The following is a 115343-nucleotide window of genomic DNA, read 5'->3' on the forward strand; positions in this document are numbered from 1 at the left end:
GCAATCAACTGCCGCAACACGTAATGCAAAATCCCCCCGGCCTTGAAGTACTCCACTTCATTGAGCGTATCGATCCGGCACAACACCTCGATCTTCTCGCTGCTGCCGTCTTCACGGGTGATGACCAGCGTCAGGTTCATGCGCGGCGTTACTTCAACGCCGGTCAGACCCAGAATATCCACAGTCTCCTTGCCGGTCAGGTTCAGGCTCTTGCGGTTCTGATCCAGCTTGAACTGCAACGGCAACACGCCCATGCCCACCAGGTTGGAACGGTGAATCCGCTCGAAGCTCTCGGCGATCACCGCCTTCACCCCCAGCAGATTGGTGCCCTTGGCGGCCCAGTCGCGGCTCGACCCGGTACCGTATTCTTGCCCGGCGATCACCACCAACGGCGTGCCCGACGCTTGATAACGCATGGCGGCGTCGTAGATCGGCAGGCGCTCGCCCGTCGGAATGTAAATGGTGTTGCCACCTTCTTCGCCGCCAAGCATTTCGTTACGGATGCGGATGTTGGCGAAGGTGCCGCGCATCATCACTTCATGGTTGCCGCGACGCGAGCCATAAGAGTTGAAGTCCCTTGGTTCCACGCCTTTCTCGCGCAGGTAATGCCCGGCCGGGCTGTCGGCCTTGATGTTGCCGGCGGGGGAGATGTGGTCGGTGGTCACCGAATCGCCGAGCAGCGCCAGCACGTTGGCTTTCTTCACGTCCTGGATCACCGGTAACGGCCCGCCGATGTCATCAAAGAACGGCGGATGCTGGATGTAGGTCGAATCCTCCTGCCACACATAAGTCGCCGCCTGCGGCACTTCAATCGCCTGCCACTGTTCGTCTCCGGCAAACACTTCGGCGTATTCCTTGTGGAACATCGCGGTGTTGACCTGATTCACCGCGTCGGCAATCTCTTTGGTGCTCGGCCAGATGTCGCGCAGATACACCGGGTTGCCGTTCTGGTCATTGCCCAGGGGTTCGCTGCTGATATCGATGCGCACCGTGCCGGCCAGCGCATAAGCGACAACCAGGGGCGGGGAGGCCAGCCAGTTGGTTTTCACCAGCGGATGCACCCGGCCTTCAAAGTTGCGGTTACCGGACAGCACCGAGGCCACGGCCAGATCGGCTTTCTGAATCGCTTTCTCGATCGGCTCCGGCAACGGCCCGGAGTTGCCGATACAAGTGGTGCAGCCGTAGCCGACCAGGGCAAAACCCAGTTCATCGAGGTATTGGGTCAGGCCTGCCGCTTTGTAATAGTCGGTGACCACTTTCGAGCCCGGCGCCAGGGAGCTCTTGACCCACGGTTTGCGTTTCAGGCCTTTCTCGATGGCTTTCTTCGCCACCAGTCCGGCCGCCATCATCACACTCGGGTTGGAGGTGTTGGTGCAGGAGGTGATCGCGGCGATCACCACCGCACCGTTCTTCAGGCGATAGGTGTGGCCTTCAGACTCGTAGTCCGCCTCGCCGATCAGGTCGGCGTTGCCCACCGCGACGCCACCGCCGCCTTCACTTTCCAGGCGACCTTCTTCCTTGCTGGTGGGTTTGATCTGCAGGCCGAGGAAATCGCTGAAGGCCTGGGCGACGTTCGGCAGCGAGACGCGATCCTGCGGGCGTTTGGGTCCGGCGAGGCTGGCTTCGACGCTGGCCATGTCCAGTTCCAGGCTGTCGGTGAAGATCGGTTCCTTGCCCGGCAGGCGCCACAGGCCCTGGGCCTTGGTGTAGGCCTCGACCAGTTTGACCACTTCGGGTGGGCGGCCGGACAGGCGCAGGTAGTCCAGTGTCACGTCGTCCACCGGGAAAAAGCCACAGGTGGCACCGTATTCCGGGGCCATGTTGGCGATGGTCGCGCGGTCGGCCAACGGCAGATCGGCGAGGCCGTCACCGTAGAACTCGACGAATTTGCCGACCACGCCTTTCTTGCGCAGCATCTGCGTAACCGTCAGCACCAGGTCGGTGGCGGTGATGCCTTCCTTGAGCTTGCCGGTGAGTTTGAAGCCAATCACTTCCGGGATCAGCATCGACACCGGTTGGCCGAGCATCGCTGCTTCCGCTTCGATCCCGCCCACGCCCCAGCCGAGCACGCCGAGGCCGTTGATCATGGTGGTGTGGGAGTCGGTGCCGACCAGGGTGTCGGGGAACGCGTAAGTGCGGCCGTCCTCGTCCTTGGTCCAGACCGTGCGCCCGAGGTATTCCAGGTTGACCTGGTGACAGATCCCGGTGCCCGGCGGCACCACGCTGAAGTTGTCGAAGGCACTCTGGCCCCAGCGCAGGAAGGCGTAACGCTCGCCGTTGCGCTGCATTTCGATGTCGACGTTCTGTTCGAAGGCGCTGGAACTGGCGAATTTGTCGACCATTACGGAGTGGTCGATCACCAGATCCACCGGGGACAGCGGGTTGATCCGCTGTGGATCGCCGCCAGCCTTGGCCATGGCGGCGCGCATGGCGGCCAGATCGACCACGGCGGGCACGCCGGTGAAGTCCTGCATTAATACCCGGGCCGGGCGGTATTGGATTTCGCGGTCGGAGCGGCGCTCCTTGAGCCACGCGGCAATCGCCTTGAGGTCGGCGCCGGTGACGGTTTTTTCGTCCTCCCAGCGCAGCAGGTTTTCCAGCAGCACTTTCAACGACATTGGCAGCTTGTCGAGATCACCGAGGCTCTTGGCAGCGTCGGGCAGACTGAAATAGTGGTAGGTCTTGTCGTCGACTTGCAGGGTTTTAAGGGTTTTCAGGCTATCGAGGGACGGCATTTGAAATGACTCCTTTGGGTCCGCACGGCTACGGACTGACGGGACAAACAGAGCCTTTAACCTAGCCCTGTTTTAAGTAGCTGGCTAATAACTGGACTCTATCGACAAGTCCAAGGTTCCGAACTCGGCTATCATGCGCCGGTTTTCGTGACAGGCTTTGCTACAGGGCAAGTTTGCGCATCGATCATTGCCGATTGCCCAGGAGATTCAATGAACACCCTCTTTATGCACTGCCGGCCGGGCTTCGAAGGCGAAGTCTGTTCCGAGATTTCCGAACACGCCGCACGGCTGAACGTGGCCGGTTATGCCAAGGCCAAGACCGCCAGCGCCTGCGCCGAATTCATCTGCACCGAAGAAGACGGTGCCGCGCGCCTGATGCGTGGCCAGCGTTTCGCCGAGCTGATCTTCCCGCGCCAATGGGCGCGCGGGATGTTCATTGACCTGCCGGAAACCGACCGCATCAGCGTGATCCTCGCGCACATCGTCGACTTCCCGGTATGTGGCAGCCTGTGGCTGGAAATGGTCGACACCAACGATGGCAAGGAACTGTCGAACTTCTGCAAGAAGTTCGAAGGCCACCTGCGCAAGGCGCTGATGGCCGCCGGCAAACTGGTGGAAGACGCCAGCAAGCCGCGTCTGTTGCTGACCTTCAAGAGTGGCCGCGAAGTGTTTGTCGGCCTGGCCGAGTCGAATAATTCGGCGATGTGGCCGATGGGCATTCCGCGCCTCAAGTTCCCGCGTGACGCGCCAAGCCGTTCGACCCTGAAGCTGGAAGAGGCCTGGCACCATTTCATCCCTCGCGACCAGTGGGACGAGCGCCTGCACAGCGACATGACCGGCGTCGACCTCGGCGCCGCGCCGGGCGGCTGGACCTGGCAGCTGGTCAACCGTGGCATGCTGGTGACCGCCATCGACAACGGCCCGATGGCCGAAAGCCTGATGGACACCGGCCTGGTGCAGCACTTGATGGCCGACGGTTTCACCTTCAAGCCCCGGCAACCGGTGGACTGGATGGTGTGCGACATCGTCGAGAAACCGGCGCGCAACGCCGCGATGCTCGAAGAGTGGATCGGCGAAGGGCATTGCCGCGAAGCGGTGGTCAACCTCAAGCTGCCGATGAAACAGCGTTACGCGGAAGTGAAGCGTTTGCTCGAGCGCATCGCCGAGGGGTTCAAGGAGCGCGGGATCAAGGTTGAGATCGGCTGTAAGCAGCTGTACCACGACCGTGAAGAAGTGACCTGCCATTTGCGCCGGATTGATGTAAAGAAACCCAAGTCCCGCTGATTCGTACGCCGATCGTTCCTACGCTCTGCGTGGGAATGCATCCCGTGACGCTCTGCGTCACATCCGGAAGCGGAACGCGGAGCGTCCCAGGCGGCATTCCCACGCAGAGCGTGGGAACGATCAGGCGATCAGCCGTAGATGACCGAACACCCGGCAATGCGCGACAATGCCGGCCAGTTTCAGGAGTGAATCATGAGTGAAATGATTGATACGCCGGTAGACGGCACCCTCGACGCCACCGGCCTCAACTGCCCGGAGCCGGTGATGATGCTGCACCAACACATCCGTGACCTGGCGCCCGGCGGCTTGCTGAAGGTGATCGCCACCGACCCGTCGACCCGTCGCGATATCCCCAAGTTTTGCGTGTTCCTCGACCATGAACTGGTCGGCCAGCACGAAGAGGCAGGCACCTACCTCTACTGGATCCGCAAGAAACTCGCTTAACCCATCGACTTGCTGATGCGGATCCGCTTGCGTGCACTGCGCGCCAGGCGGATCGACAGCATCAGCGCCGCGCAACTCAAGCCCACGATCAAACCCTGCCACAGCCCGCTCGGGCCACTCGGCGCGCCGAGCCAGTCAGTCAGGCCCAGGGCGTAGCCCACCGGCAAACCAATCCCCCAATAGGCGAACAAGGTCAGGATCATCGTCACCCGCGTGTCCTGATAGCCGCGCAACGCACCCGCTGCCGTGACCTGGATCGCATCGGAAAACTGAAACAGCGCCGAATACACAATCAACATCGCCGCGACATGAATCACCGTCGGGTCTGTCGTGTAGATGGTTGCAATGTGTTCGCGCAGCAAAAACATCATGCTCGCCGACAGGCAGGCATAGGCCAACGCGCTGCCCATGCCGACACCGGCGGCGAAGCGTGCCTCCCGTGGTTCATTGCGACCGAGTGCCTGGCCGACGCGCACGGTGACGGCCATGCCCAGCGAGTAAGGAATCATGAACACCAGGGAGCTGACGTTCAGCGCAATCTGGTGCCCGGCGACGACGGTCGCGCCAAGGCTGCCGATCAGCAGGGCGATCACCGCGAAGATGCTCGATTCGGCGAACACCGCGATACCGATCGGCAGGCCGATGCCCAGCAGGCGTTTGATCACCGACCACTGTGGCCAGTCGAAGCGGCTGAACAGTTCACTTTTCTGGTAGGCGGGGGCCCAGTGGGTATAGGCCACCATGCCGAGGGCCATGAACCACATGACAATCCCCGTCGCCCAGCCACACCCGGCGCCACCCATGGCGGGCACCCCGAAGTGACCATAAATGAACACGTAGTTGAGCGGGATGTTCAGCGCCAGGGCGCAGAGGCCGAGGATCATCGCCGGGCGCGTGCGGCCCATGCCGTCGCTGAAGCAGCGCAACACGTGATAGAACGCGACCGCAGGCAAACCGGCGGCAATGCCGTGCAGGTATTGCATGCACGGGCCGATCAGTTCCGGATCGACTTTCATCAGGTGCAGGATCGGTTCGGCAGCGATGAGCATGACAGTCGCCATCAAACCCACCACCAGCGCCAGCCACAGAGCCTGGCGCACAATCGGGCCGATTTCGCTGTGGGTGCCGGCGCCGAAGCGCTGGGCGACTTTCGGTGTGGTCGCCAGCAGCGTGCCGGTCATCAACAGAAACACCGGCACCCAGATCGAGTTGCCCAGCGCCACGGCCGCCAGGTCTCGCGGCCCGACCCGACCAGCCATCACCGCATCGACGAAGCCCATGGCGGTGGTCGCCAGTTGCGCGATCATGATCGGCAGCGCCAGGGCGAACAGGGTTTTCAGCTCCAGACGAATCCGGGCAGGGCGGGTGAGGGCGGTTGCAGCGGGGCGATCAGTCACGGAATTCAAGGGCGAAGCGTCCAGGGGTATTTGATGCGCGAGGGCGGCGCATTCTACCTGCTGACGCGCCAGTCAGGAAAAGAGCTGTGTTAGGGATTTGTAATCCGTTTCGACGTTTCGCCATCCCTCGCCACACAGGCATGCGGCGATCCTGAATACTCGCTGGCCGATCCCACCTTCTGCGCCTAAACTGCCGATCCGCCAAAGGAGCCTCGCCATGCTGATTGTTGCCGATGAAAATATCCCGCTGCTTGATGCCTTCTTCGAAGGTTTCGGCGAAATTCGCCGGGTGCCGGGGCGTTCCATTGACCGTGCGACGGTTGAACAGGCCGATGTGCTGCTGGTGCGTTCGGTGACCAACGTCAACCGCGCCTTGCTCGAAGGCAGCAACGTGAAGTTTGTCGGCACGTGCACCATCGGAACCGATCACCTGGACCTGGATTACTTCCAGCAGGCCGGCATCACCTGGTCCAGCGCCCCCGGCTGCAATGCCCGGGGCGTGGTCGACTATGTGCTCGGCAGCCTGCTGACCCTCGCCGAAATCGAAGGCGCCGACCTGAATCAGCGCACCTACGGTGTCGTCGGTGCCGGTGAAGTGGGCGGGCGGTTGGTCAAGGTCTTGCAAGGTCTGGGCTGGAACGTGCTGGTCTGCGATCCGCCACGGCAAGCGGCGGAGGGCGGCGAATTTGTCAGCCTCGAACAGATCATCGAGCAGTGCGACGTCATCAGCCTGCACACCCCGTTGAAGAAGCATGGCGCGCAATCGACCTGGCACCTGTTCGACAAACCCCGGTTGAACCGACTCAAGCCCGGCACCTGGCTGATCAACGCCAGCCGTGGGCCGGTGGTGGATAACGCCGCCCTGCGCCAGGTGTTGCTGCAACGTGAAGACCTGCAAGCGGTGCTGGACGTTTGGGAGGGCGAACCCGAGGTCGACGTGGCGCTGGCTGACCTCTGCGTGCTGGCGACCCCGCACATCGCCGGTTACAGCCTCGACGGCAAACAGCGCGGCACGGCGCAGATCTATCAGGCGTATTGCGATTTCCTCGGTCAACCGGCCCAGGTCAGCCTCAGCGATTTGCTGCCGGCGCCGTGGTTGTCCCACGTGACCTTGCACGCGGACAGTGACCCGGCCTGGGCGCTGGCAATGGTGTGCCGCGGCGTGTACGACCCGCGCCGCGACGATGCCGATTTTCGCCGCAGCCTTGTCGGTAATGTGAACGAGCAGCGCGCGGCGTTCGATGCGCTGCGCAAGCATTATCCGGCGCGCCGGGAGATTGATGGGTTGCAGGTGCGGATTGAAGGGGATTCGCCGGTGTTGCGCCAGATCGTGGCGGCGTTGGGCGCGACGGCTGTCTAGGGACCGCGTTGGCCCTTTCGCGGGCAAGCCTCGCTCCTGCAGCGAAGGCCGCGCCGCAATCTCCTGACGAACACCCATAAAAAACCCGGCCAACCTGGGCCGGGTCAAGAAGACGGTGGCTATATCACTTTTGTTCGGCAGGCTTGACCAATCGCTGTTCCAGTTCACGGCACGCGTCCTGGATCATGTCTTCAGTGATCGGAACTTCGCGCCCATCCTTATCGATAATCGAGCAACCCAGAGACTGGTCGGGCTGTGTGCGGATCACTTGAATCTTGTCTTCGCTGCTGTTTTGCAAGGACATGGCCTGTCTCCTCATCAGGTTGTGTGCTTACTCTGAATCCGCCATGTGACCGGGCTGTGACAACTCCCTGCGATCTTCCGGACGGCAATACCAGTCCATCAGAAATGCTTGAACCTTGCCACCCGGACATTAGACCAATAGCGTCTAGCCGCTAGTCTTGGCGAGCATAATTAACCTGACTCATTGTGATTTACAGAGTTCCACCCCATTGAGTGTGTAGGCTGGCCCTATCCATCGCTTGGGCTGCGAACCTGGATGAACCCGATGCTCTCTTCCCGTCACCGCCGTGCCCTGCGCCTGACCCGTCATTTTCTTGCGCCGTATCGCTGGCCGGCGCTGGGTGCCTTGCTCGCGTTGATCGTCACGGCAGGCATTACCTTGTCCATGGGGCAGGGTATTCGCCTGTTGGTGGATCAGGGCTTCATGACGCAGTCGGCACACCTGCTTAACCAGACGATTGGCTTGTTCATGTTGCTGGTGCTCGGTCTGGCCGTCGGCACTTTCGCGCGTTTTTATCTGGTGTCGTGGATCGGCGAGCGGGTTGTCGCGGATATTCGCCGGCAGGTGTTCAATCATCTGGTTTACCTGCATCCGGGGTTCTATGAAGACAATCGCAGCTCCGAGATCCAATCGCGCCTGACGGCCGACACCACGCTGTTGCAATCGGTGATTGGCTCGTCGCTGTCGCTGTTTTTGCGCAATCTGCTGATGGTGATCGGCGGGATCGTGCTGCTGTTTATCACCAATCCCAAGCTCACCAGCATTGTGGTGATTGCCTTGCCCTTGGTGGTCGCACCGATCCTGATCTTCGGTCGCCGGGTACGCAGCCTTTCACGCCTGAGCCAGGACCGGATTGCCGACATCGGCAGCTACGTCGCCGAAACTCTCGGCCAGATCAAAACCGTGCAGGCCTATAACCATCAAGTCCAGGACGAGCGACGTTTCGCGGTGACCGTAGAAGAGGCGTTCAACACCGCGCGCAAGCGCATCTTCCAGCGGGCCTGGCTGATAACCCTGGTGATCGTGCTGGTGCTCGGGGCGGTCGGGGTGATGTTGTGGGTAGGCGGCATGGACGTAATTGCCGGGCGGATTTCTGCGGGTGAACTGGCGGCATTTGTCTTCTACAGCCTGATCGTCGGTAGCGCTTTCGGCACCTTGAGCGAAGTGATCGGCGAGTTGCAGCGCGCGGCCGGTGCGGCGGAGCGGATAGCCGAATTGTTGCGCTCGGAAAACATCATCCAGCCGCCGACCACGGGATTGGTGACCTTGCCCGAGCGGGTCAAGGGCAATCTGGAATTGCAGGATGTGCGCTTTTCCTACCCGTCGCGTCCCGAAAGCTTTGCTGTCGATGGCTTGAGTCTGACGATCAACGCGGGGGAAACCCTGGCGCTGGTCGGGCCATCCGGCGCGGGCAAGTCCACCGTGTATGACTTGCTGCTGCGGTTTTATGATCCTGCCGACGGGCGCATCCTGCTCGACGGTGTGCCGCTGACTCAGCTCGATCCGCTGGACTTGCGCCGCTGCTTCGCCCTGGTCTCGCAAACCCCGGCGCTGTTCTTCGGCAGCATCGAAGAAAACATCCGCTACGGCAATCCCACCGCGACCTTGGCCCAGGTCCAGGAAGCCGCCAAAATCGCCTACGCCCACGACTTTATCGAACAAATGCCCGACGGCTACCAGACCCACCTCGGCGACGGCGGCCTCGGTCTGTCCGGCGGCCAGCGCCAACGCCTGGCCATCGCCCGGGCGTTGCTGGTGGACGCGCCGATCCTGCTGCTGGACGAAGCCACCAGCGCCCTCGACGCCCAAAGCGAACACCTGATCCAGCAAGCCCTGCCTAGCTTGATGAAAAACCGCACCACCCTGGTCATCGCCCACCGCCTGGCCACGGTGAAAAACGCGGATCGGATTGCGGTGATGGACCAAGGGAAACTGGTGGCAGTGGGCACGCACCAGGAACTGGTGGCGAGTAACGCGTTGTATGCGCGGCTGGCGGCGTTGCAGTTCAACGACGGCAAGGCCGAATTCGATCTTCACGCGTAGGCGCGGTGTAGGCGCGACTCTGACTGGCATCCGCTGATCATCAGCTGTGTGTTTCATTACGAATTCGAATTTATCCATCCCTTTGCCGATGGCAATGGACGGATGGGGCGGCTCTGGCAGACTTTGATCCTCAGTCAGTGGCGACCCGTGTTGGCGTATTTGCCGGTTGAAGCGGTGATTCGTGAGCAGCAGGATGCCTATTACGCTGCGCTGTCGGCGGCCGACCAGATGGCCGAGTCGACGCCTTTTGTTGAATTCATGCTCCAGGCAATGAGTCTCGCGCTCGCCGAAGCAGCGCGGAGCGAACCGATGACCGACCAAGTAACCGACCAAGTAACCGACCATGTTGCAAAATTGCTTCGGGTGCTCCATGACGGCAGCTCACTCAAGGTCAATGAGTTGATGGCAGAGGTCGGACTGGCTCACAAGGCGACCTTTCGAGCTAACTACCTCAAGCCCGCATTAGCCGCCGGTTTGATCGAAATGACTGATCCCGACTCACCTAAGAGTCCAGCTCAACGGTACCGCCTGACCAAAACCGGCAAGACGTTCGTACGAGCAGGATCGGCGTAGGCGCGGTGTAGGAGCTGTCGAGTGAAACGAGGCTGCGATCTTTTGATCTTCGCTTCTAACGCGCTATAAAAAAGCCCGCATCAATCGATGCGGGCATTTTTTTTAGGAGCTGATCAAAAGATCGCAGCCTTCGGCAGCTCCTGCGTGACCGGCATTACCGGTCACTGATCATCAAAATACCGCTCATGCCAATCCACCAGCGGTTGCGGCGAGTTCAGCTTCTGGCCGTAGATCACCGAGTACGACAGCACGTTTTGCACGTACTGGCGGGTTTCGTCGAACGGGATGCTTTCCACCCATACGTCGAAGCTCAGGTGATCAGCGCCACGCAGCCACTGGCGCACGCGGCCGGGGCCGGCGTTGTAGGCGGCGGAGGCGAGGACGCGGTTGCCGTTGAACTGGCTGTGGACCTGACTCAGGTAGGCGGCGCCGAGCTGGATGTTCTTGTCCGGGTCGAGCACTTGCTGCGGCGAAGCCAGGGGGATGCTGAACTTGCGCGCGGTTTCCTTGGCGGTGCCGGGCATCAGCTGCATCAGGCCGCTGGCGCCGACGCCGGAACGGGCGTCGTCCATGAAGGCACTTTCCTGGCGAGTGATGGCGAACACCCAGCTCGAATGCAGGCCACGGACCTTGGCTTCACGCACCAGGGTTTCGCGGTGGGCCATCGGGAAGCGGATGTCCAGGTCGTCCCAGTACTGCGCCTGGCTGATGGTGCGGATCGCCGGGAAGTACCATTTCAGGTCATAGGCCAGCTTGGCCTGGGCGACCATCTCGTCACGGTTGAAATGACGGCTGACGTGGTACCACTCGCGACGACCGTCGACGATCTGCCCACGGGCGTGGAATTCCAGGGCGCGACGTATGCCGGGGGTGTTGCGCACCTTGTTGATGATCGCCTGGCTGAGCACCAACGGCTTGTTCATCAGCGAGTAGGGCAATTGCGAACGGTCGGCGGCGAGGAAGCCGTAGAAATCACGTTCGCGGGCGAGGCCTTTGTAAAGCGTCTGCGCTTCCGGGTTCTGCGGTTGCGCCAGTTCCAGGCTGCGGGCCTGCCAGTAGCGCCAGCGGTTGGTGATGGCCAGGTCCTTCGGCAAACGACGGGTCAACTGATAGGCGTCGTCCCAACGGGCCAGACGCAAGAGCAGGCGCAGGCGCCATTCCGACACGGTGTTGTCGCGCAGTTCCGGGTCGTACTTGGTCATCACGTCCAGCGCGCGGGGGTCGAAACGCCGGGCGAGGGTCAGGCCGATTTCCCGGGCAATGGCGACTTTTTCATCGCGGGAGAAGTGCATGCTACTGGCGTAACCGTCGAGCAGGTCCATGGCCTTGTCCGGGTCCTGCTTGGCCAGGCGACGCAAGCCGAGGCTGACGATGTCGGACATCGGTTCATCGGCCGGGCTGAATCGCGACGGCTGATTGAGCAGTTCGGGTTTCTGCGCCACATCCACCAACAAGCGACCGCGCGGGGCGAGGGTGGTCAGGCCGCTTACCAGGCTGTTGGCCAGCGGGTAATTGCGTGCCTGAGCTGCCAGTTTGGTGCGTTCCCAGCGTTTCTGTTCGGTCAATTGACCTTCGGCGGCCCAGATCCCGAACAAGCCATCACAGGCCGCGGGTTGGGATTTGCCGGTCAGCCAGAGTTTGTCGGCATTGGCGTAACCGACAGCTTTCTGGTTATGCCCGATCTGATACTGCGCATTCAGGCAGTCCAGTTCGGTGAAGTTGAGCTTGGGGTCGTAATACTTGACGAAGGTCGCCCAGTCACCGCGATCCGCCAGCCAGCGCAACCAGCGTAGCTTCATCCAGTTGGCCTGGGGCAGGTCCCCGTGTTCGGCGAGGAATTTCTCGATTTCGGCATTGCTCGCGGTTTTCAGGCGCGCGGTCAGTTCGTCATAGGCGAGGTATGGTTCCAGCGGATAATCGCTGAGTGCCTGGCTATAGCGAAAATAAGGCTCGGAATCGCCTTTGGCCAAGGCACGCTTGGCTTCATCGTAATACTGGCGTTGGGTGGACAGGTCGACCGCCTGGACTGATTGAGCGGCAGCGGCAGAAAGCAGAAAACACGATAAAAGACTGAAAAGGCGACTGCGCATGAGACATCCGGGCAGAAAAATCATGACAAGTGCTGACAGGGCCGGCACTGAATAATCTGTAGCTTAGCCTTTTGCCAGCAATGGGCGAAAGCTTTGCCGGCCTGTCGGTGCAAGATCGCAACAATTGTCATGCAGAGTGCTACACAGGTGAAATTGCCGGCCTTCTGAAGCCTCAAGTCAGGTAGAATGCGCGCCCGGTTTTTGGAGAAGCTCATGACCCTGCTCAAATTCAGCGATGTGTCCCTTGCTTTCGGCTCTACGCCGTTGTTGGACAAGGTGTCCTGGCAGATCGCCCGTGGTGAGCGGGTGTGCATCATCGGCCGCAACGGCACTGGCAAGTCCAGCATGATGAAGCTCGTCAAGGGCGACCAGAAGCCCGATGACGGCTCTGTTTGGCGTTCACCTGGCCTCAAGATTGGCGAATTGCCGCAAGAACTGCCGGTAGCCGACGAGCGGACCGTGTTCGACGTGGTGGCTGAAGGCCTGGACGGTGTCGGCGAGCTGCTCGCGCAGTATCACCACCTGAGCCAGAACATCGTCACCGACGCCGACCTGGACAAACTGATGCACGTCCAGCACGACCTCGAAGCCCGCGACGGCTGGCGTTTGCAGCAATTGGTCGACAGCACCTTGAGCCGTCTGCAATTGCCCGCCGACAAAACCCTCGCCGAATTGTCCGGCGGCTGGCGTCGCCGCGTCCTGCTGGCCCAGGCCCTGGTTTCCGAGCCGGACCTGCTGCTGCTCGACGAACCGACCAACCACCTGGACATCGGTGCGATCGCGTGGCTCGAAGAAGCGCTGAAGGATTTCCAGGGCGCCGTGCTGTTCATCACGCACGACCGTTCCTTCCTGCAGAACCTCGCCACCCGCATCCTCGAACTGGATCGCGGCGGCCTGATCGACTGGAACGGCGACTACGCCAGTTTCCTCGTGCACAAAGAAGCCTCGCTGGCCGCTGAAGACACCGCCAACGCGCTGTTCGACAAGAAACTGGCCCAGGAAGAAGTCTGGATCCGCCAGGGCATCAAGGCGCGCCGCACCCGTAACGAAGGCCGCGTCCGCGCCCTGAAAGCCCTGCGCAATGAGCGCAGCGAGCGTCGTGAGCGCACCGGCAAGGCCAACATTCAGCTCGATACCGCTGACAAGTCCGGCAAGCAGGTGATGGTCCTCGAGAACGTGAGTTTCGCTCACCCGGGCGGCCCGTTCCTGATCAAGGACTTCTCGATGGTCCTGCAGCGCGGCGACCGTATCGGTCTGCTGGGCGCCAACGGTACCGGCAAGACCACTTTGCTGAAACTGATGCTCAACGGTCTGCAGCCCACCAGCGGCACCGTGGAAGAGGGCACGCGCATCGACGTGGCCTACTTCGACCAGTTGCGCCATCAGCTGGACCTGGAAAAGACCGTGATCGACAACGTGGCCGAAGGTCGCGACTTCATCGATATCGATGGTCAGAGCCGTCACGTGCTGAGCTACCTCGGCGACTTCCTGTTCAGCCCGCAGCGTGCCCGCACGCCGGTCAAGGCGCTGTCCGGTGGTGAGCGTGCCCGCTTGCTGTTGGCCAAATTGTTCAGCAAGCCAGCGAACCTGCTGGTCCTCGACGAACCGACCAACGACCTCGATGTGGAAACACTCGAACTGCTGGAAGAGGTCTTGCTGACCTTCAACGGCACCGTGCTGATGGTCAGCCACGACCGGGCATTCCTCGACAACGTGGTCACCAGCACCCTGGTCTTCGAAGGTGAAGGCAAGGTTCGCGAATACGTCGGTGGTTATCAGGACTGGCTACGTCAGGGCGGCTCGCCGCGCCTGCTGGGCGTGACCGAGAGCAAGTCCGGCAAGGCCGACCTGACCTCCGCGGTCGTGACCGTCGAAGCTGCACCTGTTGCTGCGGTGGAAGCGCCGGTGGCGAAGAAGAAACTCAGCTACAAGTTGCAGCGTGAGCTGGAAATGTTGCCGGGCCAGATCGAAGCCATGGAACAGCAGATTGCGACGGTTGAAGCGCAGATGGCCGACGCCGGTTTCTACCTGCGTCCGGCTGCCGAGAGCGCGGCAGTGATTGCTCAGCTTGAGCAATTGCAGGCTGAACTCGAGGTGATGGTCGAGCGTTGGGCCGAGCTGGATGCCTGATTGATCCTGCGGCAATAAAAAAGCCCGACCTCGGTTACTCGAGTGTCGGGCTTTTTGTAGGAACTGCCTTCGACAGCTCCAACAGGGGCAACGGGTTTCAGCTTTTGATCAGGCGTACGGCGAGTACATCACACGGCGCACCGTGCAGCACGTCGTTAGCGGTGGAGCCCAGTAGCAGCGCCAGGCCATGTCGGCCGTGGCTGCCGACCACGATCAGGTCGCAGGTCTGTTCCTTGGCCAGGTGATGAATTTCCTGGCGCGGCTGGCCGTAAGTCAGGTGGCTGTATTCCTTCGTGAGTTCCGGGTATTTCACGATCAACCGGTCAAGTCGCTCCTTGGCCTGGTCGAACTGCTGTTGTTGCAGTTGTGACAGGTCCATCGGCACGTCGCCGCCAAAGGCCATGGCCATCGGCTCGACAATGTGCACCAGGGACAGCTTCGCGCCATTGCTCACCGACAGTTCGCGGGCGCGGTGGATAACAGGATCGCACTCTTCGGTTAGATCTACAGCGACCAGAATATGGTTGTAGGGCATGAGGTGCTCCTCCTGAGGATTGCAATATTGGTAAGTATGGCTGGTTTCAAGCGCAATGGTTCCAAAGTGACCCAAAGCGCTCATCAAGAATCGGGAGTACAGATATGACGGTCTGGATAGTGGTGTCAATCCTGCTGGTGGTCTTGAGTCCGCTGGCATGGTTGCGACCGTCCCGCCACCAGAGCGGCCGCATGGCCTTGCGCATGGAGGCACGGCGTATCGGGCTGGCCATGCAGCTGGCGCCCCAGGAGTGGCCGCACTGGCTGAGCCAGGAGCCGCCGAGCCCGTGCGCGCAGTACCATCGACCGCGCCGGGGTAATCAGCCGAAGTGCTGGAGCTATTGGCAAAAGTCGCCGGGCGTGTGGGTCAATCAGTGGCAGGAGGTCTGTGAGGATCCGGCGTTGCTGATTCATTTCGAAAAATTGCCGGACAACGTCTACAAGATCGAAGCGGACAAGCAGATGATCACGTTGTACTGGGGCGAGAAGGGCGAAGCGACGGTTTTGCAGCAAATTGACGGGGTGCTGAAAGCACTCGCATGACTTGCGGAAATTTCGTGCTGCAATGGCGCGAAACGCCCGACAGACAGGCAATAAAAAGCCCGACATCATCATCGGGCTGGAGTTGGCCAGGCAGGCCGGAAATTCTTTGTGGCGCAGATCTTACGCTGGGCATTCGCCAAAAGCGTTCAAATTTTTTCTTCATGCCCCCGCCAGCGTAGCTGCTTAAACAGAGGTTGCCGTGAATTAGGGCGACTTTTCTAACTATTGATTCTATGAATGGCCTCACATGCACCTGCGTGTTGTGAGCCTTCGTCTTACGGAAATGACTGCAAAGTCGCGTTTCAACCAGCATTTTGGGCGATTGACAATTGCCGGAAATTCCGTGAAGGTGGCGTACCCAAATCAAACGGGCGTATGAATTGAGCGTTTGTCTTACAGGACGTTCCTACAGAATCCCGACTATCGCGTTGGCGGGTGTGCCGGGTGGATTGGCGTTAGCATCGACGAAAAGCGTCCTGCCGAGCCATTCGCCTGCGTCCGACGTGTACTGTTCAGCTTCCATATCGTGGAGATCAGTTGATGATTTACGAAGGTAAAGCCATCACGGTTAAGGCTCTTGAAAGTGGCATCGTCGAACTGAAGTTCGATCTCAAGGGTGAGTCCGTCAACAAGTTCAACCGTCTAACCCTGAACGAATTGCGTCAGGCCGTAGACACCATCAAGGCAGATGCTTCGATCAAGGGTGTGATCGTCAGCAGTGGCAAGGACGTGTTCATCGTCGGCGCCGACATCACCGAATTTGTCGAGAACTTCAAGCTGCCTGATGCAGAGCTTGTCGCTGGCAACCTCGAAGCCAACAAGATTTTCAGCGATTTCGAAGACCTCAACGTCCCGACTGTCGCCGCGATCAACGGCATCGCCCTGGGCGGCGGTCTGGAAATGTGCCTGGCGGCGGACTACCGCGTCATGTCCACCAAGGCCAAGATCGGTCTGCCAGAAGTCAAACTGGGCATCTACCCGGGCTTCGGCGGCACCGTGCGCCTGCCGCGCCTCATCGGTGCCGACAACGCCATCGAGTGGATTGCCTCCGGCAAGGAAAACCGTCCTGAAGACGCGCTGAAAGTCGGCGCCGTCGATGCCGTGGTTGCCCCTGAGAAACTGCAGGAAGCGGCTCTGGAACTGATGAAGCGCGCCATCTCTGGCGAGTTTGACTACAAGGCCAAGCGCCAGCCGAAGCTTGAAAAGCTGAAGTTGAACGCCATTGAACAAATGATGGCTTTCGAAACCGCCAAGGGTTTCGTGGCCGGTCAGGCTGGCCCGAACTACCCTGCGCCGGTTGAAGCGATCAAGACCATCCAGAAAGCGGCGAACTTCGGTCGCGACAAAGCGCTGGAAGTCGAAGCCAACGGTTTCGTCAAACTGGCCAAGACCTCTGCCGCGCAGAGCTTGATCGGTCTGTTCCTGAACGATCAGGAACTGAAGAAAAAGGCCAAGGCCTACGACGAAATCGCCAAAGACGTGAAGCAGGCCGCCGTATTGGGCGCCGGCATCATGGGCGGCGGTATCGCTTATCAGTCGGCCTCCAAAGGCACGCCGATCCTGATGAAAGACATCAACGAGCACGGTATCGAGCAGGGCCTGGCTGAAGCCGCCAAGCTGCTGGTCGGTCGCGTTGATAAAGGTCGCATGACCGCGGCGAAAATGGCTGAAGTGCTCAACGGCATTCGTCCGACCCTGTCCTACGGTGACTTCGGTCACGTGGATCTGGTGGTCGAAGCTGTCGTCGAGAACCCGAAGGTCAAGCAAGCCGTATTGGCCGAAGTCGAAGACAAGGTCAAAGAGGGCACCATCCTCGCGTCCAACACCTCGACCATTTCCATCACCTTGCTGGCCAAAGCCCTCAAGCGCCCGGAAAACTTCGTCGGCATGCACTTCTTCAACCCGGTGCACATGATGCCGCTGGTTGAAGTGATCCGTGGCGAGAAGTCCAGCGAGCTGGCTGTTGCCACCACCGTTGCCTACGCCAAGAAAATGGGCAAGAACCCGATTGTCGTCAACGACTGCCCGGGCTTCCTGGTCAACCGCGTGCTGTTTCCGTACTTCGGCGGTTTCGCCAAACTGGTCAGCGCCGGTGTGGACTTCGTCCGTATCGACAAGGTCATGGAAAAATTCGGCTGGCCTATGGGCCCGGCATACCTGATGGACGTGGTCGGCATCGACACCGGGCACCACGGTCGTGACGTGATGGCTGAAGGTTTCCCGGATCGCATGAAAGACGATCGCCGCTCGGCCATCGACGTGCTCTACGAAGCAAAGCGCCTGGGCCAGAAGAACGGCAAGGGTTTCTACGCTTACGAGACCGACAAGAAGGGCAAGCAGAAGAAAGTCGCCGACCCGTCGGTACTGGAAGTGCTCAAGCCGATCGTCTACGAGCAGCGCGAAGTCACTGACGAAGACATCATCAACTGGATGATGATCCCGCTGTGCCTGGAAACCGTGCGTTGCCTGGAAGACGGCATTGTCGAAACCGCCGCCGAAGCCGACATGGGTCTGGTCTACGGTATTGGTTTCCCTCCATTCCGTGGCGGTGCGCTGCGCTACATCGATTCGCTCGGTGTTGCAGAGTTCGTTGCCCTGGCTGACCAGTACGCCGATTTGGGCGCGCTGTACCACCCGACCGCGAAGCTGCGTGAAATGGCCAAGACTGGCCAACGGTTCTTCGGTTAAGCGTCCCAACTTTTGAGCGAGAGTGAAATTTTATGAGCTTGAATCCAAGAGACGTCGTGATTGTCGACTTCGGTCGTACTCCGATGGGCCGCTCCAAGGGCGGCATGCACCGCAACACCCGTGCCGAAGACATGTCGGCGCACCTGATCAGCAAATTGCTGGAACGCAACGTCAAGGTTGACCCGAACGAAGTCGAAGACGTGATCTGGGGCTGCGTGAACCAGACCCTGGAGCAGGGCTGGAACATCGCCCGCATGGCGTCCCTGATGACGCAGATCCCGCACACTGCCGCCGGCCAGACCGTCAGTCGTCTGTGTGGTTCGTCGATGAGCGCGCTGCACACCGCTGCGCAAGCGATCATGACCGGCAACGGTGACGTGTTCGTCGTCGGCGGCGTCGAGCACATGGGCCACGTGAGCATGATGCACGGTGTCGATCCGAACCCGCACATGTCCCTGTACGCGGCGAAAGCCTCGGGCATGATGGGCCTGACCGCTGAAATGCTGGGCAAAATGCACGGCATCACTCGCGAACAACAGGACGCTTTCGGCGTGCGCTCCCACCAGCTCGCCCACAAGGCGACCCTGGAAGGCAAGTTCAAAGACGAAATCATCCCGATGCAGGGCTATGACGAGAACGGTTTCCTGAAACTGTTCGACTACGATGAAACCATTCGTCCGGAAACCACTCTGGAAAGCCTGGCGGCTCTCAAGCCTGCTTTCAATCCAAAGGGCGGCACCGTGACTGCCGGTACTTCGTCGCAGATTACCGATGGTGCTTCGTGCATGATCGTGATGTCGGCGCAGCGTGCCCAGGACCTGGGTATCCAGCCTCTGGCCGTGATTCGTTCGATGGCAGTGGCAGGTGTGGATCCGGCAATCATGGGCTATGGTCCAGTTCCGGCAACACAGAAAGCACTGAAGCGCGCGGGTCTGGGGATCAACGATATCGACTTCTTCGAGCTCAACGAAGCTTTCGCCGCACAGGCCCTGCCTGTGCTGAAAGATCTGAAAGTGCTCGACAAGATGAACGAGAAGGTTAACCTGCACGGCGGCGCAATCGCCTTGGGTCACCCATTCGGTTGCTCCGGTGCACGTATCTCCGGCACTTTGCTCAACGTGATGAAGCAAAATGGCGGCACCTTTGGGGTAGCCACCATGTGCATTGGTCTCGGCCAAGGCATCTCCACCGTCTTCGAACGCGTTTAAGCGTCTCGTTGATGGAAGCCGGGGCCAAGTGCCCCGGTTTTTGTTTTTCTGAATTTATTTTTGTTTTTATTTTGAAAAGATTTGAGAGAGGGCCAAACCATGCCGATACAACCTGGGCTCTACCAACATTACAAAGGTCCGCAGTACCGTGTATTTAATGTTGCGCGGCATTCCGAGACCGAAGAAGAAGTGGTCTTCTACCAAGCCCTGTATGGCGATTACGGCTTTTGGGTACGTCCCTTGAGCATGTTCCTGGAGTCGGTCGAGGTTGACGGCGAACAGGTCCCACGCTTTGCTTTGGTGCAAGCCGAACCGAGCCTTTTTTCCAAGCCATAAGCTGAGTGCGCGCTGAACCCTGCGCTTGACCTCACCTTGTAGCCACTATATATAGCGGTGCCGCGTCAGGCGCCAACCGCCTTTCACTTCTAGAATTCAGGAATTTTCTGATCCATGGGCAAATCGCTGGTCATTGTGGAATCCCCGGCTAAGGCCAAGACCATCAACAAGTATCTGGGTAACCAATACGTGGTGAAGTCGAGTATCGGCCATATCCGAGACCTGCCCACCAGCGGTTCGGCTAGCGCCAGCAAAGAGCCAGCCGCCAAGCGCAGCAAGGCCGCCGCGGGTGAAGGTCCGGTGCTCACGCCGAAAGAGAAGGCGCGCAAGCAGCTCGTCTCGCGCATGGGTGTCGATCCCGATCATGGCTGGAAAGCCAAGTACGAGATCCTCCCGGGCAAAGAGAAGGTCATCGAAGAGCTGCGCCGGCTCGCCAAAGATGCTGACACCATCTATCTCGCAACCGACTTGGATCGCGAGGGGGAAGCCATTGCCTGGCACCTGCGCGAAGCCATCGGTGGTGACGACAGCCGCTACAAGCGCGTGGTGTTCAACGAAATCACCAAGAAGGCGATTCAGGAGGCCTTCTCCAAGCCGGGCGAACTGGACATAGACCGTGTCAACGCCCAGCAGGCGCGTCGTTTCCTCGATCGCGTGGTGGGTTACATGGTTTCGCCGCTGCTGTGGGCCAAGGTCGCTCGCGGCCTGTCCGCCGGTCGCGTGCAGTCGGTTGCGGTAAAACTGGTGGTCGAGCGTGAGCGTGAGATCCGCGCGTTCAACCCGGAAGAGTACTGGGAAGTCCACGCTGACCTCGGCACCGCCAAGGGCGCTACCGTGCGCTTCGACGTGGCCCGCGAGAAAGGCGAAGCCTTCAAGCCGCTTAACGAAACCCAGGCCATGGCCGCGCTGGAGAAGCTCAAGTCTTCCAGCTACAGCATCGTCAAGCGTGAAGACAAACCGACCAGCAGCAAGCCGTCGGCACCGTTCATCACCTCCACCCTGCAGCAGGCCGCGAGTAACCGCCTGGGCTTCGGGGTGAAGAAAACCATGATGATGGCCCAGCGTTTGTACGAAGCGGGCTACATCACGTATATGCGTACCGACTCCACCAACCTCTCGGTGGATGCGGTGGCGATGGCGCGTACTTATATTGAAGGCGAGTTCGGTAAGAAGTACCTGCCGGAAAACCCGAACGTCTACAGCAGCAAGGAAGGCGCACAAGAGGCTCACGAAGCGATTCGTCCCTCCGACGCCAATACCGAGCCAAGCAAGCTGTCGGGCATGGAGCGTGATGCTGAGCGTCTGTACGAGCTGATCTGGCGCCAGTTCCTCGCTTGCCAGATGTTGCCTGCGCAATACCTGTCGACTACCGTGACCGTCGGTGCCGGCGATTTCGAGTTGCGTGCCAAAGGCCGCATCCTGAAGTTCGACGGCTACACCCGCGTTATGCCGCAAATTGCCAAGCCTGGCGATGACGATGTGCTGCCGGACATGGCCCAGGGCGACGCGATGAAGCTGATCAAGCTTGATCCGACCCAGCACTTCACCAAGCCGCCGGCCCGTTACTCGGAAGCGAGCCTGGTCAAGGAAATGGAAAAACGCGGCATCGGTCGTCCTTCGACCTACGCAGCGATCATTTCGACCATCCAGGATCGTGGCTACGTAGCGCTGCACAACCGTCGTTTCTACTCGGAAAAGATGGGCGATATCGTTACCGAGCGCCTGGCCGAGAGCTTCTCCAATCTCATGGACTACGGCTTTACCGCCGGCATGGAAGAGAACCTCGATGACGTGGCCCAGGGCGAACGCGACTGGAAAAACGTGCTCGACGAGTTCTACGGCGACTTCAAGAAGAAACTCGAAGTAGCTGAAAGCGCGGAAGGCGGCATGCGTGCCAACCAGCCGGTGATGACGGATATTCCGTGCGTGGTGTGCGGTCGTCCGATGCAGATTCGTACCGCATCCACTGGCGTGTTCCTCGGTTGCTCGGGCTACAGCCTGCCGCCGAAAGAACGCTGCAAGGCCACCGTCAACCTGGTGCCGGGCGACGAAATCGCCGCGGACGACGAGGGTGAATCGGAATCCCTGGTGCTGCGTGGCAAGCACCGTTGCCCGATCTGCAGCACGGCGATGGACGCTTACCTGCTGGATGAGAAGCGCAAGCTGCACATCTGCGGTAACAACCCGGACTGCGACGGCTACGAAATCGAAGAAGGCAGCTATCGCATCAAAGGCTACGAAGGTCCGAGCCTGGAATGCGACAAGTGCGGCAGCGAGATGCAGCTCAAGACCGGCCGTTTCGGCAAGTTCTTCGGCTGCACCAACGCGACATGTAAAAACACCCGCAAACTGCTGAAAAGCGGTGACGCGGCGCCGCCGAAGATGGATCCGGTGAAGATGCCTGAGCTGAAATGCGAAAAGGTCAACGACACCTACATACTGCGCGATGGGGCTTCCGGTCTGTTCCTGGCGGCGAGCCAGTTCCCGAAAAACCGCGAGACTCGTGCTCCGTTGGTGATCGAGATTGTGCCGCACAAAGACGAGATCGATCCGAAGTACCACTTCCTCTGTGAAGCGCCGAAGAAAGATCCGGATGGTCGTCCAGCCGTGATTCGCTACAGCCGCAAGACCAAGGAGCAATACGTGCAGACCGAAGTCGAAGGCAAGCCAACAGGCTGGAAAGCTTTCTACGACGGTGGCAAATGGACGGTTGAAGACAAGCGGACCCCCGCGAAGGCTTAAAACGTCGCTGCACTGAAAAGGCCGCCTGACAATCCTCGGATTTTCAGGCGGCCTTTTTGTTTTGGGCTTGCGGTCGGATCGGCTGATCCACGACACTGTGGAGTCTGTGTGACGCAATTATTTCGCTGTGGAGGCTGCCGTCATGGCCCACGAACTCTATACCCGTACCAATCAGAAGATTTATTTTGCCGGCCTGTCGCTCGAAGCGCTTGCCAGGGCCGAAGAGGGGCGGGCGATGAATTCCCTGGCACTGATTCAGGCCGGGCGCGAATCGGCGCTGTTTCACCTTTACGGTGCGCTGCTGGGGTTGTGCCATGAAATAGCCGGTTTCTATCGCTTGCCCCAGGCCAATGCGCCGCGGGCAGAGATGTTGCTGACCCGCGAGGTGCTGGAAGCCATCGCGATTCCGGAAATGGCCGAGCTGGTGGAGTTGGCGGGTAATTCCGAAACCTGGCTGGCTAAACTCCTGGCCGCTCACGCAGCCCTGTTTCAGCCGCCACGGGTGCCGCACAAGCCGAAAGGCGACGTGACGCAGCCGTTGATCATGGCGGTGAACCTGGATGAAGAGGAAGCGCCTCAAGAGCTGAGTCGCGAAGAGCTGGAGAGTTGGCGGCAGAACCTCAAAGGGCTGGCGCTTCGCTTTCGTGAAGGGTTGAACGAGTGCTAAGGAATTGATCGATTTTGACGGATGACCCATTGGGTTGGCCGTTCAGCATTAAGTACTAATAGATATTTCTTCGCGATGACTTCTGGTCAAGATCCCGAGCGAAGCCTGGCCGATGCCTATATAATCCCCGCCTTTCGTGGAGAACAGACCTTTATGCCAACGTCCTTTCTAGAAATTGTCGAGTTACCAGACGGCCGAATCGAGCTGCGCAGGGCTGAGGACGAGGGTTCTCTGGTTACTTTGGATTTCTCCGAGGATGCCAAGGCGTTCCTGCAAGGCAATCACGTGGAAGTCGCCAAGGCGATGTTGAGCGTTGGTGTGCAGATGGCGGGACGCTTGGTAGAAGGCGAATTCAATAAAGATGAGGAACCGCGGATCCTGCATTGATCCCGTCCGTCGGTTTCTGCTGATTCCGCTATAGATCGGCTTCTCTATCCCTGGAGAAGCCAAGCCCTTTTCAGGGCGCAAATTGTTTATCAGTTATCCCAATCTAATATTCAGGCTTTGAGCGTCCCCGGTGCGGGCGGCGCTGATCAGCTGTTGCCGCGAAGTGGCGGTCAGCGGGTTGAGCCAGCTGACGACCGTGTGACTGCGGCCCAGTCGCAAGGCTTCGCAGGTCAGCTGTTGAGCGCTCTGGGTGCCGCGCGGTTGCAGCAGCAGGATGCGTTCGCGGTTAAGGCCGGCGTCTCGCAACCAGGTCTGGGTCAGGCTGGCGGGCGGGGCGATCAGCGTCAGCCAGCGTGCGTCCTGGTCCTGGCTCAATTCCCGGAGAATCGGCGCCAGAAGGTTCAGGCAGCTCCCTGCTGCACCACGCAGTGATAGCTCGCTGAAGACCTCGGGCTCGGCGCTCCAGGGCGACTCGACCACATCTTTCAGGATCGGCGCCAGCGGTTGCACCATGAACGCCTCGAACAACGGCAGTTGGGCTTGCTGTGGTGTATGTGGGAACTGCATAAAGCCTCCTTTAGCGGCGAATCACGCCGACACTCAAGCCTTCGATCACCAGTTCCTGATCTTTCAGGTTGACTTCAATGGGGGCGAACTCAGGGTTTTCGGCAATCAGCCAGACTTTGCTGCCATCGCGCTTGAAGCGCTTGACGGTCACTTCATCGCCAATCCGTGCCACCACGATCTGGCCGTTGCGGGCTTCACGGGTGGTGTGGACGGCGAGCAGGTCACCGTCGAAAATGCCCACGTCCTTCATGCTCATGCCATGCACCCGCAACAGATAGTCGGCACGCGGATGGAAGAACGTCGGATTGATGTTGCAGGACTCTTCGATGTGTTGCTGGGCGAGGATGGGTGCACCAGCCGCTACGCGACCGATGATCGGCAGGGTGGACTCGTCGGCCTTGGCTTCGAAACCGGGAATACGGATACCGCGAGAGGCGCCAGGCGTCATCTCGATCGCACCTTTGCGGGCTAATGCCTTGAGGTGTTCTTCCGCCGCGTTTGGCGATTTGAAACCCAGTTCCTGAGCGATTTCCGCGCGGGTCGGCGGGTAGCCGTTGTCGTCGAGGCAACGTTTGATGAAGGCCAGAATCTCTGCTTGGCGTGGCGTCAGCTTTAGCATATTGATCGCTCTGTCTTTTTATACAGTGACTGGGATTATATACAGTGAAAGCTTCTTGGCAATGCCCCTTTTTTAGCGCGCCGCTGGACGGTCAGTCAGCTCGCTGATTAACGACGCCGGGTTGTATGGTTAAATAGCTGACCGACCATTCCCAAAACGAACCGGCAGGCTTGACAATGCACAGGCTGAAACGTATGTTTCAAACAAGTGTTTGTCAGGCGGAGTAGCCATGGCCCAGTCGGAAACCGTTGAACGCATTCTCGATGCTGCCGAGCAGTTGTTCGCGGAAAAAGGTTTCGCCGAAACCTCGTTGCGTCTGATCACCAGCAAGGCAGGGGTCAACCTGGCGGCGGTGAATTATCATTTCGGCTCCAAGAAGGCATTGATCCAGGCGGTGTTCTCGCGCTTCCTCGGGCCGTTCTGCACCAGCCTCGATAAGGAGCTGGAACGGCGACAGGCCAAGCCGGAAAACAAGCCGACGCTGGAAGACCTGCTGGAAATCCTCGTCGAGCAGGCCCTGGTGGTACAGCCACGTAGCGGCAACGATCTCTCCATATTCATGCGGTTGCTGGGCCTGGCCTTCAGTCAGAGCCAGGGCCACTTGCGTCGTTATCTGGAAGACATGTACGGCAAGGTTTTCCGTCGCTACATGATGCTGGTCAACGAGGCCGCACCGCGTATTCCGCCGATCGAACTGTTCTGGCGCGTGCACTTCATGCTCGGCGCTGCAGCGTTCAGCATGTCGGGGATCAAGGCCCTGCGGGCGATTGCCGAGACCGATTTCGGCGTCAACACGTCCATCGAGCAGGTGATGCGCCTGATGGTGCCGTTCCTCGCTGCTGGCATGCGTGCCGAAACGGGCGTCACCGACACTGCCATGGCCACCGCGCAGTTGCGTCCGCGCAGCAAGTCGGCCCCGGTTGCCGCCAAGGTTTAACCGCACACGGGTGGGCGCGGCAGCTGACATCCGCTAAGCTAGCCGCCCATGCCGACTCTCGTTTTGAACCCGTTTCCCATTGATATCACCGACCTGCCGGGCACAGCCCTCGGCGGCGACATCGTGCGAGCCGGGTTTTTCGTTTTCAAGGAATCCTTATGACTGCTGGCCTGCAAGGCTCGTTGATGGTGGACGTCGCCGGTACCTGGCTGACGGCCGAAGATCGCCAATTGTTGCGCCAGCCTGAAGTGGGCGGCCTGATCATTTTCGCCCGCAATATCGAGCACCCACGCCAGGTGCGCGAACTGAGCGCCGCGATCCGTGCCATTCGTCCTGATCTGCTGTTGGCGGTAGACCAGGAGGGCGGTCGGGTCCAGCGCTTGCGTCAGGGCTTCGTGCGACTGCCGGCCATGCGGGCCATTGCCGACAACCCGAATGCCGAATACCTGGCCGAACAATGCGGCTGGATCATGGCCACCGAAGTCCTCGCTGTTGGTCTCGACCTGAGCTTCGCCCCGGTATTGGATCTGGATTACCAGCGCAGCGCTGTGGTCGGTACCCGCTCCTTCGAAGGCGACCCCGAGCGCGCAGCGTTGCTCGCCGGAGCCTTCATCCGCGGCATGAACAGCGCCGGCATGGCCGCCACCGGCAAGCATTTCCCGGGCCACGGTTGGGCCGAGGCGGATTCCCACGTCGCCATTCCCAACGATGAACGCAGTCTCGACGAGATCCGCGCCAATGATTTGGTGCCGTTCGCTCGACTGAGCAAGCAACTGGCCGCCGTCATGCCAGCCCACGTTATTTATCCACAGGTCGACTCGCAACCGGCCGGTTTCTCCCGGCGCTGGTTGCAGGACATCCTGCGTGGTGAGTTGCAGTTCGACGGCGTGATCTTCAGCGATGATCTGTCCATGGCCGGCGCCCATGTGGTCGGCGATGCCGCCAGTCGCATCGAAGCCGCGCTGACCGCCGGTTGCGATATGGGCCTGGTGTGCAACGATCGTGCGGCTGCCGAGCTGGCCCTGACCGCTGCCCAGCGCATGAAGGTCAAGCCATCGCCACGTATCGCGCGGATGCGCGGCCAGTCGTTTGCCGGTACCGAATATCGTCAAGACCCGCGCTGGCTCGTTGCTGTCGGCGCGCTCAAAGACGCTCAACTGATTGGATAAGGACTTTTCGTTATGACGATCTACGCGATTATCGGCGGCACCGGCCTGACTCAACTCGAAGGCCTGAGCATTCGTCAGTCACTGGCGGTAGACACGCCTTACGGTCCGCCATCGTCCGAGGTGCATATCGGTGAATATGCGGGCAAGGAAGTGCTGTTTCTCGCGCGCCACGGTCACCCGCATCGTTTGCCGCCGCATCAGGTGAATTACCGCGCCAACCTCTGGGCGCTGAAACAGGCCGGGGCCGAAGCGATTCTTGCGGTCAATGCCGTGGGTGGGATTCATGCCGCCATGGGCACTGGACATTTCTGCGTGCCCCACCAGTTGATCGATTACACCAGCGGTCGCGAACACACCTATTTCGCCGGAGACCTGGAACAGGTCACTCACATCGATTTCAGCTATCCGTACAGCGAGCCGCTGCGTCAGCAGTTGATTGCTGCATTGGCAGCGGAAGGTGTGGGCTACAGCAGTCATGGCGTATACGCCTGCACCCAAGGCCCACGCCTGGAAACCGTCGCTGAAATCGCCCGGCTGGAACGTGACGGCTGCGACATCGTCGGCATGACCGGCATGCCCGAAGCGGCGCTGGCCCGTGAGCTGGAACTGGATTACGCCTGCCTCGCGCTGGTGGTCAACCCGGCGGCGGGCAAGTCCACGGCGGTGATCACCATGGCCGAGATCGAACAGGCGTTGCATGACGGGATGGGCAAAGTGAAGTCGACGTTGGCGCGGGTGCTTGAAGGTTAAATTGTGCGCTACCGTCACTAATTCAATTTAAAAAGCATTGAGTGTATGTCTGCAATCATTGAGCAAATTCAACAGCTGTCATGGGCGGAAGAGTTCAGTCATCGTGCTCTGGATAAGGCGCGCAAATACGCACAGGAGGATCGGGTAAAAATTCTCGAACTTGATGATGTGCTCGTTCGTGCGAACTGCCGGGGCTCCCGAGGTTACGTCTACGAACAGCACATCGAACTGGTCGAAGATGCGGATGGTGATTTTGAGCTGGATTGCACCTGCTCATGCCCCGTACTGACTGATTGCAAACACTGCGCAACCGTTATCTATCACCTGCAGGAACTGCCTGTCGCCGCGACTGACGGTGCGGTTTCCGTTCACTTGAATCGCGAGCTGGAGCGCTGGCTCGACGGTATCCCTTCTGCAACTAATCCCTCTGACGAGTCGACGCAGGTCACTGGCGCGCGCCTGTTCTACAAACTCAGGGCGACGCCTGTCGCCGGGAAATGGACGCTGGAAATCTTCAAGGCCCGTCAGCTCAAGGACGGCCATTTGCAAGACATCAAGTCAGTGTATTCACTCTCGGATACGCTGATTCGCCAACCCGGTTATCTGACCGAACTCGACCTTCGAATCGCCAGGCTTTTGGTGGCGGTTCACTCCCACCACGCCTATTACTCCGGTTATCCCCTGGAAGGCAGCAGTGGTGCAGAACTGATCGAGATGCTGTTGCGCACCTCGCGCCTTTTCCTCGATCTCGACCAGCCCCAGCCCCTGACACCAGGAATGAGGAGGACGGGCCAATTCGTCTGGGCCGAGCAAGCAAACGGCAGTTTCCGCCCGCAATGGGGTAGCGATGAAGCCCCGGTGGAAACGATCCTGGCCCTGGAGCCTTTGTACTATGTGGATCGCGAGCGGCTGCAGGTCGGGCCTTTGTTCAGCGAGATGGATGAGAAGCTGGCGTGTCATTTGTCGTTGGCGCCCGATATTCCGGCGCGTCAGGCAATGCAGTTCAGCCATCGGATGAGCGCCGCGACGCGCGTCGCGCCGGCACCCCATGCGCTGACGGAGCGGGTCATCGACGGCATTCTTCCTCAGGCTCACCTGACGCTCGCCAGTGCCAAGCGTTACGTGCGCTGGCAGCATGAGGCAGAGCACCGTGCGGCATTGGTCTTTACCTACAACGGCCATCCGACGTCGGACCGGAACCCGGAGGTGTTGATCCTTTCCGGGACTGAAACCCAGCGTATCCAACGCAATCCCGTCGCTGAAAAAGCCTTGCGCCAAGCCTTGCAAAAACACGGTTTCAAAAAAGCCACGCGCAAAAGCAGCCTCGACCGTCCGGGTGAAATGTTCACGCTGCCGGATGACACCGCCTGGCTTGCCTTTGCGCAGGATGGGGTTCCGGCGCTGAGGGAGAGAAATTGGCTGATCGATATCAGCGACAACTTCCACTTCAACGTGCAGCCTGTGGAAGAGTGGTATGCGGAGGTTGAGGAAGAGGCGGGGCACCAGTGGTTTGACCTGCAACTGGGGATCGTCGTTAACGGCGAGCGGCATAGCCTGTTACCGATTTTGCTGCATTTACTGCGCAGTCAGCCGCAACTGATGGACCCTGCAAGCCTGGCAAAACGTCATGATGACGAACAAGTGTTGATCGAGTTGGGGGCAGGGCGTGTTCTTTCCCGTGACACCACGAAAGTCGCGCTGCCTTATGGTCGTATCAAGCCGTTGATGGCCACCCTTGGCGAGTTGTACCTGGGGGGGCACGAGGGCGACTCGTTGCGTTTGACTGCGCCGGACGCCGCGCGCCTCAGTGCGCTGGAAGGCGTTCCACTGGTCTGGCAGGGCGGCGAGCGACTGCGCAGTTTTGCCAAACGCTTGCGTGAGTCGACGCACGTTCAGGTCGAAGCGCCCGAGGGCCTGAAGGCGACACTGCGACCGTATCAGCTTGAAGGCCTGAACTGGATGCAAACCCTTCGCGAACTGGAAGTGGGCGGCATCCTCGGCGACGACATGGGGCTGGGGAAAACCCTGCAAACCCTGGCTCACCTGCTGACGGAAAAACTGGCCGGGCGCCTTGATTGTCCGGCGCTGGCCGTGATGCCCACCAGCCTGATTCCCAACTGGCTCGACGAGTCCCTGCGCTTTACCCCGCAATTAAAAGTGCTGGCACTGCATGGCGCTGCCCGGCAAAAAGACTTTACCAACCTTGCTGAATACGACCTGGTGTTGACTACCTATGCGCTGCTGCCTCGGGACCTGGAGATTTTGCAGCCGCAGGCCTGGAGCGTGCTGATTCTCGACGAAGCGCAGAACATCAAAAACCCGCTCAGCAAAGCCGCTCAAGCCGCCCGTGATCTACAGGCTCGCCAGCGATTGTGTCTGTCCGGTACGCCGCTGGAAAACCACCTCGGCGAGTTGTGGTCGCAGTTCCACTTTCTGTTGCCCGGCTGGCTTGGGGACAGCAAAACCTTCAACCGCGATTACCGCACGCCGATCGAGAAGCACGGCAACAGCGAGCGTATGCAGCACCTGACCGCCCGGATAAAACCTTTCTTGCTCCGGCGCAAGAAAGACCAGGTGGCGACTGAACTGCCGCCGAAAACCGAGATTGTGCATTGGGTTGATCTCAGCGACGGGCAACGGGATGTGTATGAAACCGTGCGCGTGGCGATGGACAAGAAGGTCCGCGACGAAATCGCCCGCAGTGGCGTGGGGCGCAGTCAAATCATCATCCTCGACGCGTTGCTCAAGCTGCGTCAGGTCTGCTGCGATCTGCGCCTGATCAAGACGCCGCTCACCGCCAAAGCCTTGCGTTCGGGCAGTGGCAAACTGGTCAGTCTGATGGAGATGCTGGAAGAACTGCTCAGTGAAGGGCGCAAGATTCTGCTGTTTTCACAGTTCACCTCGATGCTGGCCCTGATTGAGGAGGAGTTGCAGCAGCGTGGCCTCGGCTATTCGATACTGACTGGCGAAACCACGGATCGGCGCACGCCGGTCAAGAACTTCCAGAGCGGTAACGTGCCATTGTTTTTGATCAGTCTGAAAGCTGGCGGCACCGGCCTGAACCTGACGGCGGCGGACACGGTGATCCATTTCGATCCCTGGTGGAACCCGGCGGTAGAAAATCAGGCGACCGACCGTGCCTATAGGATCGGGCAAAACAAACCGGTGTTCGTCTACAAGCTGATTGCCCGGGGTACGGTGGAAGAAAAAATCCAGGCGTTGCAGCAGGAGAAAGCCGTGCTGGCCGAAGCGGTGCTTGAAGGTGGGGCGTCGGGTGGGTTGAAGCTTGATCCGAGTGATATCGAGGCGTTGTTTGCACCGTTGCCCACTCTCAAGGCCTGATAGCGGGTTTCTTCAGTACTGGCCTCTTCGCGGGCAAGCCTCGCTCCTACGGGTTTTGTGTCGTTCGCGGCATAGAACCTGTAGGAGCAAGGCTTGCCCGCGATGGCGATCTACCTGACGCCACAGACCTCAACGCTTCTCCAGCTTATCCGGCAACGGCGCAAACAGCGCTTCAATGTCATCACTCTGCAACTTCCAGTCCCCGGCCGAGCGGCCATCCAGTACGCCCGCCGCCAGGTCGGACTTTTCCTTTTGCAGGTGCTGAATCTTCTCTTCGACCGTACCCCGGGCAATCATCTTGTAGACGAACACGGGCTTCTCCTGGCCGATGCGATAAGCCCGGTCAGTCGCCTGGTTTTCCGTCGCCGGGTTCCACCACGGGTCGTAGTGAATCACCGTGTCGGCTTCGGTCAGGTTCAAACCCACGCCACCAGCCTTCAAGCTGATCAGAAAGATCTGACGCTTGCCGCTCTGGAAGTCCTTCACCGGTGCGCGTCGGTCGCGGGTTTGTCCGGTCAATAGGGCGTATTCAACACCGCGCTTCTTCAGTTCGACCTCGATCAGCGCCAGCATCGAGGTGAACTGCGAGAACAGCAAAATACGCCGGCCTTCTTCAAACAACTCGTCAAGCATCTCCATCAAGCTGTCGAGCTTGCCGGACGTGCTACCGCGAGTAGGCAGGACGGCGTCGTTGACCAGGCGCAAGTCGCAGCAGACCTGGCGCAGCTTCAGCAGTGCTTCCAGGATGATGATCTGGCTGCGGGCCACGCCTTTGCGGGTGATCTCATCGCGAACTTTCTTGTCCATGGCCAGGCGCATGGTTTCGTACACGTCGCGCTGGGCTTCGTTGAGATCGACCCAATGGATGATCTCGGTTTTCGGCGGCAATTCGGTCGCCACCTGTTCCTTGGTCCTGCGCAGCAGAAACGGTTTGATCCGACCGTTGAGGTGCTGAAGTCGGACCTCACTGCCGCGCTTTTCGATGGGCACGCGGTAATCGCGATTGAAGCTTTTCACATCGCCGAGCCAACCGGGCAGCAGGAAGTGGAACAGTGACCACAGCTCGCCCAAGTGGTTTTCCAGCGGCGTGCCACTCAGGCACAGACGCTGCCGGGCATTTAACTCACGGGCCGCCTGGGCCGCCTTGCTGTTGGGGTTCTTGATGTATTGCGCTTCATCCAGCACCAACACGTGCAGTGGCACCGCCGCCAGGGTTTCCACGTCCTTGGGCAGCAATGCATAGGTGGTCAGGATCAGGTCGTAATCGGTCAGGTTCTCGAAGTGTTTTTTGCGGCTGGCGCCGTACAGCGCCAGCACGTTGAGCTGTGGCGTGAAGTGCGCCGCTTCGTCGAGCCAGTTGGGGATCAGGCTGGTGGGCATCACCACCATGCACGGCCGATCAAGACGCCCGGCGATTTTCTCGCTGAGAATATGCGCCAGGGTCTGTAGGGTTTTGCCCAGGCCCATGTCATCCGCGAGAATCCCGCCGACTTCCAGCTGGCGCAACGACTGCATCCAGCTCAGGCCTTCGAGCTGATATGGCCGCAACGTAGCGTTCAAGCCCTGCGGTGCCTCTGTGGTGAAATCCTTGATATCGCGCAGGCGCTGGGCAAAGGTACGAATCTGATCGCCGCCTTCCCACAGCAACGGCATGTCTTCCAGCGGATTCAGCCGGATGGCGTCAGCCTTGCTCAAGCGCAGCGTGGTTTCGCCGGGCCCTTGCAGGTAAAACTCGCCAAGGGTCGCCAGTACCGGTTTCAAGCGGCCGAAGGGCAGGGCGACTTGCAGCGGGCCGTATTCGGAGTTCGGGCGATTGGGGATGTTCACCAGGATCAACTCGTCATCGCGACGGCGGGCCAGGCGTTCCGGGTTGAGGATTTCGGTGTGCGAGCGCATCAGGTTCAACAGGATCGGCAGCAGGCTAAGCCGTTCGCCATTGACGATGATCCCCAGCTCCAGATCAAACCAGTCGCGCTCCGGCACTTGTTCGACAGTGGCGTACCAATCGTCCACGGCCGTCAGGTCGAAACCGAAATCCTCGTCGATCTGCAACTCCCAGCCCTGGGTGCGCAGCTTCGGCAAATCATTGAGGGTGAAGGTCAGCCAGGCGCTGTCGTTGACCATTTCGAACAGTTCGCCAGCGCTTTCGGGCAAGGCCTTGCTTTGCCGGGTGGCGATCTTGAAACCGAGGATTCTTAGCTGTTCCCTGTAGGCCTGTTCGACTTCCGGGTGACGTTTTATCCGTAAGGTCTGTGTCTCCTGACGAATCAGGACGTCGGCATTCTTCTGCCCGGACACGTATTCATCCAGATAGCTGAAGGACAGCGCCGCACGATGCTGGATGTAGCGCTGCATCTTGCCGTTGCGCGGTTCGAAGGCGCTGAATTCGACACTCGCCAGCCACAGGCGCGGCACCGGTTGCACGTTATCCACCAGCACTTGTGGCGGTGCCTTCGGGCTGCGGTTTTCCAGGACTGCCTGGAGTTTTTCCAGCAGTTCGGCGTCTTGCGCAGCCGCCGGATAGGCCAGGGTTTCCTGGACTTTGAGCAGCACCGCCGCGCAATGTTTGCAGTTGCTGTGGACCGGGCAGGTGCAGTTGGCGTCGACCATCAGCAAGGTGCCTTTGGCTGACTCGCGCAGGCGAATGGTCTGACGGTAAACGTTACCGCCCGAACCTTCGCACGCAGCGATGATCGTGGCATCGCCGACCTCGACGATCCTGACGCGGTTCTCCAGCGCGTAGCGACGGCCACGCTCCAGGCTCTGTTCCTTGAATCGGCTGACCCAGGAAGGTGCCAGGGGTTTGCTCAGGGTCGACATAAGGACTTCAATCAGTCCGGAATTTCTTCGGGGGCTGGCCGAGGGGCTGGCGCAGTCAGCGAGGTGATCTTGATCATCAGGCCCAGATGGCCGTTATCGAGGTAGTTCAGCTGGCCGCTCCTGGTGTGGCTTTCCTGCTTCAGACGTTCGCTGGCAGTGACCATGCCGTTGGCGTCGAACTGATTGACCCAGAAGTCCGCGTCAATGTCGGTGAGGCGCCCCACCTTCAGGTCAAGCGTGCCTTCGATCGGGAATTGACCGAACTGTTCGTTGCCGTCGCTGATCGCAATCTTGCTGGCTTCTTCACCCAGGTTCTGTTGCCAGGCCTTGTGCAGCAGCACCGTGTAGTCGGCGCTGTTGGTGAGTTTTTCCACTGTGCCATTGAGGCTTGGCGTGCGCAGGCTGTCGGGGGCGATGTGTTGTGCGCCGGCCGCCCAGTCTTCCGGTGCTGCACGACTGACGATTGCCGGCACGGCGTTTTGCCGGAACAGGATCATTTCAACCTGATACTTGTCATCGGCAAACGCCGTTGAAGCAAACAACGTCATCAGCAAAGTTAGCGAGCGAAACAGGCGCATGCGGCGTCCTTCAAGCAGTTGTCGGGAGAAGGCGCTCAAACAGCGCCTCTACAGTATTAAAGCGCTCTTCCGGGCGCTCCATCGGCACCATGAATTTGAACATCGTGGCACCTTCGAATTTGTAGCGTTTGGGTTGGCTTTGGATCAGTTTGATCAGGGTCAACGGATCGACCGGGGTCTGCGCCGCGAACTCGATACGACCGCCTTGCGGACCGCCGTCGACTTTCTTGATGCCCAGTTGCTCGGCCTGCAATTTCAGAAGCGTGATCCGTACCAGGTTCTTGGTTGGCTCGGGCAACAGGCCGAAACGGTCGATCATCTCCACTTGCAGGTCCTTGAGACCTTCCTCGTCGGTCGCCGAGGCGATGCGTTTGTAGAGAATCAAGCGGGCGTGAACATCCGGCAAGTAGTCCTCGGGAATCAACGCCGGTACGCGCAAGTTGACTTCCGGACCGCCGCCCAACGGTTGATCAAGGTTTGGTTGTTCGCCCTTGCGGATCGACTTCACCGCGCGCTCGAGCATTTCCATGTACAGCGTGAAGCCCACCGCCTGGATCTGCCCGCTCTGGCCGTCGCCCAGCAATTCGCCGGCGCCACGGATCTCCAGGTCGTTGGTCGCAAGCACAAAGCCCGCGCCGAGGTCCTGGGTGTTGGCAATCGCTTCCAGACGCTTTTCGGCGTCGCCGGTGATTTGCTGGCGCGGCGGCGTCAGCAGGTACGCGTAAGCCTGGTGGTGACTGCGACCGACCCGGCCGCGCAACTGGTGCAACTGCGCCAGGCCGAACTTGTCGGCACGCTCGATGATGATGGTGTTGGCGCTCGGCACGTCGATGCCGGTCTCGATGATGGTCGAGGCGATCAGCACGTTGAAGCGCTTGTGGTAGAAGTCGCTCATCACCTGTTCGAGTTCGCGCTCGCGCATCTGCCCGTGGCCGATACCGATGCGTGCTTCCGGCACCAGTTCGGCGAGGTCGGCGGCGCATTTCTCGATGGTTTTGACATCGTTGTGCAGGTAATAGACCTGACCGCCGCGCAGCAGCTCGCGGAGCAAGGCTTCCTTGATCGTGCTTTTGTTCTGCTCCATGACGAAGGTCCGCACCGACAGGCGACGGGCCGGCGGCGTGGCGATGATCGACAGGTCGCGCATGCCCGACACCGCCATGTTCAGCGTGCGCGGAATCGGCGTGGCAGTCAGGGTGAGGATGTCGACTTCACTGCGCAGGGCCTTGAGCTGTTCTTTCTGACGCACACCGAAACGGTGCTCTTCGTCGATGATCACCAGCCCGAGGTTTTTGATTTTTACATCGTCGGACAACAGCTTGTGGGTGCCGATGACGATGTCGATCTTGCCTTCCGCCAAGTCCGCAATCGCGGCATTCACTTCCTTGGTGGACTTGAAGCGGCTCATCACTTCCACGCTCACCGGCCAGTCGGCGAAGCGGTCGCGGAAGCTGTTGTAGTGTTGCTGGGCGAGCAGGGTGGTCGGCACCAGGATCGCCACTTGGCGACCGCCGTGTACCGCGATGAACGCGGCACGCATCGCCACTTCGGTCTTGCCGAACCCGACGTCGCCGCAGACCAGTCGGTCCATCGGTTTGGGCGCGAGCATGTCGGCGCGCACCGCATCGATGGTGGTTTGCTGGTCCGGGGTTTCTTCGAACGGGAAACCGGCACTGAACGTCGCGTAATCGGCTTTGGGATCGGCGAAGGCGTAGCCCTCGCGGGCGGCGCGGCGGGCATAGATGTCGAGCAGCTCGGCGGCCACGTCGCGCACCTGTTCGGCGGCTTTGCGCTTGGCTTTCTGCCAGGTCTCGGAACCGAGGCGGTGCAGCGGGGCGAGGGCATCGTCGCTGCCGGTATAGCGGGCGATCAGATGCAGGTTGGCCACTGGCACGTAGAGCTTGGCGCCTTCGGCGTATTGCAGGGTCAGGAACTCGGCGGCCTGGTCGTCGATTTCCAGGGTTGCCAGGCCGAGGTAACGGCCGACACCGTGATCGATGTGCACCACCGGCGCGCCTTCGCGCAGCTCGGTGAGGTTCTTGATCACTGCGTCATTGTTGCCATCGGCACGTTTCTCGCGGCGCCGACGCTGCATCACCCGCTGACCGAACAATGGGCTTTCGGCGATCAACGCTAATGCCGGATCGTCCAGCAGCAGGCCTTCATCCAGCGGCGCGATGGTGATCGCCAGGCGATCCTTGCTTGCGACAAAGTCCGGCCAGCTATCGACGGTTTTCGGTCGCAGCTTCAGGCGTTCAAGCAATTCCAGCAGCACTTCACGACGGCCCGCAGACTCGGCGGTAAACAGCACGCGACCGGGGAACCCGTCGAGGAAACCGGCCAGCGCCGCCAACGGCTGGGTGGCCTTGGCTTCGATGGCCAGGTTCGGCAGCGCTTGCGCCGGGAAGCGTTCGCGGCCTACGCCGGTTTCCACGTCTTGCTGGCTGGCGACCACGCGCGGCCAGTTCTTCAGGCGTGCGAAGCAGTCTTCCACCGGCAGGAACAGCTCGGCCGGCGGCAATAAAGGACGGGACGGGTCGACGCGGCGCTCTTCATAACGATTGCGCACGTCGTTCCAGAAATTCTCCGCCGCTTGCTCGATGCCCGGCAGGGAAAACACCTGGGTGTCTTGCGGCAGGTAATCGAACAGGGTCGAGGTTTCATCGAAGAACAGCGGCAGGTAGTACTCGATACCGGCCGGGGTAATCCCGCTGCTCAGGTCCTGGAAGATCGGGCAGCGGCGGAAGTCGACATCGAAACGCTCGCGAAAGCGCGCCTTGAAGCGAGTGACCGCGTCCTTTTGCAGCGGGAATTCCCGGGCCGGCAGCAGGCGCACGGTGTCGACCTTGTCGATGGAACGCTGGTTGTCCGGATCGAAGGTGCGCAGGGTCTCGATTTCGTCGTCGAACAAGTCGATGCGGAACGGCAGTTTGCTGCCCATCGGGAACAGGTCGATCAGTGAACCGCGCACCGTGAATTCACCGTGCTCGTACACCGTATCGACGTAGCGATAGCCGCTGGCTTCGAGCCGGGTGCGCATTTGCTCGACGTCGAGTTTCTGGCCGACATCCAGCACCAGGCTGCTGCCGAGCAGGAACTTGGTCGGCGCCAGGCGATGCAGGGCCGTGGTGATTGGCACCACCAGCACACCGTGGGTCAGCTCCGGCAGCCTATATAAGCTGGCAATGCGCTGGGAGATGATGTCCTGGTGCGGCGAGAACAGGTCGTAAGGCAGGGTTTCCCAGTCGGGAAAATGCAGCACGGGCAAATCCGGGGCGAAGAAGCTCAGCTCCTGTTCCAGCCGTTCAGCGCTTTGGCTGTCAGCGGTCAGCAGCAGGGTAAAGCGCTTGGCAGCGCTGGCGGCCTCGGCGATGGCCAGGCTCAGGGCGGCACCGGGCAAGTTGCCCCAGTGCTGTTTACCTGCCGCGGCAGGGAGAAGCGGTAGACGCAGAACGGGCACGGAAGGTTGAGCTCCAAGCGTTGCGACAAAGTCGGTAATTGTAGCGGCCTCAGGTGCCGGCTGTCAGTTGCAGATATGTCTATTACGCGGGTTGGGCGAAATGTAGTGGTAAAGACAAAATCCGCCGGTTTTTTGCTGAAATTTAGCGATTATGTAGTGGCAAAACGAGCAGGTGTTACGGATGGTTACGGACAAGGCAGCGCTACCTCCAAAAAATTGACTGCGCTGAAAGCCCCGTATTTACTGGGCTCCAGCGCGGCGTAATTTTTTTGAACAGAAATTTGTTACGGCTCGCACGACAGGCGCGCATTGCTACGAGAGGCACTCGGCGGCATAATGTAGCCCCTTTTTTCTGCCCCTACATATGTGGAAGGTTCCCGTGACTCAGAAGCCCGACCAGTGTCTTGGTGAATGGATCGACCGTGAAGCACTCGCAGAAGCGATGATTCCGCTTATCGGTCAGCTCTACCGCAATAACAACGTGGTGAGCTCGATCTATGGCCGCAGCCTGATCAATCGTTCAGTCATTGCGATTCTCAAAGCTCACCGCTTCGCTCGCCATCGCCAGTCCGATGACAGCGAACTGTCCGTCCACGAAACATTCCCGCTGCTCAAAGCCATGAGCGAGCTCAAGCTCGGCGCCGCTTCGGTCGACCTGGGCAAGCTGGCGGTCAAATTCAAGGCCGAAGGCAATGGCCGCACTGCCGAGCAGTTCGTCCGTGAAGAACTGGCCGACGTGGTTGGCCAGCAAAACGTTGCCGCGCGCAAAGGCACCGACGTTGTCCTCTACGGCTTCGGTCGTATCGGCCGTCTGCTGGCGCGCATCCTGATCGAAAAAACCGGTGGTGGCGACGGCCTGCGTCTGCGCGCCATCGTGGTCCGCAAGGGCGCCGAGAACGACCTGGTCAAACGCGCCAGCCTGCTGCGTCGCGACTCGGTCCATGGTCCGTTCGATGGCACCATCACCATTGATGAAGCCAACAACACCATCACCGCCAACGGCAACCTGATTCAGGTTATCTACGCGAAAAACCCGACTGAAGTGGATTACACCCAGTACGGCATCAAAGACGCGTTGCTGGTGGACAACACCGGTGTATGGCGTGACGCCGAGGGCCTGGGCCAACACCTGGCTTGCCCGGGTATCGACCGCGTCGTGCTGACCGCGCCTGGCAAAGGCAAGCTGAAGAACATCGTTCACGGCATCAACCACGGCGAAATCACGGCTGACGACAAGATCGTTTCCGCGGCTTCCTGCACCACCAACGCCATCGTGCCGGTGCTGAAGGCCGTCAACGACAAGTTCGGCATCATCAACGGTCACGTTGAAACGGTTCACTCGTACACCAACGACCAGAACCTGATCGACAACTTCCACAAGGGCGATCGCCGTGGCCGTAGCGCCGCGCTGAACATGGTGATCACCGAGACCGGTGCTGCCACTGCCGCTGCCAAGGCCTTGCCTGAGCTGGCCGGCAAGCTGACCGGCAACGCGATCCGCGTTCCGACGCCGAACGTGTCGATGGCCATTCTCAACCTGAACCTTGAGAAAGCCGCGACCCGCGAAGAGATGAACGATTACCTGCGTTACATGGCGTTGCACTCCGATCTGCATAAGCAAATCGACTACGTCAACTCGCAGGAAGTGGTGTCCACCGACTTCGTTGGCTCGCGCCACGCCGGTGTTGTGGATGCTGAAGCGACCATCACCCAAGACAACCGCGTTGTTCTGTACGTTTGGTACGACAACGAATTCGGTTACAGCTGCCAGGTGGTGCGCGTGATGGAAGACATGGCCGGGGTCAACCCGCCAGCGTTCCCGCGCTAAGCTTCAGCCGCAAATGAAAACGCCCCGACATTGTCGGGGCGTTTTTGTTTGTGCGGTGATCGTTCCCACGCAGAGCGTGGGAACGATCGTGCTGACGAATGCGATCTACCTGGCGCCGCCAGCCACTGCGGCTTGCGCAGTCCGCAACTCATGCTTGTTGCCACGGAACAACACCAGCGTCGCAATCAACCCCAGCACCGCCGCACCACTGAGCCAGATCCCCGGCGCGGCCTTGTTATCCAGCACGTGGATCAGATAAGTGCACGCCGCCGGAGTAAATCCACCGAAGGTCGCGGTCGCCAGGCTGTAGGCCAGGGAGAAACCGGTTGTACGAACTTCTACCGGCATGATCTCGGTCAGCGCCACCACCATGGCGCCGTTGTACGAGCCATACAAGAACGACAACCACAACTCGACGATCAGCAGATGGCTAAAGCTCGGGTTGGCCACCAGCCATGACAGGGCCGGGTAAGCCGTGAGGATCGCCAGAATCGTCGCCGCCAACAGTAGGGGTTTGCGGCCGATCTTGTCGGAAAAAGCTCCCATCACCGGCAGCCAGAAGAAGTTCGACAGGCCGATGCACACCGTGACCAGCAACGCATCCAGGTCCGACAAATGCAGTTCGGCTTTACCGAATGTCGGGGTGTACGCAGTGATCAGGTAGAACGACACGGTGGTCATGACCACCAGCGCCATGCCGGCGATAACGATGCCAAAGTTCTGACCGATCGAACGGATGATTTCCTGCAGGGTAGGGCGATGTTTACGCGCCTGGAATTCCGGAGTTTCTTCCAGCGAGCGTCGAATCACGAAGATCACCGGCACGATCATGCAACCGATCAGGAACGGCACGCGCCAGCCCCAGTCACCCATTTGTTCCGGGCTGAGCCAATGGTTGAGGCCCACACCCAGCAAACCGGCGAACACCACGGCGGCTTGTTGGCTGGCGGATTGCCAGCTGACGAAGAAGCCCTTGCGGCCCGGGGTGGAGATTTCGGCCAGGTAAACCGACACACCGCCCAGTTCCACGCCCGCCGAGAAGCCTTGTAATAGGCGGCCGAACAGCACGATCAGCGGCGCGGCCACGCCCAGGGTGGCGTAACCCGGTACGCAGGCAATCAGTATCGTACCGGCGGCCATCAGGGCCAGGGTGATGATCAGCCCTTTGCGACGGCCGTGACGGTCGATGTAGGCACCGAGGAAAATCGCACCCAGCGGACGCATCAGGAACCCGGCGCCGAAGGTTGCCAGGGACAGCATCAAGGAAGCGAAAGCGCTGTCGGCAGGGAAGAAGGTCTTGGCGATGGCCGTGGCGTAGAAGCCGTAGACCATAAAATCGAACATCTCAAGAAAATTACCGCTGACAACGCGAAAGATCGCTTTGCCTTTGCCCGTATTCGAGGACATTTGAACGCACTCACTTTGGCTGTCTTATTGGAAATCCCTGGTCTTGACGCTTCCTGGCTGTCGGCCTCAAGCACGCAGGCACGCACCGAACAGTTTTGTAACGATATGTGTATGAAGATAGATAGGCAACCACTAGTTAGCCTGCTGCTTAAACGTTATAGCCATTAAGCGGCATGAAATTAGAGGTGGAGCGAATTAGCCTTTGTAGGAGCGAGGCTTGCCCGCGAAGGCGATAAACCTGGATCACCGCCTTCGCGGGCAAGCCTCGCTCCTACAGGGAGAGTGCATAATGGCGACCCTCGGTGTTGTGCCAGGGGAGTCAGGGGGAGTGAGATTGTTGAGACGGAAGGGTTTTGTCCTGGCGCTGTTCGTTGCCCTGTCCGGCTGCGGCAACGGCGATTCCATGGAAAGCTTCGGTGGCCCGACCATGGGCAGCACCTATTCGATCAAGTACGTTCGAAACGAGGAACTGCCCGCACCGCAAGCAGTACAGGTCGAAGTCGAAAAGATCCTCGCCGACGTCGACCGGCAAATGTCCACCTACCGCAGTGACTCGGACATTGAGCGCTTCAACGATCTGCCCGCCAATCGCTGTCAGACAATGCCCGCGCCGATCCTCGAATTGGTCCGTGTCGGCGAACAACTGTCGCTGCAAAGCGAAGGCTCCTACGACCTGACCGTCGAACCGCTGATGAACCTCTGGGGGTTCGGCCCACAGGCTCGTGAAGAAAAAGTCCCGAGTACCGAAGCACTCACCCACGCAATGCAACGAGTCGGTCACACACACCTGCGCATCGACGGTGACCAACTCTGCAAGGACACCGCCATCGAGGTCGATTTCAACAGCATCGCCGCCGGCTACACCGTGGACACCATTGCCGCAAAACTTGAAAGCATGGGCATCCATAACTACCTCGCCGAAGTCACCGGCGAACTCAAGGCAGCCGGCAAAAAGCTCGATGGCTCACCGTGGAAAATTGCCCTGGAAGAGCCCCGGGCCGATCAGCAAGTGGCCGAGCGCATCATCAATGTCGACGGCTACGGCGTGTCCACTTCCGGCGACTATCGCAACTTTTTCGAGCAAGACGGCCACCGCTATTCCCACACCGTCGACGCCCGCACGGGTGCACCGATTACCCACAACCTGGCGTCGGTCACGGTCATTAATCCTTCAACGCTGATGGCCGATGGCTTATCGACGCTGTTGCTGATTCTCGGCCCCGAACGTGGATGGGGCTACGCGCAAAAACACAACATTGGTGCATTCTTTGTGATTCGTGCCGATACAGGTTTCGTCACACGGGCCAATCAGGCTTTTGAGCGCCAGAGTGGCGGCAAAACCGAATGATTGCGGCGATCCGAGCATTGAAGACTGGCGTTGTAGCGCCGGCAAAAGTAGCCTACGACGCGACCAAGGGTTAATGTGCGCGGCGTTGACGCTTCTATAGACTGTGTCCGGGTTCTGCACTGGCCCCAAATTGTTCCTTCACGCCGCAGATCGGCGTGATTTAGCCGCAGGTGCCGATGGCGCCGCGGCCTGTTCTGAGGAGTACGCATGGCTGTCTACAACTACGACGTGGTGGTGCTGGGTTCCGGCCCGGCAGGAGAAGGTGCGGCAATGAACGCCGCCAAAGCAGGACGCAAGGTGGCCATGGTCGACAGCCGTCGCCAGGTCGGCGGCAACTGCACCCACTTGGGTACCATCCCGTCCAAGGCATTGCGTCACTCGGTCCGGCAGATCATGCAGTTCAACACCAACCCGATGTTCCGGGCCATTGGTGAGCCGCGTTGGTTCTCGTTTCCGGACGTGCTGAAAAGCGCAGAAAAAGTCATTTCCAAACAAGTCACTTCGCGTACCGGCTACTACGCCCGTAACCGCGTCGACGTGTTCTTCGGCACCGGCAGCTTCGCCGACGAGCAAACCATCGAAGTGGTGTGCGCCAACGGTGTAGTCGAAAAGCTTGTCGCCAAGCACATCATCATCGCCACCGGTTCGCGTCCGTATCGCCCGGCGGACATCGATTTCCATCACCCGCGTATCTACGATAGCGACACCATCCTCAGCCTCGGCCACACCCCGCGCAAACTCATCGTTTACGGCGCGGGCGTGATCGGTTGCGAGTACGCGTCGATCTTTAGTGGCCTGGGTGTGCTGGTTGAACTGGTGGACAACCGTGGTCAGCTGCTGAGCTTCCTGGACTCGGAAATTTCCCAGGCCCTGAGCTATCACTTCAGTAACAACAACATCACGGTTCGCCACAACGAAGACTACGACCGCGTCGAAGGCGTGGACAACGGTGTGATCCTGCACCTCAAGTCCGGCAAGAAGATCAAGGCCGACGCCTTGCTCTGGTGCAACGGCCGTACCGGTAATACCGACCAGTTGGGTCTGGAAAACATCGGCGTGAAGGTCAACAGCCGTGGTCAGATCGAAGTGGACGAGGCCTACCGCACCTGCGTGCCGAACATCTACGGTGCCGGTGACGTGATCGGCTGGCCGAGCCTGGCCAGTGCCGCTCACGACCAGGGTCGCTCGGCCGCTGGCAGCATCGTCGATAACAACAGCTGGCGTTTCGTGAATGACGTGCCGACCGGCATCTACACCATTCCGGAGATCAGCTCGATCGGCAAGAACGAGCAAGAGCTGACCCAGGCCAAAGTGCCGTACGAAGTGGGCAAGGCGTTCTTCAAGAGCATGGCGCGGGCACAGATCGCCGGCGAGCCCCAGGGCATGCTGAAGATCCTGTTCCACCGCGAAACCCTGGAAGTGCTGGGCGTGCACTGCTTCGGCTATCAGGCGTCGGAGATTGTTCACATCGGCCAGGCGATCATGAGCCAGCCGGGCGAACTGAACACCCTCAAGTACTTCGTCAACACCACGTTCAACTACCCGACCATGGCCGAAGCCTATCGGGTAGCGGCGTACGATGGCCTCAACCGGCTTTTTTGAGCGGCTCCGGCCGGTGGCCTGAGCCGGCCGGGGAGACCGATTTCAGCAATTCTCGAGGGTGGCAGTGGCCAAACCGGGAAAGTCTGTAATCAGGCTGTCAACGCCGAAGTCGGCGAGTCTGCGCATCAGCGCGGGCTCGTTGACTGTCCATACCGACACATGCAGCCCCTGACGCTGCGCCTTCTGCAGGCGTTCCGGCGTACACAGGGTCCAGTTCAGCGCCAGAATCTCACAGCCATAGCTTTGCGCGACTTTCAACGGGTCGAGCCAGGCGTACTCGGCGACCAATCCGCGAGACACATCCGGCACCAGGTCCAGCGCGGCCTTCAATACTTCGCGGGAACTCGAGGTGATGGTCACCTTGTCCAGCAGGCCGTGACGCACCGCCATTTCCCGAATCGCCAGCACCGTAGTCGCGGCGCGGGTGCGTGAAGCGCTTTTGACTTCCAGTTGCCAGTGCTCGAAATCGCATTTCTCGAACAGCTCTTCCAGCGTTGGAATCGGGCACGGCTTGATCCAGCCCGGACCGCCCTTGCGCGCGTCGTAGGTCACCAGATCCTTAGCGGTATGCTCGACCACTTTGCCGCGGCGGTCGGTGGTGCGCTTGAGCGTCGGGTCATGGATGACCATCAACTCGCCGTCCATGGACAGGTGCAGATCCAGTTCGCAACGGCGCACGCCGTGCTTGAGACATTCCTGAAAACTGGTCAGGGTGTTTTCCGGTGCTTCGCCTTTGGCGCCGCGATGGCCGTAGATGAGGGTCACGGTTCTTCCTTAATTAAATGCCTGATTCGTTTTGTTCGCGGGCCAGACGTCGTTCCTGGGCCTGCTTTTGCAAGATGTAGCGGGCGAGCAATTGGCGCTGGGCATCGGTCGGGTACTCGAACTCGGTGCCGACGTCGTAGCCGTCGCCCTTGCGGTCGCAATGGGTGGCCCTGGCTCGCAGCAACAGGCCCAGCGCTTGCGGCATCAGCACCAGTTTGACCGACAGGTGCGCGCCGACGGCAATGGGGGTCGGATGCTGAAAGTCGATGCCGCCTTCGGAGATGATCACCGGTTGCGGGTCGCCGATGTGCCCGAGCACGGTCAGGGCGACCACCTGGCTGAGCAGGTCGATGCGTTTGTTCTGGGATTTCAAGAAGGCAGCAATCGCCCGGTCGCGCTCACTGATCTGGCGCAACAGGTGCTGCGACTCGAATTCGCTCAGGTGCAGTTCACTGAGCAAGTTGAAGAGGGGGGAAGCATCCTGCAACACTTCCTGGCCTGCGGCTTCGGGAGCAGACAGGGTCCGAATTTCCAGTGCGATCGTGTCCTCGATACGGTAGTATTCGCGGCGATCTTCTTCATCTAATGTCGACATGGCGAACCCATGGTAGCGGCGGTGGTCTGAGTGTAAAGCTGGTTATCGACCCCCGCCACAAGGACGTTCCTTTTCCCTCCGAACAAGCCCCGACATGTTCAGACCTCTCTTCGTATTTATTGGCACGCGTTATACCCGTGCAAAGCGTCGCAATCATTTTGTGTCGTTCATTTCCCTGACTTCGATGATCGGGCTCGCCCTTGGCGTGGTCGTGATGATCGTCGTGCTGTCGGTCATGAACGGTTTCGATCATGAGATGCGCACCCGCGTGCTGGGCATGGTGCCCCACGCGACCATCGAGTCCGGTGAAGCGATCAGCGACTGGCAAAGCCTGGCCACCAAGGTCAAGCAGAACCCGCAGGTGACGGCCGTTGCGCCGTTCACCCAGATGCAGGGGCTGCTGACCAACAATGGCAAGGTGTCCAAGGTGCTGCTCAATGGCATTGACCCGGCGCTGGAGCGTCAGGTCTCGATCATTGATAACTTCATGCAGCAGGGCAAGCTCGACGACCTGGCCCCCGGCAGCTTCGGCATCGTCATTGGCGACAAGGCGGCGGCCAAGCTCGGCGCGGCCATCGGCGACAAGCTGACCTTCGTCGCACCGGAAGTCACCGTGACCCCGGCCGGGATGTTCCCGCGCATGAAACGCTTTACCGTGGTCGGCATCTTCCATGTCGGCGCCGGTGAGCTGGATGGCTACCTGGGCGTGACCAACCTGCAGGACCTGGCCAGGCTGCATCGCTGGAAGCCGGATCAGGTCCAGGGCATCCGCCTGAAGTTTGATGACCTGTTCCAGGCACCGCGCGTGGCGTGGACCCTGGCCCAGCAACTCGGCGAAGACCATTACTACGCCCGCGACTGGACCCGCACCCACGGCAACCTGTATCAGGCGATCCGCATGGAAAAAGCCATGATCGGTCTGCTGTTGCTGCTGATCGTTGCCGTCGCGGCTTTCAACATCATCTCCACGCTGGTGATGGTGGTGAATGACAAGAAAGGCGACATCGCTATCCTGCGCACCCTGGGCTCCACGCCGGGGCAGATCATGGCGATCTTCATGGTCCAGGGCACGGTCATTGGTGTGATCGGAACGCTGATCGGCGCCGTGGTCGGGATCTTCGCCGCGCTGAACGTCAGCGCCGCGATCTCGGCGCTGGAAGGCCTGATCGGGCATAAATTCCTCAATGCCGACGTGTATTTCATTGATTACCTGCCGTCGCAAGTGCAGAGCCAGGATGTGTTGATGGTCTGCGCCGCTGCGTTGGTACTGAGTTTCCTCGCCACCCTGTATCCAGCCTGGCGTGCCGCGCGCACCCAGCCTGCGGAGGCGCTACGTTATGAGTGAGTCGGGCATGAGTGAAAAAGCAATCTTGAGCTGTCGCAACCTGGGCAAATCCTACGAGGAAGGCCCGGAGTCGGTAGAGGTGCTGGCCGGTCTGCAACTGGAACTGCATCCGGGTGAGCGCGTGGCGATTGTCGGCACTTCGGGTTCGGGCAAAAGTACCTTGCTCAACCTGTTGGGCGGTCTCGATACGCCGACCAAGGGCAGCGTCTGGCTCGACGGCGAAGAGCTCTCGGCACTGAGCGAGAAGAATCGCGGGTTGCTGCGTAACCGTTCCCTCGGGTTCGTGTACCAGTTCCACCATTTGCTGCCGGAATTCACCGCCCTGGAAAACGTCTGCATGCCGCTGCTGATCGGCAAGACCGCGATCCCGGAGGCGCGTCAGCGTGCCACCGCGTTGCTGGAGCGGGTAGGGCTGGGGCATCGCTTGCAGCACAAGCCGTCGGAACTGTCCGGTGGTGAGCGTCAGCGTGTGGCCATCGCCCGCGCCCTGGTGAACAACCCGGGGCTGGTGATGCTCGATGAGCCGACCGGCAACCTGGACTCCCACACAGCGCAAGGCATTCAGGACTTGATGCTGGAACTCAGCACCTCGATGCGCACCGCGTTCCTGGTGGTGACCCACGATATGAACCTGGCTCGCCAGATGGATCGCGTCCTGCATTTGCAGGAAGGTTGCCTGACGCCCATCTGATTGACCGAAACCCGGCGCGGCTGAAAAGCCCGTCGGGTCTTTTATTTTTATACGGTGCCCAGCGAATGTTCAGACCGTTATCGATCTTTATCGGCGCGCGCTATACCCGCGCCAAGCGCCGCAATCGCTTTGTTTCCTTCATCTCGATGACCTCGATGATCGGCCTCGCCCTGGGCGTGCTGGCGATGATCGTGGTGCTCTCGGTGATGAACGGTTTCCAGCGCGAAATGAGCTCGCGCATCCTCGGCATGGTGCCCCACGCGACCATCGTCGGCGTGAACCCGATCGACGATTGGCAGCCGGTGGCCGCCGCCGCGATGAAAAATCCCGAAGTGACCGCCGCCGTGCCATTCACCGAGATGGAAGGCATGCTCTCTTATAAGGGCGCGATGCAGCCGATCCAGATCAGCGGTATCGACCCGGCGCAGGAAGGCAAGGTCTCCATCGTCGCCCAGCACATCGTCCAGGGGCGTCTTGATGCCTTGAAACCGGGCGAGTTTGGCGTGGTGGTCGGCGAGATCACGGCGCGGCGGTTTCGCTTGAACGTCGGCGACAAACTCACCTTGATCGTGCCGGAAGTCAGCACCGCACCGGGGGGCATCACCCCGCGCATGCAGCGGCTGAACGTGGTCGGTGTGTTCAAGGTTGGCGCCGAACTCGACGGTTCGATGGCACTGATTCACATGGCCGATGCCGCGCAAATGCAGCATTGGCAGCCGAATCAGGTGCAGAGCGTGCGCCTGGCGGTCAAGGATCTGTACGCGGCGCCCAAGGTGTCGAACGACATCGCCAATGGCCTGGGCACGGCGTACAAGGCTGACGACTGGACCCACACCCAGGGCAGTCTGTTCAGCGCGATGAAAATGGAAAAAACCATGATCGGCCTGCTGTTGCTGATGATCGTCGCGGTGGCGGCGTTCAACATCATTGCAACGCTGATCATGGTGGTGAACGACAAGGGCGCGGACATTGCGATCCTGCGCACCATCGGCGCCACGCCACGGCAGATCATGGCGATCTTCATGGTCCAGGGCACGGTGATCGGCATCGTCGGCACCTTGATCGGCGGTGTGCTGGGGGTGATTGCGGCGTTGAACGTCAGTGAACTGGTGGGTTGGCTGGAGCGCGTCAGCGGGCAGCACATCTTCAGCTCGGACGTGTACTTCGTCAGCAACCTGCCTTCGGAATTGCAGGGCGGGGATGTGTTGTTGATCTGCTCGGCGGGGTTCATCTTGAGCTTTCTCGCCACTGTTTACCCTGCCTGGCGGGCGGCGAAGATTGAGCCGGCTCATGCGTTGCGGTATTCGTAAGCGCTGAAATCGCTTTCGCGGGCAAGCCTCGCTCCTACAGGTTTGATGTCGATCCATTATTTGTGTTCGACGCAATCCCTGTAGGAGCGAGGCTTGCCCGCGAAGAGGCCGGACCTGCCGACCTCAATCGCCCCTTGGCAACTCAATCACAAACCTCGTCCACCCATTAGCTGATTCGCAACGAATCTGCCCGCCATGGGCACGGATGATCGACTGGGTAATCGCCAAACCCAATCCTGCATGTTCACTACTGCCTTCCTGACGCGCCGGATCCGCTCGATAGAAACGGTCAAACAGGCGCGGCAGCAACGCCTCAGCAATCCCGTCGCCGCTGTTCTCAACCGTCAGGCTCAACCCTTTGGGCTGATCAACAATCCGCACCCGAACTTCACCGTCGGCCGGGGTAAACCGCAACGCATTGTCCAGCAGATTGGACAGTGCCCGCCGCAACATGCTGCGGTCGCCTTCCATGCCTGCATGGCCATCGCGGGTCAGCGTCACTTGCGCGTCCTCGGCCAGCGGCGCGAAAAACTCCAGCAACAGATCCACTTCCTCCGCCAGTTCCAGCGGTTCGCGCTTGGGCATCAGCAACCCATGGTCAGCTTTGGCCAGGTACAGCATGTCGTTGACCAGTTGGGCCATCCATTGCAGTTCTTCGAGGTTGCTGTGCAGCGCTTCGCGGTAATCCTCGATGGGGCGTGGGCGGGTGAGGGTGACTTGGGTGTGGGTCAGCAGGTTCGACAGCGGCGTGCGCAGTTCATGGGCGATGTCGGCAGAGAAGGCCGAGAGCCGTTGAAAAGAGTCGTCGAGCCGTCCGAACATGGCGTTAAAGTTGTGGGCCATTTCCGCCAGTTCCGGCGGCATGTTCTCCTCCGGTAGCCGTGCATTGAGCGAATGCGCCGACACCCCGCTGGCCACCGCACTCATGCGTCGCAAGGGACGTAAACCGCTACGCGCCGCCCAGGCCCCGAGCAGGGCCGTGGCCAGGGCCGACAGGCCGACGGTCAGCCAGATCAAGCGTTGCATGCGTTGCAGGAAGTGTTGGTGGTGGGTGATGTCCAGCAGCAACGTCAGTTGTGGCGAGTCGGGTTTGTCGAGAAACAGCGGGGCATTCAGGACGCGATAGTCGGTGCCGTCATCGTTTACGGTGGACAAACCCGGTTTTTGCGGCAGCTTTTCGGGCAGGCGCGCCGAACTGTCATACCAGCGCTGGCCATCGCTGCCAGTAATGCGCAGCGACAAATCAGCCTGTCGGCTCAGCTCATCCTGCAGTTTGACTTCGCTTTCATTGGACTGAATGTCGTGCAGCGCCCGGCGCAGGCCAATCAACTTCCCGTCCAGCAACTGCTGATCGAGCTCGATAAAGTGCGCTTCGCTGGCGCGGCTGAACAACACCCCGGCGAACAACGAAACCACGGCGGTGCAGGCGGCAAACAGCAGAGCCAGGCGATTACTCAGGGACAGTCGGCGCATCAGGCGTCGCGCTCTTCAAGCACATAACCCATGCCGCGCACGGTGTGGATCAGCTTGTTGGGGAAGTCGTCGTCGATCTTCAGGCGCAGACGGCGGATCGCCACTTCGATGACATTGGTGTCGCTGTCGAAATTCATGTCCCACACCTGGGAGGCGATCAGCGACTTGGGCAGCACTTCACCCTGGCGGCGCAGGAGCATTTCCAGCAGGGCGAATTCCTTGGCGGTCAAGTCGATGCGCTGACCGTTGCGTTCGACCCGGCGGCGGATCAGGTCCAGGCGCAAGTCGGCCAGTTGCAGGGTTGTTTCCTGAGGCGTGGCGCTGCCGCGACGTAACAGGCTGCGGACCCGGGCCAGCAGTTCGGAAAACGCGAAGGGCTTGACCAGGTAGTCGTCGGCACCCAGTTCCAGGCCGTGAACCCTGTCCTCCACCGCGTCTCGGGCGGTCAGAAAAAGTACCGGGGTGTCGAGGCCAGCGCCGCGCACCGCTTGCAGAATCTGCCAGCCATCGCGGCCGGGCAACATGACATCGAGGATCAGCAAGGCGTAATCGCCGGTCAGCGCCAATTGCTGGCCAGTGCTGCCGTCGGCCACCAGTTCGGTGGTGAAACCGGCCTCGGTCAGGCCCTGGCGCAGGTAGTGGCCGGTTTTGGCCTGGTCTTCGACGATCAGCAGTTTCATGGATAGCTCTGTTTAAGTGGAACGAGCGCTTTATACCGTGGGTGGCAGCGATGCAGGCCAACCTGACAAAGTTGTAATCTGCCTGTCAGGTTGCGGGCAGGCGTGTCAGTTTAGAGTTTTCCACAGGCTGAACCTTATCTTGTTGGAGTACGACTATGTTTTTGCGCAAACCCTTGATGCTGGCCGCGTGTTTGCTGACGTTGAGTGCGCCGGTATGGGCGTCGCCTGCGCAGACTTACGACTTCGGTCAGCCGGCGCCGGCGGCCAGGGCCAGCCGCAGCGTGGAAGTGGTGATGGGCGATATGTCCTTCGATCCGAAGGCCATCGATATCAAGGCCGGTGAGACGATTCGCTTTGTGCTGGTGAATAAGGGCCAGTTGTTGCACGAATTCAACCTTGGCGACGCGGCGATGCATGCCGCGCACCAGCAGGAAATGCTGAAGATGCAGCAAAGCGGCATGCTGACGCCTACAGCCATGAAGGAAATGGACCACGGCTCAATGGCCGGTATGGATCACGGCATGAAGCATGACGACCCGAATAGCGTGCTGGTGCCGCCAGGCAAAACCGCCGAGCTGACCTGGACGTTCACCAAGGCCACCAGCCTGGAATTTGCCTGCAACATCCCGGGTCATTATCAGGCGGGCATGGTCGGCAAACTGACAGTCAGTCAGTAAGCACTCAAAGGCGGGCGCAAAGGCTGATAGAATCCGCTGATTCTTCAGTCAGGTTTCCGCCATGCATCCCGCAGCCGAACATTCGCCGCTGGGCAAATCCAGCGAATACATCGCCACCTACACGCCGTCGTTGCTGTTCCCGATCCCGCGCACCGCGAAATGGGCCGAGCTGGGCCTGACGGCGGACACCCTGCCATATAAAGGCGTGGATTTCTGGAACTGCTTCGAACTGTCATGGCTGTTGCCGTCCGGCAAGCCGGTGGTGGCGATCGGTGAATTCAGCATTCCGGCGGATTCGCCGAACATCATCGAATCCAAGTCGTTCAAGCTGTACCTCAATTCACTGAACCAGACGCCGTTCGCCGACACCGCGAGCCTTGAAGCCACGCTGGTCAAAGACCTGTCGGCGGCTGCCGGTAAACCGGTTGGCGTGCGCATTCGCAGCCTGCGCGATGTGGAAGCCGAAGGCGTCGTCGCGTTGCCAGGCGTGTGCATCGATGACCTCGATATCAGCGTTAGCAACTACGAGCACCCGCGTCCGGAACTGCTGCGTTGCGATGACTCGCGCATTGTCGAAGAGGCGGTGCATAGCCATTTGCTCAAGTCCAATTGCCCGGTCACCAGTCAGCCGGATTGGGGCAGCGTCGCGGTGGAGTACCGGGGTTCTGCGCTGGATCACGCGAGTTTGCTGGAGTACATCGTCAGCTTCCGCCAGCACTCGGACTTCCATGAGCAGTGCGTGGAGCGCATCTTCCTTGACCTGCAACGGTTGTTGAAACCGGAGAAATTGACGGTGTATGCGCGGTATGTGCGTCGTGGCGGGTTGGATATCAATCCGTATCGCAGTACTGAAGACGTGCAGTTGCCGAACCATCGTCTGGTCCGCCAATAGATCTTCTGCTTCAAAAACGAAAAAGCCCCGCTATCGCTAGCAGGGCTTTTTTGTATCTGGCGGCTTCAGATCCCGATATTGCCCAGTGTTTGCACGATGTTGCGCAACGTACCGGCAATGGCGGGGTGTTCGAGTTCGAAGCGTTCGACGGCCAGGTTCACACCGTCGGCGAGGCTGGAGTCCTGGGTCTTGGTTTCGAGCTCAAGCTCAAGTTCGATCTGTTGCATCAGCGCGTGCAGATCGGCGCGCTCGGCTTCGGAAAGCGGCGGATTCTGTTCCAATTGCTCGCGCAGAGTATTGAGCTGTTCTTGCAGTTCGCGGGCAGGCATGGCGTTCTTCCTTTTATCGATAGGCACTGGCATAGACCGCAGCAGCGTGCCAAAGGTCTATGGCTGACCTTTAGATTAATCCACTCTCGGGCAGGCTGCATGATCTCGATCAGGGCTTTTCGCCCTTGAGCCGGCGCAGGCTGATGTCCGCCAGGCAGGTGTCGAGCTCGCCGAGGTGATCGATCACCGAATGCACCCCCAGGCCAAACAGCTGCACGGTCGCTTTGCCACGCAGGTGTTCGCGCTCCTTTTGGCTCAAGGCTTGCCATTCGCTCGGCGCCAGCCCGCACAGCGAACCGCATGACGCCAGGCCAATGGTCCATAAACCGGCATTCAGCCCGGCCTGCAACAATCGCGGTTCGCCGCTGACCAGCACGCAGCCGTCCAGACGCTCGACATTCAACGCCATCAAGGCTTGCCAACAGGCGTTCGGCGCCGGCCAAGGATTGATTGTTGCTGGATGTTGCGAAGGTTTGATCCACGTCGGCAGGCCGGCGGCCAGGGTCTGGCTGAGGGCAGGGGGGAGCTCGTCGAGCCAGGCGCAGGGAATTTGCTGGCGCTGCAGACTGCGCAGGCTGTCGAGGGCGCCGGGGGTGGCTTCAGCGTGCTCGGCAGTGGGCGGGCCGGGCTGACCCGTGCGGGCACCGAAATCCACCAGGCAACCACTGAGGCCGAACAATATTGCGGTCAGGTTTGGCGCGGCGTCGGGCAAGGCTTCGGCATGCGGCATATCAACGTCCCTGAAATAGCGCCAAGGCTAGGGGAGGACAGTGACAGTTGAGTGACATTGATGTGAATCGCTCACAGTCATTTCGCATCATCGGCAGACTGACTGTTAGGGAGCTGCCTAAACCAACCTTTCCGTCTTATACTAGCCGCCTTTACGCTTGGGCCGCGCGCCCGCGCCAGTACAATCCAAGGAGTTTTCTATGCGCTGGAGCAATCAATTCGCTCAGCTATGTATGTGTGCCAGCGTATTGCTGGTTCCGTTTGTTGCCCAGGCAGCTTCGGAAGATGACCCTTGGGAAAGCGTCAACCGCCCGATTTATCAGTTCAACGACTTTGTCGATACCTACGCACTGAAGCCCATTGCCCAAGGCTATGAGTTCGTGACGCCGCAGTTCCTGGAAGACGGCATTCACAACATGTTCCGTAACGTCGGGGATGTCACCAACCTGGCCAACAACGTCTTGCAGGCCAAGCCGGCGGCCGCTGGTGTCGACACTGCTCGCCTCATTTTCAACACCACTTTCGGTCTGCTGGGCTTCTTCGATGTCGGGACCAAAATGGGCCTGCAACGCAGCGACGAAGATTTCGGCCAGACGCTTGGCTATTGGGGCGTCGGCAGTGGTCCGTACGTAATGCTGCCGTTGCTCGGCCCAAGCACCCTGCGTGATGCGCCGTCCAAGTTCGTCGACAGCTACACCGGCCCGTACCGTTACATCAACGACGTGCCTGTGCGTAACTCGATCTTCGGCCTGAACATCGTCGATACCCGGGCCAGCCTGTTGTCGGCCGAGAAGCTGATCAATGGCGACAAGTACATCTTCATCCGTAACGCGTACCTGCAAAACCGCGAATTCAAGGTCAAAGACGGCCACGTCGAAGACGATTTCTGATTTAGCGCGGTAAAAACGAAGAAGGCGGCCATTTGGCCGCCTTCCTTGTTTCTGGATCCTGTTTATTTCATCTTCAAGATTGTAAGCCCGAGTTTCTGGCTGCCACCGTCCTGTTCCTTGACCCACACCACTTCAGTGTCTGCTTCCAGTCCTTTGAGCGCTGCGTGATCGGAGTCGATCCGCACGCTGAGCCGGTCCCCGGCCTTGAACAAACGCGGCGCCTCCACCTGCATGCCACTGCTGGAAAGGTCGATGCAGACGGCTGGCACCTCATCGCCCTCGTGAATCAGCGAGACATCGGCATCGACTCGCATGCGGATGAAATCGCGCTTTTCGCTGTAGTCCCGATCGGTTTGACTCATGGGCTCGATCCTTCCATTGGGTTACGGTTTTGCCTGTTCTTATAACTCCCGGTGATTTGAGAAGTAAAGACGTCAAGCGACCATCGGCGTGAGCTTGAAACGCCCCGCGGATGGGAGTACCGTCTGCGCCTTAGAAGGGCACCTCTGGTAGACCTGTGTGTAGGGCAAACGCTCGAAAACAGTGCAGCAGAGAGGCTAGAAAGCGAATCCAGTAGTGAGAGCCGGGATAAAACCCCTGCCTGCTACGCCAACCTAATTCTGGCGCCGTTTGCCCACATGCCAAAAACCAGTGCCACGCTGCTGATAATCGATGATGACGAAGTAGTGCGCGCGAGCCTCGCCGCCTATTTGGAAGACAGTGGTTTCAGTGTCCTGCAGGCCAGCAATGGCCAACAGGGTCTTCAGGTATTCGAGCAAGACAAGCCCGACTTGGTCATCTGCGATCTGCGCATGCCGCAGATGGGCGGACTCGAACTCATTCGCCAGGTCACCGAGCTGTCGCCGCAAACCCCGGTTATCGTGGTGTCGGGTGCCGGCGTGATGAACGATGCGGTCGAGGCCCTGCGCCTGGGCGCGGCGGATTACCTGATCAAGCCTCTCGAAGATCTGGCCGTGCTCGAGCACTCCGTGCGCCGGGCCCTGGATCGTGCGCGCCTGTTGCTGGAAAACCAGCGCTACCGCGACAAGCTCGAAAAGGCCAACCGCGAACTCGAAGCCAGCCTGAACCTGCTCCAGGAAGACCAGAACGCCGGTCGCCAAGTGCAGATGAACATGCTGCCGGTCAGCCCCTGGACCATCGACGAGTTCCAGTTTGCGCACCAGATCATCCCGTCGCTGTACCTGTCGGGTGATTTCGTCGACTACTTTCGGGTCGACGAGCGTCGGGTAGCCTTCTACCTGGCGGACGTTTCCGGGCATGGCGCCTCTTCAGCGTTCGTCACCGTGCTGCTGAAGTTCATGACCACGCGCCTGCTGTTCGAATCCAAGCGCAATGGCACGTTGCCGGAATTCAAGCCTTCAGAGGTACTTGGTCATATCAACCGAGGCCTGATCAGTTGTAAGCTGGGTAAACACGTCACAATGGTCGGTGGTGTCATCGACGAGGAGACAGGTTTGTTGACCTATAGCATCGGCGGTCATCTGCCGTTGCCTGTGTTGTACACGCCAGACAGTGTTCGTTACCTGGAAGGGCGTGGTCTGCCGGTGGGCCTCTTCAATGAAGCCACCTACGAAGACCACGTGATGGAGTTGCCACCGACGTTCAGCCTGACGCTGATGTCCGACGGCATTCTGGACCTCTTGCCAGAACCGACACTCAAAGAGAAAGAAGCGGCGTTGCCCCAACGGGTCAAGGCTGCGGGCGGCACCCTGGATGGGCTGCGGCAGGTTTTTGGATTGGCCACGCTAGGGGAGATGCCGGATGATATCGCCCTGTTGGTGTTGAGCAGGAATCTTTAATGAGTACCGGTAGAATCCAGTTCGCCGAGCAGGACGGCACCTTCGTCCTCAAGTTCGTCGGTGAAGTTCGCCTGACCCTGTGTTCGGCGTTGGATGCGACTATTGAGCGGATCTTCACGGCGTTGAACTTCAACGCGATCGTGATCGACCTGACCGAAACCCGCAGCATCGACAGCACCACGTTGGGCCTGCTGGCCAAACTGTCGATCCTGTCGCGGCAGAAGGTCGGCTTGCTGCCGACCGTCGTCACCACCCACGAAGACATCACCCGTCTGTTGCAGTCCATGGGCTTCGAGCAAGTGTTCAACATCGTTGACCGCCCGATCCCGTGCCCTGAATGCCTGACCGACCTGCCAGACCAGGATCAGTCCGAAGAAATCGTGCGGATCAAAGTGCTTGAAGCGCACAAGATCCTCATGGGCCTGAACGATTCCAATCGTGAAGCGTTTCATGATCTGGTGAATGCGCTCGAGCGCCATTGATTTCAGGCCCTCATCGCCGCATAACCAGCCAAACACAAAAAAGGGCGAACCCACCGGGTTCGCCCTTTTTGCATTGCGTCGAACTAGATCACAGCTTGGCTTGCAGCAACGCCTCAAGCTTTTCCTGATCGCGGGCAAACTGACGAATACCTTCCGCCAGCTTCTCGGTCGCCATCGCATCTTCGTTGGACAACCAACGGAATTGCGCTTCGTTCAGGCTCAGACGTGCTTCACCGGCATGCCCAGGCGCCAGTTTGCGTTCCAGCTTGCCGTTGTCCGCCGCCAGTTTCTCCAGCAGGTCCGGGCTGATGGTCAGCCGATCACAGCCGGCCAGTTGCTCGATCTGGTTCAGGTTACGGAAGCTTGCGCCCATCACTACGGTTTTGTAGTCATTGGCCTTGTAGTAGTTGTAGATGCGCGTCACCGACTGCACACCCGGATCATCCGCGCCGGTGTAGTCGTTGCCGTTGGCCTTCTTGTACCAGTCGTAGATGCGGCCCACGAACGGCGAAATCAGGAACACGCCGGCGTCGGCGCAAGCCGCGGCCTGTGCGAAGGAGAACAGCAGGGTCAGGTTGGTCTGGATGCCTTCCTTTTCCAGGATCTCGGCGGCGCGAATGCCTTCCCAGGTGGAAGCGATCTTGATCAGTACGCGGTCACGGCCAATGCCGGCCTTGTCGTAGAGCTCGATCAGACGGTGCGCGCGCTTCAATACGGCGTCAGTGTCGAACGAAAGACGTGCATCCACTTCGGTGGAAATACGGCCCGGGACCACTTTGAGGATTTCTTGCCCTACCGCGACGCCAAAACGGTCGCTGGCCAGGCCCACATCGCCCTTGCAGTCGTGAACGCAGGCGTTCAGCAACTCGGCATAACCGGGAATGGCCGCGGCTTTGAGCAGCAGGGAAGGGTTGGTGGTGGCGTCCACGGGTTTAACGCGAGCGATTGCTTCGAAGTCGCCGGTGTCGGCAACGACGGTAGTGATTTGTTTAAGTTGTTCCAGCTTGGAAGTCATGGGCGTGCTCTGTCCTATGGGTCTGTTGACATTACCCGAGCGCTGACAGCCACTCAAGGGCGGGTGTGCGTATCGATGGCCCCAAGGGCAACATCCTGAAAACGGGTGTTTGAATGCAGGGGCGTGGTATCGGTAAATACGATGCCAAATCGGGGCACAGGTTCAAAGCAACTGATCGCTGACGTTGGCGTAACCCGCCTATTTTGCATTGAGCAGGGTCCGTACTGCCGTTTCCGCCGGCTTCGGTTGGCCATCTGCCGTCAGTAGACCGAAATTCTTTTCCCGGTCATTTCCTCCCGACTCGCTGTTCTTCCATTCATAAACAGAGGTCAGCGGGATGTTGAGTTTTTTCACGTCGGAAATGAAGGTGCTGACCTTGCTGGCTTGCCCTTCAGTGCCGCCATTGGAACTGAGCGCCGACACTCCCCATTCGCTGATGACCCCCGGCAGATGGAAGTTCTGCTGAATGAACGCCTGGGCCGCGCTGATCTGCGCACCGGACAAACCATAAGGGTGATAGGAAATCGCACTCAGGCATTTGGGGTATTCACTGACGATCCGGTTCAACGCCACGGTGGACTCGGAGCCCGCGCTCGGGGCTTTCGCGAAGCCGAAGCCGATCAGCGGCGTGGTGGGCGCTTTTGGCGCCAGGGTGCGGCACATGGCGCTCATGAACGGCACGAAGGATGTCTCGAAGTGACCGGTCGGCCAGTACTTTTCCAGGTCGGGCTCGTTCCAGATTTCAATCGCCACCAATTGTGTGCAGTAGGCCTGTTCCAGGGCGAGTACCGACTGGGCGAGGGATTCTCCCGCCCTCGCAAGCTCACTGGCGTCGCCGGTGGTGGTCAGCGCCTCGGTGGCGCGAATGGTCAGCAGTACCGGCAACCCGGCGGACCTGGCCGCCGCGAACGCGTCGCTGACCTGTTTTTGATAAGCCGCGTTACCGAGGTTGTCGGTCCAGGCGCCAAAACGCACGAAGCCGAAACCCGCGGCTTTGATCTGCCCGGCATCGGCGGCGGAGAAATTCTGGATCTTGACCTGCACACCGAAGGTCTTGTCGGCGCTGAGGGCGGGGAACAGTTCATCGGCGTGAACCTGACTGGCACTGCTGAACATCAACAGCGTTGAAGCGGCAAGGCGTTTGAAATGCATGGCGAATGCCCTCTCGTCGAACTGGAAATAACGTTTTTTATTGGTTTTATCCGGTAATTAGTTGGACGCCGCTGAAGTAACCCAGTGCGCCACTGTTATGTTTTGTCGGATAAGCATTGTTAGAAAACGTTCGTTATTTTTGGTCCGGTTATTCTGGTTGGGTGGGTTTTAGGTGTCGTGGTACTTAATACGCTTGTATTTACAAGGCTGATCCGTTTCTGAGTGCGGAATGAACCCTGGGTTCATTCAAATCCCCACTGCGCATTGGTTGGTTCGACATTACACGGGAAGCATTGCCTTGTTCAGAAATATTCTTGTCGTCTGCGTCGGCAATATCTGCCGAAGTCCCACAGCAGAACTGCTGTTGCGCAATGCGCTGGCCACTTCAACCATCGCCGTGACTTCTGCGGGCTTGTCCGCCAGGGTTGGCGAGGCCATGGAGCCTTCGGCGCGCCAGGTTCTGGAAGACCGCGGGCATTGCGCCAAGGCGTTTAAAGCGCGGCAAATCACCCCGGACATCGTTAATGAATCAGACCTGATTCTGGTCATGGAAAAACAGCATGTAACGCAAGTGCTGAAGATGGCATCGCACGCCAGGGGCAAAGTGTTTCTTCTCGGGAAGTGGCAAGGCGAGCGAGAAATACAAGACCCGTATCGTCAAGGAAAAGCAGCTTTTATTCATGCCCATGCATTGATTGAAGATGCTGTTTGCTCATGGGCGCAGCGCCTGGGGCATTGATGAATAATTTTCAGATCAGTAAATGGTAAGAACACACTTATGCAGTTACCGTCAGTAGTCGGCACCCGGGACAACGAGCGAGATGATATTGATCTTCTCGGTATATTCGGCAGTTTAATTGATCAGAAATGGTTGATCGGCGCGCTCACCGGTGCATTTATGCTGACCGGCGTGGCCTATGCCATTCTGGCGACGCCCGTGTATCTGGCAAACGCCGTGGTACAGGTCGAACCGAAAAAGAACGACATGCTCGGTTTCTCCGATCTCAACAGCATGCTCACCGGGCAATCGCCGTCGGTGACCGAGATCGGCATCATCAAATCTCGCGCAGTGATCGGCAAAGCCGTCGACGATCTGCAACTGGACATCGACGTCACGCCCAACACCTTCCCGTTCATTGGCAATTTTCTGGCCCGGCGCTACAAGGGCGAGGGCGTAGCCGCGCCACGTTTTGGCCTGAGCAGCTATGCATGGGGCGGTGAACGCCTGGAGATCGCCCGGCTCAATCTGCCGGAAGAACTGCTGGGCAAGAAACTGACGCTGATTGCCGGTGAGCAGCAGCGCTTCCAGCTGTTCGACGACAACGACAATCTGCTGGTGGAGGGCGTCGCTGGCGAAGCATTTGCGCATAACGGCGTCGAAGGGCGGATCGCGGAATTAAAGGCCAATCCCGGCACCCGTTTCGACGTGGTGCGCGATCCAAGGATCGTCACCATCCTGGATTACCAGGACGCGCTGGACGTGTCCGAGCAAGGCAAGGAGTCGGGCATTATCCGCCTGGCCCTGGCCAGCCCTGACCACGCCCAGGCGGTGAAGATTCTCAATAAAGTCGCCACGTTATACGTGCAGCAAAACGTCGAGCGCACCTCGGCCGAAGCCGCGCAAAGCCTGGATTTCCTGCAAGGCCAACTGCCGCAGGTCAAGCATGACCTGATCAAGGCCAGCGACGCGCTCAACGGTTATCAAACCCGTGGCAAGACCGTCAACATTTCCCTCGAAACCCAATCGGTGCTGGAACAGATTGTCGGCCTCGACACGCGGATTTCCGAGTTGAAGCTGCAACAGGCGGACCTTGATCGCAAGTTCACCAAGCAGCATCCGGTCTATCGCGCCTTGATGACGCAGATCGGCGAATTGACCCGGCAACAGAAAAGTCTGGAGAGCAAGGTCCAGGACCTGCCCGCCACGCAACAGGAATTGCTGAACCTGACCCGCGACGTGGAAGTGGCGTCGCAGATCTACACGCAGTTGCTGAACAAATCCCAGGAGCTGGACATCGTCCGGGCCGGGGCGGTGGGCAATGCGCGGCTGATCGACGCGGCGGATGTCGATAAGACCACCCCGGTCAAACCGCGCAAGGCGCTGATCGTGCTGATTGCCACCTTCCTCGGCGGGTTTGTCGGCGTCGCCCTGGTGCTGGTGCGTAAATCCCTGAGTCGTGGCCTGGAGGGGCCCGAAGCCATTGAGCAACTCGGCTTGCCGGTGTATGCGTCGATTCCCTACAGCGCGCTGCAACAGGAAGAGGACAGTAAAAAACCGCGCTTGAGTGACGCGTCGGGCCGCCAGGCGTTCCTGTTGGCGCTGCGTAACCCCACCGACCTGTCGATCGAGTCGATCCGCAGCCTGCGCACCTGCCTGCACTTTGCCGGGCTGGACTCGACCAACAACCGCATCATGATTTCCGGCCCGAGCCCGCAGGTCGGTAAAACCTTCGTCTCCTCCAACCTCGCCGCCGTGATGGCGCAAAGCGGTCAGCGGGTGGTGCTGATCGATGCCGACATGCGCAAAGGGCATTTGCACAAGACGCTCAACACGCCGATCACCAATGGCTTGTCGGACCTGCTGGTCAAGCGCTGCAGCCTGGAGCAGGGCATCCATCACACCGAGGTCGACAACCTGCACTTCATCAGTCGCGGACAGGTCCCGCCCAATCCGTCGGAGTTGCTGATGCATGCGAACTTCCGTGAGCTGCTGGCACAACTCAGCGACCTGTATGACGTGGTGATCATCGATACCCCACCGCTACTGGCCGTGACCGACGCCGCGATCGTCGGGCGTGAAGCGGCGATCAGCCTGATCGTCACCCGCTTCGGGGTGAACCCCGCCAAAGAGATCGAACTGACGATCCGTCGATTTGCGCAGAACGGTATCCAGTTGAAGGGCGCTGTGTTCAACGGCGTCGAGAAGCGCGCGGCGAGTTACTACGGCAACGGTGGCTACGGCAATTACAACTACGAGTATGCGTCCGACAAGGCTTGATTCGGCGATGGTCATTACCTGCATGGAAATGGGTGGATTGTGAAAAAAATACTGCACGTGGCCGAAACGATTAAAGGTGGCGTGGCCACCGTGATCCGCACGATTTCGGTGCCGCCTGAGGGCGAGGCGGCGAATTATGAACTGGTCTATCTGATCCCCCTCGATCAGAAAAAAGAGCTGGTCGGCATTGATGAGCAACAGATCAGGACCTTCGACCGGACCAAGCGCGATGTGCGCTCGCTGCTGCGTTTCGCCTGGCAGCTGGCCCGGGTGATTTTCAAGGAAAAACCCGATGTGGTGCATTTGCACAGCACCTTTTCCGGGGTCATTGGCCGTTGCGTGTGCCTGCTCCTGCGGCCGTGGCGCTCGCCGAGGATTATCTACTGCCCCCATGCCTTTTCGTTTCTGATGGAGAGTTCGCCGGCCAAGCAGAAAATCTATTCGCTGATTGAACGGCTCTTGCAGAAGGTCACGGACACGATCATTTGCGTCAGCCAGTACGAACTGGACAAAGCCGCGCGCTTTGGCATCGATCGCAGCCGCATGACGTTGATCTACAACGGTATCCATCACAAAAGCGATGAGCCGAAAAGCCAGAGTCAGGCTCCGATCCATCTGCTGTTTGTCGGGCGGCTCGACTATCAGAAAGGGTTCGACGTCTTGCTCAAAGGCTTTGCCGGCGTCCAGCGCACCGACCTGAAACTGACGGTGGTGGGCAGTGCGGTCAACGAGGACACCGTCGATTGCCCGGTGATGCAGGGGGTCGAGTACATCCCGTGGGTCACGCCGGCGGAAGTGAACGCGCTGTATCAGTCGGCGGATGCGCTGATCGTTCCCAGTCGCTGGGAAGGCTTTGCCATGGTGCCTCTCGAAGGGATGGCCATGGGCTTGCCAGTGATTGCCAGCGATTGCACGTCCTTGCCCGAGTTGGTCACCCACGGCGTGACCGGCTACGTGTTTCCCGCCGGGGATCACCAGGCATTGACCCAGCTGTTGGTGAAAATCCAGAAGCCCGGCTTGCTGGCGCTCGGCGTTCAAGGTCGCGAAATGGTCCGTGAGCGGTTCAGTGCCACGTTGATGATCAAGCAGACCTATGCCGCGTATTCCGCCCCCTCTTTTTAAGTAGATATCAGCTTATGAACGTAACTATTTTGCATGGCTACAGCGCCTCCAACTCCGGTGACGGCCTGCTCGTGGACCTGGCCATCGCCCTGGTACTGCGCAACTTCGGTGCCGACACCTCGATCAACGTCGTGGCCTCGGACCCGAAATCATTCAGCTACTTGCCTTACAAGCGCTATGACGCGCCGGTCATGGCAGCCAAGGGATTGGGGCGGGTCAAGCAAGCGCTGTTCCTGGATCAGTCCTACGCCGGCCTGGCGGACCTGTTGAAAACCACGGACTTGATCGTCGGCGTCGGCGGCGGCTACATGCGCTCCAAAAGTGCCTTCGAACACATCAAGTTGAAACTGGGGCACGCCAAGCAACTGGAAACCGCGATCCTGAGCAAAGTGCCGTCGGTGTACCTGCCGCAAAGCATCGGTCCGTTCCACGGTGAGGGCAGCAAGATCGTCGGGGATTACGCCCAGGCTGACGCGGTGTTTGTCCGGGACAATCGGTCCTCGGAGATGTTCGGCACCCATGCCAATGTCTACCGCGCACCCGACCTGGCGGTGCAGGCCCTGGCCAGCAAGATTCTGCTGCAACCCAAGTTCACCCGTTGTGCGCCGACGCCGGCGACGGTCTGCGTGGTGTTGCGCAAACCGCCGGCGTGGAGCAAGGAAAAGAAAGTCGCCTACGTGGCCAACCTGAAACGGCTGCTGCAGCGCTTGAAGAACAAAAGCAAAGTGGTGTGCGCGGTGCAAAGCGCGGTGCGTGGCAATGATGACGGCGCGTTCTATCGCGAGTTGGGCATCACCGAGGATTTGCTGCCGTTGAAGGCGACCCTGGCCAAACATCAGCCGGACCTGGTGATTTCGGTGCGCCTGCATGGCGCCATCGAATCGCTGCTGGCGGGCGTCCCGGCGTTCCATATCAGCTATGAGCGCAAGGGCTTTGGCGCCTATCAGGACATGGGTGTGGAAGACTGGGTGATCAATGGCGGCGACATCAATGTCGACACCATCATCGACACGGTTTACGCGCCGAACGCCTTGTTCCGGTTTGGCCAGCGCTTGACCGACACCTGCCGGGAAATCGAAGCCAAGACCCAGGTCATGGACGGGATCATCAAGGGTATCGTTCGATGATATTTCGGCTACTGCTCCGAGGCGGGGCATTAGGTGCGAAGTTCTTGCTGGTGTTGGCCATCACCCATTACCTGGGCTATGACGCGCTGGGCTTTTACGGCGTGGTAGTGGCCGCGTCGTTGATTGCGTCGAAGTTCTACAGCGTCGGGTTCAGTTCCGAAATCAATCGGCTGATCAGTGTCGGTCGCAGCTCGCGGCTGGTTGTGGACAGAGTCTTGCTGCTGTACCTGGCCGTGGGCGTGGTGTTATCGGTGGCGACGGTCACGGTGTATTCGCTGTTCCAGGGCATCGAAGCGAGTGCCACGCTGATCCTGTGTGTGGCGTTGTTGCTGCTCACCGAGCACCTGTCGTTCGAAATCAATTCCTTCGTGTTTTCCGCGCAGAAAGCCACGTGGGGCGCGCTGCTGTTCTTTATCAAGACCGGCCTCTGGGCGTTGTTGGCCCTGGGCGGGATGATGCTCGGCTGGGTGTCCGACATCGCCAGCGTGCTGTGGTTGTGGGTGGCGGCTAACGTATTGGTGATCGTTGCCGGTTACCTGATTGTGGTGAACGTTCACCGTGGGCGAGTGACCGCGGCCTTGACCACGGCTTCGGTATGGAAGGCTGGATTGCCGTTTTACCTGGGTACGGGCCTGATCGCGTTGAGTCAGTACGCCGAGCGCTTCCTGATTATCGACCTCGAGCCCTACGCGAGTTTGGGCAAGTATGTTTACGCCTGGTCGGCGGCCAACACCTTGCAAGCGCTGTCCTATGCGGTGGTCGCGGTGGTCGGCATTCCCGTGCTCGCCAAGCGTTATCAGCGTGATCAGCAGGCGCTGACCGTGGGGCAGTTGTTCGTGAATAAGTGGGTGATGCGCGCGCTGGTGGTGTCTGGCGGTGTGGCGCTAATGATTTTTCTGTTCTTCAACATCGTGCTCGATTACGTCGCCACGTCGGTGCCGCGTCCCGATAACGCCATCCTTGGCGTGCTGATTTTTTCCTTTGCCCTGCGCGCCGTCGGCGACATCGTCTGGGGTGGTCTGATCGCGTCGAAAAACAGCCGGGTGTCACTCGCCAGTGCGGCCATCTGCCTGGCGGTTTCCCTGCCGGTGAGTTACCTGTTGATCAAGCACTATTCGATTTACGGTGCGGCCTGGGGCAATGTGTTTTCGATCACCGTGCAGCTCGGCGTCATTGCCGTGCTGACCCGGTTTGCCCGCGTGAAGGTGACGGCGTAATGGCGTTGAAATTACCTTCCATCGAGTTTCGCGGCCGACGGCTCGACGCGTCGATCTCGTTCCTGATTCTGTTCACGGGCCTGTTCCTGTCGGTGGCCATGCCGCTGCTGATGCACCGCGATCCCGGCCCCGATGCCATGACGCTATGGTCGTCCTACGCCCGCGCCGACAACTGCAACTTCTGGAACCCGTTCTCGCCGGACCGCTCGTCCTACGAGTGCTCGGCGTACCTGCTGCGACCCACCGGCATCAACCTGACCAATGCCTGGGCCTATGGCATGGCGTGCAACCTGTTCCTCACGGCGGTCCCGGTATTGATGTTCCGGCGCATGCCGCTGACGATTTTTTTCACCCTGTGTTTGTGGGGCGTGGTCCGTTCGTTTTTCCTGGAAAACCTGACCAAGGAGATCATCGTTTCGGTGGCGATGATTTCGATTTTGCTGTTCTCGTTTTCCCGGCGTTATCGCGGCGGATTTTTCTGTTCCGCGGTGATTTACGGCGTGTTGATCCGGCCCTACTGGATTCTGTTTTCCCTGGCCTGGTTCGGCGTGTGCGTGATGAAGAAATACGTCTCGCGCCTGACCTTCTTCCTGATGCTGTTCCTGTTCTACCTGGCCATCGCCACCGCGATTCAACTGGTGGTCGGCTATTCGGTGTCGTCAATTCGCGCCAGCAACAATGAGCTGCGCACGGCGGGCGAGGAGGGTTCGAAGTCGCTGATCGTGTCCTGGATCAGCGGCGGTGACTTCGTGTCCCAAGCGCTGGACTCGATGAGCATCTTTTTCCGCCTGTCGTTCCCCGTAGAGCTGATCCTGCTTTCCGGCCTGGGCCAGATCATCTTCGTGGTGTTGATGATGATGACGTCGTTGCTGATGTTCAAAATGATCACGTCCCGCGACTACAAGGGCGTGCGCATCGACACCAAGGTCAAGGAGCTGATCGCGATTCCGCTGTCCTTTCTGCTGGTGCAGGGCTTGTTCGAACCAGACTTCGGTTCCTTCGCCCGACACTTTTCCATGGTGGTGCCGGTGCTGTTTATGGGCCTGGGTTTGCAGTTGCGCACCAAGAAACCTGCGTTGGTTGAAACAAGAATCCTGAGCTGAGGTTTGTGTTTTATGTCGAGCAAGAAGAAGTCGCTGGAGATCGAAACCCTGCGCGGCCTGGCCTGCCTGTTGCTGGTGCTGTATCACGTGATCGGGCCGCTGGGTGGCGGCTTGAAAATCGACGTGGGCTCGCCGTTCCGGGTGATCGCCGACTCCATGGTGTACGTGCGCATGCCGCTGTTCACCTTTATCTCGGGTTACATCTATTCCATCTACAAAATTCGCGGCAATGACTTCTCCGCCTATTTTGTCGGCAAGGTCCGGCGGCTGATCGTGCCGCTGTTTTGCGTGGGGGTGCCGTTCTCGGTGCTGCAAGCGGTCGGCCCTGGGGTGAACAAGGACGTTGGCGTGATCGATGCGCTGTTGTCGTTTTACATCCCGATCAACCACTTCTGGTTTTTGCAGGCGGTGTTCATCATCTTCATGTTCGTCGGCCTGCTGGAATGGCGTGGGTGGTTGCAGACCATGACGCGCCAGTTCCTGTTGCTGGCGTTTGCGGCGGCGGTGTTTCTGCTGCCGCCGTTTACGGTGGACGCGTTCGGCATCAATGGCGCGGTGTACCTGCTGCCATTTTTTGTACTGGGGATGATTGGCCATGAAAAGGTCGGTGAGATCAGGCAAGCGTTCCGGGTGATCGGGCCGCTGGTGTTTGTGTTGATCTCGGTAGTGCTGCTGTTTGTGGCGACGGTGGATCGCGGGTTGATCGTTGATCGCCGCAGCCTGGTCGGCTTGCTGGTAGGGTGTGTGTCTTGTGTGGCGTTGCTGTCGAGTAACTTGCAAGCGCGCTGGCTGATCTGGCTCGGTGGTTATTCCTATGCGATTTTCCTGTTTCATGTGCTGTTCGCCGCCACTTCGCGATCCGTGCTGGGGCGCCTTGGGATACATGATGACGGCGTTTTGGTGCTCAGCGGCGTGACCTGTGGTCTGCTCGGGCCGGTGGTGTTGTCGAATATTTTCAGCCGCTTCAGCGTCACCTCCATGCTGTTTCTGGGCGAGCGGGCTGCACGTAAAAAACCGCCGGCCGTTGTGGTGCCGGCGACACAAACCTGATGGTCGTTTTGATGAAGGAAGTGCCCCGTGGTGGCAGTTGATGACGTACATCCCGCAGCAACTTCGGTGATCGAAGTCGGTGACGCGCGTGAACGCTTTGCGCAATGGCGCGAAGGCAAGGCGGGGAAGGTGCTGGCCATCTCGGTGATCGGCGACAGCTACAGCGCCGGGCAGGATTTTTACCTGAACAAACTCGTCCAGCGGCTCACCCACAAAGCAGGTTTCGCCGGGCCGGGTTACGTCGGCTTCAACCACGGCGCGGCGCTCGGTGGGACTCACTACAAATACACCCGCAGCAGTGAAAAATACTTCGGTGGTGATTGGGAGGTGTCCGGACTCGGCCAGGCCAGCCCCGACAGTCGCACCGTCATGGGCCGGCCCGGTGCTTATCTGGAGATCGATGCCAAACCGACGCCCGCCGTGGACACGTCCATTGCCCAGGCAAAATTGCTGTACCTGGGGGATGGGAAGTCCAGTGAAGTGCGCTATCGGTGGACGGCATCCGGCGCCTGGCATTCGTTGAAACTCGACGGCTCAGGTGCTCAGGAGGTTCAGTTACCTGGCTTTTCTGATCAGCCCGAGTGGGCGTTTCGACTGGAAGTGGTCAACGGTGCGCCGACGCTGTTTGGCCTGTGGATGAGCAATCGCCAGGGTGGCGTCCGGGTGTCCAAACTCGCGGCGTCCGGCGCGGCTTCCGCTGATTTCTATCACAGCGATGCCCAGTGGCAGGCGCAGTGGAAAGCGGTGGTGGCGAAGATTCCGGCGGATATCTACCTGATCATGCTCGGCGGTAACGACCAGGGGTTTGGTGTGAAACCCGAACAGTATCTGCAGAACATCCAAGGCCTGGTGCGGATGGTGCGCGAGGTTCACCCGAAGGCGAGCATCAACTTGATCCTGCGCCAGGACACCACACGCGCAAGTGCCTATCCGATGTCGGCGTATGCCCAGGTACTGGAACCCTGGGCGCGCGAGGAACATCTGGGTTACGCGAATATGCAGTGTGCGTTTGGTACCGACGTCAAACGTTATGCCTTGGGCGGCGATGCACCGATGATCGGGCCGGACAAGATTCACCCGATCCCGGGGGCGGGAGGGCGGGTGATTGCGGATTATCTCTATAGCTTGATCACCGCGCCGAAGAACACCTGCCAGTGAGCCAAAACGAACAACCTGTAGGAGCGAGGCTTGCCCGCGAAGACGGTGTGTCAGTAACGATGATGTCGACTGACACACCGTCTTCGCGGGCAAGCCTCGCTCCTACAGGGGGTGCGGTGTTCGTCTATTTGTCTGGCAGGCCTTTCTCGAAGCGCTCCAACTGACTCAGCAACTCAGCCGTCTTGAGCGGCATCAACTGCGGATCACAGCGGGTTTGCACGGTGATGACGATGGCCGGGTCGTTGCCGCAACTGCGCGCGAGGAATCGCCAGTCGCTGAAAATCACTTTCAGCCCGTCGCGCTCATCGACGTCCAGCGCCTGTTGGGCGTACAGCGCTTTCAGGTGGGCGAGGAGGGCGTCGGGGTCGGGAATCGGTCGACGGATTTCCCCGGAGGAGGGGAACACGCCGATTCGCTCCACCATCAGCGTGGAGCCCAGCCAGGCTTCAACCGGAGAGGGCAACGACGGATACCGTGACAACCAGGCCATCATCCCGACGTTGCCCATCTCCCGTTCAATGTCTGCCGTGTGTTTTGCATTGTTCATAGTGGCCTGCCTGAAAGAAGAGTGGACGACGGTTGAGGACTTGGTCAGAGGCCCTTGAGGTACAGGTGCTCGTAGCAGAAATTGGTCGCGTCGAGATAGCCCTCTGCACCGCCGCAATCGAAGCGCAGGCCGTCGAACTTGTAGGCCAGGACGCAGCCGTTTTGCGCCTGCTTCATCAGGGCGTCGGTGATCTGGATCTCCCCACCTTTGCCGGGCTGGGTGTCGGCGATCAGGTCAAAGATATCCGGCGTCAGGATGTAGCGGCCGATGATCGCCAGGTTGGACGGGGCGTCTTCGGGTGCGGGTTTTTCCACCATGCTGCTGACGCGGTAAACGTTGTCGGCGATCAACTCGCCAGCAATCACGCCGTACTTGTGGGTCTGGTCCCGGGGCACTTCCTGGATGGCCACGATCGAGCAGCGGTAGCGCTTGTAGAGCTGGATCATTTGCGTCAGGACGCCATCGCCTTTCAAATTCAGGCACAGGTCATCCGCCAGCGACACGGCGAAGGGCTCATCGCCAATCAACGGGCGACCGCTGAGAATCGCATGGCCCAGGCCCTTCATTTCCACCTGGCGGGTGTAGGAGAAGGTGCAGGTTTCAATCAGCTCGCGGGTGCCGGCCAGGAACTTCTCTTTTTCGGTGCCGCGAATCTGATGTTCCAGCTCATAGCTGATATCGAAATGGTCTTCCAGTGCGCGCTTGCCCCGCCCGGTGACGAGGGCCATGTGTTGTAGGCCGGCGTCCCGTGCTTCCTCGACCGCATACTGGATCAGCGGCTTGTTGACGATGGGCAGCATCTCCTTGGGCATGGCTTTGGTGGCCGGCAGGAAACGCGTGCCATAACCCGCGGCGGGGAACAAACATTTACGAATCATAAAAATACCCTGGAAGTCATTAATCGCAACCCACTACGGAAATAATGAGTGGTTGTCAGTGTCTTGAATAAGCGACTACTTTAATACCTGAGTTGGGTTGTTAATGGCAATTAGTGTCAGGTGTATAACAACGGAATGTTATGAGTTGTCCGTCTGTTGCGTGTTAGTTATTTTTCGTCGGTATCCGTTGATAGTGGTGAGCGTTTCATAGTGCTAAATAAGTACCCGGTATGACTGTCTGGTCGAATTACATATTGATCGGTACATGTTATTGCGCACTTTACGACCCCACTATGGACCGCGCTATGAAAATTCTGGTAACGGGTGGCACCGGGTATATCGGTTCGCACACCACACTTGCTTTGCTTGAAGCGGGTTTTGACGTGGTGGTGCTGGACAACCTTTCCAACAGTTCCGACGCTGCGCTGCACGCCGTTGAAGCCATCTGCGGCAAACGTGCGCTGATGATCCACGGGGATGTCTGCGACCGGCCCTTGCTGGACCGGATTTTCCAGCAGCACGCCATTGATGCGGTCCTGCATTTCGCCGGGCTTAAAGCCGTCGGAGAAAGCGTGCGCAAGCCGCTGGAGTATTACGAAGCCAACGTCGGCGGCAGCATCACGCTGTGCCAGGCGATGGCCGCCGCCGGGGTGTTTCGCCTGGTGTTCAGTTCATCGGCCACAGTGTACGGCGCGCCGGAGCAGATGCCGATCAGCGAGGAGGTGCCTACCGGCAGCCCGACCAATCCCTACGGCCAATCCAAGCTGATCGTCGAAAACGTGTTGCGCGACCTATGCTCGGCAGAGCCGCGCTGGAGCGTCGCGCTGTTGCGTTATTTCAATCCGATCGGCGCCCATGCCAGTGGCCACTTGGGTGAAGACCCCAATGGGATTCCGAATAACCTGGTGCCCTACATCAGCCAGGTGGCGGTCGGCAGCCTGAAGGAGTTGTCGATCTTCGGCGACGATTACCCCACGTCGGATGGCACCGGTGTGCGTGACTACATCCACGTCGTCGACTTGGCAGACGGGCATATCAAGGCCTTGCAATCGATTTCCCAAACCACCGGCATCCACATCTGGAACCTGGGCACGGGCGATGGATATAGCGTGATGCAAGTGCTGCACGCGTTTGAGCAGGCGTCGGGCCGGCCTGTGCCGTATCGGATATTGCCGCGCCGCTCGGGTGACGTCGCAGAGAGCCTGGCCGACCCGTCCAAGGCTGAGCGTGAACTGGGCTGGAAGGCCACACGCAGTTTGCAGCAAATGATGACCGACACCTGGCGCTGGCAATCGAATCATCCTAAGGGCTACCTCGAATAAGTAGTGATTGCGCCGAATGTTATAAACCGACAGCCATGTTAAGTAAGGTCGGGAAATTAGGCTGGAGTTACCTCCGGCAAATCCGTAGATATAAGCCCTGCCGTTCGACATTTATCAGTTGCGTTTGACTGTGAATGAACAATGGCTCTTGTTCGCAGTTTTTGCGGCTTGATCTTTCCACCTCTAACGGCACGCTTTGTTTGTTAACAAGGCCGAACGTTAGAAAGGAGTTGATATGAAAAAAGTGATGGCAATTGCCCTGTTGTCGATGTTTGGCAACTGGGCGTCCGCAGCGGAAGCACCGCTGACACAGGCAACTAATGTCGCCGGTAACGTAGCCGCTTCCCAAGCGCCTGCGGCCAGTACGGCGATGGTTGCAGGTGCAGTGGCTGCCTCCAACAGTGGCGGCAACGCCAACGGCGGTACTACCGGGACCACAGGAACTACCGGTACCACCGGCACCAGTAACTGAAAAACCCTGTAGGTGTAATACAAGGTCGCCCGATGAAAGTCGGGTGCCCTTGTTGGATTTGCCCTTGAATAGCGTAGTGCCATTATGAATCGTAGTTTTCCTTTTTTGATGTTGGCCAGTCTCGCTTTGCAAGGTTGTATGTTTTCCCCGGGGCAATACCTGAGCACCAGCGATATCACGCGCCAAGGGGGCAGTGAAAGCAGTCGCGTCGAGCTGATACCGATCACGCCCAAGCTGATTGCGATGGATCGGGCGACGCAGAAACGCACGTCGCTGCCGGCTGAATTGCTGGCGACCCCGGCGGAGTACCGCATCGGCAGCAACGATGTGTTGTACATCACGGTCTGGGACCATCCCGAGCTGACGGCACCCTCGGGCGCGCAACAGCAGATCGATGCCAACGGTCGCCTGGTGCGTTCCGATGGCACGTTGTATTACCCCTATATCAAGGAAGTGCAGGCGGCCGGCAAAACCATCCAGCAACTGCGCTCGGACATTTCCGAACGGCTGTCGGCTTTCATTGCCGACCCGCAAGTGGACGTCGCCGTGTTGCGCTTCGCCAGCCAGAAAGTCGTGGTGTCGGGGGCGGTCACAAAGGCCGGTGCGCAACCGATTTCCACCAACCCGCTCAACGTGGTCGAAGCCCTCGGTGCGGCTGGTATCGACCCGGTCAATGCCGACTTGTCCGGCTTGCTGCTGACGCGCAAGGGGCGGGTGTATCCGCTGGATCTTGATGCGCTCAATCAGCAGGATTCCGAGTTGCAGAACGTCTACCTCAAGGGTGGCGATCAGCTGTACCTGCCGTACAACGACAACAAGCGCATCTACGTCATGGGCGAAGTCAATCAGCCCCGGGCGCTGACCTTCAAGACCGGCACCATGAACCTGTCCGATGTCCTCGGCTCGGTCGGCGGCTTGAGCCAGACCACCTCCAACGGCAATGCCGTGTATGTGATCCGCGGGGTGGAAAACCTGGATGTGGAACCGGCGAAAATCTACCAGTTGAAAGCCGAGTCGCCGACCGCCATGGCGCTCGCCACGCATTTCAATGTAAGGCCCCAGGACATCGTCTACGTGGGCCCCGCCAACGTGACGCGCTGGAACCGTTTCATCAGTCAGTTGGTGCCTTCGGCCGCCATCCTCGGTGTGGGGGCTTCCTCAGCGAAGAACCTGAGTGAAGTCAGAGACAACGGCAAATAAGGTCAGGTCTGTGAGAACGTTGAATGTTGGCGTCTGCGTAATGGCGGCCGTGTTGTTGTGTGGCTGTAACCCGCTGATGACCGCGTCCTTGGGCAACTTCAAGGCCGCGGTAATCGGTCCCGATGAGGTGCAAGTCACCCCCGCGCAAGTGGCTCGGGTCGAGTTTCCCCAGCTGACCTTGACCACGCCATCCGGCTCCGGGGTGTTGGCGATGGTGCGTGAGCGGGGCGACCTGCAGTTCTGGGTCGCGTCCGGTAAACAGGTGTTGCTGCTGCGCGATGGACTCGCGGTGCGCACCATTGGCCTGGGCGTCGAAGGCGATCTGGACGGCACGCGACTGGCGGCGTCTTCGCCCTTCAAACAAGGCCTGCACACCCTGCCGGATGGCTACACCAGCCAGCGCTGGATCGATCTGTATCAAGGCAGTGAAACCGGCGTGACCTTGAACAGTCGCTTCTCGCGAAAATCCATGGAAACCCTGGAAATCCTCAACAAGGAATACGCCGTGCTACGTGTCGATGAGCAGATTGACGCCCCGGCCATTGGCCTGCGGGCGACCAATCGTTACTGGGTCGATCCCGTTGACGGTTTTATTGTGCAGAGCGAGCAACAACTGACCTCGCGCCTGCGGGTCAAGATTGTGCAATTGACCCCTGAACGCAGGGTTGCCCGTTGAAGCGGGTACGGAAGCTGTCGGCATGCCTGTTGTTGATCACCAGCGTCAGCCAGGCGGCGGTCACTGTCACGGGTGATGTGCAAGTCCCCGGGCCGGTGGAGTTGCCGCCGGGCGGGCGGTTGACGGATGTGATCAGCGTCGCCGTGCCCAATGCCGAAAGCTATTGGCTGGCGGCGGCGTTGCTGCGTCAGTCGTTGCTGGAAGAGCAGGCCCGGCTCAAGACCGGGGTGCTGTTCGATTTGCAGGTGTTGCGCCGTGAAGCCTTGATCTTCGACCGGCCGGGCCGGGCAGAGCTGGCGACGCGTCTGTCTGAGCAGGTCAGCGCCATGCCGGTCACCGGGCGCCAGGTCACGGTGCTCGACTCGGTGGCCATCGAAGTCGGGTTCGCCCCCAACGTCCAGCTGGGTGACGGTGATCGCCTGATCTATCCATCGCGCGTCGATGAAGTTGAAGTGCTCGGCGCCGTCGCCGAACCGTGCCGCTTGCCCCATGTCGTCCGGCAAGAAGCCCGGGATTACCTGCAAGGCTGCGCAATGCTGGCCGATGCCGAGGCCGATTATCTGTGGCTGATCCAACCCAATGGTGTTACCCGCCAGGTCGGTATCGCGCCCTGGAATCGGGAGAGCGGGCACGTGCCTGCGGCGGGCAGCAAGATCCTGGTGCCGGTGAAAAATGATGATCTCGATCCGCCTATCCCTGAACTGAATCAGCAGTTGGCCGAATTTCTTGCCACGCAATTGGCTGAGGTGGTTCATTGAATTTACGTTTTGCAGCTGTGTTGTTATTGCCCTGTGGACTGGCGCATGCCGAGCCACGTCTTACCCAGAATGATTTCGGCGGCGTCGGCTTGTGGCAGACACCCACCGCCCGGATGTCCCCGGCCGGCGAGTTGAGCGTGAACGCCAACCGCACCGAGCCCTACAGTCGCTACAGCGTGGCGCTACAGCCGTTCGATTGGCTGGAAGGCGCGTTTCGCTACACCGCCATCACCAACCGTCCTTACGGCCCCGAATCGTTGAGCGGCAACCAGAGCTATAAGGATAAGGCGGTCGATCTCAAGGTCCGGTTGTGGCAGGAAACCCACTGGGCGCCTGACGTCGCGCTGGGCTTCCGAGACATCGGCGGTACTGGCCTGTTCTCCAGTGAGTTCCTGGTGGCCAACAAGCGCTACGACGATTTTGATTTCAGCGCCGGCATTGCCTGGGGTTACCTGGGCAATCGCGGCGACTTCGACAACCCGGCGGGCTGGCTCGATGATCGCTTCAAGACCCGGCCAAACATGGAAGGCACCGGTGACGTCAACGCCGGCGCCTACTTTCGCGGCAAGCCTTCGTTGTTCGGCGGCGTGACCTACCAGACGCCATGGGACCGGCTCAGCCTGAAACTCGAGTACGAAGGCAACGACTATAAACACGAGCCCAAGGACAACGTGATCCAGCAGGACTCGCCGATCAACCTGGGCGCCGTGTTCAAAGTCACCGATTCGCTGGACCTCAGCGCAGCCTGGGAGCGCGGCAACACGGCGATGTTCGGCCTGACCTTCCACACCAACTTCGTCAGCCGCAAGGCCCCGACCAAGCGCTTCGACCCGCCCGCCGAGCCGTTGCCGGCCAAGACTCCGACCGTCGCGATGGATCAGGTCGACTGGCCGGAGGTGTCCCGACGCCTGCAGCAAAATGCCGGCTACAAGGTCGAGCGCATCAGCCATCGTGGCCCCGAACTGATCGTCTACGGCGAGCAGGGCCGTTATTTTCATTCGGCCAAAGCGGTCGGTCGGGCCAGCCGGATTCTCGACAACAGCGTCAATGCCGACATCGACTGGTTCACCCTGGTGAACAAGCGCTACGACCTGCCACTGGAAGAAACCAGCGTGCCTCGGCAAACCTTTCGCGAGGTGCTCAACAACGAGGAACCGCTGCAAGCGTTGCACCGCACCACCGAGACCAACCCGGCGATGCCGCACAACGAGAAGACCCTTTACACCGAAGCCCGCGACCCGTTCAGCTACGGCGCCGGGCTGGGCTTCAAACAGAACGTCGGCGGCCCTGACGGCTTTTTCTATCAGTTCAGTGCCGACGCCGACGCCGAGTATCGCTTCAACCGCAACACCTGGTGGAGCGGCCTGATCAGCGCCAATCTGCTGAACAACTTCGACGGCTTCAAATACGACGCACCCAGCGGATTGCCTCGGGTTCGCACGGACTTGCGCCAATACCTGACCACCTCTGAAGTCACCATGCCGCTGTTCCAGGTCAGCCACGCCGAGCAGCTGGACAAGGACCTGTACGGCATGGTCTACGGCGGTTATCTGGAATCGATGTTTGCCGGTGTGGGCGGTGAAGTGTTGTTTCGTCCGCAAGGCCAGCGCTGGTCGGTCGGTGCGGATTTGAACTACGTGCGTCAGCGCGAATTCGACCAGGGCTTCGGCCTGCGGGACTACTCGGTCGTCACCGGCCATATCACCGGCTATACCGACTTGCCCTACGACACACTGGCGGCGGTCAGCGTCGGACGCTACCTGGCCGGGGATTGGGGCACCACGATCGATCTGTCTCGGGAGTTCTCCAACGGCGTGCGGTTCGGCGCCTGGGCGACGATCACCACCGCCACCGGCCCCGAATATGGCGAAGGTAGTTTCGACAAGGGCCTGTACCTGTCCATCCCGTTCGATGAATTGATGAGCATGTCGACCATGCGCCGCGCCAACCTCGTCTGGTCGCCGCTGACCCGGGACGGTGGCGCACGGCTCAATCGCAGCTTCCAGTTGCACTCGATGACCGACAGCCGCGATAACGACATGTTCTACCGCAACTTCGAGAAGATCGCCGAGTAACGTTGGCGATCTACAGGCTGCATGTCCTGTAGATCGCCGCTTGATTGGCCTCCCTTCAAACATCCGCCCAACCCAAATCACAGCCACGAAAAAGGGGACTTGCGTCCCCTTGTGGTGCTGCTTTTTTTGCGCTCAGGCCATCAGTAGATGTCCTTCGAGAGCAGCGTGAAGGGCGTCTTCACCAGGATCTTCAGGTCCAGCCACAGCGACCAGTTGTTGATGTACTTGAGGTCGATCTCGACACGTTTCTGCATCTTGTCGATGGTGTCCGTCTCGCCGCGGCAACCGTTGATTTGCGCAAGCCCGGTAATGCCCGGCTTGATTCGGTGGCGTGCCATGTAGGCCAGAATCTTGCCCGAGTAGTAGTGGTTATGCGCGACGGCGTGAGGACGCGGGCCGACCAGGGCCATGTGCCCTTGCAGCACGTTGAACAGTTGCGGCAGTTCATCCAGCGAAGTGCGACGGATGAAGCGGCCGACGGCGGTAATGCGCGAGTCGTTACGGCTGGCCTGCTTGACTTCATGGTCGTCGTGGACACGCATCGAGCGAAACTTCCAGACCTGAATCACCTTGCCATTCCAGCCGTGGCGATCCTGTTTGAAGAAGATCGGGCCGGGGGAGGTGAGTTTCACCGCCAGCGCAATCACCGCCAGCACCGGGCTCAGCAGGATGATGGCCAGCAATGCCACGGCTTTTTCCACCAGACTCTTGCTTAGCGCGGCAGTGGGCTGGCTGGTCAGTGGGCTTTCATTCAAGTAGATCGCCGGCAGACCGTCCACGACCCGCACCGAGTGATTGAGCAGCGTCAGGCAGTTCAAGTCCGGGACCCAGACCACGTCGACATTGGCACCCAGCAAATCGACGTACATGGCTTCGATTTTTGCCGCTTCGCTCAGGGGCAGCGTGATGTACAAGCGTCGAATGTCATGGATTCTGATCAGTTCCAGAAGGTCTTCCTGTGCACCGACGATCTGTGGGGCATCCGGGTCCAGCGCGGCAACGGGGCCTGTGCTGACCAGACCCACCAACGGCAGGTTTTCGACGCTGCTCAACTTCTTGGCCAGGCCCAGCGCCAGCTCGCCGGTACCGACGATCAGCGTTCTATGCTCGCTTTTTCGTGACCGCTGGTAGTACTTGGAGAACCCGTGCAACGGCGCGTACAGCAGCGCCTGCCCGAGGAACCCGTACACCGCCCAACTGAGAATCACCTGCCGGGAAAACAGGGCGTCGGCCTTGCAGATAAACGCCATGAAAGCCAGCGCCGCCATGGTCATTGACCAGCCCATGAACAGGCGTCCCAGCCCTGTCAGATAGTTATCTCGTTTTCGGTAGACGCCACTGAAGGTATAGGCCGGCACCGAGGCCAATACGGCCAGCGTCGCGCACACTCGGTAATAGAACTCGACTGCGCCGGTATGCTGTTCAGCGAGTATGAACAACAATGAAACAGCAAAGCCCTGCGCCAGCGCCCATTGACCCCAAAAGGTAAGTCCCTTGAGACCGGTATTTCGATTGATACGAAGAGTAAGATCCATGCGATATCCCCAAAAGACGTCCATTCAGGTATCGACAGTCGAACCGTGAGTTGTTTAAGCAGGATTGTTATTGTTTTAACTAATACCCTGGGACTAACAACGCCAATAGGCCGAGCTGTCGTCAGTCAATAGATTAAGTTATTGATAGGGGATGCTGTCTGACGAGTTATAACAAGGTGGCAAAGTGCCAACTTTTATCGAGGAAGTGTTCGATGTTAGAAAAGGTCGATATTGAGGGGGTGTTATAGAAGGGGGTAACAAACAAAGTGCACTTTTTATTTTTGTAATAGCACTGTCATATGTTTGTTGAGGTGGGTCAGGCCGGTTGAGCCTCTGTTACCACTTCCTGGATAAGGCAATAGCCGCGATTTCTCACCGCGCGAAAGAGTCGTTCACCTTTGCTCGCGTTTTTGAACTTGTCCTGCAATCGGCTCAAACACATTTCCAGGCCGCGATACTGCTCCGGTTCTCTACCGATGCTCAGAATCAGATCATCCCGACTGACGACGCGATCTTCATGATGCAGCATCTTCTTGACGAGGGCGGCTTCCAATCCAGTGAGGTTGATCTCGACGTTTTCCTTGATCAATACACTTTGATCGTCGTCGAGTTGCCAGGCTTCGCTGTAAGGGCTGTCAACCTCGTGTTCTCGGGGAATATCGCTGAACTCTACCGGGTCAGGTGTCAGGTTCGAACGGGCCGCCAACCATTCTGCTTCGAGCGTGGCAAGTATCTTTTGCGTTTCATGTTCGATCGCGTGGGCGACATGTTTCCTTGACCCACTTGGGTAGGTGAACTCCATCAGCACGGGGGCGGAGGAGGCCGGGTTAACACCTTCGATAAACATTTGTGCCTGGGAAGTACCAAACGAGTTGAAACGCTCGCTGGACAGTATGGTCTCGAGCTCACGCTGGGATGTTGTGCTGTGAGTCACGACGACAAAATATTTTCTGGGGAGGGTTGTACTGATTTCCACGTCTCTCTCCTAAAGTAGTCACCAATGTTCGGTTAAAAGATGATCGGCAGGGGAGTAATAACTCCCTTGGAAGTAATCAAAGGGCAGCGCCCTGGCCAATGTATGGCTCTCGATATGCTCTACACGATCGGCAATAAAAGAAATCTTGTTGTTGTGGCTCAGTGTCACCATGCGGTCATGGAGTCGATTGAAAAACTCAGGATTGCCATTGAGTTTTAAACACTGGTCCAGGGATGAAACCGATACCTTGATGTAATTGAACAGATTCAAAGTGCTAAAGCGTGTAAGGGTGTCTCGTTGGAGAGTGTCGCTACCCAACGCGATTTCTATACCATGATCTTTCAGGCGATACATATTATGAGTAATGTTTTTTTTATATTTGGAATCCACTTCCCAGAATGGTTGCTCTTCGAGTGACACGACCAGTGTATGGCCCAGATCACGCAAGTTGTCGCCAGACCGGATCAGTTCGTCGGCCAGCGTAAAGCTGGCAAGGCTCGGTTCAGACAGGCATAGAAGTGTTCGGTTCAAATATTTTTTTGGGGTGTGCGAGCGAGGGTCTTTCAGGGAGGCCGACGCCCTGCGCACGCGCGGTTGAGCCGCCAGCGACGTCCAGGACGACGGAGCGGAAAGGTGGGGCGTGGTTCTTATCTCACTGGCAAACGGGCGATCGTCACGTGACAGGATCAGTTGCCGGGTCAGATAGCGATACGGGGCGTTTGCGGGCGAGATGCCTCCAGTCGCATTCATTCAACAACTCCTTCCATGGTTGAATCAGTCGGTCGAGATCAGACCCCTCATCAAACGGTATCCATACCCGCGAATGCTCTGAATGGCATTGGTGCCATACATGTCTTTGATTTTTCCGCGAAGACGACTGATTGATTTTTCCAATGCCCTGGGGTCATAAAAATTGGTGTTGAGTCCCATGATCCTGGCGATTTCATCGTGACTTAATATGTGGTTGCTGGTTTGCGCAAAGGCTTCCAGGATTTTCATTTCTGCAAAGGAAATGTCCAGCTTGTTGCGGGTGCCCAACAGGCATATACGCGTGGAGTCCAATACCAGGTTTATTTCCCTTTGCCATTCATCACTGCTGAAAAACTCAGACAGAAATGCGGAGCTTTCATCGGACAGGGTGTTGAGTTTTATGCAGCAGTCGGCACCCGCAAGATAGTACTTCATCTTGTTGTAAGTGCCCCGGCCGGTAATAACGGCACAGATGATTGGGTTTAAATTGATGGCGCGGAGGTTTTCCACGAGCGCCAGGCTCTCATCGAATGCTTGAGCACTGTCGATAATGATGAAAATGGCACGATACCCATCCGGGTGTTCATTTTTCTTATGCGAAATAGTGTATGAACTGGCATCAAGCGTTATATCAGAGTGCACGTGCCTTGCGACTAATGCTCTAAAGTTCTCCGCCACGCTGCGAGTACGGCCCAAGGTGAGAACCCCTGGCTCCTCATTTGTCGGGCGCTGGCTTCTAGTCGCTATTTTCCCTGTAAGCATCATGCTTTTTGACTCGAATGGGTGCTGACATCAGGATGTTAAAGCACCGGTTCTCATCTGTGACTGACAATTGGTAACATTCAAATCGGATTTCAGGGCGGGATTTCCGAGTTTTCTAACATAAACAAAAGGTTTTCAACCGTTTAGTTGCTTCTTGCAGGCAGTTGAACTAATGAAATGGCGCCCTTAGATGATGGCAATATGGAATTGTGCCACTATTTTGATTCAGCAGCGAGTGGTATTTATAGCCAGAAGGCCATCACGGTATTGACGGGTGATTCCGGGCTATTGTCCCTCTAAGAATGCGAATATGTGCGCTCCGTCACATTTTTATCGGGCGGGTTCTAGCCTCCATACTTCGGAGTTCTGGTGAGTCGTTAGTCGGACGATTAATAACAAGTCTTGAGTGCGTGGTTTGATAAGACTTATTATCCGCTGGAACCCTCCGCTACATGATCCTGGTGTGCCAATTGTTTTATAGGCGATGAATGTGTATCTGCCCATTTAACACTGCTCAGTTATTAAATAATTATGCGCCGTTCATTAAGAATGGCTTGACGGAGGATTGATGGATTTTTGGACATTTGTACAAGTACTTGTTTTGGGTGCGGTAGAAGGGCTGACAGAATTCTTGCCCATTTCCAGTACTGGGCACCAGATTATTGTCGCCGACTTGTTGGACTTTGGTGGCGAACGCGCCATGGCGTTTAATATCATTATTCAGCTGGGTGCCATTCTGGCTGTCGTCTGGGAGTTCCGTCCGAAAATATTCGAGATCATCAAAGGCATACCGACCCAACGCAACGCCCAACGTTTTACGTTGAACTTGTTGATTGGTTTTCTCCCAGCCGTTGTCCTCGGTGTGTTATTCGCCGATAAAATTCATGAGTACCTGTTTAATCCGATCACCGTCGCCGTGGCGCTGGTAGTGGGCGGAATAATCATGTTGTGGGCCGAGCGAAGGGAGCATGTGGTGCGCGTCGAACATGTTGACGACATGCGCTGGTCAGATGCTTTGAAAGTGGGGTTTGCACAATGCCTGGCAATGATCCCGGGTACTTCCCGCTCAGGTTCGACCATTATCGGCGGATTGCTGTTTGGACTGTCGCGCAAGACAGCGACCGAGTTTTCGTTTTTTCTGGCGATGCCAACGATGGTCGGCGCCGCTGTCTATTCAGGCTACAAGTACCGCGACCTGTTCCAACCCAACGACTTGCCCGTATTTGCCTTGGGTTTTGTCACGGCCTTCATCTTTGCGATGATCGCCGTGCGTGGCTTGCTCAAGTTCATCGCCAGCCACAGCTACGCGGCATTCGCCTGGTACCGGATTGCCTTCGGTTTGCTGATTTTGGCCACTTGGTGGTTTGGATGGGTGAACTGGACGACGGCGACAGCGGCCTGACCGTGAGGGGCTAGCGCCCCTCAAGCAACTCCGCCGCCTGGTCCAGCAACACCAAAGGCTCTTTGGCCTTATGAATATCCACCGACAACAACTGCCGAAACTTCCTCGCCCCCGGAAACCCGGTACCCAGCCCCAGCACATGCCGAGTGATATGGTGCATCGACCCACCGGCCTCAATGTGCGCCGCAATATAAGGCCGCAACTGCGCCAACGCCTCGGCCCGAGTAATCACCGGCGCCGTACTGCCAAACAACTGCTGATCCACCTCAGCCATCACATAAGGATTGTGATACGCCTCACGGCCCAGCATCACACCGTCAAACGTCTGCAAATGCTCGTGGCAGGCTTCCAGCGTCTTGATCCCGCCGTTGAGAATAATCTCCAACTCCGGAAAATCCTGCTTCAACTGCGCCGCCACGTCATAGCGCAGCGGCGGAATGTCCCGATTCTCCTTCGGCGACAACCCCTCCAGAATCGCAATCCGCGCATGCACCGTAAAACTCGTACACCCCGCATCCCGAACCGTACCGACGAAATCACACAACTGCGCGTAACTGTCCCGCCCATTAATCCCGATCCGATGCTTCACCGTCACCGGAATCGACACCGCATCCCGCATCGCCTTCACACAATCGGCCACCAACTGCGGATGCCCCATCAACACCGCGCCGATCATATTGTTCTGAACACGATCGCTTGGGCAGCCGACATTGAGATTGACCTCGTCGTAACCGTGATCCTGGGCCATGCGTGCGCAGGCGGCCAGGTCTAGAGGGACGCTGCCACCGAGTTGCAGGGCGAGTGGGTGTTCGGCTTCGTTGTGACGGAGGAAACGGTCGTGATCACCGTTCAGGAGTGCGCCGGTGGTGACCATCTCGGTGTAGAGGAGGGCGTGTTTGGAGAGTAGGCGTAGGAAAAAGCGGCAGTGACGATCGGTCCAATCCATCATGGGTGCTACAGAAAATTTACGATTCATAAAGCCTTGTATTTAAAGGTCTTCAGCAGGTTTTTGTGCTATCGTTCGTGTACATTTCAGGTGCCAAAATGACGGTTTTGGTACACCTGGGGTACACGCCGTGTGCATCAAAGGTATGCATCGGGTACGGGTAAATGAACAGTGAGTGAACACGAGCATGGCTTCAATTCAAAAGCTGCCAAGCGGCAACTGGCGTGTGCTGATTCGATCAAAAGGGCACAAGGCGATCAGCGAAACATTCACGACAGAGAAGCTGGCAAAAGCCTTTGCGAAGGAAAAAGCGCGTCAGCTCGAAGAAATCAAAGCTACGGGTAGAGCCGCTGCTCCCAAGGGCACAACTGTTAGTCATTATATCGACGAATACCTCGAACACATACAGCATGGTCGTCCCCTGCAGCGCAGTGCTCTATTCATCTATAAAGCCCTCAAGGAGAGATTCGGCAAAATTGGGATCGGAAAACTCTCAAGCTCTCACCTGGATGCCTTCATTGAATCCAGAAAAAAACAGGGTGTTCAGGGCCAGACAATTGCAGGCGATCTGTCGCTTCTGTCATCTGTACTTCGCTACTGCAGCAACACAAAACGTCTTGATGTTGATGCTGAGCTTGCTGACAGAGCACGCAAAAGCTTGAAGATAGATCACAAGCTGCGGATCAAAAGCCGTGAGGTGGAGTGCGTACCGACCCCGGCTGAAATTGACTCGATCATCGGCGTTTTCGAGAAGAAGAAGCGACAAATCATCGATATGCCACGGGTGATCAAATTCGGGCTCTACACGTCGATGAGGCAAGCAGAGATATGCCGGATTAGGATTGAGGATCTTGATCGGGAAAATAAGACAGTCATCATCAGAGACCGGAAGCACCCAGAAGAAAAGGTTGGCAACGATGAGACTGTTCCACTTCTTCCGTCAGCCTGGGAGATTGTTGAGAATTTCATTGGAGACCGTAAGTCCGGGTGTATTTTCCCTTACAACCCAAAGTCTGTATGTACAGCGTTCACACGTGCACGTTCGAAGGCAGAGGTGACTCGCCCAGTTCGCTTTCACGACCTTCGGCACAAAGCGATCACTGACTTTTTCGGCATTGGGCTTAATGTTCCACAAGTTGCTTTGATGAGCGGCCACCGCGATTGGCAAACCCTGAAGCGCTACACGCACGTCAAAGCATCTGATGTGCACGCTGCTTATAACTCCCTGAACATCAAACAGCAGGACGCCAAGCATTTGAATGAGCAAGTAGCATGGCTTGTTCAGCAGATGGGCGAGATGAGGGCTGCGCAAGTGTGATCAATAAAAAAAGGGGCCACCTGGCCCCTTAGTTTTAAATGCAGCGTCTAATGAAATCGTCTTGATCAGTTGCCATCAAGTCACTGATGAAGTCCATAACCGCGTTTTTTGGATACAAGTAGGCAGAACCAAAGCGGATTGGTTTCGGGCCTTTACCGTGCGTCCTCCAGTACGTCAAAGTTTCAAGGCTAACTTTTGCAAGCTCACTGATATCTTCTGCGGTGTAGCAGTTGATCTCGTCTGCCATTTTGCTCCTAAGGTCGCTCATGTCAGACTGCTCCGCCATGAGTGAACCCGAAGCCTTTGACCCTGGACATCAGGAAAGTGCTTACACCGCCTACAGGGTAAAAAAAGCTATTCCCCGTGTATGCGTAAGCTGGGCCCGAGCCATTCCTCCTCCAATTGTCGAGTGTAGATTTGCTCACGTTGAACAGATGGGCGATATCATCTTCGGTAAGAAAGCCCATGTCTTGCGCGATTCCCTTTTGCATTTTGCTATCTCGAAAGCACCCGCCATCATGACCGTCAGTGCCTCCTCTCTCTCTAGAAACCCGGTGTCGTACCTGCGGCTTGTCAATATATGGAATATGTTTTTTGTTGCGGAGTCAAGGCGCAAAGTGCACTTTCTTAATGGGTCTACCTAGAGCATACCCTTAAATAAAGTATGCTGAGACTATACTTTGATGGACTTACTTAACTTATTGAAGAAATAAAAAAGCCCCGCCGGAAGAGAGACCGTGCGGGGCTAGGGATATGCCAAGAAGAAAAAGGAAGTAAACATCAAGGCATTACTTATAATACCGAATTCTTTTAATGTGTGTGTTTTGTTGTCAAATGTAAATCACCAATTTCGTTTTGAGCAGGGAAGCCATTAGTTCCAGGGTTTTGCTTGATTCTTGCTAAGACTATGTGGCCTTCCGCTTTCATCAAGTCCATCAGTTGTTGCATGTCAGTTTTTGTGGCTTTGGCGATTTTGTCTTGAATCGATTTGCTGATCTTGATTGCAGTTGGGTTATTGCCGTCACCGTAAAACCTGTGCCAGAAGTGACGGCCTGCATGCTCGCCTGACATCACCTGCATCTCTACAAGTGCTGATTGCCCACCTTTCTTTGTTGTTTGGTTTTTGACAGATCTGAACTTAACCATAGCGTCGTGGGTTGGCATCGTCTTCTTAGACTGCGCCCTGGCATCGACGATCTTGATGTCGTCTTGTCTGCGGAATTTGCGCTTTAGAGAGTTGATGTGCGACTTAGCGAAGATCTTGCAAGAGCGCCATGCAGCTGCCTCCTGGCTTTCGCCTGGACTTGGCCGGTTACGGGTGTACTGTCTGTCCCGGAAGTATTCATCACCTGCATGCTCAGTGTTGTCGTACTCAAACAACCGCTGAGCAATCTCTTCTTCGGTCGACGAAGTGATCATGCCTCCCACAATGCGATTGAGCTGATAAGACCGTCCCATTGCACCTGTCCCACCTGTGGCTTTACGTGCGGCCCCCGGCTTGTATTCGACATCTAGCCCATAGCTCGACTGATGTAGCTTGTAGTCGTCGACGTCAGCTGGTTTGCCAGGGTTGTAAAAGCTGATAGCGAACTGCTTGCGATCAGGGTGCGCGGTGTACACGTAAAAGCAGTGCGACAAGCTCTTCCAGCAAGGGTCGAGGGCTCGAAGCATTCTTCCCCCAAGGAAGTCATCGATCTGCTCCAGGATCGCGGCGTAGATCGTGTCGTGCTCTTCCGGGAATACTGGGCGCGAAGGCCTCAGGATGATTCGGAAGCGTGGGGCTTCAAGTGTGTGAGAGTGGCTCGTGTACACGATGTGCTCAAGGCACAGATCGATCAGAGCATCTTCGACTTCTTCGAGCTGAATCATGTCGTCGTCATATCCTGCGCCGAGCTTCTGATCGACATCAAAAACAATCAGTGTGGAATTGATCACGTTTTCGGCATGACGTACTGGGATGCGAAAGTTAGCTGGCACAAAAGTTGAAGCACGCTCTTTATCTACAAGTACAAGCGGACTTGCGAAACTCCTTTCAAACAGCTCATTCAGGTTGTTGGCCTTAGATGGCGCCAAAGTGTTCGTGGATGCCCAGGATTGCGTTGAATAGTTAATCATTTGACTCTTCCTTTTTGACGAGTCTTGCGCTCATCTGTATCCATTAAACAAATGGAGCAAGGGGGCATGCAATACCTTTGTTCAATAAAATATTTTGACTGGGTCTTGGGTGGGTCTTCGGGTGCTCATTACTGGGTCATTAGTGTTTATTTTCTGAGTGGTGTTGACTACCGAGTCTTTCTTAACCAAAGATGGCTCAATCGCCTCAAGCTACCCCATCTACTATGCTCGATTTTCTCCTTCTTTTTTATTTCTTCTATATAGAGGGGGGGTAGGTGGGGTGGGAGGGGGCTGTAGAACATTTGGTTAAGAAAAACTTGTAAGTGCTGAGGTCGACGCCGTTCTATGTATAAGTGAAACATTTATTTTGTCTATTGATGCTTGATGGTATTGCGCAGTCGCTGGCTCTTTTTTAATACTGTCTATATCGGGGCAGTATAGAACCTCGAAGACAAAAGGAATGCATTATGAACACCGCTATATTAAACACAGCTGATGGGGAAGTGAGCGCGTCGTTGAAAGAAGTGACTGTTATCGCGAACGATGATCAGGCACTTGATAAGGCTGCACAGTGCAGATCAGACTTTCCAACTCACACGCGGTTGGTATCCATTCAAGGAAACGTCCTTCGGGCCGTTTCGGTGGCTTACAGAACAGCGTCTGGTCTACACAGCGATGCTCGTGGACAGATCACTAAATGCATCTACAACCTTCCGAAGGTAGATATCGCTCTGCTTATCGCGGAAAACGATCCGAGCGATGAGGCGTTCGACAAGGCTGCATTCGAAGTCGCACGGGATGCCTTCGTTTCTGGAAACCTTGAAGCTAAGGCCACCATCCTCGCCAAGGCCGCTGGCCGCCACCCAGAAGCTTGCTACAACCTGATCCAACGCAAGATATCCGATATGACCGAGAAGATGAATTCGAAGTCGAACCATTTCACTTCCTTGGGTGAAGTCCCAGCAAGCCCAGAAGCAGTCAGGGACGCCATCCTCGCCTCTGGTGGTAAATACCTACTAAACCTGCCAACAGGCTACGGCAAAACATCAAAGATCTTGGAGCCGGTTCTTCAGGAGTACCTCTCCGCAGGCAAGAGAGTTCTTGTCATCTCCCATAGACGCTCCATCAATAAAAACATCGCAAACCTGCCTGGTATGGTCAGCTACGAAGAATGCACTCGTCCATCGATGATCGAAAACGCAAAGGGGCTCAAGATCGTAGTCAATTCCATTGCCAATCATCAGTTCAAGGCTTTTGTAGAGTCAGCTGATCTGGTCGTGATCGACGAAGCATCCCAAGTAATCGCTCATGCACTCGGTGGCGAGATCAGGGAGCGACAAGCGGTTTGGAACACTCTGAACTTTGTCGTCAAAAACACGGCTAATGTAATTATGAGCGATGCCGACATCGACAGCCGCTGCCAGGAGATGATCGGGTCTAGCCGATTGTTTTCTATCAGTCAGAATCACTCGAACATCAAGGTGGTTACCGCTGAAATCAACCGTGTTCGCGCCATGGCCATCGCCGCAGCGACGAGCACTGTGAAGCCACGCAATGTCCTTATCGCTTGCGACGTTGTGAAAGAAGGTTCGGCCCTGGCAAAGTCGATTGAGAAAGTAAGTGGAGTCGCTCCGCTGGTTATCACTGCTGATAACGCTAAATGGACTGAGCAAGCAGCGTTCATTGCTGACCCTAACTCCTCGAAGCACAGGGTCGTGATTTACAGCCCTGTGATCACTTCAGCGCTCTCAATCACCTCCGGCCACTTCTCAGCTCATTTCGGCTTATTCCAAGGTCAGGTGATCCCTCGTGACGCTATACAAATGCTCCGCAGGAATCGCACTGCCAGCCTGTTCGTCGTGGGCATCAAACATTCCGCATACAGCAAATCTGAAGCTGTTGAAATCGCGTTCAAAAAAGAGCGCATCAGGATAGACGAAGCACTCTCTGAACTGCCTATCGATGACGTTACCAAAGCCAGGGTTCGCGCAGCGGTTTATGCAGAGTCGAAGCTATCTGGATTCAAGGCAATTGAGTACAAGCACTGCGCTGACGAGGCGTGGATGAAAGACAACATTCAAAATACGCTCCCGGCTACGTTGCTGGCACAGGGTTTCCGTATCCGCGTCTTGGTTCATAACGAAGCCCTCAGCAAGAAAGGATTCGTCGCAGATAGCCAAGGCCGCCAGGCAGTAAAGAAGGAGATAGTGTCGAAACTGCTCGCATCAGCGGCGGCAGATAAGGTCACCACCGACCTAGTAACTGAAGCCGGGTCTGTTGACGAAGCACAGTTGCTGGCTGTGATCCGGGCTCGTGCCGAAGCGGTTATGGATGTTGATTACTTCACCGCTGGTGATGCGAAGGTTTGGGGCCTGGGTGAAGGTGAATCGAAGATCCGGAAATTCCGCCAACTCTTCAATGGCGTGCTGTACGAGACTTCGGGCCAGCCTGACGTCCTAGACATCCTGAGAGACGCTGTAGCCGTCATGTCTGAGACCAACACTTGGAGCGCCCATGCAAGCATCGAACTCTTCGACAAACTCAACGCGATGCGCTCTGAGGTAATCGGTATGGGAATCAAGATCGGGTCTGCCAAGTCGGATCAAGCTAAGCAAGCGGACATCAATAAAATCTTGTCTCAGTTCGGCCTGAAGTCCAAGAAACGCGAAGGAACTAAGAGTGTTGACGGCAAAAAGAACTTCTTCTATGTGATTACCCCTGATTCACTAGCTCAAATGAGCCGCTACATCTGAATGCAAAGAGCCAAGGAAGGCGCAGTAATATACCCAATATAAATATTTTGCCAAACTTGCTAATGGTTATTGAACGGCCCCAAGCTCATCCCTAACATGGAAGGTACCTGTCCTGTCCTGTCCGCTACCGGCGTCGGTGAGGTTGCGGCTATCACCATTGACTCGGAATACGCCATCAAAGGTGAGGCAGGTGCCGACCTAAAATACGTGGAGCGCTCCGGTGCCGCGATTGGGGCAGGTAGAGATTCACTCAAAAGATTTGGAAAAAAATGGCGTCCTACGATCTTGGTATGTTGGAAAACAGCGGCGTTGCCGAGACTGGAACCGAACGGGCTTTGCGGGCTGGGTAAAAGAACGACAGGATAGCCATGTTCGCCTTAAACGTCGCGAGTGCCCTGGAGAAAGGCCTTGGCTGGATGGGCTATTTCAGCAAAATATCCGAGCCGGATTTTCAGGTTCACATCGACACTGAGTATGGCATCAGCTCATCGGCAGAAGATCTCTCGGCGCAAAGAAAAGCCCCGCAGTGCCTGGCTGTTTTCTATTGATCAACCTCGATAGAGGCTCGTATCTCGCGGTAGTCAATATCATAGAAGTTATAATGAAGTATTGTGTGGAGATTCCATTGATCAATGGTGTCACCATGTTCATCAACCACGTTGAAATTAGTCAGCACAATTGGATTGTCAATACCTTCAGTGCCTGAGTTAAAGCTGGATTTATCACCCAGCAGGTATGAGTAGGTCTCGTCATATGTAATCTCTAGGCCAGCGAACTTAGACGATAGGCGGCCCCAGCCATAGACCATGTCATCTATCTCAGCGAGTATTTCTATACTGTTTTCGTGGCGCCAACCCTTGTTTGCGATCAAGGTTTGAAACTCAGGGACAGACAATATTTTCATGCTGCATTCCTTTCAACGACTGGCATATCTGTATTGTTGCAATGATCTTACATGTCCTCAACAATTTTTTTGTGTATGTCTGAAGATAATCGGTAGGCCATCTCAAAACTGCCCTGCCAGCCCAGAAAATCCAACTGGGTATGTAACTCGTATACCCATAAAATAAATTCAGTAATTCGCGAAAACTGGCTCGTTTGAATGCAAAGGTGCCCAGCAGAACCATTAAGATTATTTGAAGTGATCGGCAGCGGCCTTTGAAAGTGCTTGGGCATCCTGTAGCGCACGGTGGCCTTTTCTGACTGGCAACCTATCGTAAACCTCACCAGCTGCATCCCGGCCAACAAAAGACTCAATTGGCTGAACGGCAAAGGTCGGCTCAATACCGGCTGCCTCAAACAAGTCATCCAACCAGAAGCAGTCAACCGGATTGTCCGAGCACAGCGTTTTGTCGTCAAACAGGCGATTCATCTCTTGCGCGACTGCTAAGGGTGGTTGGCCCTGATTGATCAACTGCTCACGGCTCAGGTAATGCATGTCTTGAGCATCGTAGCTCCAGTGATCCCAGTAGCTCGCAGGTTTGATGAGAGTTTGATACTCACCGCCAGGGAAGACGACAGCGACTTCTAGAGGGTAGCTATCAGGGGCGATTCCAGAAGCCTCAAAGTCGACGAAATGCGTTGCTTTCTGGGCTTCATGAAGCAATGGTGCAAGCCGTTCTTTGGCAAGATCGACTTTGAAACAGACAAAGCCGGAGGAATCGTGCCTAACGACAATGCGTTCTTTCTTGAAACTCAGCCAGAGACCCTTGTGATTTTCGTCGAGCTCCATCTCCTGCACGGAGTCGCCGAGAAGCTCAACAACGGCTGCATATCCAGCGCGCTCGATGGCTATCCGGAAAAAGCTCTCGACGTCTTGCATCCTTACCTCCAGATCCCGCGCTAGCGCTATGCCAATGGCCATCTTGGCGGGGGGGTAGGCGTGGAGTCAAACGACGTTGCGAGGCCCTGGTGTGCGGTGATACGTTGCCTTGATAGATAAGCCACAGTTCGGCCACGACCTTTCGCGTATTACCCGTGAGCACTACATTACAGGCAAAGCAGCGATCAACTTTGCTTCACCAGGCGGTACTACAGGCGGGTGGCATTCGATTGCCTACTTTGATCGCGACTCCGGGGTGCTGAAGCTGTCGGTTGCAGGCATCCGTTATCCGGATACGATGGTTTTTTTTGGTGATGCTGGGATCTTTGATGCCTATTCGCTCTGTCGTGTCAACGACATTGTAAAAATGAGAAAAAAATGTAGAGCCACGGACTGCGAGGGTTTCAGAGGAGGCAGGTCAATAACCAGAAGGAAATCAGCTGAAAGTGTAAAAATAACTCAGAAATCTACCCGTCTGTTTACACTTCTGCAAAATGCTCGATCAGAGCCCTGGGAGTCCGCATCTGCGGCGATCATCCGGAGGTTCAATTAACCATACGTAGTAGGTCATAACAATCCAAAATGCGGTGATCTGCTATTGACGATTTGCTGGCTGGGAAAATGATCAGCGTCTTCAGTTGTCGACAAAACTGGCCTGCCGTTTAGACGGCTTGTTAGGCATGACCAGATCTCGCCTTGTCGATGCTCGCATGCGAAATAGAAAGGCATTCCGACCTCGCTCAGTTAAAGCTCGGTGATTAGGAGGTGAAGAGGCGATACTTCAAGGACAAGATTGTCGCCGTTGATCTGATGCCTTGTTTTTTTAGGGGCTCAGACGTGAATACATAGGTGCTTCCACTAAATTGTCGGTCTGGGTCACGGGCGTCCAGAGTTCTTACGGCGGTTGCTGAATCTCTCTCACCGATGTACGAATTCAAGCCTACGCGCCCCCAGAATGTAAACAACACCCAATTTGGATCGACATTTATGCAGGGCGGTCAGAATTGATGATTAGCTCGCTGTTCTCCATTTCAAGCCCTTCGGCCTAGGAACCCTCACTGCTGCTACCGCTGCGATAGTGCTTCTATCGCCATATCGCCCGCATAGCAGCGGGCGAATTACTTTGAGGCTAGAAAATAGGGCACTTCCTAACGCGATCTCTGCATTGACCTCAGGAGTGCTCCCCACCCTGCATTCACCTCTATTAGGTTGCCTGGTAGGGTGGCTTAAGGTTCAGCAGCTGGTGGTACACATTGATAGTGGTGTCGTTGACGTAGCGTGTTTCCTCGTAGTACCAAGCTGTTGCCTTTGGCATGAGCATAGCTTTACGGCGGAGATTTTTAGGCCTACCTGTCTCAAAGCCTTTGTATTCTAGATTTCTGACATACGTTTCATATTCTGAGCAAAGTTTAGGAAAGTCTTCAGAAGATGTATACACGACAACAAATATCGGGCTTGTGCCCGTGGAGTTATATCCACATATCTTGTCCAGATGCTCTTTGATTACTGTCCGATTAATCGTATTGCCCAGTCGAAAAGCCTCGATGATTGAGATTAAGTTTCCATTGCCGTCCTGTATCCAACCGTCAGTTTCACCAACCTGTTTTCCAGAGCCTGACCATCCCATGCGTGATTGATCATGGACTGTCCATCCGACAAAATTCATGCGTTGCTTGATCAGCGATACGAGCCAATCATTGATCATGTCTTCATCATCCAGTTGGATGATGGAAGAAGACTGCGTATCAGCTTTCTTCCTGAGCAGGTTTCCATTTCGCATTAAGAGTTCATTGCCCACCTGCTCTATTATCTGAAGGAGATAGGTGTCAATCGAGTTATTAGGCTCCATCAGGATCTGACTTTGATCATTAGCGTTCATCGCACGAATTCTGAGCCAGCTATTTCTCAGATCAGCTTGGACTGAATCGATTGTAGGGGCTTGGGGCGGAGTTAGCTGCAGAGGATAAGTAGCCTGTTGAACTAGGATGCCTGATTCGATGCTAGCTAATTCGCTCAATACAAAAGGTGGTAGCCCGGTCGTCTTCGAACGAAGAGTTTGTATATAGCTGAGCGCCTCATGGCGGCGACCCGATCTTGACAAATACTCCGCGCGTTCGGTGGCAAATTGGTAGCTATCCCGCTGTCGGGTTGTGGCCATGCCCCAGAAGTTGCTGAATTCGTTCAAGTGTGCTGTTTTTAAGCAGAGCTGAAGTATGCTGCGCAACTCATCATCTGGTAGTTCAGAATTCTTTAAGTTAGGGCGAGATTTCTCGAAGATAGATGTCCATGTTTTTAAATGCCCCCTAAGTTGCCTGGAAGAGTCAACGGAAGCTGGCGCGGATAAGGCGCTCTTGATAAGGCCTGTAGCATTTTGTAGATTTGGCGAAGCTTTTACCAATTGAGCAAACTGCCTAATAGACGTATCGCTATCAATCGTAATGTTGAGGCTCGCAATAAGATATGATTTAAATTCATTGACTGATCTGACAACCTCCTTAGAGTCGTTCGCTATCTTGAAATTACGGATTAGCTCGAGCTTTTCTTTAGTAGGTGGTTCTGGATTGTCAAATATGACTTTCAGTGCTATCTTAGCAGTTAGTTCTTCGGTCTTGTTTTTATGCGTTTTGTGCGCAGAGTCTCTGATTGAGTTTAGAAAGTGTGTGGCAATTCCTATATGGCCATTATTGGCAGCTTTGAGTACGATCTCAAAAATTTCCGGAATCCAATTCGGGGATTCTTTTCCTATATCTCTACTTGTAATAATAGATTCGATTTGCTCCTTTCGTTGCTCTGAGATTGTCTTCTCTAGGAGTGTAAAGAGTGCGCTCAACGGAGTGGTTGTAGAATTCAGGGCAGGAAGAAGATCATCGAATTGCTCATCATTAAAATCGTTTGCCGCTGCGCAAAAGGCTGGCCACAGACGAACGGGGCTGTAATCAGAGTTGTCATTTGAGTAGTTCAGCGCACCAGAGTAATGGTCGTGTGCAAAACCCAATCGCGTTATGAGAGATATGAGTTCTGTGCCAATGTCATCTCTTGTTTGGACGTCTCGCGCTCCGGTGAAGAGTTGAAGTAGGACGCGCAAATGTAGTCTCACAGATGAGTTCAGGCTGCTCGACTCCGCCGCTGATAGCTCTTTTTTCCGATCATAGCAAGCTTCCAGAGCAAATATCCATTTGGATCGTTGGCCTTTAGATGCACATTGATAGAGTTGGGCCCAGGGTAGTTCGTCAACCGCTAAGGGGTCGTCACCGCCATGGGATCGACCATCAAGCCTCTCTCTTAGGATATTTAGGTAACTTGATATGAATACCTCACATAGTCCTTTCAGAGTTTCTGTGCTTGCTGAGTTTGGATTCGCCTGGATCAGCTCGATACACCAAAAAATAATGATCCACTCTCCTAGTGGGACAGGATCGAATGGCTCTCGAGTGAGTATGGCGCGTTGCTCGATAATATCAGTTAAAAGCGGAAGATGATTTTCAATTAGATTCTGCTTATAACCAAGCGATGTTACGCAGTTTAGCGAGGTGAGAGCGTTTCTTAAAGTTGAAAGGCGAGTATCTGCGATTGCTTGAGTGCGCGAACTGCGGGTGATCTCGTGATCGGCGAACCATGCGACCATTTCGCAGATTGCCTCAAGCGCATCATGTATATCTGTATGCTCGAAATAATCGTCGTAGGCCAGACAATAGATTTCAAGACCTTGACTCCACACCAGATCCTGCCAGATGCGCTCATATGCAACTTTATCGGAGATAGGGCGTGCGATTCTGGAAATACTTTTGTATAACTCGATCAGTCCTATATGACTTGTAGGCCTGTGCGAAAGTAGAAAGCATAGGTAGGCTGAGTCGCCTACATAGGTGAACAAGAGATTTATTAGTTTTGGTGTCGTGTATGAGAGTTCGATCAATTTTTTGGTAATAGGGAAGGTGTTGCGTGGCGAGTAGGTATTTTGCTCGTGTTTTATAATTAGCCACACCAGGCAATCCGATACACGATCACGGTCATGAAAACCTCCTCGATATCCTTCCGCGAACCAGGTGATTTTTTCGAGTAACGTATTCTTAGGTTTGCGCATCAAGTTGTTTATGACTTGAGCTAACGGGATTAAGTTAAGTGAGTCGTTGTAAACGATTTCACTGGTGGCCGTTGCTGTTTCTATTTGTGTTAACGATTCAACGCGGTTGTAGCAAATCGCGATGTCGGCGGCGCAAGGTTCCCAATCTTCACGCAGACTTTCGTCTGCAACTACGTAATTGAACGCACATTCAAGAAATTCGTCTAAATCTACGCCATGGTCAAAGTCAATTTCGAAAACGTATGGGCGGTCAGCCACAATGCGCATTCTGGTCGTATACTCTTCGAAAGCTTCTCCGGTATCAGTGATGTCGTTGCGTAGCTTCTTCCACACAAAGGTGCCAACGCCGAAGATATCATCATCATTGATTGAAAGTTTTACAAAGTCGTCCGTAAAAGTTAAGTGTTGCTGGAGTAGTATAAGCTCGTCGGGAGTGATTATGCTTTTAGGAACTCTTAAATGCGGTGCTGCCAATTCCCCACCTTGATAAGAAACTTCGTAAAGTAGGTCGTGAGCATTTAATTGGTTGCGGAGTTTTGTGGGCATTTGTGGTGACGGAGTGACGGTTCGCTGAACACACAGATTATTATGGGGGAAGCTGATCATCCGAGCTTCCTCCAGATCCTCAATATTGACCGGATAAGCTAGGCAGTAATCTCCACTATCAATGGCCGGCCAAGGCAGCCTGGCCTCAATCAACTCTTTTACTACCTGTCTTGTTAATGGCCGAGGGTAGACAGTTGCTCGGCAGATCAAGTTCGCCACCAATTCATGTGTACGGTTCGGCTGCGCTTGCGACGTTACTGGATGATGATCCTTATAAAGTGTGAGCTTTTTTTCCAGGTCTTTGATCAGCTCGTATGCACTCATTTACTTCAACACTCCATGGTTTTCGTCACGTAACCGACGCCTGAGCCAAGCTTACTGAATGAGCCGGCACCATCGAACTTCGATATTGATTTTGTTTACTCAGGCCAGGTACGTCGATTGTGCTACGTCTCCCCGGCGATAGGGTGCCGTTTTGCCTGTAATACGCGCTTGTTATCTCAAGTATTGTCAGAGGGCTGAACGGTCGGCCACAACCGGTCGACTGTCGTCCACGAGTAGCCAAGCTGCCGGGCAGCCTGGGCACGGCTATAGCCTTGAGCTTTCAATCGCTGAACCTGATCCTTTCTCTCCCGGGCTTCAGCCACCACTGGCGCTTCGAGCTTCTGCGGTTCTGCAGGAAGAACGATATCCGCTAATCCCAGCGCTTCCATTTCAGCGATGGCGGAGAGCATCACCTCGCGAGGGGTCTGGTGTTGACTGGCTGCGATGACTAAGCCGAAGAAAGTTGCAGCATTTACCTGTAGGGCGTCAGCCAAGGCTTTCGTGGAGTCCACGGTGGCTGTAGTTTTCGAGGCCTCAAGCTTGCTGACGAACGACTGGGCAACCTCGCCGGCGATCGCGTGCTGATGCAACCCTTTGGATCTACGTAGTAGCTGAAGCACGGCTGCGTAAGGGCGGCGCAGTGACATTTTGACGTCTCTTCAAAAAGAGACGGTATGCCGCGTTTGCCAATCAACACACAAATATATATAGTGATATCAATGTTGATTGCGCTGGTTTTATGGACTCACTCCGCGACGTAGGCAGCCCAGTCGCTGTCAATTTATGCAAACCCTTGAAGGAGCAAGAGCCTTGACCGGCCCAGTCCAGAGTGAACTTCTCCTAGCGATCAATGAACCCTTGCAGGGCACCTCTGCTTCGGCAGAGGAGGTTATTGCAACGCTTGCTCTAGGCTCGTCGCTCAAGGCTTATTGCCTGGTTGAGGAGTGGACAATCTTTCGCGCCGACCTAACCCCCGAAGAAATCGCAAAGGTTCACGCTACAAATCACCTCCCGCTTTTTGTGTTTGCCCACAAGGTCGTCTATGACAGTCGAGCCCGCTTCCAACCCGGCGATTGGGTACGAAGCAGCATGGCGATCTCATTTAATGGCGAGATGTTTGAAACCAAGAACACCACTTACGTGCTCATGGGGGACGGCCAAGAGAGAGTGGCAAGCTTAAAAACGATCTTCTCTTTTTTCTAATCGAGGCAATGAGCTGAGAAACCACTACGCATATTAGTATCCACAGCAATCACAGCATTTGATATTGGTAAGGCTCGCAGTCACGCGAGCTTAATGGCGCCTCTTTGTCTAAATTTTAAGATCTTTGTCGGTCTAGAGTTAGGACGGTCATCATGAAACTAGGAGTTTTTTGTGTTCAAATTCGATTGTGTAAAAGTAACGGGCAAGGTCGACTATATTAAAGTTAACTCTGATCACGGAGATAGCTACAAATCTGTCATCAGCATTGACGGCCAGGTTCTTCCAAACCTTACTCTCTCGAAAAAGATGTACGAAGAAATGGAGGTTAGAGAGACCGTTACGCTTTACGGCTTATTCAAAAACTCTGCGAATAAGGAGAAAAATTCTGGCATCGTGTACGGCATGCATAAAGAAAACGGTGCCAAGACATTTGCAACTCACATTAGATTCACCGTTCCGATCCTAATGGTTTTTTATGCAGTTCTTGCCTTCTGCATAGTTTTTCCTGTGGGATGGCTGGTTTCCATTGTACCCATGATGAATTTTATCGGAGGACAACATCCTATGATCATGGAATACACCAGTGTAGTGGCCCTCGTAGAGGCAGCCTTGGCCTCGCTATTTTTTTTATGGGCTGGCTGGAATATGTTGAAAAAGACCTCCGATCCGGAGTCCTGGAAGACCGTTGACGCGGCGGAACTTTCGAATCGCTTTAGCAAGCTCCATAAGTAAGTCTGGCCGCGAGGCCCTTTCTGAAGGATTTTTGTACTGTCTTCATGCTTAGGCATTGCTACGAAGAAAATTTTAATCCGAGGCACAATATGTTCAGAACTCACAATACTGATATGGCTGGCCTGCCTGGGATGTTCGGAGAAGGCCTTGCTCACTGGCACGCCGTGTCTCGGAGCTTGGCGACGCATTGGTATCACGTCAGCATTAAGCAGCGTTACGAAGATCGCCTCATTTCCCAAGTGGAAATGCTTAATGACGAGACTAAATTGTTCGAACTCATCTCGGCGCAAGGCTCTGACCTCGTCATAGATGAGCTCCAGGTCGTCACTCCGCCCTGGCTCAATAAAAGCGGCAGCTGGCGGATGGAAAGGCTCACGTCGGTTTCTGTTGGCTATGACAAAAACGAGATCCCAGTGTCCCGACTGGAGGTTGAGAGCGGCGCCGTGTACGTCGACGTTCACGATCCGACCTTCGATGCCAGCACCCTGACAAACCTTCGGAAGATTTACTAAAAAAACGCAAGGTTTCCCAAGCATGTAACACGATTTTTCCACTGTAACATTGCCATTGTTACATTCTAAAAGTCGAGTTACAGCCCAATGAATATGCACCTGGGAGCGGATAAATGCTGAATACGATCAACGTAGATCTGCATGGTAAACGCCTTACAGATTTTCATCTGAGGCGCATTGTACAAGCAGAGGTTCAGTCATTCGATGAGCCCATTACAGCTTATCTGAGCGACGTGTTCGTTTCTTCTTGTACAGCGATCGGTGTGGTCTTTGGCCATAAGAAGCGCGAGGAGCTTGGGCGGTTTGCAGACGGACAATTTGTGCGGACATCAGAAATTTGTTTTGCGAGAAAAGAGGGGAAATTCTGGGTGCTCACCACGATGAACTCGCGTTACGTTGTGGCATCCTTTAAGCGCGGTTATGGTAGGGCTAGCCTCAGGACATTCCTGCGAGCTAGGCAGGGCCGCTATGTCTTTACGGCCCCTCCGGTGCAGTAGAGCGATGTGCATCTGATTGGGCAGGTTCCGTTTCGGGGAAGCTACTTAGGCTCACCGGTGAAACTCGATATCCTGAACGAAGCCGGCACAAGCGCTTGAGAAGGCGGATCAAAATCCTCAATCAAGAGCGCCTGTACCATATTCACATATCTTCATCAGCTACAGCGGTATCACTTTCAGTACCTTCATCCTCAACGTCGGCCAGGTGCTTTCGTCGTCCTCATCCGGGTAGTTGCGAATTCCTTCATAGTGAGCCTCAATCTCTTTCAGGCCCGCGCACTGACGATATAAAGGCTCAGTCGCATCAATGACATCATGCTGGATAGGACTATCAGCCAGCGCGCTCAGCAATTCACTATCGCTAGTAGCAGTATCAACATATAAGTAACTGATCAAAAGTTTCATATGAGGCCCAGATCTCCATACTCATCGTGGGCATCATGCGCTGATGGGGATATTTCGTGATACAGTTGGCGACGTTCGTTTGATGTTCGGTGCGTGGTCTACTCGGAGGACTTTAACTTTCATGGTTGGCCACTGAACCACGTCATCGCTTGTAGGGAAATTACGGTATCGCTCAAATGCTACTTCTACTTCGCGTATGTTCCGACAGTGGGCATACAGCGGATGATCTTCGGTATCAACAAAAGCGGAGTCGATTCCACAGAAGTTGTCCGGATGGGCCATTGAATAAGCATCAACCGTGGTATCAACCAACGTATAAAAAATGTCGTATCTCATGCGCTTCTTTGCTCTCAAATAATTTGATTGGATCAGCACGTCAATTTGCCAATTGTTAACAGATGAAATGAGAAAATCAAGGCGCAGAATTGAAGAAAATTTACTGAGGCGTATTCAAGGATATTTTTGTATATGTGTCGTACTGTATGTATGGTCAGCTAAATTTACATAACTCCGTATAACTTGGGGATGGTGTGGGACGCGAGTTGACCGAAAGTCAATTTCGAGCAGACAAAAAATAGTTAAGAAATTTATAAGTCCAAACGAAGAGTGCTGGTCAATTCGTCGGCTTTTTATGCAAAGTGCTCTGTACGTATTGAGATTCATATTTGATTGAGCCTGTACCCTAGCTTCCAATATAGGTAGAAAAGTCTACTCAATCAGATTTGCTCTCCATCCCTCCTATCGAAATTCCATCGTCGGAGTTCGACCGTAAGACGTTGTAGGTGGTGGCTGTGTGAATACACAGTTTGATGGTTTAAAACATCCATCATGAGCGCTGCCATTTTCGGCTCCCCCCTTTGCCGGAGGGGGAGTCCTGACCAATCCCCTGGGGCAATTTTCAATCGGCAGTTGGGACAGTTTTCAATCAGCGCCAACAGGTTGCGTCAAACTCGGTCTCTGCTGTTTGAGAAAAGCCAAGCACATCGCAGAAAGCTACCTATTTCAGCGGGACAGCATGCGTCTCGTCGATTTCGGGTGTCATTCTGGGCACACTGAACGATCAATATGAAGTGGCCAGACGGCAGCCAAGGTAGCGTGGAGGCTCTAGCTTAGGCTTTGATCACGGAGCGGGCCAGGATAGATCACCGAAGTGACAGCTTCGTGCGGGCTCTGAAGGACAGCTGAACTCGCAGCCGCTATAGTGCCCGTTTTCGGAAAATCACGGGCTGGAGCAGGGAATGGCGGCAAAAGGCAGCAATACGGGTAGGACGTATCAGGAAATTGAAATCCTGGATAACAACGCATACCCAGCTATGCGCGCAGAGACACTGCTCAACGAAGATGATGAGCTTGTGATTCCTGTTAGAAACAAAGAACGTCCTCATTTTCGAAGGATTGGTGCCTTATCTTTTGGTACTCGCGTTGGCCAAAGCGAAGCCGACCCTGCGCACAATAAAAGTGTTGATGAAATACTAGGAAAGCTTACGGCAACTAACGGCGTCGAACTTTGTGTATATGTATTTGATGAAAATAGTGTTAAGCATACACAGGTGATTTTTTCCACCATAACAGGTAGCAATTATCGCTGGGTGAAGGAGGGGGATGCTAGAGTCGCTTTCAGCGATGGACGATACATTCAGCCTGATATCGCCGGTAGAGATGCAAATAAGTTTTTTCCCAGGTCTAGCTGTCCCAATATCATCATCGAAGTAATTCGCACTCACGAGCCGGACTTGGAAACGTTCAAGAGACTCTACGAGCTTTCCAAGACCAGCACAATTGTGGTTTTTTACTACATCAATGAAAGAACCTGGAAAACCAAACTGAACAATGTCCTGCTTGACGCCAATCCGTTTCGTCTACGCATCTCCCGTTATATGATCAGTGGCTCAGTCTATAACGGAGACACTGAAAGCTATGTTCGCAATAAGCATGAGACACTGGACGATTGGTACCTTCGCCTTACGAACTCATATTTTAAGTTAGCCAAAGAAGCTGTGAAGGTTTAGCCCAAACCTCATAGAGTTATAGGTTGATCTAGAGGTCTCTCTTCGTGTATATGACCACCCAGTTTCATTTGGCCATAGTAAACGCAGGGGCCTCTTCCCTATTCTACAAAGGGCTCCAGCATCGACATGATACGGTCGGCGAGGTAAGCGGTTTTTTTACGTGCGTCGGCTAACCCACGCCAGTATCCGCGTCCCTCGGCGAGGAATATTGCAATCTTGAAGTCATTGGCCTGTAGCGCTGATTCGAGGGCCGCCAGAGCGAAATCTCCATGCTCGCTGAACAGTGCGCGCTCAGATGCGATTATTGCTTCACTTTCAGTCTGATAGCTGCCACGCCCAACGATACCGTCGATGGCGTAGCACCATTCATCGCTCTGATGTGAATTATTGATTTCTTCGTGGCCTGACAGACTCTCGCCATGCTCCCATACAGTGGGTGAGTCGAAGCTCGGCAGACGTATTTCTCCCTCAAAATATTTTCTTAGCGTGATATGAGGAAATATAGGGTGAATGTTTTTCATAAGTGCTGGAAATCTCGTAGTTGCTAATCCTACTCTAGATTTAAAACATCAGTAGGAGGGCGTTTCTATACTTTGAAGGGGGAGAGTCCTTTTATACAATATATAATCTACTAACTTGGTCACAACGAAGTTGCACTGAAAATAAGTATCTTCGATGCGGCAGTGAATGTTGAGCGGGTATTTAATTGCTTGTTAGGAGGCCAAGGCGTGCCCCTCCGGGGACGGCTGTCGTTGAACCAAGCCCCTACGTGTCTTGGCCCTGGCGGGCTTCCATCCTCACGTCTTCGGCCGGGCGGCCTGCGCGCTGCGCTTGCCTAAAGCACAGGACGACGTTTCGATTTTTCATCGCGGCTTCGAATGGCTGCGGCGGAAGCTGCGGGCCGCGAAGGTCGCAAAGCACTCGTGATGGCTTTTCGCGACTACGAGCTGAACTGCTGGTAGCATATGTCCAAATGTCGAACAAATGCTGTATTTATATACAGTATTGGAATAACGGTTATCTACCCAACACCGACGCCGGGCCAGTGCCCTGCGTTGATTTGCTGACGCGTATCAAGAAGCGATGCGTGTGCTCGGTCTGCTAAGCGAGTCGCTGGTCAGGGAAGCCATGCCCAACATTGGATTATGTATGGATACGACTCAACACCCGAATACGACGCTACCCGGTCACGCACCCTTGCCGTTCGATGCGACGCTCCTGTTCAAGGCGCTTCAGTACCAGCTGCTCGTTGCCGTGGAGCATTGCTATGACCTGGCACCTGACGAGTGCCTGTGGCTCGAAGTCCTAGGAGATGTCACGGTTCCTGGAAAAAGCCAGACAGAGGTCAAGCATTACACCGATAACCTCACGGATAGCCATGCCAATTTCTGGAACACCCTGAAAAACTGGCTACATGAAAACTTTGATCGCACCTCCTTCAAGAGCCTGGTGCTGCTGACGACGCAGGAGTTCGGAGCGCAAACCTTGCTCAAGGGATGGAACACGGCCACTCCCGCCGAGCGGCTTTCGATCATGGAGAGTATCGTTGCATCCTCTCAAGCGAGTGCCGGCAACAAGGCGAAGAAGGAGTCCGAGGCCGGGGAGGTCATTTCCAAGCCCTCGAAGTCCCAGTCGCTTCAACAGTACGTGATGACTCTTGACCGCCGTGGCGCATTGATGGAAGTGCTGGAGCGGATGCACATCACAACAGGCGCCGAGTCACTGGAGCAACGCCTCAAGACCTACGAGACCCGTTATCTCAAACCCATTCGACCGTCCAAATACCAGCAGTTCATCTATGAGCTGTTGGGCTTCATGTGCAGCCCAGAGCTAGTGATCAAGGGGTGGAAGATCACCCATCAAGCTTTTACTGACAAATTGTCAGAGCTTACGCATCGGTACATGAAGCATCCGAAAACTTTTCCCCCAGTGGATATGGCGGCCCTCAAGAAGAGCGTCGATGTCGAAGAAATTCGGCCCATGCCGTTTGCTCAGAAAATCACAGAAATTGGTGGAGAGCAGTACCTGAAGCGGGCAGCTCTGCATCGAGTGGTTGCCCAGACGACGATCTCCGATCTGTACACGGATGGCGTGCTCTTCAAACCAATGGTGGATCTCTACCTCAGCAATCATCTTACACAGCACCAATACGGGCGTGATGCGGCGATGCTCGGCTGCACGGGGGTTACCTGTTCAACCCAGCTGAGTACCCGATCCATGATGTTCTTCCTTGAGCGTAATGGTTTGCCCCCTGAACCGTTCTGCGGCTTGGAACACACGATGCCCGAATTTCGCAATGGCATCTATCACTTGCTCGCAGGCGAGAAGCCCGAGGATGAGGATGACGAATTTCACTGGAGGCTGTGGTGATGACAACTCAAATCTCTGATCACCTGTATACCTTGCACAGAACACCTTTTGCGTTGGCTCCTGTTATCCAGAGCTTTTATCAGCACTGGGAGCCAGTCGAAAAGGATGTACTGCTCAGCTACCTGATCCTTCCCCTCGTCACCTACAAGCCGATGCATGCCTTCCTGCACAGGGCGCGACGGGACAGTTCGCTGCGGACGATGGCCTCCGACTCAGAAAGGCTCATTGGGCTGGCCCTTCGTGTTGAGGAGTTCAAGCCGATCACCAACGCTTCCTTGCTTATCCTGGCCGCTGAAAAAAGTCTGGAAATCACGTCCGAGCTGTCCGTTCGATCGCTCCAGAAGCCGCAGTCGGTCAACTCGGATAAGTCGTTGCTGAGGTACAGCCAGAAACTGGCCATGGTGCTGTCTGGCGAAAACGTTGTTTCAATTTACAGGATGTTGGGGCTCAAATCGCTATGAAGTGTTACGTACAATACATCGGTGTCGTGGACAGTGATCATAACGTCCACCACGTCCCCTTTGAGCCTGGTCTCAATATTGTGACCGGCAAATCCTCCAAAGGTAAAAGTGCAATCCTCGACATTTTCGATTACTGCCTGGGGAGCTCCGAAGACACGATCCCGGAGGGCATTATCACGGATCGTGCGAAGACATTTTTTACCGTACTGCGATTCCCGAGCATGGCAGTTGTCGTAGGGCGAGCGGCGGCCAGCAACCGGTGTTTTTTACGCGAGATTTCCGGGCAAGCAGTGGACAACGTGCTCCAGCTCATCGAAGACGTGGATACGTTCTTCACTTCCAATTTCTACCAACCCAAGGCCGACTTCCTTAAGAGCCTAGGGCGCTACTTCGGTGTCACGCTGGAGAACATCGACACAGATCCTCTGCAGCAGGAGATGACCGGCAAGTGGAGCGCCACACCTTCGGTGCGCAGTTTCCCGTCGTTTATGCTGCAGCATCAGAACCTGGTGGCCAACCGGCATGCGATTTTCTATCGGTTCGAAGAGAAGCGTAAACGTGACCAGGCCACCGATCACTTCAAGATCTTCATGGATATTGTTGGAGAGGATTACTTCGATCTTGCGAAGCTCCGTACTGAGGCTCTGTATGAGCTCAAGCGTGCTAAGGCTCAGATACCAAAGCAGGACAAGATCAAGGAAGATTACCTTTCTGAATTCGCAACCCTGTTGAAGGAGTACGAAGCGTTCGCCGGTGTGCCGCTAACAGAGCTCACGCCTGAGGAAATATTGGCAAAGCCCAAGCCAGCGTTGGAGCGCCTTACAGGTCTCTCAGTCAGAGTTGATGGCCAATCCAGTGCTTTTGAAACCAGACGGACTGAACTGCGCGAGCAGAAAGCCGTACTGATGGCCAGCATTCAGAAGGCGCTCAATACTCGCTATCTGCTGAAAGTATCTACCCAGCAGGCGTCGGGTTTCGCGGAATCTGTGACCGCGTTGCCCATCCCTACGACGACCAACCTTGAACACGCGGCCTGCCCCGTTTGCGCATCGCAATCGGATGTGGCTGAGGACGAAGCCAACAAATTGTCGGCAGCGATCAACTGGCTGAATGATGAACTCAAGGTCTCGTCCTACGCGCGGGAAGGATTCGGTGAGGAGAACCGGGCGATTGAGGAAGAGCTCAAAAAGCTTCGCAAGGAGCTCGCGCTCGTAGAGAAGGCTCTGAAGCCCCTAGACGATGAAGCGGATCGGCTGGAGAAATCAAAGTCCGCCGATGGCGCGGCTCAGAAGGCCAAAATCAAACTCGAGCTCGCCATTGAAAAGCGCATCGCGAATCCCCCATCCGAGGCAACGGGTATGGCGGATTTCTGGCAAAAAGAAGTTGATAGGTTTGATGGGCTTATGTCCCAGTACGACGTTGAGTCAAAGCTGTGGGCGCTTCAGAACGATATCAACAAAAAAATGAAAACCTTCGGAAAGGACTTCGACTTCGAGGAAACCTATAAAACGGGCTCTTTAAAATTTGACGTAGAAACCTTCGATCTTTGGCATGAGCGGCCCATCGCTGGTGGCCACTTCAAAAAGGTATTCCTGCGCTCGATGGGCAGCGGAGCCAACTGGTTGTATTCGCATTTGACACTGTTCATGGCGCTGCACTATCAGTTTGCGGCTTATCCCAAATGTAAGGTGCCGCCGATCCTATTCCTTGATCAGCCGACACAGGTCTATTTTCCCTCAACAGATGATTCTGATGCATTCAAAGCAGATGATCTGCGTGGGGATAGAAAGACTGCCAAGACTGTCGACGAGGATGTAGACGCTGTTTCGAAGATGTTCACCAACCTGGCCAGATTCTGCGATGTGACGTTCGAAGAAACCGGCGTCATGCCGCAGATTATCGTGTGCGACCACGCCGATAAGTTGCCGCTGCAGGGCAACTATGTCTTTGAGAATTTCGTTCGCGCTCGGTGGAGAACCAGGGGCCTGATCGCGGAGTAACCCGAGACGTTGCCAGGGGAGGTCGCTCCCTTGGCCGGTATCGTGCGAATTGTAGCTGGGGCTGCGGTCAACTCGCTGGAGGGTTTGCGGCACTCAGTGAGAGATACCAGTCAGCATAGGGTGTATTGGCGACCTGACACTTATTGAAGTCAGGGCTTCCATCGTTCCACCAAACCGGCCCGCGCTCCCCGAGTGCTACCTTGGCCTTCTGCACCTTTACCCTTACCGCCGACAACTGCCCGGGATCGCCAGAAGCTTTCGCTGCCTTTACCTCACGACGCGCCGCCATCAAGTCGTTGACCAATTGCTGCCGCACATCCTCACTCAGCGATGGGTTGCTGCATCGCCAGAGCTGCCCTTTGACCACAAAGTAGCGACCGTCAGGAGTCGTCGGGTACATGTCGGAATGCCTCTGAGTACCGTGGTGGGCTCGTACTCAACCGCTAGCGGCGTCACAAGAATGGGTTTCAGCTGAGGTAGGCTATACAAGGCCGACAAACGACAGGATGACTAGGACGATCACCACTGCCCCAACGATGTAGATGATATTGTTCATGAAAATTACCTCTTTATCTGAGCGGGATTTCGACACCAAGGTGTCTAATACAAACGACACCACCGCTGACAATTCATTCCGCAAATCAGAGTCAGATACGGCGCCATCACACCAATGTTCTGTCGCGATATTACGAACCTTCGCTCGTCGCCAAATGTCTATTAATGGACGTTTGCTCAAGTGCGAATCCTGCAACGGAGACGACTTAATGAGTAAAGTAAACGCACCTCGCTTCATGCAAATTGGAGTTTTTGGTGTAACGTTAGAATAACAATCACGGAGAGATTTCCCATGTCCAAACTCGCAGAGTTCCGTCAGCTCGAAAAACACTTAGCTGAACAGCTTCAAGCACTCGAAGCCCTCAAAGGTGACGCGGGCTTGAAGGCTGAAATCGAATTCGAAACAAAGCTCCGTGCCTTATTGGCGAAGTATGGCTTCATCTTAAAAGACATCGTCAACCTACTTGATCCAAAGGCAGGTCGTCGCGCACCCGCTGCTGAGTCGAAGAGCAGCAATCGCAAGCCTCGCCAGGTGAAGGTCTACAAAAATCCGGAATCTGGTGAAGTCGTGGAAACCAAAGGCGGCAACCACCGAACGCTGAAGGAATGGAAAGCAAAATATGGCTCGGACAACGTCGAGTCCTGGCTGACCAAGTGATCTTGTTTTGAGTACAAAAGGGCGTTTACGCGCCCTTTTTGCTAACGCTTATCTAGGTCGGTTTTGAGTGTGAGCCTGGGGGATGCCTCTGAATTTCTTACATATGGAGTACAGGTCATCTCGGGGGTTAGACATCTGTTCTGCGTGCATACAGCCATGGAGCTGGGCAACCGCGTAGCCTGATCAACCTTTTTGCTGCTTTGACTCGGATGCATTTCAACGTACTAGGCCGTTAGAAATTCGCTAGCGGGTATGGCGACGCGTTGCCAGCATTCGGAAGTGAACTCTGACCGGCAACCGCCATTGAGTTACTTCTCACCCGACCAATACCAAAGCGTATCGCCCCAGCTTGAGCCGCTGAAACTCGGCAGGATTTCTCCCTGATTGAAATAACGTCGGGAGTCGGATTGAGCTGGACTGAACCAGTAACCTGCCGCGCTGCATGGCTGACCGGCCTCAAGGCGTGCGGGAGTTTTTGATTGACTATCTTCTTGGTCGAAGCGAGCGTACCAGCGGGCCGTGCTGTCTTCTTCGAAGCAGTTTCCGTAAGGAGAGTAGGTGTGCAGTTGATCTGGATTAGGGATGCGCAACGATTTTACGACTCGATTGACCGCCACATAGGCAGAGGGAAGCTGTTCATTTTCTGCGCCCAACTGGGGGAGGTCACCCGCACGAATGATCAGTCCGTTCTCGTATCTCAATACTTCTACATCGCCACGCCCACCAAAAGCATGACGTAGTCGGTCTTCGCCCCCGAGCCGCTCCACAAACTGCTTTCCAAGAACGGTGTACCAGTTCACGCCCTTAATGTGATCGAGCAGTTCTCGCTTAAAATTGTGCACCATAGAGTCCACTTCAAGTCCGGAGAACTGCTGAGCAAGCTGAAATTCCATAGGCATGTAGCTATCGAAGTCATAGGGTAGAACGCTGGAAAGGCCGCCATAACCATGTTCAGCCCTAACCTGGTTAGAGAGGTAAACCAGCCAGTTCTGATATCGAGCAGCGCCATCAGCTTCCTGCAAAAAAGCCCAAGGCAAAGTGAGTTTCAGATAAGAGCGTTTCTGGTCGCCATGGACTTCGAAAGAGTTCAATGCCGAAAGGCCGTACTCAGCGGCTTCATTTGCGGTCGGAGCACTGCTAATGTGCCATTCATATTGTTCGTTCGAATCAGTTCCAAGAATCTTCAGAGTCGTTTTTTTGAAACTATCGTCGGTCAGTTTTTTATAGCGACCATCAAATTGCCCCTTTAGATATTGACCAAATTCTTCCTTGAAGCGGTCGAAGCACTCCATGACTTTTTTCTTGTTTTCAAGCAAATAACCTTCTTTGAAATACACCGTAGCAATCAGCCCCAGCCTGACGACAGCTATGTTATCCGGTAGCCAAAATTCAAAGTTTGGCACGCTCTCGATTAGATTTTTCAGAGCGCCCATCGAGACTTCTCTACCGCCCACCTCACGCTTTTTGCTCCTCACCCGACCAATACCAGAGTGTAGCGCCCCAGTCTGAGCCACTGAAATTTGGCATAATTTCACCTTGTCGGAAATGGCGGAGTGAGTTCGTTTTCGCAGGAGTGAACCAGTACCCCTCCTTGGTGCAAGTTTTGCCAGATTCAATGCGAGAAGGTGCAGCGACATTGGAGTCGTCTTGGTCGAAGCGCGCATACCATCGAGCGGTACTTTTCTCCTCGAAGCCATCCCCATATGGCGAGTAGGGATGCAGTTGATCTGGTTGCTGAATTCGTATCTGTTTGATTACTTTATTCACCGCTACATAAGCTGCAGGAGGGCCATCTTCCGTTTGTCCGAGTTCTGGGTACTCACCAGCTTTAATAATAAGACCGTTGCTATAAGTCAGGATTTCAATATCTCCGCGACCACTGAACGCATGGCGAAGTACGGCTTCGCCGCCTAGACGATTCACAAAATCAGTTCCTAAAATGGTGAACCAATTGACCCCTTTTATGGCGTCCAGCAACTCGATTGACGAAGCGTGTGGCATGGAGTCGACTTCTAGCCCAGAGTATTGCAGAGCCAGTTGATACTCAGTAGGAATATAGCTGTGGTAGTCATATGGCAGAATGCTCGATAAACCTCCATATCCGTGCTCCGCTTTGACTTGATCACATAAATATTCAGCCCATTCCTGGAATTTTGACCGACCGTCGGGCTCCGTGAGGATGCTCCAAGGCATCACAAGTTTGATGTAGGAACGGAGTTTGTCGCCGTGTACTTCAAAGGAGTTCATCGCGCAAAGAGAATATTCATCCGCTTCGGCCTCGTTAGAAGCACTACCTAGAAACAAACTGAATTCGTCATTTCCGCCACTCATTAAAATGGCTTGTTGAGATTTTTCGAAGTTGTCAGTGGTCAGCTTTTTATGACGCCCGTAGACCAAACATTTTAGTTTTTTCTGATGCTCGCCGTAAAAACGGCGAAAACATTCCAGAAGCTTTTCTTTGGTTTCGCTTGTGTAACCATGTTTAAAATACAAGGTAAGGATTAGACCTAGTCTGACCACAGGTTTCCCGTCCGGCAACTCGAAGGTAAGGTCGGGAGCTTGTTGTTCCAGCTTTTCCAATATGTTCATGTGATCTCTCATTTAGCCGGCGGTTGCTGTAGCGGTAACTGCAGCTCCGCCCAAAATTGTGGCTAGCAGGGCCCAGGAGACTTGAGCTAAACGGATAATGACCAGCAGGCCCGCTACGAGGCCAGCAGGGATGCCGGCAGCGACAACTGCTGCCCCTATAGCAAAAGCTACAACCACGGTGGCTACAGCAATACCCACGTCTATTAAGACCTGTATCCAGTCAATCTGCCGCAGCATTTCCAATGTGATATCTGTATATCGTTGCACCTCTTTCCAGATGGCTCGTAATTGCTCATCCGTCCAGCGCATTACCTGAGCGCCAGTCTCACCCATCCATTCCCATGTTTTCTGCGATTCACGACGAACCCAATCACCTTTGGTACCTAACCAAGTAGCCGCGTCCTCCAAATGTTGTTGGACTTCTTGCGACAGCTGCCTGATACCTTCAGCACCCTGCTCTAAAAGACCATCTACAGCAGACTGAACTTGCTGAGTCCAGCTTTCGACATGTGCGGGCCTTGGTGTTGTTGTTGGGCCGTAGGCTGGCACTGGAACGGGCGCGGGCCTCGATGCTTCACCGTAATTGCGAGGCGGCAAAAGCGTTGGCCATTGCAGAGGATTGAATTCACCTGTTGGTTTGTGTTCTCTGTTGTACTGACGGTCTCGTTCACGATCATCATCATCGCGGCAGTCGTTGATCTCTAAGACAGAGAATCGGCCACGGCCCCCGGCGATTAGCAGATAAGCTCGCTCCTGTTCGGGGTACAGTTTGTCCCCTGGAAATTTCACTTCCACTAGCCGTTCTAGATTGTTTGGATGAGCAGCGCCCTGGTGATCAGGCCCTGCTTGTCCTGGCCAGCGAATACCACGACTTTTTACGATGATGACGTCTGGGCGTCGTAGCAAGCCTTTGACCGAACCTTTGGGGAACGGAAATAAGGTATGACGCCTCATCGGATCGGGTTTCTCATCTTCGCCGAACCACGAGGAGCTCAGAAATGGTTTGGGTGGAAGGGATGCCATGTCAAAGCAGACTTCCGCTTTGTAGTCCCAGAGAAAATCCCAGCGGTACTCGTCCGCCCGGATCAACCCACTCATAACAAGTTGTTTGAGCTCCAAACCTGTGACGCCACCGTCCTTTGCCTTCTTGATAGATAACTTCGGAAACCTCGAAGCGTAATTCGCTTTTTCCATCAAGTAAGGCTTGTTGTCCGGGTTGGGCAGTGGAGCCTGTTTGATCGTTCCTTCAATACTGGTATTAGTGCAGCCCTGCGGCGTTTGAGGTGGTTGCATGACTGCCATGTATCAGCCCTCCGAGTTGGCGTTTTTGAAATCCAATGTCATTTCCTTTGGAGCACTTTCACCCGCCCTGATCAATTGCTCTTCAGGCTCCGGCTTACGAAGAGGTGTCAACAACTCCACTTCGGCCGGGTCGGTACTATGGGCCTGAAAGGTCTTCCCTTCTTCGTTGGTGTAACCGGCGATACGCGTGCCGTCGGCCAGCCTCAATGTGTAAGGGCTTCCTACTAACGGTTCGCCTGTTTTTTCGTCCTGAAGCAAATACCGTGCTTTGTGACTGCGAGGGGCATTTTCGAGCAATTTCCCGAACTTGTCCTTATCGGCCTGACCAGGCAAAAGAGGCCCCAATATCTGAATGCCCGTGCCAACACCTGGCGATCCGCCTGAGTTGGTCTTGACCTGCGCACCACTGATTGTCACTCCTCCGGCATCAACCTTCACAAAGCTCCCGCCAGCCTTCGCCGTAAGCTCCATGCCGCCCTCAACCACAACCTTTTCCCCTGCGTGGTAGTGAATCTCCGTTCCAGCCTCAACAAACTGCGCCGTCCCGACCTTCACATGCTGGGTCACCGCAACCGTCAGGTGATCATCCGCCCGCGCTTCAGACCTACGATCCAGATGCGTAATGCGATGTTCTTCAACCTTGAACTCACTAAAAACATTCGCCTCAACGGTGTCATGCCGTTCATTGCCGATGCGAATCTTCTGGTCGTGCTCGATGTTTTCATCCCAATCGCGCTGGGCATGCAGATAAATCTGTTCCGCACCTTTCTTATCTTCGATCCGGAATTCGTTGTAGCCCTTGCCACCCGGTGAACTGAGCGTCTTGAACGTACTGCGAGTTTTGTTCGCCGGCAGGTCGTAGGGGACAACGTTTTCCTTGTGGTACAGGCAGCCGGTGATCAGTGGTTGGTCGGGGTCGCCTTCCATGAACGAAACCAGCACTTCCATGCCGATGCGCGGGATGGCGATGCCGCCGTAGGCGTTGCCGGCCCAGCCGGTGGCGACGCGTAGCCAGCAAGTGGTGTTGTCGTCGCCTTGGCCGTCGCGATCCCAGAAAAACTGGACTTTGACGCGGCCGTATTGGTCGGTGTGGATTTCCTCGCCTTTGGGGCCGGTGACGATGGCGGTCTGGCTACCAAGGACTTTGGGTTTTGGGTGATCAAGTGCCGGGCGGTAGTGTGCGTCCCAGGGTGTGGCTAGGAAGCGGTTACGGTAACCCTGGTGGAAGTCGTCCTTACTGTGGGTGACGTCGCTAGTGATGTTCTCGCCCAGCACCTGCGGTTGTTTGCCTTCATGAATTACTTCCAGCAGCAGCCAGAGGTCGTTCCACTCGGCACGCGGGTGCTCGCTCAGGGCCAAGAAGTGGCCGCTGACCAGAGTCGGCTCATCGCCTTTGCCTTCGGCGAGTTTGTAGTCGCTGCGATGGCGTTCCAGGGCACGGGTCGCTAATTGTTTTCCGCGTGCACGGTCGGTGAAACGGCCAGGGTAGTCGTAGTCTTCCAAGTCTGGAGCGAACTCGCTCTTGGCGGCGCCTTCGGGCAGGATACTCGGCTTTTCGAAATCGTAGTCGCGACGGCTGACGCGGGTGGTGCGGGTTTCCAGGCGTAGGTTGAAACGCTTGATTACTGGTTTCTCGGCGGCCATGCCGGAGTCTTGCTGGTAGCTCACGGGGGTGAGTTTACGAAAGACCGTCTGGTCATCGCCGAATACCAGTTTGTGGCCGCTGGTGCTGTGCTGGAAGTGGAAGTGAATGCCTTCTTCTTCGCACAGGCGCTGGATGAAATGCAGGTCGGATTCGTCGTACTGCACGCAGTAATCGCGTTCCGGGTAGATCGCGCCGAGCTGGAAGCTGTAGGCATCGGCGAGGATGCCGCGCGCTTCGAGAACCTGGGCGATGATCTTCGGCACGGTCAGGTGCTGGAAGATTTGCTGATCATGGTTGTGTCGCAGATAGGCGAGTTGCGGCACCAGGCTGATGCTGTAGCGGGTCAGCTTCTTGCCTGAGTCGCCTTGTTCGATGCGATAGACCAGGCCGTGGATGATGCCTTTACCAGTGGCACCGAAGGTGAGGCAGCCGGGCTTGTGCAGCAGCTCTTCGAGTTTCAGGTCGGGGCGAGGGCTGACCAGTTCGATGTCGAAACTGAACGGCTGGTTGAGGGCTTCGCGGCCAACAAAACTGAGTACCTGGAGGTCAACAGATACGCCCTCCAGCGTTAGGGAAATATGAGTTGCGTTTGCATCCAGCATGCCTTGAATCCATCCATTGAAACCATCCAGGAATGGACAATGGTGCAGGATTCCCTTTGCTTCCTCAATGTAAAATTGGTGCTGAGTTTTGTTGCTATAAATCAGAACTCCCACAGCATCTTTCGCATGGTAATGGATGACACATGAGGCAAGGTTCCTAGCACTACGGTATGGACTTTATATCTGCAACCTCTATGCGCAGTAGGTACTCCAGGGCCGTTCGCCTACTTGGGGTCGAAGCCGCCAATCCCGTTTCAATACCGTCTCGCTATCGGTAGGCTGGATCTTTGCAGTTGTTGGCCGGATCGAAGGTGGCCTCTGTTCTCTCTTTCCCCCAAATCTTATTCCCCGCCGGTTTTGGATTCTCAGCGTAATAGCGGTTGCGTTCCTCGAAATAGCGGTCAATAGCCTCGCTCGCCGCTTTCACCGACGAATAATCACTATTGTGGATGATCGCCCGAGCCATTCCGCTAAACACTGACTCAATGACGTTCAGGAACTGCGCCGAGGCCGGCAGCGGCGCTAGCTCAATACGGGGCATGCCGTCGGCCCTAGCATTGTTCTTTTCAACGAAAGCCAGTAACTGCTTAGACATGTGCCAGGAAGCTGCGTCCCATGAGAGGTAGAGTGTTTTCGCAGTACGGTATTCGTTTAGGAGTATTTCGGCCATCCTGATCATCTCGGTCGTGTTTTTTGCCCGAGAGTAGAAGTGCGTCACCTGGTTGTGTGAAAGCTCTAGGGCGGCTGTCGCTATCAGCCATCCCTTCGATTTCTGCCATTGAGGCACGCTAGGGCTCTGGCCGGGCCCGGCAAGAATGCGTCCGGGCTTGGCCTTTACGGCGAACGGCCCGTATTCATCGATAGAGAAGAAGCGCTCGTTGTCACCCAAGTGGGAAAGAACATACTGGACGCGTTGGAGCTTCTGCCGGTACTTCGGATCGGTGCTGGTGAGAACAACCTTGGCCGACCTCCACCGGAATCCCGTGTTTCGAATTGCCTCGCGTATAACGTCATCGCTCGCAGAGAATCCCTTGGCAGCGAGGGTTTTTTTAAGATCGGCCATTCTCCAGGTCGTTCGGTTGAATCCTGAGAGCGACGGCGGCTCGTGCAACAGGCTGAACAAGGCAGCCCTGAATGCATCGTCGTCAGCCTTACGAAGTCGTTTCTTTCTGCCGAGCAGGGCATCGAGCCCACCAGTGTCGAATAACGCGGAACCTTTCCTGACAGTCGCTTTGGACAGGCCGAGATGTTCGACAATTGCGTTGATGGTGAACCCACTTATGCGTGCCATTACGGCGAGGACTTTCTTGCGCCGATAGCGGCCCAAGCCGTATAGAGCTGACTGCAATGGATTTCTCGGTGAGGCTCCACGTTCAATGTCATAGAGCCACTCCATCCAACGCTGCCGCACTATGTCAACTTGGGGAGTGGATGGGGAAAGAGAAAGATTTCTTTGCTGTGGCTTCGGGATGCTCCGGCCACCATAACCGGGCGGAGATTCGAAGATGAGGATTTTCCGCAGAGTCGACCTGCTCATCCCCTCCTTCTTTGCCACGGAGTGGATCGACTCGCCTAACAAGAGCACCCGTTTACGGATCCGTCGCCATTGCGATGGGTTTGAATACACGGCCGCCTCCTTAAGGAAACTATACTAATGAATATAAGCCTCTTTCGGGTTCGGAATCACAAGAATCTAATACGGCGTCCATGGGCGAACAGATTGCTGAGTTTACCGTTCGTACCACTTGCTACGTGCTCTAATCGAACATCTGGATGCGCCTATCTGGGATAGGTGGTACCCGGCCAAAAGCAAACGATCCAAGAGCGCCGATATTGCCCAATTACTGCTGCATAGCTGGCAACCAACTAGACTGGGTTAATTCCCAACCGAAGGACATAGAATGCTCATTGTCTTCAGCGGCCTTCCAGGTATTGGAAAAACGACTATCGCAAGTGACCTTGCCACCCGAACAAGTGCCGTGTATCTGCGGATCGATACGATAGAGCAGGCTATCCGAAACTCTGGTGCT

The 115343-nt window shown here is 56.6% G+C and carries 97 protein-coding genes and 2 pseudogenes (2 of these 99 running past the window's edge); 57 read left to right on the top strand and 42 right to left on the bottom strand.

The features are described from left to right. Positions 1 to 2735 carry the 5' portion of an aconitate hydratase AcnA gene (acnA, locus tag ACY4LX_RS11110; protein WP_149660512.1) on the bottom strand. It extends 7 nt beyond the left edge of the window, so 2735 of the gene's 2742 nt are visible here — the first part of the coding sequence; the start codon lies at positions 2733 to 2735; its stop codon lies beyond the left edge, outside the window. 210 nt (positions 2736 to 2945) lie between these two features. Between acnA and rlmM the strand changes: the two genes are divergently transcribed. Then, entirely contained in the window at positions 2946 to 4019 is a 1074-nt protein-coding gene (gene rlmM, locus ACY4LX_RS11115) for a 23S rRNA (cytidine(2498)-2'-O)-methyltransferase RlmM (RefSeq protein WP_133836750.1), read from the top strand. A 192-nt stretch (positions 4020 to 4211) separates the two neighbouring features. Further along, positions 4212 to 4463, top strand: a complete 252-nt coding sequence (gene tusA, locus ACY4LX_RS11120; protein ID WP_123403368.1) for a sulfurtransferase TusA — start codon at positions 4212 to 4214, stop codon at positions 4461 to 4463. On the opposite strand, the gene ACY4LX_RS11125 is transcribed toward tusA, so the two are convergent. Continuing rightward, entirely contained in the window at positions 4460 to 5869 is a 1410-nt protein-coding gene (locus tag ACY4LX_RS11125; RefSeq protein WP_463259896.1) for an MATE family efflux transporter, read from the bottom strand. The genes tusA and ACY4LX_RS11125 overlap by 4 nt on opposite strands. A gap of 208 nt (positions 5870 to 6077) precedes the next feature. On the opposite strand from ACY4LX_RS11125, the gene pdxB reads away from it, so the two are divergent. Continuing rightward, positions 6078 to 7220 (top strand): 4-phosphoerythronate dehydrogenase PdxB, encoded by a 1143-nt coding sequence (gene pdxB / locus ACY4LX_RS11130; RefSeq protein WP_149660510.1) that lies wholly within the window; start codon positions 6078 to 6080, stop codon positions 7218 to 7220. Positions 7221 to 7344: 124 nt separating this feature from the next. Here pdxB and ACY4LX_RS11135 read toward each other — a convergent pair whose 3' ends face one another. Continuing rightward, positions 7345 to 7524: a PA1571 family protein gene (locus tag ACY4LX_RS11135; RefSeq protein WP_149660509.1), complete on the bottom strand. Its 180-nt coding sequence runs from the start codon at positions 7522 to 7524 to the stop codon at positions 7345 to 7347. 255 nt (positions 7525 to 7779) lie between these two features. Here ACY4LX_RS11135 and ACY4LX_RS11140 point away from each other — a divergent pair, with 255 nt between their 5' ends. Further along, positions 7780 to 9567: an ABC transporter transmembrane domain-containing protein gene (locus ACY4LX_RS11140; RefSeq protein WP_463259897.1), complete on the top strand. Its 1788-nt coding sequence runs from the start codon at positions 7780 to 7782 to the stop codon at positions 9565 to 9567. 18 nt (positions 9568 to 9585) lie between these two features. Then, a pseudogene (locus ACY4LX_RS11145) lies at positions 9586 to 10140 on the top strand (Fic family protein); the annotation flags it as partial. Between the two features lie 161 nt (positions 10141 to 10301). Here ACY4LX_RS11145 and ACY4LX_RS11150 read toward each other — a convergent pair. Continuing rightward, a complete protein-coding gene (locus tag ACY4LX_RS11150; RefSeq protein ID WP_463259898.1) occupies positions 10302 to 12230 on the bottom strand; it encodes a transglycosylase SLT domain-containing protein in 1929 nt (642 codons plus the stop codon). Positions 12231 to 12443: 213 nt separating this feature from the next. Between ACY4LX_RS11150 and ACY4LX_RS11155 the strand changes: the two genes are divergently transcribed. Beyond that, positions 12444 to 14360, top strand: a complete 1917-nt coding sequence (locus ACY4LX_RS11155) for an ATP-binding cassette domain-containing protein (RefSeq protein ID WP_463259899.1) — start codon at positions 12444 to 12446, stop codon at positions 14358 to 14360. A 97-nt stretch (positions 14361 to 14457) separates the two neighbouring features. Here the strand turns inward: ACY4LX_RS11155 and ACY4LX_RS11160 are convergent, their stop codons facing one another. Continuing rightward, on the bottom strand, positions 14458 to 14895 hold the full coding sequence (locus ACY4LX_RS11160; RefSeq protein ID WP_149660505.1) for a universal stress protein: 438 nt from the start codon (positions 14893 to 14895) through the stop codon (positions 14458 to 14460). A 104-nt stretch (positions 14896 to 14999) separates the two neighbouring features. Between ACY4LX_RS11160 and ACY4LX_RS11165 the strand changes: the two genes are divergently transcribed. From ACY4LX_RS11165 to ACY4LX_RS11195, 7 genes are all read left to right on the top strand, one after another. Further along, the gene (locus ACY4LX_RS11165) at positions 15000 to 15437 is read left to right on the top strand and encodes a hypothetical protein (protein ID WP_149660504.1); all 438 of its coding nucleotides are present in this window, start codon (positions 15000 to 15002) and stop codon (positions 15435 to 15437) included. Between the two features lie 540 nt (positions 15438 to 15977). Then, positions 15978 to 18125 carry a fatty acid oxidation complex subunit alpha FadB gene (fadB, locus tag ACY4LX_RS11170; protein ID WP_463259900.1) on the top strand — a complete coding sequence of 716 codons (2148 nt, stop codon included), beginning with the start codon at positions 15978 to 15980 and terminating at the stop codon, positions 18123 to 18125. Between the two features lie 32 nt (positions 18126 to 18157). Further along, positions 18158 to 19333 carry an acetyl-CoA C-acyltransferase FadA gene (gene fadA / locus ACY4LX_RS11175; RefSeq protein ID WP_010456360.1) on the top strand — a complete coding sequence of 392 codons (1176 nt, stop codon included), beginning with the start codon at positions 18158 to 18160 and terminating at the stop codon, positions 19331 to 19333. 99 nt (positions 19334 to 19432) lie between these two features. Then, on the top strand, positions 19433 to 19669 hold the full coding sequence (locus ACY4LX_RS11180; RefSeq protein ID WP_092270764.1) for a DUF1653 domain-containing protein: 237 nt from the start codon (positions 19433 to 19435) through the stop codon (positions 19667 to 19669). Between the two features lie 114 nt (positions 19670 to 19783). Further along, a complete protein-coding gene (gene topA / locus ACY4LX_RS11185) occupies positions 19784 to 22411 on the top strand; it encodes a type I DNA topoisomerase (RefSeq protein ID WP_149660502.1) in 2628 nt (875 codons plus the stop codon). Between the two features lie 142 nt (positions 22412 to 22553). Then, the gene (locus ACY4LX_RS11190; RefSeq protein WP_149660501.1) at positions 22554 to 23078 is read left to right on the top strand and encodes a DUF6586 family protein; all 525 of its coding nucleotides are present in this window, start codon (positions 22554 to 22556) and stop codon (positions 23076 to 23078) included. Positions 23079 to 23231: 153 nt separating this feature from the next. Then, positions 23232 to 23465, top strand: a complete 234-nt coding sequence (locus ACY4LX_RS11195) for a hypothetical protein (RefSeq protein WP_123403749.1) — start codon at positions 23232 to 23234, stop codon at positions 23463 to 23465. Between the two features lie 93 nt (positions 23466 to 23558). Here the strand turns inward: ACY4LX_RS11195 and sulA are convergent, their stop codons facing one another. Both sulA and lexA read right to left on the bottom strand, forming a co-directional pair. Beyond that, entirely contained in the window at positions 23559 to 24032 is a 474-nt protein-coding gene (gene sulA, locus ACY4LX_RS11200; protein WP_149660500.1) for an SOS-induced cell division inhibitor SulA, read from the bottom strand. Between the two features lie 10 nt (positions 24033 to 24042). Next, a complete protein-coding gene (lexA, locus tag ACY4LX_RS11205; protein ID WP_092270751.1) occupies positions 24043 to 24651 on the bottom strand; it encodes a transcriptional repressor LexA in 609 nt (202 codons plus the stop codon). A 229-nt stretch (positions 24652 to 24880) separates the two neighbouring features. On the opposite strand from lexA, the gene ACY4LX_RS11210 reads away from it, so the two are divergent. The 4 genes from ACY4LX_RS11210 (at position 24881) to ACY4LX_RS11225 (ending at position 30849) form a co-directional block, all read left to right on the top strand. Beyond that, positions 24881 to 25588 (top strand): TetR/AcrR family transcriptional regulator, encoded by a 708-nt coding sequence (locus tag ACY4LX_RS11210; protein ID WP_429514144.1) that lies wholly within the window; start codon positions 24881 to 24883, stop codon positions 25586 to 25588. Between the two features lie 158 nt (positions 25589 to 25746). Continuing rightward, the gene (nagZ, locus tag ACY4LX_RS11215; protein ID WP_149660498.1) at positions 25747 to 26757 is read left to right on the top strand and encodes a beta-N-acetylhexosaminidase; all 1011 of its coding nucleotides are present in this window, start codon (positions 25747 to 25749) and stop codon (positions 26755 to 26757) included. 12 nt (positions 26758 to 26769) lie between these two features. Next, complete coding sequence (locus ACY4LX_RS11220) at positions 26770 to 27507, top strand: S-methyl-5'-thioinosine phosphorylase (RefSeq protein WP_133836765.1); 738 nt, start codon at positions 26770 to 26772, stop codon at positions 27505 to 27507. 45 nt (positions 27508 to 27552) lie between these two features. Beyond that, a complete protein-coding gene (locus tag ACY4LX_RS11225; protein WP_463259901.1) occupies positions 27553 to 30849 on the top strand; it encodes a DEAD/DEAH box helicase in 3297 nt (1098 codons plus the stop codon). Between the two features lie 129 nt (positions 30850 to 30978). Here the strand turns inward: ACY4LX_RS11225 and ACY4LX_RS11230 are convergent, their stop codons facing one another. Genes ACY4LX_RS11230 through mfd form a run of 3 tightly spaced genes read right to left on the bottom strand, consistent with a single transcriptional unit; the run spans position 30979 to position 37707 of the window. Further along, positions 30979 to 33669 carry an SNF2-related protein gene (locus tag ACY4LX_RS11230; RefSeq protein WP_463259902.1) on the bottom strand — a complete coding sequence of 897 codons (2691 nt, stop codon included), beginning with the start codon at positions 33667 to 33669 and terminating at the stop codon, positions 30979 to 30981. An 11-nt stretch (positions 33670 to 33680) separates the two neighbouring features. After that, complete coding sequence (locus ACY4LX_RS11235) at positions 33681 to 34247, bottom strand: CsiV family protein (RefSeq protein WP_149660495.1); 567 nt, start codon at positions 34245 to 34247, stop codon at positions 33681 to 33683. A 10-nt stretch (positions 34248 to 34257) separates the two neighbouring features. Next, positions 34258 to 37707, bottom strand: a complete 3450-nt coding sequence (gene mfd, locus ACY4LX_RS11240) for a transcription-repair coupling factor (protein WP_149660494.1) — start codon at positions 37705 to 37707, stop codon at positions 34258 to 34260. 364 nt (positions 37708 to 38071) lie between these two features. Here mfd and ACY4LX_RS11245 point away from each other — a divergent pair, with 364 nt between their 5' ends. After that, a complete protein-coding gene (locus ACY4LX_RS11245) occupies positions 38072 to 39535 on the top strand; it encodes a glyceraldehyde-3-phosphate dehydrogenase (RefSeq protein ID WP_133836769.1) in 1464 nt (487 codons plus the stop codon). A 105-nt stretch (positions 39536 to 39640) separates the two neighbouring features. Here the strand turns inward: ACY4LX_RS11245 and tcuC are convergent, their stop codons facing one another. Then, positions 39641 to 40942, bottom strand: coding sequence for an MFS transporter (tcuC, locus tag ACY4LX_RS11250; protein WP_149660493.1), 1302 nt, complete (start codon positions 40940 to 40942; stop codon positions 39641 to 39643). Between the two features lie 403 nt (positions 40943 to 41345). Here tcuC and ACY4LX_RS11255 point away from each other — a divergent pair, with 403 nt between their 5' ends. Then, on the top strand, positions 41346 to 42290 hold the full coding sequence (locus ACY4LX_RS11255; protein WP_463260580.1) for an FAD:protein FMN transferase: 945 nt from the start codon (positions 41346 to 41348) through the stop codon (positions 42288 to 42290). 207 nt (positions 42291 to 42497) lie between these two features. Then, positions 42498 to 43892, top strand: a complete 1395-nt coding sequence (gene sthA / locus ACY4LX_RS11260) for a Si-specific NAD(P)(+) transhydrogenase (RefSeq protein ID WP_149660491.1) — start codon at positions 42498 to 42500, stop codon at positions 43890 to 43892. A 42-nt stretch (positions 43893 to 43934) separates the two neighbouring features. Here the strand turns inward: sthA and ACY4LX_RS11265 are convergent, their stop codons facing one another. Together ACY4LX_RS11265 and ACY4LX_RS11270 are read right to left on the bottom strand one after the other, a co-directional pair. Next, a complete protein-coding gene (locus ACY4LX_RS11265) occupies positions 43935 to 44657 on the bottom strand; it encodes a glycerophosphodiester phosphodiesterase (protein WP_123403413.1) in 723 nt (240 codons plus the stop codon). Between the two features lie 13 nt (positions 44658 to 44670). After that, a complete protein-coding gene (locus tag ACY4LX_RS11270; RefSeq protein WP_463259903.1) occupies positions 44671 to 45252 on the bottom strand; it encodes a PilZ domain-containing protein in 582 nt (193 codons plus the stop codon). 94 nt (positions 45253 to 45346) lie between these two features. Between ACY4LX_RS11270 and ACY4LX_RS11275 the strand changes: the two genes are divergently transcribed. From ACY4LX_RS11275 to ACY4LX_RS11285, 3 genes are all read left to right on the top strand, one after another. Further along, positions 45347 to 46597, top strand: coding sequence for a lipoprotein-releasing ABC transporter permease subunit (locus tag ACY4LX_RS11275; RefSeq protein WP_149660488.1), 1251 nt, complete (start codon positions 45347 to 45349; stop codon positions 46595 to 46597). A 7-nt stretch (positions 46598 to 46604) separates the two neighbouring features. Continuing rightward, positions 46605 to 47288, top strand: a complete 684-nt coding sequence (gene lolD, locus ACY4LX_RS11280) for a lipoprotein-releasing ABC transporter ATP-binding protein LolD (RefSeq protein ID WP_166655989.1) — start codon at positions 46605 to 46607, stop codon at positions 47286 to 47288. Positions 47289 to 47353: 65 nt separating this feature from the next. Further along, complete coding sequence (locus ACY4LX_RS11285) at positions 47354 to 48598, top strand: lipoprotein-releasing ABC transporter permease subunit (RefSeq protein WP_149660487.1); 1245 nt, start codon at positions 47354 to 47356, stop codon at positions 48596 to 48598. Between the two features lie 123 nt (positions 48599 to 48721). Here the strand turns inward: ACY4LX_RS11285 and ACY4LX_RS11290 are convergent, their stop codons facing one another. Next, positions 48722 to 50071: a heavy metal sensor histidine kinase gene (locus ACY4LX_RS11290; protein ID WP_463259904.1), complete on the bottom strand. Its 1350-nt coding sequence runs from the start codon at positions 50069 to 50071 to the stop codon at positions 48722 to 48724. Then, the gene (locus ACY4LX_RS11295) at positions 50071 to 50751 is read right to left on the bottom strand and encodes a heavy metal response regulator transcription factor (RefSeq protein ID WP_463259905.1); all 681 of its coding nucleotides are present in this window, start codon (positions 50749 to 50751) and stop codon (positions 50071 to 50073) included. The genes ACY4LX_RS11290 and ACY4LX_RS11295 overlap by 1 nt, the downstream gene beginning before the upstream one ends. A 155-nt stretch (positions 50752 to 50906) precedes the next feature. On the opposite strand from ACY4LX_RS11295, the gene copI reads away from it, so the two are divergent. Continuing rightward, complete coding sequence (gene copI / locus ACY4LX_RS11300; RefSeq protein WP_463259906.1) at positions 50907 to 51428, top strand: copper-resistant cuproprotein CopI; 522 nt, start codon at positions 50907 to 50909, stop codon at positions 51426 to 51428. 61 nt (positions 51429 to 51489) lie between these two features. Beyond that, positions 51490 to 52320 carry an NADPH-dependent 7-cyano-7-deazaguanine reductase QueF gene (gene queF, locus ACY4LX_RS11305; RefSeq protein ID WP_149660483.1) on the top strand — a complete coding sequence of 277 codons (831 nt, stop codon included), beginning with the start codon at positions 51490 to 51492 and terminating at the stop codon, positions 52318 to 52320. Positions 52321 to 52385: 65 nt separating this feature from the next. Here queF and ACY4LX_RS11310 read toward each other — a convergent pair whose 3' ends face one another. Further along, positions 52386 to 52649 carry a DUF4404 family protein gene (locus ACY4LX_RS11310; protein ID WP_149660482.1) on the bottom strand — a complete coding sequence of 88 codons (264 nt, stop codon included), beginning with the start codon at positions 52647 to 52649 and terminating at the stop codon, positions 52386 to 52388. A gap of 109 nt (positions 52650 to 52758) precedes the next feature. Next, a complete protein-coding gene (locus ACY4LX_RS11315; protein ID WP_149660481.1) occupies positions 52759 to 53379 on the bottom strand; it encodes an HAD family phosphatase in 621 nt (206 codons plus the stop codon). 199 nt (positions 53380 to 53578) lie between these two features. On the opposite strand from ACY4LX_RS11315, the gene ACY4LX_RS11320 reads away from it, so the two are divergent. Further along, positions 53579 to 54268 carry an MlaA family lipoprotein gene (locus ACY4LX_RS11320; protein ID WP_149660480.1) on the top strand — a complete coding sequence of 230 codons (690 nt, stop codon included), beginning with the start codon at positions 53579 to 53581 and terminating at the stop codon, positions 54266 to 54268. Positions 54269 to 54330: 62 nt separating this feature from the next. Here ACY4LX_RS11320 and ACY4LX_RS11325 read toward each other — a convergent pair whose 3' ends face one another. Then, positions 54331 to 54630 (bottom strand): PilZ domain-containing protein, encoded by a 300-nt coding sequence (locus ACY4LX_RS11325; RefSeq protein WP_463259907.1) that lies wholly within the window; start codon positions 54628 to 54630, stop codon positions 54331 to 54333. A gap of 276 nt (positions 54631 to 54906) precedes the next feature. Between ACY4LX_RS11325 and rssB the strand changes: the two genes are divergently transcribed. Then, the gene (gene rssB, locus ACY4LX_RS11330; protein ID WP_123512298.1) at positions 54907 to 56088 is read left to right on the top strand and encodes a two-component system response regulator RssB; all 1182 of its coding nucleotides are present in this window, start codon (positions 54907 to 54909) and stop codon (positions 56086 to 56088) included. Next, positions 56088 to 56570, top strand: coding sequence for an anti-sigma factor antagonist RssC (rssC, locus tag ACY4LX_RS11335; protein ID WP_123403442.1), 483 nt, complete (start codon positions 56088 to 56090; stop codon positions 56568 to 56570). Before rssB ends, rssC begins: the two co-directional genes overlap by 1 nt. 88 nt (positions 56571 to 56658) lie before the next feature. On the opposite strand, the gene tal is transcribed toward rssC, so the two are convergent. Together tal and ACY4LX_RS11345 are read right to left on the bottom strand one after the other, a co-directional pair. Continuing rightward, positions 56659 to 57585, bottom strand: coding sequence for a transaldolase (gene tal, locus ACY4LX_RS11340; protein WP_123403444.1), 927 nt, complete (start codon positions 57583 to 57585; stop codon positions 56659 to 56661). Positions 57586 to 57783: 198 nt separating this feature from the next. Continuing rightward, positions 57784 to 58737, bottom strand: a complete 954-nt coding sequence (locus ACY4LX_RS11345) for a glycosyl hydrolase family 5 (protein WP_463259908.1) — start codon at positions 58735 to 58737, stop codon at positions 57784 to 57786. Between the two features lie 298 nt (positions 58738 to 59035). On the opposite strand from ACY4LX_RS11345, the gene ACY4LX_RS11350 reads away from it, so the two are divergent. From ACY4LX_RS11350 to ACY4LX_RS11385, 8 genes are read left to right on the top strand one after another with little or no spacing between them, the layout of a single operon-like run. Then, positions 59036 to 59476 (top strand): low molecular weight protein-tyrosine-phosphatase, encoded by a 441-nt coding sequence (locus ACY4LX_RS11350; RefSeq protein ID WP_149660477.1) that lies wholly within the window; start codon positions 59036 to 59038, stop codon positions 59474 to 59476. A gap of 39 nt (positions 59477 to 59515) precedes the next feature. Beyond that, on the top strand, positions 59516 to 61735 hold the full coding sequence (locus ACY4LX_RS11355; RefSeq protein WP_463259909.1) for a polysaccharide biosynthesis tyrosine autokinase: 2220 nt from the start codon (positions 59516 to 59518) through the stop codon (positions 61733 to 61735). Between the two features lie 39 nt (positions 61736 to 61774). Continuing rightward, positions 61775 to 62857, top strand: a complete 1083-nt coding sequence (locus tag ACY4LX_RS11360; protein ID WP_463259910.1) for a glycosyltransferase — start codon at positions 61775 to 61777, stop codon at positions 62855 to 62857. A 14-nt stretch (positions 62858 to 62871) separates the two neighbouring features. Then, entirely contained in the window at positions 62872 to 63984 is a 1113-nt protein-coding gene (locus ACY4LX_RS11365) for a polysaccharide pyruvyl transferase family protein (protein WP_463259911.1), read from the top strand. Next, positions 63981 to 65201, top strand: a complete 1221-nt coding sequence (locus ACY4LX_RS11370; RefSeq protein ID WP_463259912.1) for an MATE family efflux transporter — start codon at positions 63981 to 63983, stop codon at positions 65199 to 65201. Before ACY4LX_RS11365 ends, ACY4LX_RS11370 begins: the two co-directional genes overlap by 4 nt. Then, a complete protein-coding gene (locus tag ACY4LX_RS11375; RefSeq protein ID WP_463259913.1) occupies positions 65201 to 66304 on the top strand; it encodes a hypothetical protein in 1104 nt (367 codons plus the stop codon). The genes ACY4LX_RS11370 and ACY4LX_RS11375 overlap by 1 nt, the downstream gene beginning before the upstream one ends. Positions 66305 to 66316: 12 nt before the next feature. Continuing rightward, positions 66317 to 67354 carry an acyltransferase family protein gene (locus ACY4LX_RS11380; RefSeq protein ID WP_463259914.1) on the top strand — a complete coding sequence of 346 codons (1038 nt, stop codon included), beginning with the start codon at positions 66317 to 66319 and terminating at the stop codon, positions 67352 to 67354. 27 nt (positions 67355 to 67381) lie between these two features. Continuing rightward, positions 67382 to 68512 (top strand): SGNH/GDSL hydrolase family protein, encoded by a 1131-nt coding sequence (locus tag ACY4LX_RS11385; protein ID WP_463259915.1) that lies wholly within the window; start codon positions 67382 to 67384, stop codon positions 68510 to 68512. Between the two features lie 124 nt (positions 68513 to 68636). Here ACY4LX_RS11385 and ACY4LX_RS11390 read toward each other — a convergent pair whose 3' ends face one another. Both ACY4LX_RS11390 and galU read right to left on the bottom strand, forming a co-directional pair. Next, positions 68637 to 69059, bottom strand: coding sequence for a phosphohexomutase domain-containing protein (locus tag ACY4LX_RS11390; RefSeq protein ID WP_149658955.1), 423 nt, complete (start codon positions 69057 to 69059; stop codon positions 68637 to 68639). A 44-nt stretch (positions 69060 to 69103) separates the two neighbouring features. Further along, entirely contained in the window at positions 69104 to 69937 is an 834-nt protein-coding gene (galU, locus tag ACY4LX_RS11395) for a UTP--glucose-1-phosphate uridylyltransferase GalU (RefSeq protein ID WP_463259916.1), read from the bottom strand. A gap of 305 nt (positions 69938 to 70242) precedes the next feature. Here galU and galE point away from each other — a divergent pair, with 305 nt between their 5' ends. The 6 genes from galE (at position 70243) to ACY4LX_RS11425 (ending at position 76440) form a co-directional block, all read left to right on the top strand. Next, positions 70243 to 71259 (top strand): UDP-glucose 4-epimerase GalE, encoded by a 1017-nt coding sequence (gene galE, locus ACY4LX_RS11400; RefSeq protein WP_463259917.1) that lies wholly within the window; start codon positions 70243 to 70245, stop codon positions 71257 to 71259. Between the two features lie 235 nt (positions 71260 to 71494). Then, positions 71495 to 71731, top strand: coding sequence for a hypothetical protein (locus ACY4LX_RS11405; protein ID WP_123403467.1), 237 nt, complete (start codon positions 71495 to 71497; stop codon positions 71729 to 71731). A gap of 84 nt (positions 71732 to 71815) precedes the next feature. Then, on the top strand, positions 71816 to 72931 hold the full coding sequence (locus ACY4LX_RS11410) for a polysaccharide biosynthesis/export family protein (RefSeq protein ID WP_463259918.1): 1116 nt from the start codon (positions 71816 to 71818) through the stop codon (positions 72929 to 72931). A gap of 10 nt (positions 72932 to 72941) precedes the next feature. After that, positions 72942 to 73607: a YjbF family lipoprotein gene (locus ACY4LX_RS11415; RefSeq protein ID WP_463259919.1), complete on the top strand. Its 666-nt coding sequence runs from the start codon at positions 72942 to 72944 to the stop codon at positions 73605 to 73607. Further along, positions 73604 to 74365, top strand: coding sequence for a capsule biosynthesis GfcC family protein (locus ACY4LX_RS11420; RefSeq protein ID WP_463259920.1), 762 nt, complete (start codon positions 73604 to 73606; stop codon positions 74363 to 74365). The genes ACY4LX_RS11415 and ACY4LX_RS11420 overlap by 4 nt, the downstream gene beginning before the upstream one ends. Beyond that, a complete protein-coding gene (locus tag ACY4LX_RS11425; RefSeq protein WP_463259921.1) occupies positions 74362 to 76440 on the top strand; it encodes a YjbH domain-containing protein in 2079 nt (692 codons plus the stop codon). The genes ACY4LX_RS11420 and ACY4LX_RS11425 overlap by 4 nt, the downstream gene beginning before the upstream one ends. A gap of 140 nt (positions 76441 to 76580) precedes the next feature. Here the strand turns inward: ACY4LX_RS11425 and ACY4LX_RS11430 are convergent, their stop codons facing one another. The 4 genes from ACY4LX_RS11430 to ACY4LX_RS11445 form a co-directional block, all read right to left on the bottom strand. Continuing rightward, positions 76581 to 77975: an undecaprenyl-phosphate glucose phosphotransferase gene (locus ACY4LX_RS11430; RefSeq protein WP_149658948.1), complete on the bottom strand. Its 1395-nt coding sequence runs from the start codon at positions 77973 to 77975 to the stop codon at positions 76581 to 76583. Between the two features lie 316 nt (positions 77976 to 78291). Next, entirely contained in the window at positions 78292 to 78951 is a 660-nt protein-coding gene (locus ACY4LX_RS11435; protein ID WP_463259922.1) for a winged helix-turn-helix domain-containing protein, read from the bottom strand. Positions 78952 to 78969: 18 nt separating this feature from the next. Then, complete coding sequence (locus ACY4LX_RS11440) at positions 78970 to 79701, bottom strand: EAL domain-containing protein (RefSeq protein WP_149658946.1); 732 nt, start codon at positions 79699 to 79701, stop codon at positions 78970 to 78972. Between the two features lie 24 nt (positions 79702 to 79725). Then, entirely contained in the window at positions 79726 to 80466 is a 741-nt protein-coding gene (locus tag ACY4LX_RS11445) for a winged helix-turn-helix domain-containing protein (protein ID WP_149658945.1), read from the bottom strand. A gap of 565 nt (positions 80467 to 81031) precedes the next feature. Here ACY4LX_RS11445 and ACY4LX_RS11450 point away from each other — a divergent pair. Continuing rightward, positions 81032 to 81865, top strand: coding sequence for an undecaprenyl-diphosphate phosphatase (locus ACY4LX_RS11450; RefSeq protein WP_463259923.1), 834 nt, complete (start codon positions 81032 to 81034; stop codon positions 81863 to 81865). Between the two features lie 10 nt (positions 81866 to 81875). On the opposite strand, the gene dusA is transcribed toward ACY4LX_RS11450, so the two are convergent. Then, complete coding sequence (gene dusA, locus ACY4LX_RS11455; RefSeq protein WP_463259924.1) at positions 81876 to 82841, bottom strand: tRNA dihydrouridine(20/20a) synthase DusA; 966 nt, start codon at positions 82839 to 82841, stop codon at positions 81876 to 81878. A 157-nt stretch (positions 82842 to 82998) separates the two neighbouring features. On the opposite strand from dusA, the gene ACY4LX_RS11460 reads away from it, so the two are divergent. Next, a complete protein-coding gene (locus ACY4LX_RS11460; RefSeq protein WP_463259925.1) occupies positions 82999 to 84129 on the top strand; it encodes a tyrosine-type recombinase/integrase in 1131 nt (376 codons plus the stop codon). 34 nt (positions 84130 to 84163) lie between these two features. Here the strand turns inward: ACY4LX_RS11460 and ACY4LX_RS11465 are convergent, their stop codons facing one another. Both ACY4LX_RS11465 and ACY4LX_RS11470 read right to left on the bottom strand, forming a co-directional pair. Continuing rightward, complete coding sequence (locus ACY4LX_RS11465; protein WP_463259926.1) at positions 84164 to 84376, bottom strand: helix-turn-helix transcriptional regulator; 213 nt, start codon at positions 84374 to 84376, stop codon at positions 84164 to 84166. Positions 84377 to 84939: 563 nt separating this feature from the next. Continuing rightward, entirely contained in the window at positions 84940 to 86244 is a 1305-nt protein-coding gene (locus tag ACY4LX_RS11470; RefSeq protein ID WP_463259927.1) for a hypothetical protein, read from the bottom strand. Positions 86245 to 86711: 467 nt separating this feature from the next. Here ACY4LX_RS11470 and ACY4LX_RS11475 point away from each other — a divergent pair, with 467 nt between their 5' ends. Continuing rightward, the gene (locus tag ACY4LX_RS11475; protein WP_463259928.1) at positions 86712 to 88997 is read left to right on the top strand and encodes a replication protein RepA; all 2286 of its coding nucleotides are present in this window, start codon (positions 86712 to 86714) and stop codon (positions 88995 to 88997) included. A 368-nt stretch (positions 88998 to 89365) separates the two neighbouring features. Continuing rightward, positions 89366 to 89545, top strand: coding sequence for a hypothetical protein (locus ACY4LX_RS11480; protein ID WP_463259929.1), 180 nt, complete (start codon positions 89366 to 89368; stop codon positions 89543 to 89545). Here ACY4LX_RS11480 and ACY4LX_RS11485 read toward each other — a convergent pair. Both ACY4LX_RS11485 and ACY4LX_RS11490 read right to left on the bottom strand, forming a co-directional pair. Further along, positions 89539 to 89901, bottom strand: a complete 363-nt coding sequence (locus tag ACY4LX_RS11485; protein ID WP_463259930.1) for a hypothetical protein — start codon at positions 89899 to 89901, stop codon at positions 89539 to 89541. The two genes, ACY4LX_RS11480 and ACY4LX_RS11485, sit on opposite strands and share 7 nt — an antisense overlap. Before the next feature lie 228 nt (positions 89902 to 90129). Continuing rightward, a complete protein-coding gene (locus tag ACY4LX_RS11490) occupies positions 90130 to 90819 on the bottom strand; it encodes a hypothetical protein (protein WP_463259931.1) in 690 nt (229 codons plus the stop codon). Positions 90820 to 90931: 112 nt separating this feature from the next. On the opposite strand from ACY4LX_RS11490, the pseudogene ACY4LX_RS11495 reads away from it, so the two are divergent. Next, positions 90932 to 91150 (top strand): annotated as a pseudogene (locus tag ACY4LX_RS11495) (hypothetical protein); the annotation flags it as partial. A gap of 873 nt (positions 91151 to 92023) precedes the next feature. Here ACY4LX_RS11495 and ACY4LX_RS11500 read toward each other — a convergent pair. Continuing rightward, positions 92024 to 95773, bottom strand: coding sequence for a hypothetical protein (locus ACY4LX_RS11500; protein ID WP_463259932.1), 3750 nt, complete (start codon positions 95771 to 95773; stop codon positions 92024 to 92026). Positions 95774 to 95949: 176 nt separating this feature from the next. Next, positions 95950 to 96420: a transcriptional regulator gene (locus tag ACY4LX_RS11505; protein WP_463259933.1), complete on the bottom strand. Its 471-nt coding sequence runs from the start codon at positions 96418 to 96420 to the stop codon at positions 95950 to 95952. A gap of 163 nt (positions 96421 to 96583) precedes the next feature. Here ACY4LX_RS11505 and ACY4LX_RS11510 point away from each other — a divergent pair, with 163 nt between their 5' ends. The 4 genes from ACY4LX_RS11510 to ACY4LX_RS11525 all read left to right on the top strand — a co-directional run bounded on the left by ACY4LX_RS11510 (position 96584) and on the right by ACY4LX_RS11525 (position 98717). Further along, positions 96584 to 96976 (top strand): DUF6957 family protein, encoded by a 393-nt coding sequence (locus tag ACY4LX_RS11510; RefSeq protein ID WP_463259934.1) that lies wholly within the window; start codon positions 96584 to 96586, stop codon positions 96974 to 96976. Positions 96977 to 97147: 171 nt separating this feature from the next. Next, a complete protein-coding gene (locus tag ACY4LX_RS11515; protein WP_463259935.1) occupies positions 97148 to 97708 on the top strand; it encodes a hypothetical protein in 561 nt (186 codons plus the stop codon). An 89-nt stretch (positions 97709 to 97797) separates the two neighbouring features. Continuing rightward, the gene (locus ACY4LX_RS11520) at positions 97798 to 98220 is read left to right on the top strand and encodes a hypothetical protein (RefSeq protein WP_463259936.1); all 423 of its coding nucleotides are present in this window, start codon (positions 97798 to 97800) and stop codon (positions 98218 to 98220) included. A gap of 113 nt (positions 98221 to 98333) precedes the next feature. Then, entirely contained in the window at positions 98334 to 98717 is a 384-nt protein-coding gene (locus tag ACY4LX_RS11525; protein ID WP_463259937.1) for a hypothetical protein, read from the top strand. A 159-nt stretch (positions 98718 to 98876) separates the two neighbouring features. Here the strand turns inward: ACY4LX_RS11525 and ACY4LX_RS11530 are convergent, their stop codons facing one another. Continuing rightward, positions 98877 to 99122, bottom strand: a complete 246-nt coding sequence (locus tag ACY4LX_RS11530) for a hypothetical protein (protein ID WP_463259938.1) — start codon at positions 99120 to 99122, stop codon at positions 98877 to 98879. 1238 nt (positions 99123 to 100360) lie between these two features. Here ACY4LX_RS11530 and ACY4LX_RS11535 point away from each other — a divergent pair. Next, positions 100361 to 101131: a hypothetical protein gene (locus ACY4LX_RS11535; protein ID WP_463259939.1), complete on the top strand. Its 771-nt coding sequence runs from the start codon at positions 100361 to 100363 to the stop codon at positions 101129 to 101131. Positions 101132 to 101229: 98 nt separating this feature from the next. On the opposite strand, the gene ACY4LX_RS11540 is transcribed toward ACY4LX_RS11535, so the two are convergent. Then, positions 101230 to 101652: a hypothetical protein gene (locus ACY4LX_RS11540; RefSeq protein ID WP_463259940.1), complete on the bottom strand. Its 423-nt coding sequence runs from the start codon at positions 101650 to 101652 to the stop codon at positions 101230 to 101232. A 628-nt stretch (positions 101653 to 102280) separates the two neighbouring features. Between ACY4LX_RS11540 and ACY4LX_RS11545 the strand changes: the two genes are divergently transcribed. From ACY4LX_RS11545 to ACY4LX_RS11555, 3 genes are read left to right on the top strand one after another with little or no spacing between them, the layout of a single operon-like run. Next, positions 102281 to 103501 (top strand): hypothetical protein, encoded by a 1221-nt coding sequence (locus tag ACY4LX_RS11545; protein ID WP_463259941.1) that lies wholly within the window; start codon positions 102281 to 102283, stop codon positions 103499 to 103501. After that, positions 103501 to 103962: a three component ABC system middle component gene (locus tag ACY4LX_RS11550; RefSeq protein WP_463259942.1), complete on the top strand. Its 462-nt coding sequence runs from the start codon at positions 103501 to 103503 to the stop codon at positions 103960 to 103962. Before ACY4LX_RS11545 ends, ACY4LX_RS11550 begins: the two co-directional genes overlap by 1 nt. Further along, the gene (locus tag ACY4LX_RS11555; protein WP_463259943.1) at positions 103959 to 105962 is read left to right on the top strand and encodes a DUF3732 domain-containing protein; all 2004 of its coding nucleotides are present in this window, start codon (positions 103959 to 103961) and stop codon (positions 105960 to 105962) included. The genes ACY4LX_RS11550 and ACY4LX_RS11555 overlap by 4 nt, the downstream gene beginning before the upstream one ends. 67 nt (positions 105963 to 106029) lie before the next feature. Here ACY4LX_RS11555 and ACY4LX_RS11560 read toward each other — a convergent pair whose 3' ends face one another. Together ACY4LX_RS11560 and ACY4LX_RS11565 are read right to left on the bottom strand one after the other, a co-directional pair. Then, a complete protein-coding gene (locus ACY4LX_RS11560; protein WP_463259944.1) occupies positions 106030 to 106362 on the bottom strand; it encodes a hypothetical protein in 333 nt (110 codons plus the stop codon). Positions 106363 to 106443: 81 nt separating this feature from the next. Beyond that, positions 106444 to 106698, bottom strand: a complete 255-nt coding sequence (locus ACY4LX_RS11565) for a hypothetical protein (protein ID WP_463259945.1) — start codon at positions 106696 to 106698, stop codon at positions 106444 to 106446. A gap of 111 nt (positions 106699 to 106809) precedes the next feature. Between ACY4LX_RS11565 and ACY4LX_RS11570 the strand changes: the two genes are divergently transcribed. Further along, positions 106810 to 107175, top strand: coding sequence for a histone-like nucleoid-structuring protein, MvaT/MvaU family (locus ACY4LX_RS11570; RefSeq protein ID WP_463259946.1), 366 nt, complete (start codon positions 106810 to 106812; stop codon positions 107173 to 107175). 308 nt (positions 107176 to 107483) lie between these two features. Here the strand turns inward: ACY4LX_RS11570 and ACY4LX_RS11575 are convergent, their stop codons facing one another. The 5 genes from ACY4LX_RS11575 to ACY4LX_RS11595 all read right to left on the bottom strand — a co-directional run bounded on the left by ACY4LX_RS11575 (position 107484) and on the right by ACY4LX_RS11595 (position 114940). Next, positions 107484 to 108608 carry a type VI immunity family protein gene (locus ACY4LX_RS11575; RefSeq protein WP_463259947.1) on the bottom strand — a complete coding sequence of 375 codons (1125 nt, stop codon included), beginning with the start codon at positions 108606 to 108608 and terminating at the stop codon, positions 107484 to 107486. A 22-nt stretch (positions 108609 to 108630) separates the two neighbouring features. Continuing rightward, positions 108631 to 109764: a DUF3396 domain-containing protein gene (locus tag ACY4LX_RS11580; RefSeq protein ID WP_463259948.1), complete on the bottom strand. Its 1134-nt coding sequence runs from the start codon at positions 109762 to 109764 to the stop codon at positions 108631 to 108633. A 12-nt stretch (positions 109765 to 109776) separates the two neighbouring features. Continuing rightward, positions 109777 to 111066, bottom strand: coding sequence for a VRR-NUC domain-containing protein (locus tag ACY4LX_RS11585; protein WP_463259949.1), 1290 nt, complete (start codon positions 111064 to 111066; stop codon positions 109777 to 109779). Between the two features lie 3 nt (positions 111067 to 111069). Beyond that, complete coding sequence (locus tag ACY4LX_RS11590; protein ID WP_463260581.1) at positions 111070 to 113313, bottom strand: type VI secretion system Vgr family protein; 2244 nt, start codon at positions 113311 to 113313, stop codon at positions 111070 to 111072. 268 nt (positions 113314 to 113581) lie between these two features. Beyond that, a complete protein-coding gene (locus ACY4LX_RS11595) occupies positions 113582 to 114940 on the bottom strand; it encodes an IS630 family transposase (protein WP_463259950.1) in 1359 nt (452 codons plus the stop codon). Positions 114941 to 115214: 274 nt separating this feature from the next. Here ACY4LX_RS11595 and ACY4LX_RS11600 point away from each other — a divergent pair, with 274 nt between their 5' ends. Continuing rightward, positions 115215 to 115343, top strand: the start of a protein-coding gene (locus ACY4LX_RS11600) for a P-loop nucleotide/nucleoside kinase family protein (protein ID WP_463259951.1). It continues 378 nt past the right edge of the window; 129 of the gene's 507 nt are visible here — the first part of the coding sequence; the start codon lies at positions 115215 to 115217; the stop codon falls past the right edge of the window.

The sequence above is a fragment of the Pseudomonas sp. Emmai genome, from assembly GCF_055179735.1.

What these genes read in the sequence shown, in the direction of transcription:
- ACY4LX_RS11470 (WP_463259927.1), bottom strand. Translation starts at nt 86,244, where the DNA reads ATGATTAACTATTCAACGCAATCCTGGGCATCCACGAACACTTTGGCG.
- rssB (WP_123512298.1), top strand. Translation starts at nt 54,907, where the DNA reads ATGCCAAAAACCAGTGCCACGCTGCTGATAATCGATGATGACGAAGTA.
- ACY4LX_RS11245 (WP_133836769.1), top strand. Translation starts at nt 38,072, where the DNA reads ATGTGGAAGGTTCCCGTGACTCAGAAGCCCGACCAGTGTCTTGGTGAA.
- ACY4LX_RS11315 (WP_149660481.1), bottom strand. Translation starts at nt 53,379, where the DNA reads ATGCCGCATGCCGAAGCCTTGCCCGACGCCGCGCCAAACCTGACCGCA.
- lexA (WP_092270751.1), bottom strand. Translation starts at nt 24,651, where the DNA reads ATGCTAAAGCTGACGCCACGCCAAGCAGAGATTCTGGCCTTCATCAAA.
- ACY4LX_RS11375 (WP_463259913.1), top strand. Translation starts at nt 65,201, where the DNA reads ATGGCGTTGAAATTACCTTCCATCGAGTTTCGCGGCCGACGGCTCGAC.
- lolD (WP_166655989.1), top strand. Translation starts at nt 46,605, where the DNA reads ATGAGTGAAAAAGCAATCTTGAGCTGTCGCAACCTGGGCAAATCCTAC.
- ACY4LX_RS11275 (WP_149660488.1), top strand. Translation starts at nt 45,347, where the DNA reads ATGTTCAGACCTCTCTTCGTATTTATTGGCACGCGTTATACCCGTGCA.
- sthA (WP_149660491.1), top strand. Translation starts at nt 42,498, where the DNA reads ATGGCTGTCTACAACTACGACGTGGTGGTGCTGGGTTCCGGCCCGGCA.
- ACY4LX_RS11150 (WP_463259898.1), bottom strand. Translation starts at nt 12,230, where the DNA reads ATGCGCAGTCGCCTTTTCAGTCTTTTATCGTGTTTTCTGCTTTCTGCC.
- ACY4LX_RS11195 (WP_123403749.1), top strand. Translation starts at nt 23,232, where the DNA reads ATGCCAACGTCCTTTCTAGAAATTGTCGAGTTACCAGACGGCCGAATC.
- ACY4LX_RS11500 (WP_463259932.1), bottom strand. Translation starts at nt 95,773, where the DNA reads ATGAGTGCATACGAGCTGATCAAAGACCTGGAAAAAAAGCTCACACTT.
- fadA (WP_010456360.1), top strand. Translation starts at nt 18,158, where the DNA reads ATGAGCTTGAATCCAAGAGACGTCGTGATTGTCGACTTCGGTCGTACT.
- ACY4LX_RS11450 (WP_463259923.1), top strand. Translation starts at nt 81,032, where the DNA reads ATGGATTTTTGGACATTTGTACAAGTACTTGTTTTGGGTGCGGTAGAA.
- ACY4LX_RS11535 (WP_463259939.1), top strand. Translation starts at nt 100,361, where the DNA reads ATGGCGGCAAAAGGCAGCAATACGGGTAGGACGTATCAGGAAATTGAA.
- ACY4LX_RS11430 (WP_149658948.1), bottom strand. Translation starts at nt 77,975, where the DNA reads ATGGATCTTACTCTTCGTATCAATCGAAATACCGGTCTCAAGGGACTT.
- ACY4LX_RS11390 (WP_149658955.1), bottom strand. Translation starts at nt 69,059, where the DNA reads ATGAACAATGCAAAACACACGGCAGACATTGAACGGGAGATGGGCAAC.
- tcuC (WP_149660493.1), bottom strand. Translation starts at nt 40,942, where the DNA reads ATGTCCTCGAATACGGGCAAAGGCAAAGCGATCTTTCGCGTTGTCAGC.
- tal (WP_123403444.1), bottom strand. Translation starts at nt 57,585, where the DNA reads ATGACTTCCAAGCTGGAACAACTTAAACAAATCACTACCGTCGTTGCC.
- ACY4LX_RS11190 (WP_149660501.1), top strand. Translation starts at nt 22,554, where the DNA reads ATGGCCCACGAACTCTATACCCGTACCAATCAGAAGATTTATTTTGCC.
- nagZ (WP_149660498.1), top strand. Translation starts at nt 25,747, where the DNA reads ATGACTGCTGGCCTGCAAGGCTCGTTGATGGTGGACGTCGCCGGTACC.
- ACY4LX_RS11520 (WP_463259936.1), top strand. Translation starts at nt 97,798, where the DNA reads ATGTTCAGAACTCACAATACTGATATGGCTGGCCTGCCTGGGATGTTC.
- ACY4LX_RS11440 (WP_149658946.1), bottom strand. Translation starts at nt 79,701, where the DNA reads ATGAATGCGACTGGAGGCATCTCGCCCGCAAACGCCCCGTATCGCTAT.
- ACY4LX_RS11180 (WP_092270764.1), top strand. Translation starts at nt 19,433, where the DNA reads ATGCCGATACAACCTGGGCTCTACCAACATTACAAAGGTCCGCAGTAC.
- ACY4LX_RS11480 (WP_463259929.1), top strand. Translation starts at nt 89,366, where the DNA reads ATGTTCGCCTTAAACGTCGCGAGTGCCCTGGAGAAAGGCCTTGGCTGG.
- ACY4LX_RS11325 (WP_463259907.1), bottom strand. Translation starts at nt 54,630, where the DNA reads ATGAGTCAAACCGATCGGGACTACAGCGAAAAGCGCGATTTCATCCGC.
- ACY4LX_RS11540 (WP_463259940.1), bottom strand. Translation starts at nt 101,652, where the DNA reads ATGAAAAACATTCACCCTATATTTCCTCATATCACGCTAAGAAAATAT.
- ACY4LX_RS11505 (WP_463259933.1), bottom strand. Translation starts at nt 96,420, where the DNA reads ATGTCACTGCGCCGCCCTTACGCAGCCGTGCTTCAGCTACTACGTAGA.
- ACY4LX_RS11475 (WP_463259928.1), top strand. Translation starts at nt 86,712, where the DNA reads ATGAACACCGCTATATTAAACACAGCTGATGGGGAAGTGAGCGCGTCG.
- ACY4LX_RS11345 (WP_463259908.1), bottom strand. Translation starts at nt 58,737, where the DNA reads ATGCATTTCAAACGCCTTGCCGCTTCAACGCTGTTGATGTTCAGCAGT.
- fadB (WP_463259900.1), top strand. Translation starts at nt 15,978, where the DNA reads ATGATTTACGAAGGTAAAGCCATCACGGTTAAGGCTCTTGAAAGTGGC.
- ACY4LX_RS11525 (WP_463259937.1), top strand. Translation starts at nt 98,334, where the DNA reads ATGCTGAATACGATCAACGTAGATCTGCATGGTAAACGCCTTACAGAT.
- queF (WP_149660483.1), top strand. Translation starts at nt 51,490, where the DNA reads ATGCATCCCGCAGCCGAACATTCGCCGCTGGGCAAATCCAGCGAATAC.
- ACY4LX_RS11445 (WP_149658945.1), bottom strand. Translation starts at nt 80,466, where the DNA reads ATGATGCTTACAGGGAAAATAGCGACTAGAAGCCAGCGCCCGACAAAT.
- galE (WP_463259917.1), top strand. Translation starts at nt 70,243, where the DNA reads ATGAAAATTCTGGTAACGGGTGGCACCGGGTATATCGGTTCGCACACC.
- ACY4LX_RS11545 (WP_463259941.1), top strand. Translation starts at nt 102,281, where the DNA reads ATGGATACGACTCAACACCCGAATACGACGCTACCCGGTCACGCACCC.
- ACY4LX_RS11585 (WP_463259949.1), bottom strand. Translation starts at nt 111,066, where the DNA reads ATGGCAGTCATGCAACCACCTCAAACGCCGCAGGGCTGCACTAATACC.
- ACY4LX_RS11225 (WP_463259901.1), top strand. Translation starts at nt 27,553, where the DNA reads ATGTCTGCAATCATTGAGCAAATTCAACAGCTGTCATGGGCGGAAGAG.
- ACY4LX_RS11235 (WP_149660495.1), bottom strand. Translation starts at nt 34,247, where the DNA reads ATGCGCCTGTTTCGCTCGCTAACTTTGCTGATGACGTTGTTTGCTTCA.
- copI (WP_463259906.1), top strand. Translation starts at nt 50,907, where the DNA reads ATGTTTTTGCGCAAACCCTTGATGCTGGCCGCGTGTTTGCTGACGTTG.
- ACY4LX_RS11295 (WP_463259905.1), bottom strand. Translation starts at nt 50,751, where the DNA reads ATGAAACTGCTGATCGTCGAAGACCAGGCCAAAACCGGCCACTACCTG.
- ACY4LX_RS11285 (WP_149660487.1), top strand. Translation starts at nt 47,354, where the DNA reads ATGTTCAGACCGTTATCGATCTTTATCGGCGCGCGCTATACCCGCGCC.
- rssC (WP_123403442.1), top strand. Translation starts at nt 56,088, where the DNA reads ATGAGTACCGGTAGAATCCAGTTCGCCGAGCAGGACGGCACCTTCGTC.
- ACY4LX_RS11380 (WP_463259914.1), top strand. Translation starts at nt 66,317, where the DNA reads ATGTCGAGCAAGAAGAAGTCGCTGGAGATCGAAACCCTGCGCGGCCTG.
- topA (WP_149660502.1), top strand. Translation starts at nt 19,784, where the DNA reads ATGGGCAAATCGCTGGTCATTGTGGAATCCCCGGCTAAGGCCAAGACC.
- ACY4LX_RS11255 (WP_463260580.1), top strand. Translation starts at nt 41,346, where the DNA reads ATGGAAAGCTTCGGTGGCCCGACCATGGGCAGCACCTATTCGATCAAG.
- ACY4LX_RS11230 (WP_463259902.1), bottom strand. Translation starts at nt 33,669, where the DNA reads ATGTCGACCCTGAGCAAACCCCTGGCACCTTCCTGGGTCAGCCGATTC.
- ACY4LX_RS11460 (WP_463259925.1), top strand. Translation starts at nt 82,999, where the DNA reads ATGGCTTCAATTCAAAAGCTGCCAAGCGGCAACTGGCGTGTGCTGATT.
- ACY4LX_RS11355 (WP_463259909.1), top strand. Translation starts at nt 59,516, where the DNA reads ATGCAGTTACCGTCAGTAGTCGGCACCCGGGACAACGAGCGAGATGAT.
- galU (WP_463259916.1), bottom strand. Translation starts at nt 69,937, where the DNA reads ATGATTCGTAAATGTTTGTTCCCCGCCGCGGGTTATGGCACGCGTTTC.
- ACY4LX_RS11405 (WP_123403467.1), top strand. Translation starts at nt 71,495, where the DNA reads ATGAAAAAAGTGATGGCAATTGCCCTGTTGTCGATGTTTGGCAACTGG.
- ACY4LX_RS11590 (WP_463260581.1), bottom strand. Translation starts at nt 113,313, where the DNA reads ATGCTGGATGCAAACGCAACTCATATTTCCCTAACGCTGGAGGGCGTA.
- ACY4LX_RS11555 (WP_463259943.1), top strand. Translation starts at nt 103,959, where the DNA reads ATGAAGTGTTACGTACAATACATCGGTGTCGTGGACAGTGATCATAAC.
- ACY4LX_RS11135 (WP_149660509.1), bottom strand. Translation starts at nt 7,524, where the DNA reads ATGTCCTTGCAAAACAGCAGCGAAGACAAGATTCAAGTGATCCGCACA.
- ACY4LX_RS11290 (WP_463259904.1), bottom strand. Translation starts at nt 50,071, where the DNA reads ATGCGCCGACTGTCCCTGAGTAATCGCCTGGCTCTGCTGTTTGCCGCC.
- ACY4LX_RS11210 (WP_429514144.1), top strand. Translation starts at nt 24,881, where the DNA reads ATGGCCCAGTCGGAAACCGTTGAACGCATTCTCGATGCTGCCGAGCAG.
- ACY4LX_RS11580 (WP_463259948.1), bottom strand. Translation starts at nt 109,764, where the DNA reads ATGAACATATTGGAAAAGCTGGAACAACAAGCTCCCGACCTTACCTTC.
- ACY4LX_RS11490 (WP_463259931.1), bottom strand. Translation starts at nt 90,819, where the DNA reads ATGCAAGACGTCGAGAGCTTTTTCCGGATAGCCATCGAGCGCGCTGGA.
- ACY4LX_RS11575 (WP_463259947.1), bottom strand. Translation starts at nt 108,608, where the DNA reads ATGGGCGCTCTGAAAAATCTAATCGAGAGCGTGCCAAACTTTGAATTT.
- rlmM (WP_133836750.1), top strand. Translation starts at nt 2,946, where the DNA reads ATGAACACCCTCTTTATGCACTGCCGGCCGGGCTTCGAAGGCGAAGTC.
- ACY4LX_RS11465 (WP_463259926.1), bottom strand. Translation starts at nt 84,376, where the DNA reads ATGGCAGACGAGATCAACTGCTACACCGCAGAAGATATCAGTGAGCTT.
- ACY4LX_RS11320 (WP_149660480.1), top strand. Translation starts at nt 53,579, where the DNA reads ATGCGCTGGAGCAATCAATTCGCTCAGCTATGTATGTGTGCCAGCGTA.
- ACY4LX_RS11165 (WP_149660504.1), top strand. Translation starts at nt 15,000, where the DNA reads ATGACGGTCTGGATAGTGGTGTCAATCCTGCTGGTGGTCTTGAGTCCG.
- ACY4LX_RS11160 (WP_149660505.1), bottom strand. Translation starts at nt 14,895, where the DNA reads ATGCCCTACAACCATATTCTGGTCGCTGTAGATCTAACCGAAGAGTGC.
- ACY4LX_RS11370 (WP_463259912.1), top strand. Translation starts at nt 63,981, where the DNA reads ATGATATTTCGGCTACTGCTCCGAGGCGGGGCATTAGGTGCGAAGTTC.
- ACY4LX_RS11310 (WP_149660482.1), bottom strand. Translation starts at nt 52,649, where the DNA reads ATGCCTGCCCGCGAACTGCAAGAACAGCTCAATACTCTGCGCGAGCAA.
- ACY4LX_RS11365 (WP_463259911.1), top strand. Translation starts at nt 62,872, where the DNA reads ATGAACGTAACTATTTTGCATGGCTACAGCGCCTCCAACTCCGGTGAC.
- ACY4LX_RS11530 (WP_463259938.1), bottom strand. Translation starts at nt 99,122, where the DNA reads ATGAAACTTTTGATCAGTTACTTATATGTTGATACTGCTACTAGCGAT.
- ACY4LX_RS11550 (WP_463259942.1), top strand. Translation starts at nt 103,501, where the DNA reads ATGACAACTCAAATCTCTGATCACCTGTATACCTTGCACAGAACACCT.
- sulA (WP_149660500.1), bottom strand. Translation starts at nt 24,032, where the DNA reads ATGCAGTTCCCACATACACCACAGCAAGCCCAACTGCCGTTGTTCGAG.
- ACY4LX_RS11220 (WP_133836765.1), top strand. Translation starts at nt 26,770, where the DNA reads ATGACGATCTACGCGATTATCGGCGGCACCGGCCTGACTCAACTCGAA.
- ACY4LX_RS11485 (WP_463259930.1), bottom strand. Translation starts at nt 89,901, where the DNA reads ATGAAAATATTGTCTGTCCCTGAGTTTCAAACCTTGATCGCAAACAAG.
- ACY4LX_RS11410 (WP_463259918.1), top strand. Translation starts at nt 71,816, where the DNA reads ATGAATCGTAGTTTTCCTTTTTTGATGTTGGCCAGTCTCGCTTTGCAA.
- ACY4LX_RS11560 (WP_463259944.1), bottom strand. Translation starts at nt 106,362, where the DNA reads ATGTACCCGACGACTCCTGACGGTCGCTACTTTGTGGTCAAAGGGCAG.
- ACY4LX_RS11155 (WP_463259899.1), top strand. Translation starts at nt 12,444, where the DNA reads ATGACCCTGCTCAAATTCAGCGATGTGTCCCTTGCTTTCGGCTCTACG.
- ACY4LX_RS11140 (WP_463259897.1), top strand. Translation starts at nt 7,780, where the DNA reads ATGAACCCGATGCTCTCTTCCCGTCACCGCCGTGCCCTGCGCCTGACC.
- ACY4LX_RS11270 (WP_463259903.1), bottom strand. Translation starts at nt 45,252, where the DNA reads ATGTCGACATTAGATGAAGAAGATCGCCGCGAATACTACCGTATCGAG.
- ACY4LX_RS11570 (WP_463259946.1), top strand. Translation starts at nt 106,810, where the DNA reads ATGTCCAAACTCGCAGAGTTCCGTCAGCTCGAAAAACACTTAGCTGAA.
- tusA (WP_123403368.1), top strand. Translation starts at nt 4,212, where the DNA reads ATGAGTGAAATGATTGATACGCCGGTAGACGGCACCCTCGACGCCACC.
- pdxB (WP_149660510.1), top strand. Translation starts at nt 6,078, where the DNA reads ATGCTGATTGTTGCCGATGAAAATATCCCGCTGCTTGATGCCTTCTTC.
- dusA (WP_463259924.1), bottom strand. Translation starts at nt 82,841, where the DNA reads ATGAATCGTAAATTTTCTGTAGCACCCATGATGGATTGGACCGATCGT.